A 115,343-nucleotide genomic window follows, 5' to 3' on the forward strand; every position below is an offset into this window, starting at 1 on the left:
TATATCTAATAATTGTTTTTTCTTTATATCATACTCTTCTTGTGTAATAGCACCTGCGTCTAATAATTCCTTCATTTTTTTCAAATTATCAAGTTTCAAATTATCTTCTACAAGTTTTTCTTGTGATTTTTTCTCTTCCTCAACTTTCTTTTTCTGTTCATTTACCATATCTTTTGAACGTCCACAAGCACATGTTCCCGTATAACTTGGATTAACTCTACCACACTGACAATTCCAACCATCATTGCGAAGCATTCTTTTCCCGCTTTCTTCTTGTGCCACTTGACTAAGTAGCGAAGATGCTTGATAATCATAGCTGCTATGGCACTCTGGTTTTGTCAAAGCAACAATTAGCGCTATAAAGCCAAAGAAAAAACCCCACCAAAACCAATTTTCATCATAACCTTTGTTATTAACAACAGCATCTGTCGCAAATCCCCAAATAACGCCCTGAATAATAAATCCTACAAGCCATCCAAACCACATAGTAGCACCTCCACCATAATATTGTTTATTATCTCATTAAATGCTATTTTTGTCTATAAAATCGCATAAATTCTTCCAATTATTCCTATCGTATTTCCTGCGAATATTTCTGCCATTCAATAATTTCAAATACCTTTTTTCTATTAATCTTCATCATAGCAAAAGTCTCTAATTATTTCTAAAACCTCCTCCGACCAAAAAGCATTTCCGTTATGCCCCACGCCCTCTAGTTCATAATATTCAACTGATTTCTTTTTATCTTTTAATGCCTGATACAGATTTCTACTGTGCTCTACGGATACGATACAATCCTGATCTCCATGCAATAGAATCACGGGCGGCAACGGTAGGCTCTCTCTTATATACATTTCACAGGATGCTTGCTTTGCAAGCTCAGGATTTTCCTCTACTCGTTCAACTCCCAACAATTCTGCAGTAGGTCTTTTCTTCATCCAAAATGGTAGCTGTTCCTTCTGGCATAACATTAAATCAGATGGTGCTGCTTGAGCAATAACACCTTTTATTTCGTAATCCTTCATACCTACTGTTTCTGGTCCCCACACACCATTTGCCTTAGTAAAAGCTGTCATCAATGCAACGTGACCTCCTGCAGAATGTCCAGCCAAAAATATTCGCGAAGGATCTATATGAAATCTCTGAGCGTTCTCAACTAAATAGCATGCTGCTCGGTGTATATCTTCAATAGGCGCTGGGAAAATAGCAATATCGCACTCTCGATGCTGCACCATAGCAATCACAATTTCATGCTCTGCCAATTTGCATACCTTTGGTATGTCATTGTACATTTCCTGTCTATGCCATGCAGCACCAGGCACATATAAAACAACCGGATATCTGGTGTCCTCTTCCCATTCTCTTCGGTATGGAATAATTAGCTGAAGTTTTCGCTGACATCCATCAATATTGCAATACAATTCTTCTGGCGCATATAACCATTCTGTTTCATTATATGTTACTGATATTTTTTTCAACATTTTGTCCTCCCACAAAAATTATTCTGTTTTCAATTTTAATATGTATTTCTAGCTAATTAAACTACAATGTACTACCCCTACTATTTGCAAGGGTCTTGTAATATCCGTATTCTGTTTTGATTATCTCTTTGAGAACTTTCAACCCTTGTTTTAAAGACTTGCGATCGTTTTTGTTCTCTGTATGTACTCTACGCAAACTATCTGCTATTTTTCAGTTTGCTTGACTTATTAATCACAAAACTTTAGTATTAGATCTGCACATTCCGCCACAGAAAGTCTGCTTGTATCGATAGTGTAATTGTAGGTAATGTTCTTTTCCATGATTTCCATCTGGATCTCTGACTTGTTCTCGGCTCTATCACCACACTCAATATTTCTCTTCCTACATATCTCAAGAGGGCAATATACTTCCACGATCTGTAAAGGATAGCCCTCAAATATTTGCTTCAGTTTTTTATAATGCTCCTCAAGCCCTGGAAGATTCATAATTAATCCGTCAATCAATACATCTCTTCCTTGACTCGAAAAACCGCATGCAGCATAATACATTGCAATAATTGCCTCACTGTAATGCGTCCCTTCATCTACTGCCCATTCAGGTATTGTTTCTTCAAAAAGATCATACGACAATGCATAATATAATTCACCTTCACGCGTAAAGATTTCGTTTACGATAGATGTTTTTCCTGTACTAGTAACACCGTTTAAAAATATTATTCTCCCTTCTCTCATAATGTTTTACCTTTCTATTAAAATACAATAATGATCTTTTCATTATTCATTTTATTCTTTTACATATTTTATCAAATTTTATTCCATAATTCTACACCAACAGCTATAATAAAATTTTAGTAAAATTATGTTTAGAAAAATGTTCTCTACTTGTCTTCATTTACATTTATTTTTATTATTTCGTGTTATTTCTCTATTTTTTTATAATAAAAAAAGCCTTGCAAACACTGTATTTGCAAGGCTTTTGAATATATTGCATAATATTTCCAATTATCTCTTGGAGAACTGTGGAGCACGACGAGCTGCTTTTAAGCCGTACTTCTTTCTTTCCTTCATTCTTGGATCTCTTGTTAAGAAACCTGCCTTCTTTAATGCTGGACGGTAATCAGCATCTGCCTGTAAAAGGGCTCTGGAGATACCATGTCTGATAGCACCTGCCTGACCTGTAAAACCACCACCATGAACGTTAACAAGAACGTCGAATTTATCAGCTGTCTCTGTTAATACAAGTGGCTGACGAGCGATAAGCTTTAATGTCTCAAGACCGAAATATGCATCCATATCTCTTTTATTTATTGTTACTTTACCTGTACCAGGTACAAGGTAAACTCTAGCGATACTACTTTTTCTTCTACCAGTTCCGTAATATTTTGCTTTAGCCAATGTTATTTCCTCCTTTCAGTCCGAATTAGTATTTGATTTCAAGTACTTCTGGTTTCTGAGCTGCATTGTTGTGCTCTGGACCAGCGTATACGTGTAATTTGTTTAACATAGATCTTCCTAAAGGTCCCTTTGGAAGCATGCCTTTCACTGCAAGAGTGATAACATCTTCAGGCTTCTTTGCTAACATTTCTTTTAATGTAGTTTCTCTTACTCCACCTGGATAATCAGAGTGGCTGAAGTAGATCTTCTGATCCATCTTCTTACCTGTTACCTTAATCTTGTCAGCATTGACAACGATTACGTAATCACCTGTATCGATGTGTGGTGTATAGATTGCCTTGTTCTTACCTCTTAAAACTTTTGCGATCTCAGAAGAGAGACGTCCTAATGTATGTCCTGTAGCGTCAACTACATACCATTTTCTTTCAATAGTTGCTGGACTTGCCATAAAGCTTTTCATTGGTTTACCTCCTTAATATAATTTCGTATTTTATTAAGCGGACCTTCATAATCCGCTTTGATGTTTCGATTCGCTAAACGCCCCTATTTCATGGCTTTCAGACCATTTGCGGTTAATTTAAGTCACTTCGTGTATTATATAGTACAAAATAGTTGGTGTCAAGCAGGATTCTACTGATTTTTTTGTAAATTTGAAAATTTTCTGATTTGATGTGCTAATTAGTCACATTGGAAATGACTAATATCAATACACTAGAATTATTCGAATTTTCAGAGTTAATTACATATTCGTAGTATAGTATAAACCTATAATTGCAGTTTTACTTTTCGTCAGTTATAATTAGAAAAGGAATGTTTTTCCTCTCAAATCAAAAGAATGTCGAAACAATTGTCCACAACACTTATTACTAAACTCTTAAACTTATAAAGGAGATATCAAGTGAACTCTTTTCCTTGATTATTATACCATGTCATTAACTAATTTTATAAAAAAAATAGATGTAAACCAAGAATCTATGATGGTATATAATTTAAAATCCAATATCGATGAAGTATTTACCACAGTAGTAGCTCTACTTCTGACTATTGTTAGTATTTTTCGTCAAGCTGTTTTTCCTATTGCTGTCATGATTGGATGCGGTAGTTATTTCTTATTACGCAATATTTACCGTTATGAAGATTGCCCAGATAGAAAATTACTCTATCTTTTTTTCCTATTTATAAATTACATAATACTCACAATGATCGTACCAAACCATTCTATCGTACTTTTCATAATTCCTATTGTATCTCTTTTACCAAGTAATGCTTTAAAAATTTTATGGTTTCGCTATAGTTATTATTTCCTTCCGATTCTTTTATCACTATTAAATTACCTCGTGTGGTATCCAACTTACTATAAAAAGGCTGGTAAACTTAACCCTGCTACCTACTTAACCTTCTTTGGTTCTCTGATTCTTATTGAGCTATCACTCTTAATCTATGCTAAGTTAAGAACGGCTTATTATTATATCCTCTATAAGGATGCCAACATGAAGGATGCATTAAACCATACAGCGATAGCAAAACTATCGGAACATAATCTAAACCAACGTCTAGCATTACAAAATGCAGTGATTGATCGAAATGCTAGATTAGAAGAGCGAGAGGCAATTGGACGTACCATTCATAATGTGGTTGGCCATACAATTACGTCTGCTTTAATAACTTTAGAAGCTGCCGAACTTTTAGCAAATCAAGACAGTGAACTTAGCAAAGAAAAAATAATGATTGCGAAAGAACGCTTAGGACAAAGTCTTACCACCATCCGCCGTGCGGTTCGCCTTGTAGACAATGCCAATACCTCAATTCCTTTGACTGATCTTTTTTATACCATGACCTCTACCATACAGGAATTTACCCAAGACACCTCGCTAAGAGTGCGTCATAACATTCAGATAACAAATGAGAAGGATACTTCCCTTAATAAATATGCTCAATTTTCCATAGAAACCAAGCATGCAGAGTTTCTTCATGGTGCAATTTTGGAATGTCTGACCAACGGGCAAAAACATGGAAACGCTACCGCATTTTTAATTTTAGCTACAATAGAATATTCCATTCTTACAATTAGTGTATCAGATAATGGTAGTTCTATGAAGCAATTAACACCAGTAGAACAGGAAAGGTGCCTTCTGCAGGGATATGGACTTAAAAAAATAAAAACTTATCTAGAAAATATAGGCGGTGAGTTTTCATTAAATTATATGGATGATTTTTGGGTTGTTATGAAGTTACCATTGCTCACCGAAAAATCAATGCAGAAATGAGGGAAAACATGAATACCAAATATAAAGTACTGCTTGTAGATGACGAAACTCTTTTATTAGAGAGCTTAGAAATCATTCTAACCTTATCAGAAGAATATGAGATCGTCGGCAAAGCCCGCAATGGTTTGGAAGCCCTAGAATGTATCAATCATATTGTGCCTGACTTGGCTATGATTGACCTTAACATGGAGACGATTGGTGGGCTTGAATTAATACGAAATATCCGAAACCAGTATGATTCTATGAAAATTTTAGTACTAACAACCTTTTATGATGAAAGAAATATTACTCTAGCTATGCAATATGGAGCAAATGGTTATTTATTGAAAGATTCCGGACGTAATGCGATTCTTACCGCACTATTAAATATCCGAAATGGTCAAAGCGTAATTGACCAGAAAGTATTAGAAACCTTGACCAAGCTAATCTCTGATAAGAAGTCTTCAAAAAAATCAAACACGATAGCTTCTTTAACAAATTTGGATTCACCTCAAAACATAATACTCCCACTTTCAGAGTTAACCAAGAGAGAGCATGAAATATGTGCAATGATAGCAGAAGGTTTTACTAACTCACAAATTGCAAGTTTTCTCTATATATCAGAAGGAACCGTAAAAAACTATATCTCTTCTATCTATGATAAATTACAGATTCATGACCGTGCTGCTCTTGCCGTCGCACTAACCAAGACTAACAGAATAATTTAATGACATATAATTGATGAAATTAGATCAAATCAGTTAATGAATGGTTCAAAGCACCACTGAAATAAGATAATTAGGATTACAAACACCGAAAGATGAAAGTAATTTAAGTTTCATTACACCATATAGAAATTCATAAACCTCACATACCAGGATTCGCAAGCATCTTAAACTGGCTATAAACCATGACTCCAGTCATGGTTTTTTATGACTATCTCTACTCCAAATATTATCTTAAATACAATATGATAGTTCTATAAAATTAGTAAAGGAGCTCGCCAATGATTACAAAGCAAAGCCTTTCTCCATTCCCCTATATCAAAAACAATCGAAAGAGAATCTTAGTACTTATCCTAAGCTTTGGTTTCTATTTGACTATGATTTACGGGGTACAATATATCTTTTCCTCCACAACATATACCTTTGAACAGCTATTAGCAAATCAATATCAAAAGGCTCCTTTCCTTTCAGCAACAGAGGATATGTCCCCAGAGGAAAAACAAGAAGAACTACGTAGCGTATGTGACCAGTTTAATCGCTATGAAGAAGTTTCGATTGCCTTCCCTGCTTCCTATATAGATGGAGGACGTATCAAAACAACAATCGGTTATGAGTATTTCGATTATCCAATCACAGAGGCCAAATATATCCCTACGTATCTGTCCCATTTTAATGCCAAACTAATTGAAGGAAAAATTCCTACGGAACCCGGAGAGATAATTGCAGATCAAAAGTATATGAGGAATAATCAATTAGAACTTGGAGAGGAAATCATCCCTGGATTTCACATCGTTGGGATTGTCAAATCCGATTACTATTTGTTAATTGGGGTAAATAAGCACTTTTATAATTATTACGTCCATGTTCTGATGAAAAATACTACAGTTCATTTTGAAACCTTATGTGAAGAAATAGGCATACCTTTTTCATATAATGTCAATACATATGAAACTGGTTTGGCTAATGTCAGCATAGACGCAGGTAACAGTTTACAACTTTGTACCAATTTAATTTTTATAATTTCAACTGTTGTCCTATTTTTATGCCTACTTGCTGTAATACAAATGTATTTTCGTGACCGTAATGACGAATGGTGTCTTTATCATTCTCTCGGTTATTCTATCCATAGTATTTATAACCTTGCGATGAAAGAGCTTCTTCTTATCCTAGGAGTTTCCTGTATCTTATGCCTCGGACTTCTTTCCTTGTTTCTACCATTATTTTATAGGTTAGCTATCTTACCAAATGGTCTTCTTATTCAATATTTTCATCCTGATGTCATCCTTAAGATGATTGCAGTTATTGTTCTATTTCTAGGAATGTGCCAAATACCATTGACACACTCCCTACACCGAATAAAAACAGTGGATATTTTAGATGAGGAGTCTATATAATACGAAAAGAAATACACGGGGGAATGTGCATCCCTATGAGAAAAAGACGCTTCGCGGAACATTTCCTTGCCATAAATAAAATCACATGTAGATCTCGTACTAACACCCAATTGAAAGGAGATTTTTATGTTTCATCTTGATGATGTTACTCTAATTTATGATATTGATAAAACAAATAAGGTTTATGCAATTAAAAATATTACAACTACATTTCCAGACCATGGTCTAATCGGTATTATTGGACCAAGTGGAAGCGGCAAATCAACTTTAATGTACTGTATGTCCACCTTAAAGAAGCCAACCTGTGGTGAGATCCTCTATCAGGAAAAGGATATTGCTATTTCCTATACCAATATGAGCAAGAAAGATCAGGAACAACTTCGTAAAAGTAAATTCGGTTTCGTCTTCCAGAGACATTTTTTAATTTCCTATATGAGTGCACTGGAAAATGTTATTGTTGCGGCGAATTGCTCGAAAGGTGAAGCTATGTCCCGTGCAAAGGAGTTGCTTCAAAAACTTGGCATAAAACAATCTGAATTTTCAAAAAAACCTCATCAATTATCCGGTGGTCAGCGTCAACGTATCGCAATTGCAAGGGCTATGCTACACGAACCAAGTGTATTGTTTGCTGATGAACCGACTGCTTCCTTAGATCATACTACTGCATTTGCAACTATGGATTTACTTTTAGAATACGCCAAGAAGCATCTTGTACTTATTATTACTCATGATGGATCCATCTTAAAAGACGCTGATCAAATTATTGAAATCTGGGATGGTAGTATTCTTGACAGGGAGGCAACCATATGAAGCCGTTCTCTGCCATATTCTATCTAACTAAAAATCGTTTGCGATCTGTTTCACTTATCTTAATGATAACCGCCACTACTCTTTGCTATATTGGAGGTATCTATGTATATTCTATGGAGCATCATTTTCACCGTGAGATAAGACCTTATCGTGATTTTGCTATGATGTATCAAAATTATGGCTGTACTCAAAATGATTGGGACCTCATGGTGGATAAATTACAATCCTTACCCTCCGTCACTTCTCTCATGCCAGTGAATAGTTCTCCTAGAATCCGCTATACGAATGAAATTTCCTTTCGAATATCTCAAGGTGTTATTGTATTTACCTCAACAAAGGACTTAACCACTATGAATCAGATAACGCAACTTGTTAAAGACAGCAATGATTTACCACAGGATGGAGAAATCATCTTAAGTGAAGGATTAGCAAGGAACACAAATATTAAAGTTGGCGATATTTTAACTTCGGGCGGAACTCTGTTTTATTTTGATACCCCTCTTAAGGTCAAGTACATCTATCCTTCTCTTGACTACTCTGCCTATGCAGTAGACTCAACTGCTATCCCAACTAGTCTGTTCATTCTTCGAGAAGGTGATATTGTAGAGCCTTCAGGGCAAGAGAAGCTATCCGGTGAAACTGCTTCAAGACAGCGATTTGCAGACGATCTAAAGACCTTGGATATCCCTAATGTAATGTCTCTCACCACATATGAGAATCAATATGCTGATTTAAAAAATCAGATGCCTATTTATTATATGATTTTTTATTCTGTCGTTATCCTAATCTCTATCGTACTAGCTATCACGATTAATGCCACTCTCATTGAAGCCTATGGTAAGAGAAAAAGTGAATTCAGCATTTATATGGCAATTGGTATTCCAAGGAGCAAAATAGTTTGTAAAATTCTAAAGGAAATAACTCTCATAAATCTTATGGGATTAACTACTGGTTTGATATTAATTCATATTATTTTATTTGTTCTAAATCAGCTTGTATTTTATCCTAGAGGGCTTGGATTACCTTATTTTGCATGGTGTGCAGCGATTGCTACCTTATTATGTGATTTCTTTGCTATTATGCCTAGTACCTTATTACGAATTAGGAATATAAAGCGGTATGATATTACAGAATACTAGAGACCGCGGCATTATCATTAATAATAGTAGAAGTGTTAAAAACTTGAAAAGAAAAGTACAATTAAATTCATAAAATTATTTAGTAAGAATTATTTGAATCTATTTTTTGCAGTTGTTTATATAAGAATAAGCCACAATTCGAGACTTTTTCTAAGCTTTAAAATATTCCCTTGTTTAAAAAAAAGCTTTATGAACTTTCCCTTTTAAAAATAAAAATGGATTGGGCTACCCAATCCGTTTTTCTTATAAGTATTCTATTTCTACCAGCGTTAACCCTTTTGCTGGAGCAGTCGGTCCAGCTGCCTGTCGATCTTTTTTTGTAAGAGCTTCTAATACTCGTTCTGGTTCCCATTGGTGAGTACCCACCTGAATAAGCGTACCCGCAATGATTCGTACCATATTATAAAGAAATCCATTTCCCTTAATACGAATTACAATAAGTTCTCTCTCTTTTTCTATCTGAATATCATAAATTGTCCTAGTAGTATCCTTAACCTGTGTATTCGCAGAACAAAAGCTCACAAAGTCATGCTCCCCAATCAAATAAGAAGCTGCCTTTCTCATTGCCTCTAAATCCAAATCGTAATATACAAAATGGGCATACCTTCGATTTGTCGGAAGAGGAAATGTTGCATTATAAATCCGATATTCATAAGTTTTTCTAGTATCGCAATACCTTGGATGAAAATCGGATTCAACCTCCATAGAAGCTTGAATCACAATATCTTCTGGTAAATGAGCATTTAACGCATAGGATAGTTTCTCTGCTGGAATTCTCGAATTGGTATCAAATACTGCGACATTGCCATAAGCATGAACACCAGCATCTGTTCTGCTTGCACCTATGATCACAATCTCTTCCTTTAATAACTTAGTTAAACATTCATTCAATACGCCTTCAATGGTTTTCGCATTTGGCTGTACCTGCCAACCACAATAATTCGTTCCATCGTAAGCTACTTTTAATAATACTCTTTTCACAAAATACTCCATTCCTACGCAAAAATAGTTTTATATCTTCACATTTAACTAGCATATCCCATGTTTACCATATCTGCAGCCGATATCGTACTGCTATAAATAATTCATGAGAACCTATCTTCAATTACACGTTACTCTCCTTTAAAACATAGGTAAATATCGATCTACACCTATGATGGTGGCGATATAAACTACAAATACACAAAATGCTACCGCATCCTTAGCCTTATACTTTAAAGGCTTCATCTTTGTCCTGCCCTTACCTCCACGATAACAGCGTGCTTCCATTGCCATAGCAAGGTCACCCGCACGACGAAATGCTGAGATAAACAAAGGAACCAAAATCGGTACCATTGCTTTCGCTCTCTTAATTAAGCTACCCGTTTCAAAATCCGCTCCACGTGCCTGTTGCGCCTTCATAATCTTATCAGTTTCCTCCAATAAAATTGGAATGAAACGAAGAGCAATGGACATCATCATAGCCACCTCATGTACTGGTACGTGTATCACCTTTAAGAAACCAAGTAGTCGCTCAATTCCATCTGTTAGCTCGTTTGGCGTTGTGGTAAATGTCATTAAGGAGGAACCTAAGATTAATAAAACCAAACGAAGCCCCATAAAGATTGCAAACCGAATACCCTCTGTTGTAATTATGATAAATCCAAAATGCACTAATATATGTTCACCGGGTGTTAAAAACAGATTAAAGCTTACCGTAAAAAGTAACAATATAATTACGGATTTGAGTCCTTTTACAATATATTTTAAAGGCACCTCAGATGCCTTAATTATACCAAACAAAAATAACCCCGTTACAAGATAGCCCCAAAATGTATCGAACAGAAACATGGATACAATATATACTATTGTCCCAATTAGTTTAACTCTTGGATCTAAACGATGTATGATGGAGCCAGAAGGGTAATATTGTCCAATCGTGATATCTCTAATCATCGAATTATCCTTTCTTTGTTACTTATCAGATTCTTCTTACGTTTCCCACATTAAAAGCATGCTCGCTCAGTAGGCTGGATATATGGGCCGAGGATTACGCAGGCACATATATCCGTTTGAAAGAAAATTTATAATTTTCTTTCAAACTTCCACCAATCAAGAATCTCTAACTTCGCCTCTTCAACGGTTGTCGCATCTGTTGATACCGGGATTCGCATCTGGTTAAGATCATGCATGACATAGGTTACCGATGGTGCAGCAAGCCCAATCTTCTCAAGCTCTTTATAATGTGAAAATACTGTCTTTGGAGTACCATCAAAGGCAATCTCTCCTTTATTCATAACAATAATTCTATCAACGTATTTTGCAACATCCTCCATACTGTGAGAAACTAATATTACGGTAATTTTTCTCTCATTATGAATTTTATCAATTTGGTCTAAAATCTCATCTCGTCCCATAGGGTCAAGACCAGCGGTCGGCTCATCTAAAATTAATACTTCAGGCTTCATCGCCAAGACACCAGCGATTGCTACCCTTCTTTTTTGCCCACCCGATAATTCAAATGGTGACGCATCGTACAAATCATCTGTGATACCTACCATTTTAAGAGCATCAAATGCTCTTAAATCAATCTCGAGTTGAGGTAGATTTAAGTTTTTAGGGCCAAACTGAACATCTTTTAGCACCGTAGTTTCAAACAACTGATGCTCCGGATACTGAAAAACCAAACCAACTTTACTACGTAATTCCTTTTTATGAAAACCATCTGCATTAATATCAGCACCATTGAAATACACTGCGCCACTGGATGGTTTCATTAATCCATTCAGATGCTGAATTAATGTGGACTTGCCAGAACCAGTATGTCCAATTAAACCAATAAATTGTCCATCCGGGATGTCAAGATTAATATTTTTTAATGCCTGTTTCTCATAAGCAGTACCGCCGCCATAAACATAGCTTACATTATCTAGTAAAAGCGCCATTACGTACCTCCATCATTGCCTCTACGAACTCTTCTCTGGTTAGAATACCATCCGGAAGCGGCATTCCATGCTTCTTTAATTCGTATGCAAGTTCTGTTACCTGTGGTACATCCAATCGATATTTCTTTAGCTTATCAACCTGACTAAAAACCTCTCGTGGTGTTCCCTGCATAACAACTTTACCGGAATCCATAACAATCACCTTGTCCGCATGGATTACTTCATCCATATAGTGTGTTATCAATAATACAGTTACTTTTTCCTTTTTATTTAAATCCCTTATCGTTTTGATAACTTCTTTTCTACCATTCGGGTCTAACATTGCTGTCGGTTCATCTAAAATAATACATTTTGGACGCATCGCCATAATACCTGCAATTGCAACCCTCTGTTTTTGACCACCAGATAATTTATTCGGAGAATGGCTTCGGTATTCATACATTCCGACAGCTTTAAGACTTTCTTCTACTCTTTGCCATATCTCCTCCGTTGGCACGCCAAGATTTTCAGGACCAAAACCTACGTCCTCCTCAACTACTGTTGCGATAATCTGATTGTCCGGATTTTGAAATACCATACCAGCCGATTGTCTAATATCCCAGATTTTTTCTTCATCCTTCGTATCAAACCCGTTGACATAAAGTGTCCCTTCACTTGGAGTCAAGATAGCATTGATATGTTTTGCCATCGTGGATTTACCGGAGCCATTATGTCCCAGAATAGCGACAAAGTCACCTTCTGAAACATCTAAGGTAACTTCATCAAGTGCTCGATTAATCGCCTCAACATTTCCTTCTTCGTCACGTCGAATATATTCAAATACTAAATTTTTAGCATCTATCATTCTCATACAGCATATCTCATTTCTTATTGGATTTCTAATACTAATCATGGTTATAAAACCTGGGATTAGTACTATTGTCGAATGTCAACTTACATTGTATTGTATTCTGGATAACTTTGCAATGAATTTTTCAAACTAGTAACAGAATAAACGCTTTCTAATATATATTTTACGGCAAAATCAATAGTAAAAATCATAAACTATAAAGAAATTGTATTTCAATTTCCTATAAATCAAAAAAACTGCCCCGAATCACTTCGAGGCAGTCCAATTTTCCCTATGTTATTTCACAATAAGTTTTATAAAAACAACACTCATTGTGACAAAGGTTCTGCTTTATTAGAAATTAAACAAGCTCAATTAAAACTTCCATAGCAGCATCGCCCTTACGCTGACCGATTTTGATGATTCTTGTGTAACCACCATTACGGCTAACATACTTAGGAGCGATTTCGTTGAATAACTTTTCAGTTAAGTCAACTTCCTTTGTGTTTTTCTTCTTTCCTGCAGCTTCTGCTGGAACTTCAGTTACAGGGTAAAGGTAAGCTAACATCTTTCTTCTAGCGTGAAGTCTGGATGCCTTATCCTTCTGAATAGTCTTTTCAACGCTATCATAAACGTCTACTTTCTTACCATTCACAACTTCCTTCACTCTCTTACCATCTTTATCTTTACGAGCAACCTTAGCAGTTACTGTAACAGTTTCAAAGTTATCCTTCTCTTTAACAGCAAGAGCAATCATACCTTCAGCAATTCTACGAATTTCTTTCGCTTTTGCCTCGGTAGTTACAATCTTGCCATTGTATAAGAGATTGGTTACTTGATTTCTTAACAATGCTTTTCTCTGACTTGAAGTTCTTCCAAGTTTTCTGTAGCCTGCCATTTTTTAACCTCCTTAGCTACGAACTTAATCGTCGCTCAAATTTAATGATAATCCAAGCTCTTTGAGCTTAGCTAATACTTCTTCTAATGACTTACGTCCAAGGTTTCTTACCTTCATCATATCTTCAGAAGTCCTGTTACATAATTCTTCGACAGTATTAATTCCCGCTCTCTTCAAACAGTTGTAAGAACGAACAGACAATTCTAACTCGTCGATATTCATCTCTAACACTTTTTCTTTCTCATTGTCTTCCTTCTCTACCATGACTTCAGCAGTCTTAGCATTCTCGGAAAGATCAATAAAGGAGTTTAAGTGCTCGCTTAATACTTTTGCAGCCAAGCTAACAGCTTCATCCGGACCTAAGGTTCCGTTAGTAAATACATCAAGTGTCAGTTTATCGAAATCGGTAATCTGACCAACACGTGTATTTTCAACTGATAAATTAACACGCTCAACAGGAGTGTAAATAGAATCCACTGCGATTACACCGATTGGTAAATCATCGTTTTTATTCTTATCTGCACTGATATAACCTCTGCCTTTTGTAATTGTCAGCTCAATATACAGCTTGCTATCAGCGCCACCGCTTAAAGTTGCAATTACTAATTCTGGATTTAATATCTCAATATCAGGATCTGCTTGGATATCGCCTGCTCTAACCACGCCTTCGCCTTCGAACTCAATATATGCAGTCTTTGGCTCATTCGTCTCGCTTGTGTTTTTAATTGCTAGGTTCTTAATGTTCATAATAATCTCTGTTACATCTTCCTTAACGCCAGGAATTGGGGAGAATTCATGAACAACGCCGTCAATTTTAACTTGACTGACAGCAGCACCAGGTAAAGATGAAAGCATAATTCTTCTCAAAGAATTGCCAAGAGTTGTGCCATATCCTCTCTCAAGAGGCTCGACAACAAATCGGCCATATTTCTTATCTTCTGAAATGTCAGCTATCTCAATTTTTGGTTTTTCAAAATCAAACACAGTAGACCCTCCTTCTGGGTTTTTTTGAGGGTATTCCAAACATAAGAAAAATAATAGGTTATTTGCTTCTTATTATTTAGAGTACAACTCGACGATAAGCACTTCATTTACAGGAACATCAATTTGATCTCTTGTAGGGATTTCCTTTACAGTACCTGTTAAATTCTCATGATCAGCTTCTAACCATGCTGGTACAGTTCTTCCATCGGTTACTTCTAAAATATCTTTGTATCTCTGAGCAGACTTACATTTTTCTTTAATAGAAATAACATCGCCAGCTTTTACCTGATAAGAAGGAATATTTACACACTTGCCGTTAACTAATACGTGCTTGTGGTCAACAATCTGTCTTGCCTCTGTTCTTGTTCTGCCATATCCCATACGGAACATAACATTATCAAGTCTTAACTCAAGGAGAATCAATAAATTCTCACCCGTTGTACCGTATTTTAACTTCTTAGCTTTATCGAAGTTATTTCTGAAAGGCTTCTCTAATACACCATAGATGAATTTTGCCTTTTGTTTTTCTCTTAGCTGAGTACCGTACTCACTAATTTTCTTACCCGCTCTCGCAAAGTTTCTATTAGACTTCTTGTCAATTCCCAAAAATGTTGGTTCAAGACCAAGAGCTCTACATCTCTTTAAAACAGGACTCATATCTCTTGCCATCTTAATTTACCTCCTATTAGACTCTTCTGCGTTTTGGTGGTCTACAGCCGTTATGAGGAACTGGAGTAACGTCCTTAATGCTTGTAACTTCAATACCACAAGCCTGAAGCGCACGAATTGCTGCTTCTCTACCTGAACCAGGACCTTTAACCATAACTTCTACGGTTTTTAAACCATGAACTAATGCTGCTTTAGCTGCTGTTTCAGCTGCCATCTGCGCTGCATATGGAGTTGACTTTCTAGAACCTCTAAATCCTAATCCACCTGCACTTGCCCATGAAAGAGCGTTACCTTCAGCGTCTGTTAAGGTAACAATTGTATTATTAAAAGATGACTGAATGTGAGCCTGTCCACGATCGACGTTCTTTTTAACACGCTTCTTTGTCACTTTTTTAGCTGCTATCTTCTTAGCCATTTCAAACCCTCCTATTGGATTTTTTACATCGTAATAAATGGCTCATGCTATACTACATGAGACTATTTCTTTTTATTAGCAACAGTACGCTTAGGACCTTTTCTTGTTCTAGCGTTTGTTTTAGTCTTCTGTCCACGAACTGGAAGACCTTTTCTGTGACGGATTCCTCTATAGCATCCGATTTCCTGTAATCTCTTGATGTTAAGAGCGATTTCTCTTCTTAAGTCACCTTCTACTAACATTGTCTCATCGATGACATCACGAATCTTTGCCACTTCTTCGTCAGTTAAATCTCTAACACGAGTGTCTGGGTTAACTCCAGCTTTAGCAAGGATACGGTTGGAGCTTACTCTACCGATACCATAAACATAAGTAAGTCCGATTTCTATACGTTTCTCTCTTGGTAAGTCTACACCACTAATACGAGCCATGTGACCATTGCACCTCCGTTAATTGTATTGAGCAGGACATCTTGGGCATCATGCCTTTTGGGACATGTGAAATGTATGCCTTATGTTCCAGCCCTTATCATATAAGTTTCCCTAAACAACCGAAATTCTACGAAAGAACTGGTTGTCGGTAAAAGTTTAGATAAACTCTTACCTAGGATAAGACTACGTCCTACCCCTCTTTTATAACCGTAATGAACAACACACCCTGGTGTGTCGACGCGAGAATGTATTTTTAATAGTAATTCCCATAAAAAAAGACACCTCTAGCGGATGTCATTACGTCAGCCGCTTTAAATTGTGACAATACATTGCGAATGTATTGAAAGAGTAGAATGATAATGACACCTAACTCTAAAATCAAAGATTCACTTTGATCCACAATATCACAATAATACCTGTCAGATCACTCTCTATAAAAAGAGCAGTGCTGCAATTTCGACTTAGGATCTAAATTCTATTCAGACTCCTAGTACAGGTGATTGTAACACAGAAAGCAAGAACTATTTCTATATAAGTACAAAATGCACTCTATGGAAACAATTAATCTCAATTTCAGCAGATTAATTGAATTAGCCTTGTCTTTGTTTGTGTTTTGGGTTCTCACAGATAACTCTGATTGCGCCCTTTCTTTTAATGATTTTACATTTCTCGCAAATTGGTTTAACTGAAGATCTAACCTTCATTGACAATTCACTCCTTTCAAAAAAGTCCGTCTTATATTATATCATGCGTAAACTATAATAGCAAGAACTATTTTTTCTCTATATTCCGAGAAAATTTCTTGGAATATTCTTGCTTGCATTACTGTGGGCTTGCCCACAAAATTGACAGAAGTTATGGTTGAATTGTGCTAACTTCAACCTTCTTTAGCTACTTATTTATCTCTCCAGATAATTCTACCCTTCGTTAAATCGTATGGGGACAATTCTAAAGTTACCTTATCACCAGGTACAATTTTAATGAAGTTCATTCTAAGCTTTCCACTGATATGGGCCAACACTCTGTGTCCGTTCTCAAGTTCTACTGAAAACATTGCGTTTGGTAGTTTCTCAATTACGGTTCCTTCAATTTCTACAACATCGGTCTTTGACATCCTAACCTCCATTCTGACGATTTAGCGCCAAATTATAACGATGGTATATTTGCGCGCTAGAACAAATTACATGTAAAATGTTTTTCATTTTAACACTACCATCTCAGTGACAATATTTCCGGTTCTCCGGTTGTTATAACGATTGTATTTTCATAGTGCGCGGACAGACTTCCGTCCTGAGTCGCTATTGTCCAATCATCTTCTAAGCACCACACTTCATGGCTCCCTGCATTGACCATTGGTTCAATAGCAAGTGTCATACCAGGCTCCAACCGAATACCCCTTCTCTTTTGTCTGAAGTTTGGTATCTGTGGATCCTCATGCATCTGTGTTCCAATTCCATGACCCACTAGGTCCTTCACACAGGTAAATCCATGAGCGATTACATAGTCCTCAATAGCAGCAGAGATATCATGTAGATGATTGCCTGCTTTTGCATATTTCATACCTTCAAAAAAGCTTTGCTTTGTAACATTAATCAGCAGTTCGGCTTCTTTCGACACATTTCCAACCGCTATGGTTCTCGCTGCGTCAGAATGATACCCCTGATAGATAACTCCAGCATCAAGACTTACGATATCGCCTTCTTTTATAATGCGATTTTTCTTTGGAATTCCATGCACCACTTCATCATTTAGAGATACACATACCGAAGCTGGATATCCATTATAATTTAGAAAAGATGGAATACATCCAAAGGAACGTATTTTTTCTGTTGCTAGTTTATCAATATCGAGGGTGGAGATGCCGGGCTTTATCATTTGTTCCAGTGCGTCATGCACTTCGGCTAATATTTTCCCAGCTTCTCTCATTAACTCTATTTCTTTTGCAGATTTAATTGTTACTGACATTCGTAATCTCCATTCTGTCACAAGCCTGCGAATTTGGGCGAAAGCTCAAATTCGTGTGTGAAAAATCTTGATTTTTCACACTGCCTCTTTTTCGTAACTCGCTATTTACTGTGCTACTTTCCCAAGAATGCCGATAATATCTTCGAATACTTCTAATGCTTCCTTCGTACCATCCACTTCCTCTAATAGCCCGAGTCCATGATAATAATTTATTAACGGTTGTGTCTGATTATGATATACATTAAGACGTTTTGCTACTGTTTCTGGCTTATCGTCATCACGTATGGTCAACTCTCCTCCACAAGCATCACAGATGCCTTCCTTTTTGGTAGGAGTAAATACCACATGATAGGTTCCACCGCATGATACACACGCTCTTCTTCCAGACATACGAGAAACAATTAATTCATCCGGAACTTCGATATTAATAGCATAGTCAATTTGTTCTCCTTCCTCTACCAAAGCTTTGTTCAAAGCTTCTGCCTGAGGAATTGTTCTTGGAAAACCATCCAATACATACCCATTCTTACAGTCATCCTGTGCAAAACGATCCATAACCATATCTAAAGTAATTTCATCTGGAACTAGTAACCCCTGATCCATATACTCTTTCGCTTTTGCTCCGAGCTCTGTATTATTCTTAATATTTGCTCGAAAGATATCTCCTGTTGAAATATGTGGAATTTTGTACTTTTCAGCTATTTTTTTCGCTTGTGTTCCTTTCCCCGCTCCTGGAGCACCTAACATAATAATTTTCATGGTATTCAATATCCTCCTATTATTTAACAATAAAAAGTTTGCTTGGCAAACTTTTCCTTGTTCTGAATAAACCAACGATAGGAGCTGTCGCAAAAGTGTCTTTTACTACAGCTCCTATGTTAGTAATACAATAGGCATGATCTATACTAATCCCTATTGTAATGCTTTACATTAGTCATTTAAGAAACCTTTATAATGACGAACGAGCATTTGTGATTCCACCTGCTTCATTGTCTCAAGTACAACACTGACTACGATGATTAATGATGTACCGCTAAAGGATACATGTGCATCAAACATACCAGAGAAGAAAATCGGGATAATTGCAACAATCATAAGACCAATTGCACCGATAAAGATAATGTAATTCAAAACCTTTGTTAAGTACTCAGTCGTTGGCTTACCTGGACGAATACCAGGAATGAAGCCACCCTGTTTCTTCATATTGTTTGCTACTTCCATTGGATTGAAAGTAATGGATGTATAGAAATATGCAAAGAATACGATCAATGCCATATAAATAAGTACACCAACAGTATATTTGAATTCACCGTTCTTAATGTTGAACCAGCTTTGGGAGTTTAGCATGTGTAATACCTTTGGCCAGAAGTAAGCTCTAGCTGGCTGAACTCCAAAGAATGAAGCAATAATAATAGGGAATTGCATGATAGATACCGCAAAGATTACTGGGATAACACCTGCAGTATTTACTTTTAACGGAATATGGGAGGATTGTCCACCTACCATTTTTCTACCTTGCACCTTCTTAGCATACTGTACAGCGATTTTTCTCTGTGCAGCATTAAGTAGGATAATTAATACAACAGATAGTAATATTACTGCGACGATGATGATAGCGGCAGTTACACCCTTAACAACACTTTCTCCAAGGACAAACTTCTCGATTAATCCATAGATATCTCTTGGCATATTAGCAACAATGTTAATTAACAGGATGACAGAGATACCATTACCTACACCCTTTTCAGTTATTCTTTCACCTAACCACATAAGAATTGCGGAACCAGCGGTGAAAGATGCAGTAATGACAACAATGTTAGTGAAGGTTAAACCACCCTCTAAAGCACCTGAACCACTAAAGCCTATAACCATAGCTACAGATTCAATAATAGATAGTCCAATAGTAACATATCTTGAAATTTCTGCGATTTTCTTTCTTCCAGATTCTCCATCCTTTTGCATCTCTTCTAGCTTAGGAATTGCAATCGTTAATAACTGCATGATGATCGAGGAAGTAATGTATGGTCCGATACCAAGAGCAAATAAGGACATTCTAGTAAAGGAACCACCAGTAAAGGAATCCAGGAAACTAAGACCACTACCGAAGTTGTTCTGTAACCAATTGGCGATTACCGCCTGGTTCACTCCCGGAACCGGGAGCTGTGAACCAAGACGTACGATAATCAAAACCATAAACGTAAATAAAAGCTTGTTTCTAATATCTTTAATCTTAAAGGCATTTCTGACCGTTTTAAGCATACTAGATCACCTCAGCATTTCCACCAAGAGCCTTAATCTTTTCGATCGCGCTTTCAGAGAAAGCTGAAACCTTAACATTAAGCTTCTTAGTTAATTCTCCGTTTCCAAGAATCTTTACTCCATCTTTCGGATTGCTAATGATGCCAATTTCTCTAAGGCTTTCTAATGTTACGTCTGCACCATCTTCAAATCTATTTAACATGCTTACGTTAACTGAAATAATTTCTTTTGTATTTCTGTTCTTAAAACCTCTCTTAGGAAGTCTACGGTATAAAGGCATCTGACCACCTTCAAAACCAACTCTAGGAGCTCCTGAACGTGCTTTCTGGCCTTTGTGACCCTTACCTGCAGTCTTACCATTTCCTGAACCGTGTCCACGTCCACGTCTGAAATTTCCACTCTGTTTAGAACCGTCTGCTGGTCTTAAATCTGTTAAATTCATCGTGTGCACCTCCTTACTTAATTTATTTAAATCTCTTCTACCATTACTAAATGCTTAACTTGCTTAAGCATACCTCTGATAGCTACATTGTCTGGAACTTCATTAGTACTATGAAGTTTTCCAAGACCAAGAGCGCTAACAGTTAATTTATGCTTTGGAAGAGCACCGATAGTAGATTTTGTTAAAGTAATCTTTAATTTATTAGCCACTTTTAACACCTCCGCCTTTCTAACCCAACTGATCCACGGAAATACCGCGAAGTGCAGCTACTTCCTCAGGAGTCTTTAATTGGCGTAATCCTTCAATTGTTGCAAGAACTACGTTCTGCTTATTGTTGGAACCAAGTGATTTTGTACGAATGTTCTTGAATCCTGCAAGCTCTAATACGTTACGAGCAGGACCACCAGCGATAACACCAGTACCTGCAGGGCTACGTTTTAATAATACAGTAGCACTACCAAATTTACCGATGAAATCATGTGGTACACTACCATTCTCATCGATTGGTAATGAAATCATTTTCTTTATTGCATCTTCTTTTCCTTTACGAATAGCTTCAGGAATTTCAGTTGCCTTACCTAAGCCTGCACCGATATGACCATTCTTGTCACCAACAACGACCAAAGCTGTAAAACGGAAGTTACGTCCACCTTTAACAACCTTTGTTACACGCTTAATGTTAACTACTTTATCTTCTAACTCTAATTGAGTAGCATCAACGATTGTACGTTTCATGTGTTCTCCTCCTTACTTAGAAATTAAGACCAGCTTCTCTAGCTGCTTCTGCTAATGCCTGAACTTTACCCTGATATATGAATCCGCCTCTATCAAAAACAACAGTTGTGATACCTTTTTCAAGAGCTTTCTTAGCGATTACAGTACCGAGCATTGCTGCTGCAGCAACATCGTTTGTCTTCTCAAGTTCTGCTTTTACACCTTTTTCAAGTGTGGAAGCTGAAACTAAGGTATTTCCTACTGTATCGTCAATGATCTGAGCGTACATATGGTTGTTACTTCTAAACACAGCTAAACGTGGTCTTGTAGGAGTACCGGAGAAACGATTACGTATTCTATTGTGTTTTTTAATACGAACTTCTGATTTATTAACTTTCTTAACCATTATTATCTCTCCTCCCTTTACTTCTTACCAGTCTTACCAACTTTACGTCTGATCACTTCATCAGAATACTTAATTCCCTTGCCCTTATATGGTTCAGGTCTTCTCTTGTCTCTGATTTCAGCAGCATATTGGCCAACTTTTTCTTTATCGATACCTTTAACGGTGATTTTGTTCTGACCTTCAAGAATGGTTTCAACACCTTCTGGGTCTTTCATAACTACTGGATGTGAATATCCAAGAGTTAATGTAAGCTCCTTACCGTTCTTTGCAGCTCTGTAACCAACACCGTTGATTTCGAGAACTTTCTGATAACCAGTTGTTACACCAGTTACCATATTAGCGATTAATGTTCTTGTAAGACCATGTAAAGATTTCATTCTCTTTAATTCGTTTGGTCTTGTAACAACAACTGTATCGCCTTCTACTTTAATATCCATCTCTGCAGGTAACACTCTATCAAGTGTTCCATTAGGACCTTTTACAGTCACTTTATTATTTTCTGCAACTTCAACAGTAACACCTGCTGGAATCGCGATTGGCATTCTTCCTATACGTGACATGCCCGTACCTCCTTAAGTTATAGTGAAATGTGAACCTCTTTGATTCACAATTCAGACTCGTTTGACAGTCTAATCACTGTCCCCATAGAAAAGAGTATCTAATGGGATCAGGAAACCCGAAAAGACTTCTTTTCTTTGAAAGAAAATTCTAAACTTACAAACAGGCTATTTATATTATTTTGCTCTTAGATTACTCTACGAACGTAATAACGAATTATCTCGTTATTTCCATTTTACTACATTCAGCTAATAATTACCAGATGAATGCTAAAACTTCTCCGCCTACGTTAGCATTTCTTGCTGCTTTATCTGTAAGAACACCTTTGTTAGTGGAGATAATTGCTACGCCTAAGCCACCAAGAACTCTTGGAAGTTCTGTGCTGTTAGCATAAACACGAAGACCTGGCTTGGAAATTCTCTTAAGGCCAGTAATAACCTTCTCATTCTTGTCTTTACCGTACTTTAATGTAATGTGGATTGTCTTGAAGCTACCAACTTCTTCAATCTCAAAGCTCTTGATGTAACCTTCCTTTAAGAGGATTTCAGCAATAGCAATTTTCATCTTAGAAGCAGGTACATCTACTGTATCATGTTTCGCAGTATTTGCATTACGAATTCTTGTAAGCATATCTGCAATTGGATCGCTCATTGTCATTTAAATTTGCCTCCTTTCTTAAACTACCAGCTTGCTTTTTTAACACCTGGTATTTGTCCCTTATATGCTAACTCACGGAAGCAAATTCTGCAGATTCCGTATTTTCTTAAGTAAGCATGAGGACGGCCACAGATTCTACAACGATTGTATTCTCTCGTTGAGAATTTCTGTGTCTTCTGTTGCTTTATTTTCATTGACGTTTTAGCCATGGAATTCCCTCCTTAACTATTTGCTAAATGGCATACCGAATAATGTCAGTAATTCACGAGCTTCTTCATCGGTCTTGGCAGTTGTTACGAAAATAACATCCATACCACGAACCTTGTCTACCTTATCGTATTCGATTTCAGGGAATATTAACTGCTCTTTTACACCAAGTGCATAATTACCTCTACCATCGAATGCATTTGGATTAACACCTCTAAAGTCACGAACTCGAGGGAGTGCTAAGTTAATAAGACGATCAGCGAATTCATACATCTTTTCGCCTCTTAAAGTAACTTTACAGCCAATAGCCACGCCTTCTCTAAGTTTAAAGTTAGCAACTGACTTTCTAGCTTTTGTAATAACAGCTTTCTGACCAGCGATAATCTCCATATCTTTTACTGCTGCTTCAAGAGCCTTCGCATTGTCTTTAGCTTCACCAACACCCATGTTGATTACGATTTTATCAAGCTTTGGAATCTGCATCTCGTTCTTGTAACCGAACTTCTTCTGCATACCAGCCATAATTTCATTTTTGTAAATTTCTTTTAAACGAGTCAACTGAAATGACCTCCTCTCTTAGAATTAGTCAATAATATCTCCTGTTGCCTTAGCAACACGAACCTTCTTCTGGCCATTCTTACCATCAACAGTAGTAAAGCCGATTCTGGTTGTTTTACCCTTCTGCACGTACATTACGTTAGATGCATCGATAGGTGCTTCCTGATGGATAATTCCACCCTTTGGATTAGCCTGAGATGCCTTGCTGTGCTTGGTAATTGTATTTACACCTTCAACTAAAACTTTGCCATTGGAAACGGAAATTACTTTTCCTTCTTTTCCCTTGTCTTTACCAGCGATAACCTTAACGCTATCGCCCTTTTTAATCTTTGTAGTTGCCATGCGTCGACACCTCCCTATAATACTTCTGGTGCTAATGAAACGATTTTCATGAATTGCTTTTCTCTCAATTCTCTAGCTACTGGTCCAAAGATACGAGTTCCCTTAGGGTTCTTGTCGTCTTTGATGATTACGGCAGCGTTCTCGTCGAATCTGATGTAGGAACCATCCTTACGGCGAGCTCCCTTTACAGTACGAACAACAACAGCCTTTACAACATCACCTTTCTTAACAACTCCGCCTGGTGTTGCATCTTTAACGGAAGCTACGATGATGTCACCGATATTCGCATATCTTCTGGTTGAACCGCCCATAACGCGAATGCATAATAATTCTTTTGCACCGCTATTGTCGGCAACCTTAAGTCTGGATTCTGATTGTATCATGTCCGATACTCCTTTCTCAATTTAAGAGTAACAATTTTACAAGCCGATCTTGTAAACGAATTATTTTGCCTTCTCAATAATTTCAACAAGTCTCCATCTCTTATCTTTAGATAATGGTCTTGTCTCCATAACTTTTACTCTATCACCAATCTGGCATTCGTTGTTCTCATCATGAGCTTTTAACTTATAAGTTCTCTTTACGATTTTGCCATAAAGAGGATGCTTTACGTTATCTACTACTGCAACAACGATTGTCTTATCCATCTTATCACTTACTACTTTACCAGTACGTGTTTTTCTGAGATTTCTTTCTACCACAGCAATACTCCTTTCTATAACCCTTACCTAGTATCCAGCTAAGGTTTATTCGTCACTGTCTATATTAGTTAGCAGCCTTTGCCTTCTGTGAGATCACAGTCTGAATTCTTGCGATGTTTTTTCTAACATCCTTAATTCTGCTTGTGTTATCTAACTGATTTGTTGCGTTCTGGAATCTTAAATTGAAAAGTTCCTTCTTAGCAGCTACTAATGTCTCATTCAACTCTGTAGTTGACTTAGCCTGTAATTCTTCTACATACTTATTAGTTTTCACTGCCCGCACCTCCTTCTAAATCTGCGCGAGAAACGATCTTGCACTTGACCGGTAATTTATGAGTAGCAAGACGAAGAGCTTCTCTAGCAGTTTCTTCTGCAACGCCAGCGATTTCAAACATTACACGACCTGGCTTAACTACAGCTACCCAATACTCTAAAGAACCTTTACCGGAACCCATACGAGTTTCTGCTGGTTTTGTTGTTACAGGTTTATCAGGGAAAATTTTAATCCAAACCTTACCACCACGTTTAATGTAACGTGTCATCGCGATACGGGCAGCTTCAATCTGGTTGGACTTAATCCATGCTGATTCCATTGCTACGATACCATATTCACCGTGGGAGATAGTGTTACCTCTCATAGCTTTTCCTGCCATACTGCCACGGAATTGCTTACGGCGCTTAACTCTCTTTGGCATTAACATTATTTATCGCTCCCTTCCTTTTTGTTTCCCTTTGTTGGAAGAACTTCACCGTGGTAGATCCAAGCTTTAACGCCTAATTTACCAAAAGTTGTATCTGCTTCTGCGAAACCGTAATCGATATCTGCACGAAGTGTCTGTAGTGGAATAGTACCCTCACTATAGAACTCAGTACGAGCCATATCTGCTCCGCCAAGACGACCGGAAACTGCTGTCTTAATACCCTTTGCACCAGATCTCATAGTTCTGGACATGGTAGATTTCATCGCTCTTCTGAAAGAAATACGGTTCTCAAGCTGAGCTGCAATGCTTTCTGCTACTAATTGAGCACATACATCTGGCTTCTTGATTTCCTTAATTTCAAGGTTTAATTTCTTTGTTGTATACTGAGTAATTTCAACCTTTAATTTCTCGATTTCAGCACCGCCTTTACCAATTACTACACCTGGCTTAGCTGTGTGGATAATAACTTTTAATTTATCGGAAGCGCGCTCAATTTCGATCTTAGCAACGCCTGCGCTGTATAACTTCTTTTTTAAGTAGGTTCTGATATTGTAGTCTTCTACTAAGTTATCTGCAAAATCTGCTTCCGCATACCATCTTGAGTCCCAGTCATTGATAACTCCGACTCTTAAGCCATGAGGATTAACTTTTTGTCCCATGATTGCCCTCCTTATCTTTCATTAAGCACGATTGTGATATGGCTTAATCTCTTTAAGATTCTGTAAGCTCTACCCTGTGCTCTTGGTTTGATTCTCTTCATTGTAGGTGCGCAACCTGCGTAGCACTCTTCAATGTAAAGTTTGGATACGTCCATACCATTGTTGTTCTCAGCGTTTGCGATCGCTGATTTTAATAATTTCTCTATTAAAGTTGAAGCATATCTTGGGTTGTATGCTAAAATACCAAGTGCTGTCTGTACATCCTTGCCTCTGACTGCATCAAGAACGAAACATGCCTTCTGAACGGAAACTCTAGCGTAAGATAACTTCGCGCTTGGTCTAGTGTCCTTATTCGCATTTCTTTCTCTCTTAATCTGGGATCTATGTCCTCTTGCCATGGATGATACCTCCTTTCAAAATTTAACGGCTCTCCGTTACTTCTCTTCCTGCAGAACTATTACTATAACACTCTGCAACTATTTTTTTGAGTGATTCACAAAAAGTTAAGGGAAAGACTACTTCTTAGCCTTACACTCTTCGTTCTTCACTATTCTATTTTTCAAAGTCTGTTCGTTTATCGCGACTGCGAACCACTACCAGAAAGCAATTTCAAGAAATTACTTTCGAGAAATTATTTTCTTGACTTCTTCTCGTCCTTACCATGTCCACGGAAAGTTCTTGTTGCAACAAACTCACCAAGTTTGTGACCTACCATATCCTCAGTAACATATACTGGAACATGTCTTCTTCCATCATGAACAGCGATTGTATGAGAAACCATCTGTGGGAAAATTGTAGAACGACGTGACCAAGTTTTGATAACAGTCTTGCTACCAGTCTTATTCAAGTCATCAACTTTCTTAAGTAAATGGTCATCTGCAAATGGTCCCTTCTTTAATGAACGTGCCATATAGGTTCAACCTCCTTTTTACTTTGATAATGCCTTACCGTCTCTTCTTCTCATGATCATTTTGTTAGACTGCTTATTCTTCTTACGAGTCTTAAGACCAAGTGCTGGTTTACCCCAAGGAGTAACAGGGCCCGGACGACCGATACCTGTCTTACCTTCACCACCACCATGTGGATGGTCATTAGGGTTCATTACAGAACCACGAACGGTAGGTCTAATACCCATATGACGTACACGACCAGCTTTACCAAGTGTTACTAACTCATGATCGATATTACCAACCTGACCGAGTGTTGCACGGCAGCTAATTGGTACCATTCTCATTTCGCCAGATGGTAATCTAAGTGTTGCATACTTACCTTCTCTAGCCATTAACTGAGCAGAATTACCTGCAGAACGAACTAACTGTCCACCCTTACCAGGATATAACTCAATGTTGTGAATTTGAGAACCTACTGGAATGTTAGCAAGTGGTAAGCAGTTACCAACTTTAATTTCAGCAGTTGCTCCATTCATAACTGTCTGACCAACTTGTAAACCGTTTGGTGCTAAGATATATGCTTTCTCACCATCTGCATAACAGATAAGTGCGATATTTGCTGTTCTGTTTGGATCATATTCAATTGTCTTAACAACAGCTGAAATACCATCTTTTTTTCTCTTAAAGTCGATGATTCTGTATTTTCTTCTAGAACCACCACCTTGGTGTCTTACTGTAATCTTTCCTTGATTGTTACGACCAGCATTCTTCTTTAAAGAAACCACTAAGGATTTCTCAGGTGTAGAAGTTGTAATCTCTGCAAAATCGGAGCCGGTCATATGTCTTCTGGAAGGTGTATATGGGTTAAAGGTTTTAATTCCCATGGTACTATCTCCTTTCGTTACGCTCCATACGCAATAGTTATTTTCAACAAGCTTCGACTTCTTGTTGAAGTTATCAGCAGTCATTTTCACTGCTATAGGATGCAAAAAACATTAAAAAGCAATGTCCTTGCTTATCTGCGTCTATCTTCACGCAATTGCTTTAGCAATTTGCTGTAATTCTTACAGACCTGTGAAGATTTCGATTTCAGCACTGTCAGCTGTTAACTGAACAATTGCTTTCTTAGTTTTAGAAGTTTTACCAGATGTGTTTCCACGTCTGCGGTTCTTACCTTCTAAATTCATTGTGTTTACGCTTGCTACCTTAGTGCCGGCAAACATCTTCTCTACAGCCTCTTTAACCTGAGTCTTAGTAGCTTCTGGATGAACGGAGAAGGAATACTTCTTTTCGCTCATAGAATTCATACTCTTCTCAGTTACGATTGGCTTGAGTATAACATCATAATATTTTAAATTAGCCATTATGCGTACACCTCCTCAATCTGTGCCACTGCATCCTTGGTAATTACTAAGGTATCATACTTTACAATGTCATATACATTGATAGCGTTTGATGTTGCTGTTCTTACCGTTGGAATGTTTCTTGCAGAAAGGATTACATTCTCATCCTTCTTGTCAAGAACTACTAATGCTTTGTTAACTTTTAAGTTTTCAAGTACAGCCTTGAACTTCTTTGTCTTAATTTCATCCATGTTCATGGAATCTAATACGATTAACTTCTGAGCTTCAACTCTGGATGTTAAAGCAGATTTGATAGCTAAAGATTTCTCTTTTCTATTCATCTTGAAAGAGTAATCTCTTGGCTTTGGAGCAAATACAACGCCGCCGCCTTTCCACTGTGGAGATCTTGTTGAACCCTGTCTTGCATGGCCAGTTCCCTTCTGTCTCCAAGGCTTTCTTCCGCCGCCGCTCACTTCTGCGCGAGTCTTTGCGCTCTGTGTGCCCTGACGTTTGTTAGCAAGCTGGCTAACTACAGCCATGTGCATTAAATGCTCATTTACTTCTACTCCAAAGATAGCATCGTTAAGTTCTAATGAACCAACTTCTTTACCTTCTATATTATAAACCTTTACATTTGCCATTCTAGTGTTCCTCCTTTCTTAAAGCTTTCTACTTACCGCTCTTAACTGTTTCCTTTAACATTATCATAGCCTTCTTTGGTCCTGGAACAGCACCTTTAACTAAGATAAGGTTATTGTCAACATCAATTTTGACTACTTCAAGGTTCTGTACTGTAACTTTTACGTTACCCATTTGACCAGGCATGTGCTTTCCTTTGAATACACGACCAGGTGTTGTAGCAGCACCGTTAGAACCAGCATGTCTGTGGAACTTTGAACCGTGGCCCATAGGTCCTCTGGATAATCCGTGACGCTTAATAGCACCCTGGAATCCCTTACCCTTAGAAGTTCCAGTAGCATCAATCTTATCACCTGCAGTGAAGATGTCTACCTTAATTTCTTGACCTACAGTGTAGTCTGCAGCGTTTTCGAATCTGAACTCTTTAAGAAATCTCTTATTTGCAACACCTGCTTTTGCAAAGTGTCCCTTTTGTGGCTTGTTAACAAGTGTTTCTCTGATGTCGCCAAAGCCAACCTGTACTGCTGCGTATCCGTCGTTATCTACAGTTTTAACCTGAGTAACTGCACATGGACCAGCTTGCAATACTGTTACTGGAGTTAAAACTCCATTTTCATTGAAGATTTGAGTCATACCAATCTTCGTAGCTAATATTGCTTTCTTCATTACTTTTTACCTCCTGTTAATCTACAGCGGATTATGCTGTTTGCATAATCATCCTAGATGGTCTTATACCGGAAGTTTCCTAATATATAAACCCTAAGGATTATTACCTGAAATTTTGTTTGCATTAAGATTTTAACGAAAACATTATTTTACTTTCATCGAGATGAAACTTCTCATCTAATAGCAAAACATTATTTTGCTTTCATCTTAATGTCAATGTACACACCTGCTGGCATCTCTAATCTAGATAATGCATCAACAGTCTTCTGTGTAGGAGCGATGATATCGATTAATCTCTTATGTGTTCTCTGCTCGAACTGTTCTCTGGAATCCTTGTACTTGTGTACCGCTCTAAGAACTGTTACAATTTCCTTCTTAGTAGGCAATGGAACTGGTCCACTCACCTTCGATCCTGTCTTCTTTACAGTTTCGATAATTTTTCCTGCAGATGCATCGATTAAATGATGATCATACGCCTTGAGAGTAATTCTCATAACTTGATTTGCCATAAAAAAAGCCGCCTCCTTTTCGCACTTCATTTCAGTACGACAAGTGGTGACTGTACACTCACCCGTGTGTTTCATACTTGTCGGAAATATATAACCTAAGACGCAACCCGTCCTAGGTGTCAATAAAAATCGCTTCATCCCGAAAAGCCTTCGTTTCAACACGGTTTATCTGCCCGTAGCAGAACTATATTCTTGTACAGTGACTTGTCGCCAGTTTCATAACATGACATTCGCTCCACGGAAAACCTGTATCATTTGACACAGCAACCTCACGTTTCTACGCTATCATCGTCACAACAGTAGTTATTATATAATAGAACAAAAATATTTGCAAGTATTTTTTTATTTTTTCTTTCTAGTAAATTATTTCCTTTATTTGTGTCGAAATTCCTTTGTTTACTCCATATAGAATGTCAAAGAATATTTTAATTTTATAATTGGAATTTGATGTAGTCAAAATTGTTTTTCCTTATTACTTCCTATTTACATTACATTTACAAAAATAGTTCCTTTTGATGGCTTATCAAATGCACAGATATTCTTTATTAGTATAGTCAATCCTGATTAGTTTCTTCCTATTATAAGATGCATCTTTCATTCTTTCATATAAATGTTTCTTTTATTCAATATAATTCACTTTCTTATTATAATACTAATATCCTGAAAGATTATTTTATCCATTCGTAATCCTCCAATAAATCAATATTTCTTTTACACATTGCAGTCATTTATATGGAGCAAGTAGTTACCCCTATTACAATTACCTAGAAACCTCTCTCCTACACTTTGTACAAAGTCAAAAAAAGAGATGAAAAAATCATCTCTTTTTTTGTATCTTAAACTAACATGCCTTATCTTTATACTGTAAACTTACGCATTGCATCTTTTAACTCTTCCGTACGTAGCTCTAATTCTTGCGTACCTTCCACAAGAGTTTTGGATAGTCCTAACTGCATCTGAGCTGTGTTATTAACAATAGAAGAAGAAGCTGCGGTTTCCTCATAAACTGCAGAAATACTTTCAATTGAATCTAAAGTCTTTTGTCTGTCTTCATTCATATTTTCAACATTTTCAATTACTTCTTTTAGATTTGTTAATAGACTATCTACACATTCGCTCATGCTGTGGAATGCTTCCCTAGTTGTTTCTACAGACTTCACTTGAGAAGTAACTTCCGTTTCTGCTTTTTGCGCTGTCTGTACTGTTGATTCAGTTTTTGTTTTAATATCAACAACAACTTTCTGAATCTCTTGTGCTGCATTTACAGAACCTTCTGCTAATTTACGAATTTCTTCAGCAACTACTGCAAATCCTCTTCCGGCGTCACCAGCTCTAGCAGCTTCGATAGAAGCATTTAAAGATAAGAGATTTGTTTGGCTTGCAATATCATTAATAATTCCAATGAATTGTTCAATAGACGCAGACTGTTTTTGAAGAGCCTTAATATCAGTCATTACCTGTTGTGTTATTTCATTCGTTGTCTGAGATTGTTTTGTTAGCAAGGTCATTGTAGTGATACCATTTTGAATCATCACCTGCGTCTGATCAGCAAGAGTTTGAATCTCGTTAACATTATTATTTACGATACCCATCTTATTCGATAGCTCATCCATCTGGTTACAACATAACTGAGCTTCTTCAGCCTGTTGTGCAATTCCGATATCTATCTCATTGATTGCTGTAGTAATGTGCTCACTAGAATCGGTCATATCCCTTGATGTCGCTGAAAGACTCTTGGTAGCCTCTGTAACTAAATTCGTAACCTGAACTACTTTGTGAATAAGATCTCTCGTGTTATTTACCATTTCCTTAACGTTACCGGCAAGCATACCAAATTCATTGCTTGTATGGATGTCCATATCAATGGTTAAATCACCCTCAGATACTTTGATTAATTTTTTCGAAATACGATGAATACTCTTACCAATCATAATGGATATTAATCCACCCACGAATGCTGCAACAAGGATAGCTATTGCAACGACACTAACCGTAACCCCTTTAATGTCACTAGCACTTTTCATTACAGACGCTTTTGGTACTAATGCGCAAATAGAGAATCCTTTTGAACTACTCTTTGCCATCATAAAGAGGTAATCCTTTTTATCAACTTTTACATATGTGTTATAGTTACCTTCGTTGTTAGCCATACCTTCTTTATAATAAGTAGTATCGCTAAAGGCAATAGTATCGCTTATTGCGGAAATTTCTCTACCATCATCCATTACAAAGGAAATATAACTTCCTTCTGCTAATTCAATATCCTGTAAGAGTTGAACTACTTTTTTCTTACTTAAGTCAATTACGATATAACCATTCTTTGACTTAAACTGTCGGATAAATGTGCAAGCATAATTATTATAGGAAGTTTTTAATTCGTCATCAACCATAGCATGACTACCAACCCAAGCAGCTTGATTTTTTGATTCTGTCATTGATGCGGCATCGGTATCCTTCATGGCATCACTAAACCCTATTACTCCCCTGGTTTTTGTAGATAACACTTTTGCATGGTCTTTTGGTATAATATGTATATCCTGAATGAATTCATTTGCTACTTGTGCAGCTGTTAATTGAGCATAAATAGCCTGTGTCAACTCATACAATTTTATTTGTTCTTCGTTTTTACTACTAAATATATAACTTGTAATATTATCATTTTGAGACTGCACAAAGGCCTCAGATTCTAGGGTGCTCATTCCAACATCAATGTAGTTCACCGCCATACCGATTGTTTTTGTTGCAGAATCTTCAAAACCACTTACTAACCCATTCGAAGCTTTTATATATGATATTGCCCCAACTATTATGACAAATAAAATCGGTACAGTAAAACCGATAAGCATTTGCGTTCTAATACTAGCAATAACTCTAAAAAACTTACCATTCCTTACTTTTCTAGGAACAATATCGACATCATTTTCTATGCCTTCTTTAATCGCCTTCTTTAATTCTTTGTTCTTAAATTTTTGTTTCTTTTTCGTTCCCTCTGTTTGAAACTCCTCATCTTTGTTACGTTTAAATTTTACTTTTCGTTTTTTCTTTGTTTCTTGTTTCATTTGTTCCATCATAGTCTCATCAAAATCAACATTTCCCTTTTTTGTTTTTCTGAGATTACCAAATAACTTTTTGCTCTTTTCAATCATCTGTTATTCGCACCCCCGTCGCTTTCGTCTCTACTCTCTAAGTGCCCTTAGAACTCTTAACGCTAGAATTATGGCACTACCGCCTTTTACGGTGCAAAAAACGCACCTTTTATCAGAAGCTTTAAAGTAACTTCTGATAAGTTGTATTATCGAAGCATATATTTTTCTTTATTCGACAATATAATTCCAAATGTTTTATAATTATACCACATCCTACCATCATATACAATAATTATAATGTCTCATATTACAAAACTTCACAATTTGCGTGCATGTTTTCTATGGTTTTAGTATAATATATGTAAATTATATCGCTTTGTACTGTTTTTCTGCTGTTTACCATTTAGAATTTGTTAATTTTTATGAATAATGAACAAAACCAAACCTTTTTTAATTAATAATCACAAATCCTCACAATGCAACATATATCTAAAAAAAGCAATCAAAATATCCTGAATTTTTTATCTTTTTTCTGGATATTTTGATTGTCTTTAACTGTATGTTATATAGTAGAAACTTTTTGTTTCTTTACATATTCGAATTGTTTTTTTACATAAACGAATTGTTTTTTATTAATACGACTACTACTTTAAGAAGTCTTCTCTCATAGGATTGAATACATCAACTAAGATGCCTTCTTCTAATGCTGTTACTCCATGAACAGCATCGCTAGGCATATATACACTATCTCCTTGCTTTACAACCTTGGTTTCACCATCGATAGTAAATTCAAAACTTCCTTTTGCAATATAAGTAATCTGAAGATGTTTATGGGAATGGAAATATCCTTTTGCACCCTTTTCAAATGTAATTTCACACATCATTAATTCATCAGAATAACTCAAAATTTTTCTTGTTACTCCTGGTTCACAATCTGTAGCTACGATGTCTTTATTAAATGTAAACATATCTCTCTTCCTTTCGCACTCCCATTTTTTCAGGGTATGATTATCCTCCAGTATAACACTTCTCTTTTTTTACTTACCACTAATATTTTGTGATTTCGAGTATCATTTACTTTATTTTCATACAAATGTTTGTGATTTCATGTATCATTTACTTCATTTTCACACAGACCATTTCATTTTACTTTCTACATATACCTTTTCTATAAAGGAAGATTCTTAATTTTTAGTCTTCCCATCGTCCTGAAGCACCGCATGGTAACACTAAACCTGACGATGTTACTGGAAGTCCAATTTCTTCTGCATTTACATTACCGCCGAATTTTTTTTGCAACTCAGTTCCTAGCATATAGGCTAATACCGCTGGTTGAAGACCTGTTGTATAGGAGTTAATCAAATAAAATAACGGTTTCTCGGTTAATACTTCAGTACATAGTTTTACAAATGGATAAATACTCTCTTCAATCTTCCATATCTCACCCTTTGGACCTCTACCATAAGAAGGAGGATCCATAATGATGGCATCATATCGATTTCCTCGGCGTATTTCTCTTTCCACAAATTTTACGCAATCATCTACAATATATCTAATTGGGACTTCTCCTAATCCTGAGGATTCCGCATTTTCTTTCGCCCAAGTTACCATACCTTTGGATGCGTCTACATGAGTAACATTCGCACCTGCTTTCGCTGCTGCTAAAGTAGCACCTCCAGTATAGGCAAATAAATTTAATACTTTAATCTCTCGATTCGGATTTTTTTCTTTTTCTTTTCTTATTTTATCGCTAAACCAGTCCCAATTGGTCGCCTGCTCAGGAAACAATCCGGTATGCTTAAAACTAAAAGGTTGTAAGTTAAAAGTTAACTCTTTATAATGAATCTGCCATTGTTTTGGCAGATCAATAAACTCCCACTCACCACCGCCTTTATTACTTCTATGATAGTGTGCATTTTTAATTTTCCAGCCACGTTCTTCTTTCTTAGTATTCCAGATTACTTGAGGATCGGGACGCACTAATATATACTTTCCCCAGCGTTCTAACTTTTCACCGTTAGAAGCATCCATTACCTCATAATCTTTCCATCCATCTGCAATCCACATAAATTCCTCCAACTCTTAGCATCTTATTTACTAATGGTTTATTTCTATCAAACATACTATTTAAGTATTCTATACAATCAGCGTTTCCAATATCTTAATGTCCTAATCATAGGAAGTAACATCCATTGCATATCACATCTTCCCAAAGTGTCTTCGCCCTCAAGATAAAGTCTATGGAGTAATTTTTCATATAATTTAAAATCTTAAGATATTAAGGACTTAGAATAACTTTTATAACATATAGATTATATAGTACTAGCGCAAGTTAAACAAGATTTTTTTGTCCTAATCAAATTTTAACCATTCTGAACTTATTATAAGTATTCTTGTCCTATTTTAACTTGACGTTTTTCAGTATAAATACTAAACTAATAGATAACAGGAGAAAAAGGTTAAACTTCCTTTCCTTTGTTAAACAAGAGAGCTTTTATATAGTCTCACTTGTCATGAATAAAATATCATAATAAGTGGAGGTACATACTATGGGTATTTTAACACGTTTTAAGGATATCATGTCCGCAAATATCAATGCACTTTTAGACAAAGCTGAAAATCCTGAGAAAATGATAGATCAATGTCTTCGTAATTTAAATGAGGATTTAGGTAAGGTAAAATCTGAGACTGCTGCCATTATGGCAGAGGAGGCCAGGTCAAAAAGAGCGTTGGATGAATGTAATGAAGACATTGCTAAGATGCAGATCTATGCTATCAAAGCTTTGGAAGCAAATAATGAAGCAGATGCTAGAAAGTTCTTAGAGCAAAAAGCATCCTTAACAAATAAGTCAGCAGGATTACAACAGGCTTATGAACTCGCTCACACCAATGCTACTAACATGAAAACAATGCATGATAAGTTAGTAAAAGATATTAATGAGCTTGAGTCTCGTAAAGACATGATTAAAGGTAAGCTTGCTGTTGCTAAGACACAGGAACGTATCAATAAGATGGGTTCTTCTGTAGAAAGTGCAAATAATTCTATGGCTAGCTTTGCTAAATATGAGGAGCTTGCAAATAATAAACTTGATGAAGCAAATGCGATGGCTGAATTAAATAACTCCTCACCAGAGAATACCATTAAAGATTTAGCTGCAAAGTACAATTCCTCTAGCCCTGATATCGAGAACGAATTGGCAGCCTTAAAGCAAAGCCTAGGAAAATAATTCTAAGTAATTGCTGCCACAAAGACACTTATCCTGTGCCTTTGTGGCATTTTTAATGAATGCATACAATTTTTAGCGCCGGAATACGGCATGTTATCATATTGTATAGAAAGCGAGAACTACTCATGGTAATTCAATATAAATGCCCTAGCTGTGGCGCAGATTTAACATTTGATACTACGTCAAAAAAACTTCATTGTGCCAGCTGTGGAAGTTATTATTCCATTGATTCTATGCCTCCCCCTGATATCCCTCTTGGCGAATCAGATGACGCCCCAAAGGTTAACCCCTTTGGCCCTCAGGATATCTACGAGGAAGCCTCCTTTGATTATAAACAGAAATCTGAATGGCAGCATAAGGATTTTAGTAGTAGTAAGGTATCTGAGTATCATTGTAAAAACTGTGGTGCTGTTGTTATTACAGACAAAGATACCATTGCAACTTCCTGTAGTTTTTGTGGGGCTGCCGTAGTTTTAAGCGATCGAATAGAAGGCCAACTAGAACCTTCAAGAATCATACCCTTTAAAATTAACCGCGATCAAGCAACAAAGGCATTCCAAAAGTGGTGTAAAAAAGGGCTACTAACTCCTACAGAATTTAAACATGCAGACCGTGTAAAAAACATTACTGGTATCTACATACCATTCTGGTTATACGACTTAAATGGAATTGGAGATATTGATGCAACCTGTACTAAGGTAAGAACTTATACCCGCGGTGACTATATCTATACCGAAACGCAGTATTATCACGTTTACCGAAAGGTTAACCTTAATTATTCCAATGTTCCAGCAGATGCCTCTGAAAAAATGAATGACAATTTAATGGATCGTTTGGAGCCTTATCAAAATCATGATTTAATTACCTTCGAAATGCCATACCTAGCGGGATATCTTGCTGAAAAATATAACTTTAATGCCGATCAAATCTTTCCGCGTGCTCGTGATAAAGTAGGTGGTTTTGTGGACAATTATCTAAGAAATACCATTCACGGATATCATAGTGTTATCACGAACCGAAAAGATATTTCTATCTATAAAAAGAATGCCTATTATACTCTTTTACCGGTTTGGATGGTTTGCTATGACTATAAAGATTCGGAACATATCTTTGCTATGAACGGTCAAACAGGGAAGATTGTTGGAAAACCTCCTCTTTCTGTTCCAAAAATGTTTGCATGGTTCGCTTTAATTGCCTCCTTATCATTTCTGATTATAAAACTGCTTGTTGTTCTGAACGGAGGGCCTTGGTTATGATAGTAAAAGACAATAAAAATTTCATTGGCATTCGGTTGATGCTTATGATAAGCTGTATCTATATCATTGCTACAGTACTAGGAACTCCTAAATTTATCGTTATGGCTGAGACTTCCAAACATACCGCTCACATAGAAGACAATGCGGGTTTACTATCTGATAGTGAAGAATCAGACCTTTTGCAAAAACTCACTGACTATGCTGTAAAGTCAAATCTTGATCTTGTCATCTTAACAACTGATGACCTAAATACGAAAGTGAAAGATGATGATACTGCTATCACGAACTATGTAAAAGGTTTCTTAGAAGATTATATTGACGAGAACCTCGATAATGGTACTTTTACAGAAGATGTAGCAATCTTGTATTTTGACTCTACTTATCGTTGGTTGAACATCCAAGGATATGGGAGTGCTGAGACCATATTAAATGATGACCGTATTGAAACTATCCTAGATAATATCTCAGGTTATTTTCGTGAGAATGATTATTACAATGCATTTTTAAATTTTGGTAATCATACGAAATATTATGCAACATTAAAGAATACGAATTCTGGTAATAGTAGTAACAGCAACCAGAATGGTTCTAATAATACATCACCAAATGGCAGTCATGGAAATGATTATAATTACGGGCATGGCCAGACATCCCAAAATAATTCTAATGATGCACAAAGGCAATTTATTGAGAATGTCCTTTATAAAACATGGTTTCAACTATTCGCAGCCATTACAATCGGTGTAATTACCATAGCCATCATGGCCTCGCGATCTGGTGGTAGAGTAACCACGAATAATCATACCTATCTTAATGAAGGTAATTCAGGAATCGTCGCAAGGCGTGATGACTACATTAGCACTAGTGTAACAAAGGTAAAACGTCCAGAACCTAACCACACTACAAATACAACTAGTAGCGGAAGTTTCCGAAGTAGTGGTGGCGGTGGTGTCAGCAGTGGCGGACGGTCACATAGTGGTGGCGGGCGCAGAGTATAAAGAGAAAGGTGGATTTCTATGGGATTTTTTACAAGTCAGTTAGCAAATGTCATAGAGTGGAAAGAATTCCGCGATGACATGATTTTTTACAAATGGCACAACAACGAAATCAAGCGAGGTAGCCGCCTCATCATTCGTCCAGGTCAGGATGCTATATTTCTATTCAATGGAAAAATTGAAGGTATATTTAAAGACGATGGAGATTATGATATTGAATCGGATATTATTCCATTTCTTTCTACATTAAAAGGATTTAAATTTGGTTTTAACACTGGTATGCGTGCAGAAGTTGTATTTGTTAATACAAGAGAATTTTCTGTGCGTTGGGGTACCTCAAATCCAATTAACATACCTGCACCACAATACAACTTACCTGGTGGTCTTCCAATCCGTTCCCATGGTGCCTATACCTTTAGGGTAAAGGATTATGTGAAGTTAATTGATAATATAGCCGGAATTAAAGAATCTTTTTTAGTAGAAGATGTGAAGCTACGTATTTCTTCTGTTCTAGACCAATTATTGATGAAGTGGGTTGTGCAAGAAGGTAAAGATATGTTTAATCTTTCTATTAATTCCATTAATATTGCAAACGGTATGAAGCAGGATCTTGATATGCAGCTATTTGATACTGGAATTAGCATTAACTCCTTCCAAATCATGAGCTTTACCTACCCAGAAGAAGTTCAGGCAATGATTAATAAAAATGCTTCTCAAAGTATGGTTGGCGATGTAAATCGTTATCAGCAGATTAATTTCTCTGACGGTCTCTCCTCTGGTAATATAAAAAGCGGTGGGGTTGCTTCCGATATGGCAGGTATGATGATGGGTATGAAGTTTGCAAATCAAATGGTTCAGAATATGAATCAAGGCATGGCAGAGGCCGATGCTCAGCAGAAAACCTTTACTAATACGCCAAGCAATGAAACTGGTACCTCAGCAAATAAACCAAACTTCTGTCCTAACTGTGGGCTGAAAACCGGAGATAGTAATTTCTGTCCGAATTGCGGTCAAAAACTGGTGTAATTGATATAAAAGAAGGGGATAAATCTAAGTATCCTAGGTAAGATTATAAACTTACTTAAGTTACTTTGATTTATCCCCTTTGAAAAATTATTTCATAGTTATTTTGTTATTCTGCCATCGAAGATAATCTCACATTCATTTTGCAATTCTACCATTCGATTTGAAAGATATCTCATATTTATTTAACTATTCTGCCATTCGATTTCTTTTTCCACATACCTTTTCTTTATATACCACTACATCTCTGCCACTTTTTTTTGCGGTATATAATGATTGATCCGCTGACTTATATAATTCCGACATACACTGCATGGTGGTAGGAACTACAGAGGATACACCAATACTTACCGTAACAACTGCTGCTCCAAGCGTCGGGCTATGTTTAATATTAAGATTTTCTATATTTGTTCGTATTTTTTCTGCAAAAGAAATTAATTCCGATTCCTTCTCATCATATACGAGAATGACAAACTCTTCTCCACCGATTCGAGCAGTGAGATCACTACTCCTTCTTGCAGTTTTTCTAATCTCTGCAGCAACCATTTTCAAACATTTATCCCCTTGTGGATGTCCAAAACTATCGTTATAGCGCTTAAAATTATCCACATCCACAATCATAAGTCCAATTCTGATGCCGCTCCGAATACAATAAGGCAATAAGACTTCCAGATTACGATCTAAGCCCCTGCGATTTAATAAACCAGTAAGTGGATCTTCTTCCGCATTCTTTGCCATAGATTGAAGTTTTTGCTGCATCTTTAGCATTTTTCTATATTGTGAATATAAAAATCTAGAAATACAAAGTAGCGCACCACTGTATATTATCATACTCAACTTACTTGCAAAGGATAACTCTAGTTGAAACAATACAAAACTAAAGAAAATCATCTGTGTTGCTGCAAAATATAGAAACTCCTTTAAATTTAAAAGGGGCACCAATGCCGCAACAGAAATTAAAACGCAATATATTCCTATATTGTTACTTTCAAACAGGGAAATATAACTGGAAGCATAAATAAATAATAAGGAAAAACTCCAAAAACTTCGATAAATAATAGGGGCAATTACATAATCTTTCTTCCTCTTACTATAAGAACCTAAGACAAGAAATGCTATAGTTATTACCTCAAATGTTAATAAAAATCCAAGGTATGCTTTTCGAACTTCATTATTCTCACCGAAATTCCATAGAAATAAAGCCAAGATCGGTAATAAAAAACCTAAAATGGACGAAAAAACTACTACTCGTTTTAAATTCTCTCGAACGAGCCGGATTCTTAACTTTTCTCCATTTGATAACATGAAATTCTCCATACTTTGTCCCCTATATGTACGAAATTATCTGTTCTAAATCATCCTTCTCGTATTTTGTTTTGAAATATCTACTTTCATAAACAGAAATCCTCATAGTATCTAAACTGTTCTAATTGCAGCTTAGCCCTAAAATAATAAATTTTTTGTATTCATCACGCTCACTGTATGCTTTTTAGAAGTATACTAATCTATCGATGATTATAACATACTAATTTTGTAAAATCCAATCCTTTTTTCTTACTTTAACGGTAATAATGTCTATTTCAGAAATTAAACTCTTTTTTCAATCCTTTGCAGATTCCAGATAGGCATTTATCTGTTTTTTAATCGGTAACGCTATTGCCGTACAACAAATCATTTTTATGATATCTCCTGGAATAAATGGAATCACTCCTGCCATCAATGCTTTGGAGACTCCTAGTTTAAGCTGCAGACCAAGCCAAACCGTTCCAATAAGATAGCAGCCTATTGTTCCAAGCACCATTCCCAAAAAAACGATAATTGGTCTTTTCCCCCACCTCTTTGCAAAGAATCCAGTAAAAAAAGCCATGACAAGATATCCAATTAGATATCCGCCAGTTGGACCAGCTAAAACTCCAAATCCAGCCATACCCTCTGCAAAAACCGGAAGTCCAACCAAGCCAATCATAATATACAAAATAACACTAATGATAGCTTTTCGAGCCCCTAAGATAACTGCACAAAGATATACAGCAAAGGTGCCTAAAGAGATAGGAACCGTCGATAGAGGGATAGAGAAAGGAGCCAATATACACAGAATTGCAGTCATGAAAGCTGTCATTGTAATAGACATAGTTTTTGTACTTTTCATATTAATGATCATTCCTTTCGATAGCCTGTAAACTGTGGGCTACAGGCATAAATTTGTGTTTGAAAACAATATCTTTTCAAACTAACTCATTGTTTTTTGACCATTATATTGCAAGTCTATTTATATGTCAACCACAATTGTATTCTAGGTTTACATTCGTATGATTGTATTTTACGTTTACATTTGCGTTGATTGAAAATCCTAGCAAAAAAAGGCTAAGATATGAAATCTCAGCCTGTCGCTTCAAAAATCTAATCTATACTATTTTATATCGGCTAAAGTTCCCCATTCTTGATCCCTTTGTGCAATAACTAAATCCATATCTTCTGGAATTGGCCACTCAATACCAACCTCAGGATCATTCCAAAGTAGTCCACCATCATCACCCGGGTGATAGAAGTCAGTACACTTATAAGCAAACACAGCAGTATCAGATAAGACTAAATATCCATGTGCAAATCCCTCTGGTACAAAAAATTGCTTTTGATTCTCTTCACTAAGCACTACACCATACCATTTACCAAATGTTTTGGAGCCTTTTCGAAGATCTACTGCCACATCAAAAACCTCACCACTTAATACACGAACGAGTTTCGCTTGCGGGTAATTGATTTGAAAATGAAGCCCTCTTAGTACTCCCTTTTTTGACATTGACTGGTTGTCCTGTATAAACTCTGCGGTAATCCCTGCGGCTTCATATGCCTCTTTATGATACGTCTCTATAAAGTATCCACGATTGTCTTTAAATATTGTTGGTTCAATTACAAATAGCCCATCAATACCACATTCTGTAACTGTTATTTTTCCCATTTTATTCTCCATCTATAATTCCACAGACATTTTATGTCTTATTTACTATTCAAGATTCTCTGCTTGTAACTCATACAAATAACGAGATAACGCATCTTGCCAAGTAGGTAGTCGTTCAAATCCCTGTTCCGTTAATTTTTCTTTGCTAAGTCTACTATTTTTAGGACGTTTTGCTTTGGTTGGAAATTCATCCGACGTTAATGGTTGAACCGTTGTATTTTTGCCAGACATACGAAAAATTTCTTTCGCGAAATCGTACCAACTGCAAAATCCTTCATTGGTCACATGATAAATCCCATATTTATCAGTTTTTATCATTGCTACAAGACACTTTGCCAAATCTACCGTGTAAGTTGGTGAACCGATTTGATCAGCCACAACAGAAACGGTGTTTCTTTCTTCACTAAGACGTAACATTGTCTTTACAAAATTCTTTCCATTCTTACCAAATACCCAGGAAACCCTAACAATAAAACAGCTATCTAGTTCACGAATTACAGCCTGCTCTCCTTCGTATTTCGTCTGTCCATACCAGTTGATAGGTGCAACTTGATCACAGACTTCGTAAGGTTTCTCTCCTTCCCCTGAAAAAACATAATCCGTACTAAGATATATCATTTTCGCATGAATCCCTGCACAGGCTATTGCTAGATAGGAAGCCGCTAGAGCATTCGCACTTAATGTTTCTTCTTTTTCCTCCTCAGCAAGATCCACAGCTGTGTAGGCGGCACAATTAATTACTGCCTCTGGATTTATATCTCTAATCGTCCTTATTACTTGGTCTTTATCAGTTATGTCAAGGTCCTTTCTTGTTAATCCGAAAGCTGTCAATCCGTGTTTTTCTAATTCTTTTACCACATCATAACCCAACTGACCATTTACCCCAGTTACAACCACTCTCATAATAAACGTTCTCCATACATCTCTTTAAAATAAGACCGATACTCTCCATTGATGATATGTTCCCACCAGTCCTTATTTTCCAAATACCAATCAATCGTTTGCTTTAAACCAGTTTCAAAATGGTATCTAGGTTTCCATCCAAGTTCTTGCTCTATTTTGCTTGGATCAATCGCATAGCGTAGGTCATGTCCAGGACGATCGGTTACATACTCTATTAAGCTTTCCGGCTTATTTAGTGCCTTCAGAATTTCCTTAACTACTTCAAGGTTGGTTTTTTCATTATGTCCACCAACATTATATACTTCTCCCGGTTTTCCATTACGGATAATTAAGTCAATAGCCGAACAATGGTCTGTTACATGCAGCCAGTCTCTAACGTTACTACCATTGCCGTAAACAGGAAGTTTTTCATTATTTAAGGCGCGAATAATCATAAGTGGTATTAATTTTTCTGGAAAATGGTAAGGCCCATAATTATTTGAACAACGGGATATTGTTACCGGTAGCCCGTACGTACGATAATAAGAAAGTACGAATAAATCCGCACTTGCCTTACTAGAGGAATATGGACTTGAAGTATGAAGCGGTGTATCTTCCGTGAAAAATAAGTCCGTACGATCAATTGGAAGGTCACCATACACCTCGTCAGTTGATACTTGATGAAATCTCTTTATTTGAAACTTCTTCGATGCATCCAACAACACTAGAGTTCCTAACACATTTGTTTTTACAAAGACTTCAGGATCTAGGATGGAGCGATCCACATGACTTTCCGCAGCAAAATTTACAACAACATCAAATGCTTCTTTTTCAAACAACTCCATGATAAATACTCTGTCCGAGATGTCTCCCTTAATAAAACGATAATTCGGTTTATCTTCCACCGACTTTAAGCTTTCAAGATTTCCTGCATAGGTTAACGCATCTAAATTAACAATTGTATCCTCAGGATAATTATTTACCATATATTGTACAAAGTTGCTGCCTATAAAACCAGCTCCTCCGGTAACTAGTATTTTCATAATATTATTCCTTTGCCCTTTCCTTTAAAGTCCAAGTTTTTTATTTATGAAGTTATGAACTGATTCTCTGCAAGTTCCCTCTTCAACATCATTATTACTTATCTAAGTATTTACCATCCAATATATCCTTTAAATAAGCTCCATATTGATTGTTTTTAAATTGAAGATAGATACTTTCGAGTTTCTCTTTGTCAATCCAGCCCATTAAATATCCTATCTCCTCAAGGCAACCTATTTTTCTGTGTTGATGTGTTTCTACTGTTTTTACAAAATTAGTTGCCTCAACTAAAGATTCATGCGTCCCTGTATCAAGCCAGGTATAACCTTGTCCTAATAATGAGACCTCCAATTCTCCTTGTTCCAAATAGATACGATTTAAATCAGTAATTTCAAGCTCACCACGTTTGGAAGGTTTCAATTTCTTTGCATATTCAACTACTCTATTATCATAAAAATACAGTCCTGTAACACAATAATTAGATTTTGGATTTATTGGCTTCTCCTCAATGGAGACAGCTTTTCCTTCCGAATTAAATTCAACAATTCCAAAACGCTCAGGATCATCAACATAATATCCAAAAACAGTTGCTCCTATTTCTTTTGTAGCTGCTCTTCTTAAACGGATATCCAAGCCATAGCCATGGAAGATGTTATCTCCAAGTATCATCGCCACATTATCGTTACCAATAAATTCCTCACCAATGAGAAATGCCTGTGCTAATCCATCCGGGCTATTCTGAACCGCATAGGATAACACAATTCCAAATTGACTTCCATCCCCTAGAAGTTCCTTAAATCTTGGAGTATCTTCTGGTGTCGAGATTATTAAGATATCTCGAATACCAGCTGTCATAAGTACGGATAGCGGATAATATATCATTGGTTTGTCGTAAACAGGCAATAATTGTTTTGATGTTACTCTGGTTAATGGATAAAGCCTTGTACCACTGCCACCGGCTAACACAATTCCCTTCATATTTAAACCTCATTTCTGTTTTTTGCGAAATATAAATATTGTGTGTGCGACTTGTTTGCTTTACAGAGCGCAGACACAAACTTGTGAGTGATAGATCTATCTTTCATATTTTCTTATTTCAAATCTTTAATCATACTAAAAATATCTTATAATAAATACCATATCAAGTCAATCCAGATTCTTTTTTTACATCTGCCACTCATTCTCACAACTTTACTTATTATGATTCTTATTTTATACCGGATGACGAATTTCATCTCCTGTTATTTCATGATGCATGTAATCAATAGTCGAAAATAATTTACTATCAACTTTATAGCTCTATATGTACTTTGTTTGGTCTATTGTTTCTTTCTAATTACTTCTGGGCGTACAATCACACCAACTCAACTTTTAAATCATAGTAGTCACGATATCTTCTATATATTCTTTGGCATCTTCTCTAACATGGTTTAGTCTTCCTTCCACCTCATTCCATGAAATTCCGTTCTCCTCTTGGTTAGGTTTCGATCCTTTACAAATCTCACGGCCTTCGATATGAAGGAGCTGTAATAATTCTTCTGCCCTGTTATTACGATTTTGTTTATTCTCTAATTCCACAAAGAACTTTTTATGAAACAGGATTGATAATGCTGTACCATGAAATGAGTTAGTCACTACATAGGCTGCTTCTTTAAACCAAGCAAGAAATTCTTCCACTTTTGGTGCTACCACATATTTTATATGCATGTCTCTTATCGCCGTTCGGTCATTGATATAAACTATCTCAAGATTATTCTGCTTTGACAGCTCTTTGGCAAACTGAATAGAATAGATCGGTTTCTCAACATGATAAAGAAGAACATAAGGCTTTTGATACCCTGTTTGATACTTCATCTGGCTCCATATCTTGCTAGATAGCAACAAAGTAGGGTCAATATGAACTTTTATTTTAGAAGAAATATAATCCTGCAATAAAGGGGCTGCATCTGCTTCTCCCACTGAAATGCTTTGAAATCCTTTTAATCTCTCTCGGTAAATCTCTTCTAAAGACTTCGGTATTTTTTTAATTCCCAAATTCGCTGCGTAAGAATATTTTTTTTCATCTTCTGTAAAGGTTAAGAAATATGCTTCATCAAACCCTGCACTAACCGGACTAAAAACCTGATCACTACCAGTAATAATAAAGATATAGTCTTTACTTAATTCTTTAAGTTCTAAATAGTCATTACATCGTTTACTAAGGACTAAATTATCCTTACAAAACTGTTCAAAGTTTTTCATCTTTTTTTGTATCACTCTATAAAAAAAAATTCCCTTAGCTATACCTCGAACCACCTTACCACTATAAATTTTAAATGGGGAGTAACAGCTGGATATACTTTTCGAATAATAATCAATTATCTCGTTATCTATTCCCAGACCAAAAAGAAATTGTTGCAGGGCATATGCTTGTAATACCGCACCATAATTTAATGCTCTATGAAATGTTATAATACCAACTTTTTTATTCATAATCCCTCCATTCTGAAATATAAATGTCATATTTAATTCTTACATATCCAATTATTTTAATTAAAAATTGAACTTTACCAGATACCTTTCAAAGGTTTCATTGTCTTCAATCACACCTACTAATAACGTTCTCGGTTCTAATATCCTGCATGAAAAAGGTAGTTACATTATACATACATGATCCTTTGTTCGCTAAAATAAATACAAGTAGCAGCATAATACACATAATATCTCTATATAAGGCATACATTTTTATCTGGATTCGTATATCTATAAGAGTATAAAAAGTATATCATTTCCAATTTTCGTTGTAAACATAAATTGTGTCTACTGTTCATTTAATATGTTTTGTTTTTCGACATTTTAAATTGAATAATTATATTTATTTATCTTAGTTAACATTTTTAGTATAATTCACGACAAATTATATCGAAATACATCTTAATAAGGACTCTTTGTTTGTAAAAAAATGCGTACATCTATTCTAGGTCTATAAACATCATAGTTACATCTATCCTCTTTTAAACAAATACTAAAATCCACTAAACAACAAAAAAAGCTGAAGAATCGGATCAATTCCGATTCTTCAGCTTCCATAAATTTAGGTTAATTAAGAATTTTTCTGTATTATCTTATTCTAGATCGCCTTTATAAACTACTCTGCTTTTCCAACAGATCCAAATAACTCCATCTTTTCCTTCACAGTTGCTCTAATTGCAACAACTCCTGGAGCTAATAATTTACGTGGATCAAATCCTTTTCCTTGTAAATCCTTACCGTCTTCAATGTATTTACGAGTTGCAGCTGCAAAACTTAACTGGCATTCTGTATTTACATTAATCTTAGCTACGCCAAGTGAAATTGCTTTCTTAATCATATCTTCCGGAATACCTGTACCACCATGAAGAACTAAAGGCATATCTCCAGTTAACTGTTGAACTGCAGCTAAAGTTTCGAAACTAAGGCCAGCCCAGTTTTCTGGATACTGACCATGAATATTTCCGATACCTGCTGCTAACATAGTAACACCAAGATCAGAAATCATCTTGCATTCTTCTGGATCAGCACATTCACCTGCACCTACAACTCCATCTTCTTCTCCACCGATGGATCCAACTTCTGCTTCTAAAGATAAATTCTTCTCAGCACAAATCTTTACTAATTCTTTTGTTTTCTCAATGTTCTCTTCAATTGGATAGTGTGAACCATCGAACATGATTGAGGAGAAACCTGCATCGATACATTTTAAACAAGCTTCAAATGTACCATGATCTAAGTGTAGAGCTACTGGTACTGTAATTTTTAACTCATCTATCATATTAGATACCATAGCTGTTACAGTTTTGTAACCTATCATATATTTACCTGCACCCTCAGATACACCTAAAATTACTGGTGAATTAAGCTCCTGTGCAGTTAATAAAATAGCCTTTGTCCACTCAAGATTATTAATATTAAATTGGCCTACTGCATAATGGCCTGCTTTTGCTTTTGTAATCATGTCTTTTGCTGATACTAACATATTTTATCCTCCTTATATTCGTTAAATATTTCACAACTTGTAATTCTATCTAATTATAGTTATCTTCTTAGCCCTAAGATATTATACATGATAATATCACAAAAGGGAACCTTAATTTTCAAATAATCCTATTATAATGAATTAAGATAATTTTTTCATCTTTTGTTTGATGCGAATAACTTTTAAGAATTCATGAGTATTTTCAATAGAATATTCCTTTAAAAAGTTTTCAAAATCCTCATTTAATTCAAAATCTTCTTGCTGCATATATTCCCATACTCTTAAATCGAATTCATCTTCTTCAAAGGAACGATCATATCCTTCCATATATTCATAGATATTCATAATAACCTCCATTCCTGCGCTTGTTCTACGCAGCTTTAAATCGTAATTTTCTTTTCTATTTATTTAGGCTGTGAAGTTTTCGAATTTCTTAGGCAGTGTCTTCTGGTGTCTTAGAAATTCGCTTCACACTTGAAATCATGGCCACTCACTAGGCTGGAAGTTTGTGCCGAGGACGACGCAGGCATAAACTTCTGTGTAAAACCTAGAAATTCTTAGTCAGCGTATTTTGCTGGCTTAGAAATTTCTTTTTACGCTTTGTTCATAAATCTTTTAATAATGCACGGATAACCTATCATAATCCATAATACCAGTAAAAAATATTTAACACCTTTTCCTGTAATAGAAGCCCCAAGGATAAAGCCTAAGCCTTCTTTTAGTAATATAGTAACGGTTAGTCCAATTAGTAACTTTACTACCTGCATTCGATTGCTACATGCTCTCTCATTAAAATTCAGATACGTACTTTCTACATACCAGCCAATGGCTAATCCTACACCAGCTGCTGCTGCACTGCAACTATCTGCTGCATATGCTAGTTCTATTGTACCATTAGTATACAAGGTTACGCAATATATTAATAGAGCGATCGCGAATACACCGATACCAATCATTAAATATACCTTCTTATCTTTAGTAAGCTCAAAATTTGAGAAATAATACACAAGTAAGATAGTTGCTAAAGTAATAACAAAAGAAGTTAATACATCTGCTGGAGTATGAACTCCCAGATACATTCTTGATAAACCTACCATTGCTATCACAAGAAATAACATAATCTTCGATGCTCTTTTCTTAGTTGCAAGTGCCAATGTTCCATACAAAGCTGTTGCTGCCTGTGTATGTCCACTTGGAAAGGAATATCCGGTTGCAGCATTAATAGCGTCCTCTACCGGTTTAAATAGAGGATCTTTAATCCAAGGACGTGGGATTCGAAACGTTATTTTTAACCCCTGAACCAAAATCGCAGAAAGAAAGAATCCAAAACTTATCCGATAAGCTAACTTTTTATTATAGCACCAGTAAAAAAAGCATAATACAGCTAATACTACGACCTCTTGCCCTAGTAAGGTAAATAGACGAAATATCCCACTTAGAAATGGGTTTCGTATACTCTCTAACTGATATAAAAATTCCATATAACCCCCCATTCTGTCGCAATCCTGCAAATTCAGGCGACAGCTCAAATTCGTTATCTAAGGCTATTGTATTCCCGTACCCTGCTTTCGTCAAGGGTACAAACTAGACAAAACCATTCATTATCAAGAACATCAAAAGTCACTTGTTATTGTATATAACTACTATATCTCCTTCATATTGCAAAAAGGCTGTTACAAAACAATACTAGTTTTGTAACAGCCTAATTTTAAGTTTTATAGAGTTATCAAATTCCTTTAAAGCACTTAATTACTCTTCTTCCTCAGAAAATTTTAAATCATCAAAATTCTCAGTGGAAAGATCATTTTCTTCATCTTCGAAATATTCATCCTCAGTGAAGCTTACTTCTTCATCCGAATTAAAGTCTTCATTCTCATAGAAGTTTTGTTTAAAGTCATTACCGGAGAAATTACCTTCGTAATTTCCATTGTCAAACTCATCCTCAGAGAATGTAATTTCCTGATTCTGATCCGTATCTAACTTAACATTGCGATAGTGTTTCATACCGGTACCTGCTGGAATAAGCTTACCGATAATTACGTTTTCCTTAAGACCAATCAGTGGATCAATCTTACCTTTAATCGCTGCTTCTGTAAGAACTTTCGTTGTTTCCTGGAAGGATGCTGCGGAAAGGAAAGAGTTTGTTGCAAGAGAAGCCTTGGTAATACCAAGCATTACCTGTTTTCCTTCTGCTTGTTCTAATCCCTTCGCTGCTAAGCTTTCATTTACATCGTTATACTCTAAGATATCTACCATAGTTCCTGGTAAGAATTCTGCATCACCATTATTCTCAACACGAACCTTCTTTAACATCTGGCGAACAATCACTTCGATATGCTTATCGTTGATTTCTACACCCTGTAAACGGTAAACTCTTTGAACTTCCTGAATCATGTAATCCTGAACTGCACGAACACCTTTAATCTTTAAGATATCATGTGGGTTTACAGAACCTTCTGTTAACTCATCACCAGCTTCAATTACCTGTTCATCCATAACCTTAATTCTAGAACCGTAAGGAATTAAGTATGCTTTCGATTCTAAAGTATCATTACTTGTTCTAGTAACTATAACTTCACGCTTCTTCTTGGTATCCTTAATTGTAACAGTACCACCGAATTCTGCGATAATTGCAAGTCCCTTTGGCTTTCTTGCCTCGAAAAGTTCCTCGACACGAGGAAGACCCTGAGTAATATCATCACCCGCAACACCACCAGTATGGAAAGTACGCATTGTAAGCTGTGTACCTGGCTCACCGATTGACTGAGCCGCAATAATACCAACTGCTTCACCAACCTGTACTGCTTCACCAGTAGCCATGTTTGCACCGTAACACTTAGCACAAACACCGATGTGTGATTTACAAGAAAGAACGGTACGAATCTTAATCGTTGCATTTGGATCTTCGAATGCTTTGCTTGCTACGATACGAGCAGCACGCTTTGGTGTGATGATGTGATTTTTCTTCACAATTAACTCACCATTATCATCGTAGATTGTCTCGCATGCATAACGACCTATAATTCTGTCTTCTAATCCTTCAATTACTTCTTTTCCATCCATGAAGGCTTTAATTTCCATACCTGGAATTTCATCAGTACCTTCACCACAGTCAACCTCACGGATAATTAAATCCTGAGATACGTCTACAAGACGACGAGTTAAGTAACCAGAGTCGGCAGTACGAAGAGCAGTGTCGGAAAGACCTTTACGAGCACCGTGTGCGGAGATGAAGTACTCAAGTACGTCAAGACCTTCACGGAAGTTCGCCTTGATAGGCAACTCGATTGTCTTACCAGATGTATCTGCCATAAGACCACGCATACCAGCTAACTGTTTGATCTGCTTGTCGGAACCACGGGCACCAGAGTCAGCCATCATGAAGATGTTATTATATTTATCAAGTCCAGAAAGAAGTTCCTTTGTAATTTCATCATCGGCTTCTTTCCAAGTTTCAATAACTGCTTTATAACGCTCTTCCTCAGTCATCAAACCACGACGATGATTCTTGGCGATATCTTCTACCTGCTTTTCTGCACGTTCGATAATGTCTTTCTTTGCTTCTGGTACAGTCATATCAGAAATGGATACTGTCATCGCTGCACGAGTAGAGTATTTATAACCTAAAGACTTAATCGCATCTAGAGTTTCTGCAGTCTGAGTTGCACCACGAGTATTGATACATTTCTCAAGGATCTTCTTTAACTGCTTCTTACCTGTGTGGAAATCAATTTCAAGTGCAAGGAAGTTTTCTGGCTTGCTACGATCAACAAAACCAAGATCCTGCGAAATAATTTCATTAAAGATGAATCTTCCCACGGTAGACTCTATTGTTCTGGATTCCTCTACACCTTCTGCGTTAAGACCAGTTCTACGAACTTTAATCATTGCATGAAGTGAGATTACACCATTTTCATAAGCAAGAATTGCTTCATTTACACTCTTAAAATACTTACCTTCTCCAATGTCACCTGGTTTTTGAAGTGTTAAATAGTAAATACCAAGTACCATATCCTGAGATGGAACCGCAACAGGACCACCATCGGATGGTTTTAACAAGTTGTTAGGTGATAATAAAAGGAAACGACACTCTGCCTGAGCTTCTACACTAAGTGGTAGATGCACCGCCATCTGGTCACCGTCGAAGTCGGCGTTGAAAGCTGTACATACAAGTGGATGTAACTTAATTGCCTTACCTTCTACAAGTACTGGCTCGAAGGCCTGAATACCAAGTCTATGAAGGGTAGGAGCACGGTTAAGCATTACTGGATGCTCTCTGATTACCTCTTCTAAGATATCCCATACCTCAGGCTGTAATCTTTCTACCATCTTCTTTGCAGATTTAATATTATGAGCTGTTCCTTTTGCAACTAACTCTTTCATAACAAATGGCTTGAATAATTCAATTGCCATTTCCTTTGGAAGACCACACTGGTAAATCTTAAGTTCAGGACCTACGACGATAACGGAACGACCAGAATAGTCAACACGTTTACCAAGTAAGTTCTGACGGAAACGACCTTGCTTACCCTTTAACATATCGGATAAGGACTTTAATGGTCTATTACCAGGACCAGTTACAGGACGACCTCTTCTACCATTATCAATTAAAGCGTCAACCGCTTCTTGTAACATTCTCTTCTCGTTACGAACGATAATATCAGGCGCACCAAGTTCAAGAAGTCTCTTAAGACGATTGTTACGGTTAATAATTCTACGATATAAGTCATTCATATCAGAAGTAGCAAAACGGCCACCGTCTAACTGTACCATCGGACGTAAATCTGGTGGGATAACAGGAACGACTGTCATAATCATCCACTCAGGCTTATTTCCAGACTCACGGAAAGCTTCTACAACCTCAAGTCTCTTAATAATACGAGCTCTCTTTTGTCCTGTAGATTCTTTTAAGCCTCTCTTTAGGTCTTTTGATTCTTTCTCTAAATCAATGGCCTCTAAAAGTTCCATAATCGCTTCAGCGCCCATTCCTACACGGAACCTGTCGCCATATTTATCATATGCTTCTCTGAATTCTTTTTCATTTAACACCTGTTTGTACTGTAAATCGGTAGTTCCTTTATCAAGTACAATATAAGATGCAAAATATAGCACTTTCTCAAGGGTTCTTGGAGAAAGGTCTAAGATTAGACCCATTCTACTTGGGATACCCTTGAAGTACCAAATATGAGACACTGGAGCTGCAAGTTCGATGTGACCCATTCTTTCACGACGAACACTTGCCTTTGTAACCTCAACTCCACAGCGGTCACATACTACGCCCTTATAGCGGATTTTTTTGTATTTACCACAATGACATTCCCAGTCTTTGTTTGGTCCAAAAATCTTTTCGCAGAATAAACCGTCTTTTTCTGGCTTGAGCGTTCTGTAATTGATTGTTTCTGGCTTTCTAACTTCACCTCTGGACCACTCTCTGATCTTCTCTGGCGAAGCCAAACCTATCTTAATCGCGTCATAGGTGATATCCTTGACACTTTCATTTATCATCTCTGTTGGCATTGTCTGGCTCTCCCTTCAGTATTATTCTCCGAAATCATCCGACTCACTAAAATCCACTACGCTTTCATTCTCGTCGAAGCTTTCGAATGTGTCGCTTTCTTCCTCCGGATTCACTTCACTGTATCCAGCTTCTTCAAAGCCCTCATCATATTTGAAGTTATCTTCCTCAATATACTGCGTAAACTCTGTTTCACCGTAATCGATGTTTTCTGTCATCTTAACTTCATCACCGTTCTCATCAAGAACTGTAACATCAAGTGCAAGAGACTGAAGTTCCTTAAGGAGTACCTTAAAGGATTCCGGAATACCAGGTTCTGATATATTATCGCCTTTAATGATTGCTTCATAAGTCTTAACACGTCCTGTAACGTCATCGGACTTCACAGTTAAGATTTCCTGTAAGATATGAGCAGCACCATATGCCTCAAGTGCCCAAACCTCCATCTCACCGAATCTCTGACCACCGAACTGAGCTTTACCACCAAGAGGCTGCTGAGTTACTAAAGAGTAAGGACCAGTAGAACGAGCATGAATCTTATCATCTACTAAGTGGTGAAGTTTTAAGTAGTGCATGAATCCAACGGTTACAGCACTATCAAAGTACTCACCGGTTCTACCATCACGGAGACGAACCTTACCATCACGGTTAATTGGAACACCTTCCCACTGTTTTCTGTAATCCTCATTAGATACAAGGTAATCCATAACTTCTGGATCTAATATATCTTTATATTTTGCTTCGAATTTATCTAATGGAGCATTTACATAATCGTTCGCAAGCTCTAAAGTGTCCATAATGTCGTACTCGTTTGCACCGTCAAATACTGGTGTTGAAACATTAAATCCGAGTACTCTGGAAGCAAGACTTAAGTGAATTTCTAATACCTGACCGATGTTCATACGAGAAGGTACGCCCAGAGGATTTAATACGATATCAAGCGGTCTACCATTTGGTAGGAATGGCATATCTTCTGCTGGTAACACACGGGAAACAACACCCTTATTACCATGTCGACCAGCCATCTTATCACCAACTTGAATCTTTCTCTTTTGAGCAATATAAACACGTACTGTCTGGTTAACACCAGGAGATAATTCATCACCGTTTTCTCTTGTGAATACCTTAGCATCTACGATAATACCGTACTCACCGTGAGGAACACGAAGGGAAGTATCACGAACTTCTCTTGCTTTCTCACCAAAGATTGCACGAAGTAGTCTCTCTTCTGCGGTAAGCTCTGTTTCACCCTTTGGTGTAACCTTACCAACTAAGATATCTCCGGCACGAACTTCAGCACCGATACGGATAATACCTCTTTCATCAAGATCCTTAAGTGCATCATCACCAACACCTGGAACATCTCTTGTGATTTCTTCTGGTCCGAGTTTTGTATCACGAGCTTCTGCTTCGTATTCTTCAATATGAACAGAAGTATAAACATCTTCCTGAACAAGTCTTTCACTTAATAATACCGCATCCTCGTAGTTATAACCTTCCCAGGTCATAAATCCGATTAATGGGCTTTTACCAAGTGCTAATTCACCATTTGCAGTAGATGGACCATCCGCAATAACCTCGCCAGCTTCTACCTTATCTCCCTTTACCACGATTGGTCTTTGGTTGATACAAGTACCCTGGTTACTTCTTGCAAATTTAACAAGACGATAGCTTGACTTTGTTCCATCATCATTCTTTATTATAACTTCACGGGATGTAGATTTCTCAACAGTACCCGCTTTCTTTGATACAACACAAACACCAGAGTCTACTGCTGTTTTTAATTCCATACCTGTTCCAACAACAGGTGCCTCAGTAAATAACAATGGCACTGCCTGACGCTGCATGTTAGATCCCATGAGCGCACGGTTCGCATCATCATTTTGAAGGAACGGAATCATCGCTGTAGCAACAGAGAATACCATCTTAGGAGAAACGTCCATTAAATCAACTTTTCTCTTCTGATAAGAAGAAGTCTCTTCTCTGTAACGACCAGATACACTCTGATTTACAAAATATCCTGTTTCATCCAACGGCTCATTTGCCTGTGCAACAACATATTTATCTTCCTCATCCGCTGTTAAGTAAACAACTTCTTCTGTAACACGTGGATTTTCAGGGTCAGTTCTATCCACCTTACGATAAGGTGCCTCAATAAAACCATACTGATTAATTCTAGCGTAAGATGCTAAGGAGTTGATAAGACCGATGTTTGGACCTTCTGGTGTCTCAATTGGACACATTCTACCATAGTGAGAATAGTGAACGTCACGAACCTCGAATCCCGCACGATCACGACTAAGACCACCAGGACCAAGAGCAGAAAGACGTCTCTTATGTGTAAGCTCACCAAGAGGATTGTTCTGATCCATGAACTGGGACAACTGAGAACTTCCGAAGAATTCCTTCACTGCTGCTGTTACTGGTTTAATATTAATTAAGGATTGTGGACTAATTCCTTCTAAATCCTGAGTTGTCATTCTTTCACGAACAACACGCTCCATTCTGGAAAGACCGATTCTGTACTGGTTCTGTAATAATTCACCTACCGCACGAATACGACGATTTCCTAAATGGTCAATATCATCTTCATTACCAATTCCATATTCTAAGTGCATATTGTAATTGATGGATGCATAGATATCATCCTTTGTAATATGCTTTGGAATTAAATCAGTAATATGCTTTGCTACAGCATCTTTAATTTCTTCTTGGCTGCTGCAGGAATCTAAAATCATACGAAGAGCTGGGTAGTAAACTTCTTCTGTGATTCCTAACTCTTCTTTGTCACAGTCAAGTGTGGCATACTCTTCAAAATCAACCATCATATTAGAAAGAACAACAACATTACGTTCTTCTGCCTGAACTAAGATAGATTTAACCGCTCTATTCTGAATACGAATTGCAAGAGCTTCTGTAATAATTGTACCAGCCTCTGCTAAGATTTCACCTGTCTCTGTATCAACAACATCCTCAGCTAAAGGGAAACCTAGAACTCGGTTTTTCAAAGCTAACTTCTTATTAAACTTAAAACGTCCAACCTTAGCAAGGTCATATCTTCTAGGATCGAAGAACATACTATTAATTAAGGACTCTGCACTTTCAACGGAAAGTGGTTCACCTGGACGAAGTTTTTTGTATAACTCAAGAAGACCATCTTGATAGTTATCAGATGGGTCTTTGCTAAAGCTTGCTAAAATCTTTGGTTCTTCACCAAACATCTCAACAATTTCAGCGTTGGAACCGATACCCATAGCACGTAGCAATACAGTAATCGGAACTTTTCTATTTCTATCTACTCGAACATAAAATACATCGTTGGAATCTGTTTCATACTCTAACCAAGCACCTCTGTTAGGAATTACTGTAGAGGAGTGAAGAGTCTTACCAACTTTATCATGTTGAATTGCATAATAAATTCCAGGGGAACGTACTAACTGGCTAACGATAACACGTTCAGCACCATTGATAACAAAGGTACCAGTCTCAGTCATTAAAGGTAAGTCACCCATGAAGATGTCATGTTCATTGATTTCTTCCGTCTCTTTGTTACGAAGTCTAACTTTTACTTTCAACGGAGCCGCATAGGTTGCATCTCTTTCCTTGCATTCTTCAATCGAATACTTAACATCATCCTCGCAGAGCTGAAAGCTTACGAACTCAAGGCTAAGATGATCGCTATAATCTTCGATCGGCGAAATATCATCGAATACTTCATTTAGGCCTTCCTCTAAAAACCACTGATAGGAATCCTTCTGAACTTCAATGAGATTTGGCATTTCAAGTACTTCTTTTTGCTTTGAATAGCTCATTCTTACGCCTTTTCCAACCTTAATCGGACGTATTCTGTTTTTATCCATTGACGTTTTCACCCCTTGAAATTTTTCTATTTTTTTATATAATCGAGTAATGAGAGTTTCCTTCCTACTCGTAGCCTCGCAAGCAAGGCAGCACACTTGTTTAACCCTGCATAAAATGTAAGAAAACCCACAAAATATTGAGTTTCCCGTTTTTTCAAAAGCACATTTTGTGTTTTTTATGAAATATGCAATAAAATTTCTTAAAAACACTTTGCATTTTGAACTTTATGTGTTATAATATATACATATGGGCATACAAAACCACAATGGTGCACATTTCATATTATCATAGTATAGTCAAGCTGTCAATAGCAAATTGTACAGCTTTTTTATATATTTCATAAAATATCTATAAAGTCCAATATTCACATTTTTCCCATTCTATCCATCCGTCTAAAAAAAAGCATGCTTTGCTTACTTTTCCTTGTCATGAATTAGGGGTATCCCCTAAGATTTACCTCATAATAGCCAAAATATCCCATAATTTTCTAACATCCTGCTAACATTTGGAAAGCGGAAAAAATCTAGTATTAATTTGTAGTATAACCATTTATTGGTTCCTCATTCATCTTTATTTTTAAGTATAAATTTGATGAAAGTGCTTTTTCTTTTAAATTTTGTAATCATTAATACGTTTTTATGCCAGCGGTTAGCAAGAACTGACTTTTCTTTAAAAGACAAATATAAAAAACAAATAAAAGCAGGATGAAGTATAATCTCCTATTCTCTTTGATAGGGGGATTTATCTTTTCATCCTGCTTTCATTTTATTCAATACAATCCATTCTCCATACTGAAAACACACAAAACACAAAAGCATAGTGTCTCGCGGTTTCGCGAATAATCTTTTATTTTCTGCTACGTATTCTTTTTATCGCCTTAACGATCTCAACAACAGGAATCATAGTAATTGCAAATAAAACTGCAACTCCATATTCTTGTATCCTTATCCTCGTAAACCCAAATGCATCCCTCAAGAATGGAACATAGATTACTGCTGTTGTTAATACAAAGGATAATATAATTGCTCCAAGAAGGTAAGCATTTTGATAATTCATTTGAAAAATCGATTTATCCCTGGAACGTAAATTGTAAGAGTGGATTACTTCTGCTAATGACATGGTAAGAAAGGCCATTGTCATTCCATCGCTGCTATTTGCTATCTCCCATCTACCACTTTCCATATAATGACCCACAAAATAAGATAGGAGTGTTATTATAGTAACAAAACAACCTTGATAGATAACATCAAAACCCAGACCTCCAGCAAAGATTCCTTCCTTCGCATCTCTTGGTTCCCTCTTCATCACATCTGCTTCCCCTCGTTCCATACCAAGCGCTAGAGCGGGAAAGCTATCCGTAATCAAATTAATCCAAAGTAGATGTACTGGCTTTAAAATTGTAAAACCAATAATTGTAGCTACAAAAATTGCTAATACCTCACTTAAATTAGAAGACAGCAAAAATTGTATGGATTTTCGGATGTTATCGTAAATCCTTCTACCTTCTTCCACTGCTACAACGATAGTAGCAAAATTATCATCAGCTAACACCATGTCAGCAACATTCTTCGTAACATCGGTGCCCGTGATGCCCATGCCGATTCCAATGTCAGCACTCTTTATGGAAGGTGCATCATTTACACCATCTCCAGTCATTGCAACCACTTTCCCTCTTTCTTTCCAAGCAGTTACAATTTGTACTTTATGTTCCGGTTGCACACGGGCATAAACAGAGTAGTTCTCGATTGCTTGTGAAAATGTCTCATCATCCATTTCAGAAAGCATAGCTCCTGTGATAGCCTCAGAGGCATCTTTTATAATTTCAAGTTTCTTTGCTATTGCTACTGCAGTATCTCGGTGATCGCCTGTTATCATTATAGGGCGAATACCCGCTTCCTTACATTCCTTAACTGCAACTAAAACTTCTGGGCGAACCGGATCAATCATACCAGTTAATCCAACAAACACAAGCTCTTTTTCTAATTCTTTCTCATCAAAAATAATTACCTTCTCTTGAAAGGAACGAAATGCAGCCGCTAGTACACGTAAAGCCTCATCTGCCATTTCCTTATTTATCGTTAATATTTCACTTTTTATTTCTTCTGTGATTTCAGTAACACCATCCGCAGATAAATAATGAGTACAACATTTTAGTACTTCATCAGGAGCTCCTTTTGTATACTGAATATATTCATCTTCCTTCTGATGTACTGTAGTCATCATCTTACGAACAGAATCAAAAGGTGCTTCTCCAATTCGTGGCTGCTTCTTTTTTAACTCATCTTTTGATAGTTGATTTGTATAGGCATAGTTAACTAAGGCACATTCCGTAGGTTCTCCGATTGCTTGATTATTTTCATCCAATTCCGCATCACTACATAAAGCCATTGCTGTTGCTAAAAATACACGATCATTTGTGTATTCTTTTACGACGGTCATTTTATTTTGGGTAAGAGTTCCTGTTTTATCAGAACAAATAATCTGTGTACTACCAAGTGTTTCAACTGCTGTTAATTTACGTATGACGGCGTTCCTTTTCGACATATTGGTTACACCAATGGATAGCACAATCGTTACTACAGTAGCAAGACCTTCTGGTATAGCAGCTACAGCTAAGCTAACTGCTACCATAAAGGTATTCATCAGATTCTCACTATTGAGGCTTCCGCTTCTGAATAAACGAAATACAAAGATGAAAATACAAATGCCAATAACAAGAAAGCTTAGAATCTTACTTAACTGAGATAATTTGAGTTGAAGTGGAGTTTTCCCTTCTTTTGCATTTGCCAGCGCATCAGCGATTTTTCCCATTTCTGTATTCATTCCTGTACCAGTAACAACTGCTCTACCTCTTCCATAGACAACGGTACTTCCCATGTAAACCATATTCTTACGATCACCCAGAGGAATGTCTTTCCCGCCGTAGAGAGACAAGGTTTGTTCCGTCTTATTCACTGGAACACTTTCCCCAGTTAAAGCTGCTTCCTCTACCTTCATAGAGGCATTCTCTAGGATACGCGCATCCGCTGGAACCGCATCGCCTGCTTCAAGTAGGATAATATCACCAACGACCAAGTCTTCGCTTTTTATCGAAAGTTGCACTCCCGAGCGGATTACCTTTGACATCGCAGCTGCCATTTCTTTCAAGGCTTCAATCGCTTTTTCTGCCTTATTCTCCTGATAAACTCCTAAAATAGCATTAATAATAACAACTGCCATAATAATGATAACATCCGCAAATGATTCTCCGGAATAAGCAGCTGTAATACCAGAGACAATTGCAGCTGTAATTAATATAATTGTCATTGGTTCTAACAATTGTTTTAAAAAATGGACAAACAAAGATTCTCTCTTCGCTTCCTTCAAAACATTTTTTCCACCTTTTTGTAATCTGCTTTCGACTTCTTCTTTGGTAAGACCATTTTCATTACTTGCAACTTCTTTCATAACCTCTTTGGTATCACTTAAATAGAAGTTCATTCCACCTTGGCTCCATTCTTTTCTATTTATGAAAAAAAGCTTCTTTGACCAAAGAAATTCTCTTTTAGCCAAAAAAGCTCTTTCTCATTGGAACACTACTCTTATCTATACTAATATTCCAAATATATTATTATCTATTCTATTACATTACGTTTAAAATTAATAACCGCAAATAATACCATGAATACATTACTAAATAACAATACACCAATAGCGCCGCCTAGCCCAATGGCATCTGCTACAATTCCGACAATTTGTGGTGCAATAATTCCACCAAGTGCAGCAATCGCTAGAAGCATTGACATACCAGATGGGCTTCCTTTTATAATCGGTCCAGCATTCGCAATACAGGTTGGGTAAATTCCAGCAAAGAAAAATCCCAACAAAATAATCGACAAAGCAATGACATTTACATTGGTTGTTGAGATTAACAAACCTAAAAATGCTGTTGTTAAAATGCAGTTGATTAATATTAATGTCTTCTTTTTCACCTTAGTAGATAAGAAAGCCGTCACAAGACGCCCTATCATGACTGCCAACCATGTATAAGATACTAAATTAGTTGCTAATTTATCACTCATCACACCGCTCTTTTTAAAATATGTGATAAACCAGCCATTCACACAGTTTTCTAGACCTAAATAGAAAAATAAAATGAAGCCTATCACATAAAAATCCTTGCTTTTAATATAAGAACGATTTGTATTCGTTTGTTCTTTCTTAATTCCCTTACTCATTCCCTCGTCAATAGGTATTGGAATTAAACACAAAAGAAGAATAGTAAGTGCAACTAAAGCAACAACTGTATATCCTAAGTGTTTCCAGGTTAATTGATGACTAATGTAGAGAGAACTTAGAAAAGGGGCTAGGAAAGCGCCAATTGCAAATGCCATATGTAAGATGTTTAACATCGAACTTTTTCCCTCTGCACGCTCATTCACTACTGTGTTATTAAAAATACTAACAGATCCGCGGCCAATACCAAGAAATACAAAGCTTAGATATAAAACTGGTACGGAAGGTATCCCCATAATAACAATTAAGCATATTGGGATTAGTGATGATAAAGCAATAATCGTCCGTTTCCTACCAAACTTTGCGATAACCGGTGGATTTACGAAACTTGCAAGAAGATTACCAATCGCAAATGCAGATAATAATCCTCCAGCAATACTAAAACTTAAATTGGCTTCCTCGATTAGATACGGTAATATCGTTCCAACCATTAAAACCATCATACCATTTACAAAAAAAGCATAGTAACAGGTGAGGAAAACAAAAAAGCGCTCAAATTTACTATTTTTCTTAACTTGATCTAGCATTATAATCTCCATTCTTCAAAAGTTGGCGACTTTGTGCATAGCACAAATAGCCGTGTGAAAGCGTTTTTCTCTCACACCTTCAAAACGAAAAACATTTCATCTCTGTGTACAAGAAAAAGTATGCTACAAAAAATTTTTTTCATGCATGTAAAAAACCACTCCAATCTGTTTGCTACTCATCGTAACCCACACACGGAGTGGTTTCTATATTTTTAAGTGATAGAAAGCATAGCGAGATTCATCTTATGATGTTATCGCCGCTCGTTCTCTAACATAATGGACTTGAGCAGTAATCTGCCGCATCCAATATCAAGAGGGTTAAATTACTTAAGAGTAACCTTTGCACCTTCAGCTTCAAGCTTAGCCTTGATATCATCAGCTTCTTCCTTAGAAGCAGCTTCTTTAAGAACCTTAGGAGCGCCATCAACAACGTCCTTAGCTTCTTTTAAGCCTAAACCAGTTACTTCACGAACTACTTTGATAACCTTAACTTTGTTTGCTCCAACGTCTGTTAATTCAACGTCGAACTCTGTTTTCTCCTCAGCTGCTTCTGCTGGGCCAGCTGCTGCTACAACAACACCTGCTGCTGCGCTTACACCAAATTCTTCTTCACAAGCTTTTACTAAATCATTTAACTCTAATACTGTCATGCCCTTAATAGCATCGATAAACTCTTGAGTTGTCATTATTAAATACCTCCATATAATTATTGGTTTTTTTACGTTCTATTAACTCTAAATCACAAGGGACGTAAAGTTATTACTAAGCAACTTCTCCATTCTTCTCTGCAATCTGCTTAAGCACACGAGCGAAGTTTGTAATTGGAGACTGAAGACTTCCAAGTAACTTGGAAATAAGAACTTCTCTTGATGGGATAGTAGCAATCGTATGAATGCCCTTTGCATCGTAATAAGTTCCTTCTACTACACCAGCCTTTAATTCAAGCTTGTCTGCTGTCTTAGCAAACTCTGCTAAAATTCTAGCTGCGGATGTTGCATCCTCAGTACTAAAAGCTACTGCTGTAGGTCCTTCTAAATGATTGTCTAACTGAGAGAAATCAGTACCCTCGAAAGCCATCTTAAGATATGTGTTCTTGTATACCTTGTATACAACACCAGCTTCTCTTAATTTCTTACGAAGTGCTGTATCCTGCTCTACAGTAAGTCCACGGTAATCTACGATAACCGCTGCCTTAGCATCTGCAGCATAAGCCTTGATTTCATCAATGATTGGTTTCTTTAATTCAACCTTTGCCATTCTAGTACACCTCCTTATAGATTCTGTATAGAAGACGGAATAAAAAAAACTGCCTCCTGCGAAAACAGGAGACAGATTATTAGTCTAGCATATTAGCTTGATTAATCTATTCCTCGGTAGGCGGTCTCACCTTATGCCATTACGGCACCTACTGTCTTCGGCAGTTTGTGAGAATTAAGCATCTCACGAGCTTTTTGAGTATAACATAAATCTATTAGTGTGTCAATCACCAATTTCATTTTGTACAAACTGTAATCTTAGGTTATCCCATTTACAGTATGGACGAATAAATTATGCTAATTTACTTGTGTTAAGCTTGATTCCAGGGCCCATTGTAGATGCGACTGTTACGCTTCTTAAATACTGTCCCTTAGCTGCAGCAGGTTTAGCCTTGATGATTGCACCCATAAGCGCTTGGAAGTTGTCTGCGAGTTGTTCTTCGGTAAAGGAAGCTTTACCAACTGGCACGTGGATAATGTTTGTCTTATCCAATCTATATTCGATTTTACCGGCCTTGATATCATTAACAGCCTTAGTAACATCCATAGTAACTGTTCCTGCCTTAGGGTTTGGCATTAAGCCCTTAGGTCCAAGTACACGACCAAGACGACCAACTACACCCATCATGTCTGGAGTTGCAACTACAACGTCAAATTCAAACCATCCATCGTTCTGGATCTTTGGAATTAACTCATCGCCACCCACGAAGTCAGCGCCTGCTGCTAAAGCTTCATTTACCTTATCCCCCTTAGCAAATACAAGAACTCTAACTGTTTTACCAGTTCCGTGTGGTAATACTACCGCTCCACGAACCTGTTGGTCAGCGTGACGTCCGTCTACACCAAGTCTGATGTGCGCTTCGATTGTCTCATCGAATTTAGCTACTGCAGATTTTCTTACTAAACTGATTGCGTCAGCAACATCATATTGAGCAGTTCTGTCGATAAGCTTTGCTGAATCAGTATATTTCTTTCCTCTTTTCATGTTTTACCTCCTAGTGGTATTATCGGGATTGCCCTCCCACATCTATATAAACATCGTGTTAGTCTTCAACTACTGTGATACCCATACTTCTTGCAGTACCAGAGATCATGCTGATTGCTGTCTCAACGTTTGCTGCATTTAAATCTGGCATCTTTAATTCTGCAATTTTCTGAACTTCAGACTTTTTGATTGTAGCAACCTTAGTCTTGTTTGGAGCTGCAGAACCGGACTTTAAATTACAAGCCTTCTTAAGCAATACTGCTGCTGGAGGAGTTTTTGTAATGAAGCTAAAGCTTCTGTCCGCATATACAGTGATAACAACAGGAATGATCATACCTTCCTGATTTGCTGTTCTAGCATTGAATTCCTTTGTGAACTGTACAATGTTTACACCGTGCTGACCAAGTGCAGGACCAACAGGTGGTGCTGGTGTTGCCTTTGCAGCAGGAATTTGTAATTTAATATAACCTGTAACTTTCTTTGCCATGATAGCATACCTCCTAAAATTGTGGTTTTACCGGGAGTAATAGACTTATTGTCAGTATTACCTGCTTCGCTACTTACCCTCCCACTGTCCGCGCTCTTGCGAACTTTGTTAACATTACCTTAAAGTTTTCTTAATTTTCAACCCTTACATCCGTAAAACTGATCTCAACAGGTGTCTCTCGACCAAACATGTCGATGTTAATGGTAACGATTTGTTTATGCTCGTTAATTGCTTTGATCACACCCTGTGTATTTTCCCATACACCGGACACTACTGTTACGGTATCGCCTACCGCAAAATCAATTACCATTTCATCTTTCTTAATTCCCATGCTCTTCATTTCGAAGTCAGTGAGTGGAACCGGTTTTGATCCCGGGCCAACGAATCCAGTTACCCCTCTGGTATTACGAACTACATACCATGTATCATCATTCATAATCATGTTTAATAACACATAACCAGGGAACATCTTTTTCTGAACCTTTTTCTTAACACCGTTTTTCACTTCGATAACGTCCTGCAAAGGAACGGAAACTTCCAGTATCTGATCTTGAAGCTTTCTGTTTTCGATTGTTTTCTCAATGTTGGCTTTTACCTTATTCTCGTATCCCGAGTAGGTATGAACTACGTACCAATTAGCATCTGACATATCATCACCCTTATCCTAGTTAAAGTATTATCTTGATTCCAAGTTTTACAATCTGGTCAACAATTCCAATAACTATAGCTAAAATAGTGGATATGACAACAACAGCTACGGTTTGTTTCGCAAGTGATTCTTTGTCCGGCCAAATGATCTTCTTAAACTCTGACTTAAGACCCTTGAACCAGCTCTTTTTTGGAGCTTTTTCTAAAGTATTTGCAGTATCTCCCATAACTTCACTTTCCTTCCTTGTCAAAGGTTTGTCGTCTCACCGGATGAATAAAGCCATCCATCGTTAGACATTATTACTTAGTTTCTTTGTGTAATGTGTGTGATTTGCAGAATTTACAAAACTTTTTGGTTTCCATTCTGTCAGGATGATTTTTCTTTTCCTTTGTAGTGTTGTAATTACGCTGTTTACATTCTGTACATGCCAATGTAATTTTTACTCGCACAACTTCCACCTCCGTTAATTTTCTGTGGTGAATAAAGCATCTTCGGATTTAGAATATGCCGATTCTTAAATCCTGCCCTATTCTTGCGTTAACATGTAACGTCCTAGCGAAAAACTAGAACTGATACAGGTCTTCACTGTTTTTTAGGCATAAAAAAAAGACCTCTTCCATAGCCAGTTTACTATATCATACTCTGAACTTCACGTCAATGATCTTTTTTATCTTTGTAAAATTTATTTTATTCTTATTTTAAGAAAATTAATTACATAATATCAATTTGTACCAAATCTTATAATTTATACCTTTATTATAACCTAATTTTTAACTTCCGTCAAGTATGTCCACAATTCTCGCTATGGCAGAAGCAATTTAAGTTCCTACCATAGCGTAATATATCGTACCACTTTTGCAATTTATCGTTTTCCCTTATTTTCAACAAACTGTTTTGGAGTAACCCCTACCGTTTTTTTGAACACCCTAGAAAAATAGTTCGGGTCTTTATACCCTACCATATAACATATTTCTTGTATATTTTTATCCGAATATATGAGCCACTCCTGTGCCTTTTTGATTCGAATATTCGTCAAATAATCTACGTAAGTAACCCCCATCTTTTCTTTAAAGATACGACTAAAATATTGGGGACTAATATTTAAAATGCCAGCCACCTCTTCTAATGTAATATCCTCATCGTAATGTGTGTCAACATAGCGTAACACCTTTCGAATCGCTGCAAAAGAATTCTCATCCTGGTTATCTCTAACCGACTTTAAGACATAATTAACACTACGAAAAGCCCACGAATTGATTTCTCCCTCTGCCAGTGAATCAAGTTCCCGCAATAGTTCTATATAATTAGTATATTCCGACTCACTGCCTCCGTCTCGTCTCGCTTTATTCGATGCCATGACAATTAATTCTAACAGCTTATTTTTTTTATCTAACATGCTATAGTTCGATAGCAAATCAAGCAATGTAACCAAATTATTGAGTGCTTCTTTGTTTCCATCCCGAATATTTAATAAGAACTTCTCCTCCATTTCGGTATAGAATTGCTTCTTCTCTTTTCGCTCTTCTGTCACATCTTGTACGTGGGCGATGCTTCCCATACGGTCATATCTTAAGCTTCGAAGTGCTTCTTCATAGGATATTACAATTTTATCAATCGGTTTCATGCTTCCAATTCCAACCTTTGCTTCGATTTGGAACATATCGCGAAAGACCTTTCGTATGTACTCTCCATACCGGATTTGCTCAACTTTCGAGGTATTACTTTCTAGCCCGTGCTTTTCCATTACAAAAATAACAATGCTTCTAGACATTTCCCTTCCAACAATACATCGATGACCTGGGGTGACATTTCTCTTAATTAACTTGCTAAACCGCTCATAAGATATTCTTTCTTTATAATTCCCTTTTTCTAACGATACATAGATAACGTATCCACTACCGCTTAGATTAAGCATGTATTGATAGTTTTTCCATTCCCATTGAAAGTCTTCGTTATATAACACAGAATATACAAAACTAAATTCAATTAATTCCATAGCCTGTGTTGCTAAAATCTCGCGTTCTGCTACTAACTGATAACGACTGCGTTCACGAGTTTCACAAATCCCTTCTATCGCTTGGTGAAGCTTCTCTTTTGTAATCGGCTTCATAAGATAGGAGTGCGCTCTAACTTCAATCGTTCTTTTAAGACTCGTTACAGACTCATCCTCACCATATACTATAATACCGGCTTCACTATCCAGTTTACGTATCTCGGAGGCCACGATAAATCCATCTGTACTTTTTAGTTCTTTGGAAATGAGAATAATATCTGGATGATGCTCTGAAAAAACTTGGCAAGCACTCTGCACATCACTTGCCATGCCAATAATTTCGACGCCTTTTATCAACTCCCCGATAACTCCAGCGATACTCTTCATCTGATTTAAGCTGATGTCGACTAATAGTACTTTCATTGTTTTCCTCCTCATTTAGTCCTATATATTACTAATATTATAATTTAATTCTATTTTGACATATAACTGCCACTAAAAAACCATATTTTTGTCTAAAAATGAATATATAGTATTGAGTTGCTTTTGAAAAATTATTTTAAATATTGATATATACCCGCAACCAGTTTATTTTCATTCAAAGAATGAAATGTGAATAGAATTTCTAAGGCATCAAATGACGCGACCTAAGAATTCTAAAGCTTCACATATAAGTTTGTGCCTGCGTCGTCCTCGGCACAAACATGGTTTTACGTGCGACAGAATGGAGGATTCCTATGGCAAACATTCGTAAACATACAAACTTCATACTAAGATTAATACCGCTACTTCTTTGTCTTTGTTTTCTAGAAAATAAGACTAGTCAAAAGACTGACTTCTATGATACACACAAACAAAGAAGAGAGGTTCATTCTCAAACAGTAACTGATTCCTCTACCACTGAACTTATTCTCCTGTGGGATACCAAGGTATCTGAGGAAGAGAAGCAAAAAATCTTGTCCACTTACGATACATCGCTACATATGATTGAGGAAATCGACAACTACATGCTCTGTATGGCGGATAACGCCGATACGGATACCCTAATACATACTCTTCGGAATTATGAGGAAATAAGTGCTGTAGATTATAATCAGCAGATATCTCTTTTCTCTAACTTCGATTCCTACGATTCTTCGGGGTGGTCTAGCGAAAGCAACAGCAACTACTTGCAATATGCTGGGAACATCCAAGTTCGCCCGCCCAGTACAAAATATGTCGATTTGGAACTTTCAAAAGCTTGGTCTTATTACAATAAAGAAAATTCCGAAACTCGTCAAGTCATTGTCGCCATTGTAGATACAGGAATTGATTTTGAACATCCCGACCTAAAAGACCACATGTGGATTAATCCAAATGAAATAGCAGGGGATGGAATCGATAACGATAACAATGGTTATGTTGACGATATCTATGGTTGGGATTTCTACAATAATGACAATACAATATGTCACTATGATACTAAAACTATGACCGCTAGTAAAGAGGATAATGATGACCACGGTACACATTGTGCTGGTATTATCGCCGCCTCTGCAAACAATCAAATTGGTATCGCAGGAGTAGCCTCTAATATTGACGTGAAAATTATGTCATTAAAAATTCACGGAGGAGAGAAAGGTAAAGGAACCATCTCTAACGCAATCAAGGCAATTAAATATGCTACTATGATGGGAGCTGATATCTGTAACCTGAGTTGGGGTTCCACAACCTATAATCAAGCTCTAGAGCAAACAATCAAGGAATCCCCTATGTTATTTATTGCAGCTGCCGGAAACAATGGTAAAAATAACGATGAAATACCAGTGTATCCAGCCAGCTTTTCTCTGGATAATATTATTTCCGTAACATTTGTCAGTCCAACTGGTGCCCTAACTGTGAAGTCTAATTATGGTGCTAATTCAGTTGATATCGCAGCCCCTGGTGTAGATATTCTAAGTACTGTTGTTGGTGGTTACCGTACTTTCTCTGGCTCTTCCATGGCTGCACCTCATGTTTCAGGAATCGCTGCAATTCTATACTCTACTGCTACAAAGTTATACCCTTCGAATGTCAAAGAGGTATTGCTTATGAACTACAAACCATTGGCAGACTTAAGCTCATTGACCTACTACCCAGGGATACCAAATGCCTATGCATGTATAGAATCCATGGATTTACTACAAAGAGATACTAAGAAACCATCTATATCAGTGAAAACAGGATTCGATAAAGGAAATCTCATCGCTTTCATTGAAGCGAAGGACAAAGGCAATTCAGGAATTCGTATCACCTCCTATCAGCCTGGGAAAAAGACCTTAAATGACTTTAAGCGCGGTACGGTTGGCACCTCCATCGAAGAAGGCAGACTAGAAGTTACTAAGGCTGGTTGGTATACATTCTATGTAAGTGATTATGCTGGTAATGAAATTATTCTACCATATGAAATCATAGATGATAACCAAGCACCAACGATTACTGCAAGTTATAGTACTTCATTAAATAACAATACTATTACGATATCTGCTACCATTAAAGACTCAAAGAGTGGCATCAAATCTGTAAAGTACCTACCTGGTAAAAAGACCGTTGAAGACTTCCTTAGTGGTAAAGAGGGAACCCCACTTATAGAGGGATCCACTCTTAAATTAAGTAATCATACTGTATCGATACAAGTAGCCGAGCCGGGTCCATATACCATATATGCCTCTGATAACCGCGGGAATAAGACCGTCTATGTTATTGATTGTGAAATAACTCCTATCACCGACTTTACATTATCTGAAGAAACAAAAACCTTATCAATAGGTTCCGTAAGCCGTTTAGATGTAGACGTCACTCCGCGTACTAATACAGATCGACTTTATTATTATTCTTCAAACCCTTCTGTTGCAAGTGTAAGCCAATGGGGTTTAATACATGCCAAATCAAAAGGGCATGCTACGATATACGTACAAACATCAAGTGGTTTAACAAAGAAGTGTAGAATTATTGTTTCTAAGTAGTGTCTACTGGTACGGTCTACTGATAGGGTCTACCGGTAGTATCTACTGAACAGGCACTAAGTAACAAAAAGCAACATGTGAGACGTAGTTACAAGTTAAAGGGGGTTGATGCAAAATAATAATTCCTTATTATTGCATCAACCCTCGTATTTTAACTTTTATTTAAATAAATTTTTGAAAGTTTAAATTAGAAAGTTCACAAGTAAAGACGATAAAACATTTCTTCTTGATTCAAAGCGAATACTTGGAATCCGTTTTGCTACTTTCTTGTTATATTAAACTTTCAAACTCATCTAATAAATTTCCAAGCTTCTTAAGAGCTTCTTCTACTGGCTTTGATGTACTCATGTCAATTCCAGCAATCTTTAATAAGGAGATTGGATCTGCTGATCTACCACCACTTAAGAATTTTAAATAATCCTTCACTGCAGATTCCCCTTCCGTTAAGATACGGTTTGATAAAGCTACCGCAGCAGAGTATCCTGTAGCATATTGGAATACATAATAATTGTAGTAGAAATGAGGAATTCTTGCCCATTCAACTGCAATCTTATCATCAATCACAACATCTTTTCCGTAGTACTTTTCATTTAATCCACGGTACATTTCACATAGCATATCTGCAGTTAAGGTTTCCCCCTGCTCTGCCTTTGTATTAATCATTAATTCGAATTCTGCAAACATCGTCTGACGGAATAATGTAGTACGATAATTTTCAAGTTGATGATTGATCAAATACGCTCTCTTTTTCTTATCGGTTGTATTCTTTAGTAGATACTGCATTAATAAATTCTCATTGCAGGTAGAGGCAACCTCAGCAACAAAGATAACATAATCGCTGTAAATTGTTGGTTGAGTGTGGTTGGATAAATAAGAATGTAGAGCATGACCCATTTCATGAGCTAATGTAAACATACTATCAATCGTATCCGCATAATTCATTAACACATATGGATGAACTCTTGCTCCAGCGGAATATGCTCCACTACGCTTTCCTTCATTTTCATAAACATCAATCCAGCGATTATTAAAACCTTCTTCTAAGACGCGGATATAATCCTCTCCCATCGGTCTTAAAGCCTCTAGGATTGTCTTCTTTGCTTCCTCGAAACTTACCTTACTATCTGCTTCTTCAATAATTGGGGTATAGAGGTCATACATATGAAGCTCTTCTACACCAAGAACTTTCTTTCTAATATCCATATAACGATGAAGATGAGGTAGATTTTTATTTACCGCTTCAATCAAGCTATGATATACCGATACCGGCACTTCTGTTACATCAAGGGCTGCTTCAATAGCTGTATTGTATTTTTTAGCCCTTGCAAAGAATTGTAACTGTTTTACCTGTGCATTTAGAATAGACGCCGAAGTATTCTTATATTGCTCGTATACACTATAAAGTGCATCAAATGCTTCTTTTCTAACTCTTCTATCTTTACTCGTCATAAATGGAATGAAGTTACCATGAGTAATTCGAACCTTATCTCCATCCTCATCAGTGATTTCAGGAAATACTAGATCAGCGTTATTAAATGTAGAATTAATGTTTCCAGGCGCAGATGACATCTCTCCCGCAGCAGCAAGTAATCTTTCTTCCGCATCCGAGAGTACGTGTGCCTTCATTCTTCTTTGCGATTCAATATGACGACGATAGAGTTCTAAGCCTTTTTCTTCTTGATAGAATTCTTCCATCTTTTCGTCTGGTATTGTAATAATTTCTGGAGTTTCAAAGGAAAGTGCTTCCGAAACTTCAACATAGGCAGTCATCATCGCACCATCCATTGCCTGATAAGTAGAGTTTTTCGTGTCCTGGTCACGTTTTCTCGAAGAATAATTTAATAAGTCATCTAATAATCTTAATAATTCTTCCACTTGTTGATAGAATGCTAATAATGTCTTGGAACTGCTACCAAGTTTACCTTTAAAAGCTAATATTTTTTCCTTATACCCTTTTAATTCCTCTAGATTTTTGTACCATAGTTCATCACTGGCAAATATGTCTTCAATTGCCCATGTATTTTCTTTAGCGACTTCACTACGCTTTTTTAATTCTTTTGCCATGGCGGCTCCTTTCTATTTATCTAAGTTTTTTAACAGAATCACCAATGATTAATTCTGCCTTTAATACAATATGCTCCAAAGGGGTAGTCATAGGACTTTCCATTAAACAAATTAATTTTTTTGCTGCCTGTTCCCCTAATTTTTCAGTATCCTGCTTTACTGTAGTTAGCTTAGGCTCAAGCGCTTGAGAGATGGATATTCCATCAAACCCTGCTACCGATATATCCTCTGGAAACCTTAGCCCAGCTCGCTTAATTGCTTTTATCACGCCTAGTGCAGCATAGTCATCAGAAGCTAAGATACAAGTTGGTCTATCCGAAAGATTTAGTAATTCATACGTAAATTCCTCTGCTGACTCAGCAAGGCGATATTCGCCTTCCTTCATGTAATACTCCGGTATCACAATATCATGTTCCGCTAATACTTGGTGAAATGCGACCAAACGATTATGAGTTACAGAACTCTTATTACCATGAATATAAGCTATTTTCTTATGTCCCATCGAAACAATATACTGGGCCAAATCTCTCATACCACCAGAATTATCTGATAAGATACTAATTGCTTCGTTAAATGAATGATCAATTGTTACCACTGGAAAATCGCTATTGACTACATCTAATACCTCAGGATTAGTAAAATCAGCGCATACAATACAAATTCCATCGAAATTTCGATATTTACAGTGTTCAAGATAGGTCATTCTACGATTCCCTATATTATTCTCAATAAAGGTGATATCATAGCCCCCTTGGCTCGCATTCTCTCTCAATGCGGCTAAAATGTGTGCAAAGTATTCATTCTTTAAACCATAAACAGATAAGGTATCAAATAATACACCTATATTATACGATTTTTTAAGTTTCAGTTGTCTGGCATAAGAGTTTGGTACATACCCAAGCTCCTCTGCTGCTTTCATAACCGCTTTCGAAGTCTCTTCCCCAATTTCTCGGTATCCATTTAATACCTTACTTACTGTAGAAACCGATACCCCACATTTTAACGAAATGTCTCGAATCGTAGCCATCTTCTTATTCTCCTGTACTGATATTTTTTCCTTTGACATGTGATGCCCTTTTTTCTATTTATAGAGCCGCTAACGTTCCCTATAAATTACCAATACCAATTAACCTTTTTTCTCTGCGTTCCTACCATTGATTCAAAGCTTTTGATAACTTCTTCCAAACCATCGCTCCAACTATTCCAATTACCAATCCCATACCAATTCCTCCAATCAGAAGATATGGAAGTTGAAAAACAATACGTTTTCCTAGCACATACATAGCTACTATAATCTGACCTACATTATGGGCAACACCGCCTGCAATCGAGACACCAATCATGCTAAATCCTTTTATCTTCTTAAGGCAAATCATGGTGATAAGACTTAAGAAGGCTCCTGCCATACTAAACCAAAACATTGACATATTACCAAAAGTCAAGCTTACCAATAGTACTCTCACTACAGATAAAACTAATGCAGCCTTCACCCCAAGTGCATATAACCCTATTAATACAACTATGTTAGCTAAACCAAGCTTAATACCAGGTATCCGAATTGGTAACGATATCAGATTTTCGATGTAACTTAAAATGAAGGCAAGAGCAATCAACATCCCGTAGAGTGTTATTTTTTTTGTATTACTTTTGTGCATAGAGTTTTTGCCTTTCTAATTCTTTAAGAAGCAGTACCTTCGAAAAAATCATCGCCTTAAGCTTCTATTTTTACTACTATAATAAACCTTCATAAAGAAGTTAAATCTTCATAAAGATGTTTCATCTTTACAAAGAGGTTTAATTCATAAAGAGGTTTCATCTTTATAAAAAGAGGTTTCATCTTTATACTTCCATGTCATGAATTATATACCATTTAAATAAGTGAGACAAGGGTATATTCTTTTATTTCTATGTATTCTCCTATGAATTGATGTTTTAGCCAATCATCTTAGCCTATAGCTATGCGCCATGCATGGCGCGCACAAAAACGCGCAGCAATTATACAACAAAATCGCTACGCGTTTTAGGTTTAAATATTTTTTAAGTAATAACCTTTTAGCTTTCCAATAATCTTCTTCTAAGTATTAGAAAAACATTTGACTTTCGGATAATCTATTCCTTCTAAGTATTAGATAAACATTAGCCTTCCGTTTTCATTGCCTCTATCGCACTAATCTTTGTAGCACGTCTAGCAGGAATATATCCTGCAATTACACCTACTAAAATTGCAAATCCAGTCGCTAGAATCGGAAGCCACCATGGAATTTGTGAAAAATTTGTTCCAGTCCCGTCAACATACCAGCCATTTCCAGGGATGATACTTGAGATTAACTTTCCACCATATTTATTTACAGCCCAAGAAGCCAAGTAACTAAATGCAATTCCAATACCTCCACCAATCAGACCAATCATACCTGCTTCAAATAAAAACAGCTTTTTTACATCACGAACTAGGCAACCAAGTACTTTCATGACACCAATTTCTTTTGTTCGCTCATAGATGGACATAATCATTGTATTTGCAATATTGATTGCAGAAACAAGCATTGCAATTAAACCGATACCAGCAAATACGTTCTTTAACATATCAGCGGTTTCAATCATTGGACCAAGTTGCTGCATAGCACTATAGGCCTGCAACCCTAATCCCTGAATCTCTTCTACTATTTTCGTTACATCACGGATATTATCTGCATTTACCCAAGCTTGAGAATAATTCTCGATTGACTTCATTGCTTTTTTTCTATCCTCAACCTTTAATGTATTTGCATACTTTGTATAAATTTCCTTAAAGTAATCAATATCCATAAAACCACTATAGGAATACATCGTGTTTTCGTCGTTCGTAAAATAAGCGTAATTTTCATTAATCGAAATTTTATATGGACGCTTCTTATCATTCTGCTGATAGTCTGTGAAAGTGAAAGTAACTTTATCTTTTGTTAAATCAACCGTCTTGCTCTTTCCAAATCTGGAAGACCAATCGTAAAAATCCCTGAGGCAATTAGAACCTAATAAGATTTTTGTTTTATCATCCTTAGATGGATAAGCCCCGCTTTCTAACATAGGAATGCCAAATTCCTTAAGTACAGAAAAATCTACTGCCACTATTTCAAGCCAAGACTGATATTTTCCACTCACTGGATTTACATACTTACTAATCATTGGTGATACAAATTTCACATTCTTAATCTGTTTTATTTGGTCAATCATAGCATCATCAAGTTGAACTTGCTTTTGTTGACCATCATTGGACGATGAAACATAGTAACCACCGCCATATCCACCAGTAGGATATACATTGATTAAGGATAGGCTACCATTTGTCATGACAGCTTGCTCATATACACTATCAATTCCGATACCAATAGAAACCATGACTACAATTGAGATTGTACCAATTACCATACCAACGACTGTTAATGCAGTTCTTGCTTTTCTTCGAAATAGGTTACGCAAACCCATTTTTAACAGATCACTAATCTTCATACAGATCAAATCCTTTTTTGATTCTCTTCTTAGCCAACAAGATACCTATCACAACACTAAGTACTAAAGTAACTGAAGTGATTCCAATAACAAAAGGCCAACTTGACATCACCGTTCCTTTTGCACTAACTACTGGCACTTCTCCAATCATATCTCCACCACCCATGAAGCCACCATCGGAACCATCCATCATACCATCGGTAATACCACCTTCCGAACCACCTAAGTGCCCGTCGGTTGCACCGTCTACCGCTCCATTGATTGCATCGTCTACTGCTCCGTCTGTTGTTCCATCACCAGCACCATTTGTACCTTCTGTTCCTTCGAGGTTTCCCCCATCAGAACCTTCAATATTCACGTTTGCGCCATCCGAAGTAGTATTCTCACCATTCTCTCCAACAGAGACTCCCTGGTCTTGGGTTGTACTATTAGACTCTGGGGTACTGCTTGTAGCTGATGAATTATCAGCCAAAGTATTACCTATTACTGTCTGTTGCATAAATTCTATATTAACCATGTTCCTCATCCCCTTTCTTAGATATTACTGTCTTGTTTTTGAAGTTTTCTTTTTTGAATCTTAATTACTACCAATCGAACAACTGGAATAAATACCACCAAGACAGCAAGCTGCATCACAACAAAAATCCATGGTGCCATAATATCCTTAGGTGCATTCGCTGATGGATCAATATTGACACTTGGAACATCTGGTTCTATTGGAAATTCTGGAGTATAACTACCATTTACAAAAATATCTTTAAATTCATAAGGGTGAGAAACATCTTCTCCTGTACTATCTTCAAATAAAATGTATAAAGTACCAGATGCAGATCCTTCCATATTAGGCATAACTGGTATCTCTACATATTCTGGACTACCTGGTGATATTGTACCAAGGTAAAAAGTTGTTCCGCCATTATCTAATGTAAAATCACCATCTAATGAGAATCTCACGTTATTTAATGGAGATTTACCCATATTAATAAATTCAAATGTCATTGAACTAGTCATACCTACCGTTGGCATCTCACCATACATACCTACAGTAAAATTCTGGATCGAAGGTCTTAAATTCTCCATAGCTTGAAGTTTTAATTTATCCGTTGTTTTAACTCCGCCTGTTTCTTGATCTACCTTGTTCATTCCATCGTACTCATATTCGAAGGTAAGTTCAATTTCATAAGCACCTGTCGTTACATCTGATTTCACTTTCATATTCATTGCTTGCTCATATTCAGCACCTGGTCCAATGCTTGGAATATAAAAGCTGTTACTACCCTGAGTCGCTGAAAATACATTATCTGCCTGTGTTACAGTAACTTTAATGTTCTTTGCAGACTTTGACATATGAGTATTTTTAATATGAAAAGTAAAATCGAATGTAGATCCTGCTTTTAATTCTTCCTGGTCTATCGTATATCCACTAATAATAAGCTTTGGCTTACTGTTGGAGTCATTGATAACATTTAAGATATAAATAGGTGTTTTCACGGATTGTTTGGATCCATTTCCATCAAGGTAATCACATCCGATTGTTAACGTATTTAAACCTTCCGCAATATTGGCTCCTACTTTAAAATCAAGAGTTACTGTTCTTGTTTCTCCTGCTTTTAATGAGCCAATACTTCTAATAGCTTGAGAATCAAGTGGCTCAAAACCTGCACTACTTAATTCCTGACCAGATAATGTAACATCAGTAATTGTAGAGTTACCATTATTTTGAACATTAAATGTTACAGATAGTCTCTCCCCTACTACTGGAGAAGATGGATTCTGAACTGCTCCACTTATTACTACTTCACCGGTTTGTTCCGGTACTTCTGGTTTAATTACAGTAAGGTATGTCTTAGTAACAGCAGTACGAGTTTCTCCTTCACTGTCTGTATAGGTAACCTGAACCGAGATTTCTTGTAAACCTGCTGATGCATTATCTGTAACTAATAGCGGAATCGTAAAATTATGCTTTCCACCTACTGCAATATCGCCTACCTTAATACCTCCGGCTTCATGTTTAGGAATAATACCATTCGTTACGCCAACGCCATCAGCAATTGATACTATAACATTCGTAGCCTTTTGCTTACCAATATTTTCAATAACTCCTTTTAATTGATAAGAGGAACCAACTAAAACCTTATCATTCACCGAATTACATTCAATTGTTAGTTTTGCTTTTTCAGAAACTCCTGTACTTGTTTTCTGTAGAGTAATATATATGCTTTTAGTAATAGATTTTTCATTACCTTCTGAATCCTTATAAGTAAAATTAGCAGAAATTAACTGTAACCCCTCTTTGGCTGAAGCTAAAACTTTTACTGGAATTGAGATTTTTGTGGTTTGACCAGATTTTAACTCTCCAATTTTTATATTTTCTACAGTGTAACCTGGGATCATACCACTTTCTTTATAATCAATACTCATATAGGTATTTAATGATGCAATTTCACCATCATTACGTACGTCAAATGATAGTTCAAAATTATTACCCACAGCTGCATTATCTTCGTTATATGATATTTTATCTATTGTAATTTGGATTGGAGCCTTTTCTTCTGTTACGCGAACAGTTATTGGCAAGGAGGATGTCATACTCTGAAAACCGCCCATAAGGTCGCCAGTTAAAAAAGTTAAATTAATATTTAAAGTATAACTACCAATACTAGCAGTGTCTTTTACAGTGATATCAAACTCTAAATATGTAGTTGAAAATGCATCTATACCAAGCACCGGAGTAGTTTGGTTTTCTTTGGTCATCGTTACACTCCCTGTGACAAAAGGTGCATTTGATTCAGGGACAGCAACTATTCCTGGGTTGGTAATATACTCTCTTTTAGCTACTACCGGTAATTTTACATGAGTAGTCTCACCTGCCTTAACACTAATGACTTTTGATTTACTATCAGTCACATCTACATAGGCCTCTTCTGCCTTCGCGGTTACTGCACTTCCGAATCCCGCGAGAACCATGGAACATATCAGAAATAATGCCAATAACTTCTTCATTTTCATTTCTCATCCCTCTTCTTTCATAATTCTTTTCATATTAACCAAATATAGGCTGCAAACTTTGTTTTTTCACACGATAGGCTATAAGGACTTTTTCCTCTGCATTCCTACGTAAGTTCTGCAAATTTATGTTTCCTCTTTTACTTCTGTTGTAGCACTAATAAGTTTCTGTGCCTCCTCGAATTTAGCATCCTCCGGAATAACATTCTCCTCCTCGGAGAAAGCTTCTAAATTGTAATCTCTCGATTTGCCTAATTCTTCTGGTTTTGTTATGTCACGAAGTATCTCAACCTGCTGAATTTTTCCGTCCAAAATATGTATAATTTTGTCCGCATACCCCGCGAGACGTTTATCATGCGTAACCATAACAATCGTTTGGTGATTATCTCTGGCAATCTGTTTGATTAAGTCCATAACCTCCATTGTTGTTTTGGTATCCAAGTTTCCTGTAGGCTCATCCGCAAAGACAATTTCAGGTTTTGCAACAAACGCTCTTGCAATACCAACTCTCTGCTGCTGACCACCACTCATTTGCTTTGGCTTATGCTTTAATCTAGTACCTAGACCAACCTTAACTAACATTTCCTTTGCAGCTTTCTTACGTTTCCGGAGAGGAACTTTTTTAAAGACTAGAGGAAATTCAACATTCTCTAACGCGGTCATAGAATTTAAGAGATTATAAGATTGGAATACAAACCCAAGGAAGTTTTGACGGAATCTGGCTAGATTATTTTCATTCATCTTATGAATGTTTTTTCCTTTTATAACGATTTGTCCACTCGTTAATTTTTCAATTCCAGCCATCAAATTTAAAAGCGTTGATTTTCCAGAACCGGAAGTACCAAGCAGACAACAAAATTCCCCTTTTAAAATATCAAAGCTTACATCATCCACTGCACAGATACGCTCTGACCCCATACGATAAACTTTCTTCACATGCTTAACTTCAATGATCTTCTCAGGTCCCTTATTTTGCTCCTGTTTCTCTATCGCTTTTTTTTCTCCCATTCTCCCACCTTCTTTCTTTCACCTTTTCATCATTCTATTTGTACGGAGCACACAATATCACATTTAATAGTAACGGATAAATCTTACTAACATTCCATCAGAAATCTTACATTTTTCTTAATTCCTATAAATAAAGTGTTAAATTTTAAATAACCATATAAGAATAGTAGCATTCTTGCTCTATTAAACGATAAGAAAAATCTTTCTTCACATTTTCCTTATCATAAACAAGAAAAAGTAAACTTCGCAAATTTCCCCTTACCATGAACAAGAAAAAGTACACTTTACAAACTCTCCCTTGTCATGAATAACCGGATGATGACATAGAATACAAATCACCATCCGGAACAACTTATATTTTTTTATTTATAATATCATAGTATTTTTAATTAGCCCAATCATAAGGTGCTAATTTTCTCTACATATTGCTTATTGAGCATGCTTTAGAAATTCAATAATGCAATCCACACAATTATCAATACCAATATAACTACTCTTTAATGATAAATGATAGTTTTCTACTCTTCCCCATTTTTCAGAAGCATGATAGTTATAATAATTTGCTCTACGTTTATCAATCTTTAAGATATTTTCTTGTGCTTTATTTGGTGATAAGTTTTCAACCTCAATTGCTCTCTTGATACGAAACGGTATATCCGCCCATATAAAGACATTCACCACGTTCTTCATATCTTTTAAAATATAGTCAGCGCAACGGCCAACAATAACACAAGGTCCTTCTGCCGCAACCTTTCTTATCACATCAGATTGCGCAAGGTAGATGCGATCATCTAGGGATAGGTGTGAAAAACCTAATTCTTGATTTCCATACGTATTCATCCCCATTGCAATCGAATATAACAAACTGTTCGTTGCTTTATTTTCCGCATTCTCAAATGCGGCTTCAGCAAATCCACTTTCCTTGGCTGCTCTTGTAATAATCTCGTTGTCGTAGAACGGTATCGAAAGCTTTGCGGCCAGCTTTGCTCCTATTTCTCTTCCACCGCTGCCGTACTGTCTGCTAATTGTAATCACCTTATTCATACTATCACTCCATTCTATTAAATTGCGAGTCTAGTGTAGTGCTTCAACTTGACTATTTCTCACCTACATTATAACATAAATATAGCAAAAATTATACCTATTTTTATAAACATTTCCAGTATCTTAAGAAAAATCTTTTTATAGTATTTTTTTCTTCAAATATTCTGACTCTAGTATCTCGGTAAAATAACAGAACGAAGGAATACTCCTTTTCCGTTATCTCAACTTTCGAGAACCTTGCACGTAAGGCAATCAGTACCACACGCTGATACCCGTTCGGAAGCAATGGACATAATTTCTCTATTTCAATTGCATAATTTAGATAAGACGTGGTATTTCGTTTTTCATACCCCAGATAGTCAAGTATATCTTCAATTTCTTGATAACACGCTAAAACTCTTCTTTGGTATGTGCCTTTTTTTAGCTTCGTAGATCTTTGAACCCAAATCAGCCGATACCTTATATAAAATAAAATAGCGATTACGGCAATTATTGTAATTACCCATAAAATGAGAGAAATATACCATGGCAATTCTTTTTTTATAGTTTCCTGTACTTTTTCTGTCTCATTTTGCTTAGGCGGATTAGTAGCTGATTTCGTAGGTTTTGGAGCAACCGTTACCGTAGGTGTCGGTTTTATTGTACTTGTTGGTGCATTTGTTGGAGTATTCGTCGGCGCTATAGTGGCTGTTGGTGTAAGCTTATCTTCATTCACCTCAGGTAATATTTCAGATATCCCTGAGTTACTATAACCTTTTGTAAATTCAATAGGTAACCAACCGATACCATCAAAATACACCTCTACCCATGCATGAGCATTCGTATCCTTAATGTCAACAATCTTATTTCCATCTTCATTCGCAGAATATGTGTCTGGGTAAACTCCATTATTCATATCTTCCTGGGTTACGATATATCCTTCTACATAACGCGCAGGAACTCCGTTATTCCTCAGCATAAGAACAGCGGATGATGCATAATGTGCGCAATACCCTACCTGATTATCAAATAAAAAATATTCCACATAATCTTCTCCCTTTGGTACTAATCCTGGGGACAGAGAATAATTCGTATTTTTATTCAAGTAAGAAATAACATTACTTATCATTTCTAGTTTTCTAGTATTGCCTGTCGCATCTGATGGAAAGACTAGCCCCTTAAGGCGTGATAACCCCGCGCTTGGTAGTTTTGTATAAACATCATAAACAAAATCTCGATATTCTCTTTCAAATGACCTTATGGAGGAAACAGTTCCATCAGAATATCCAGTTATTCTATCTGCCACATAACTTAAATCTAAAGCAATACTAATCAGATCATAGTACTGGGGAAAACGATAGATATTTGAGATTTCATAATTATTCTGCGGTTGTAACGGGCGAAAGTACTGGTCTCCTACTGATGATAACCCTTCCATCAAGGAGTGTTGTACGAAATATGGTGCATAAAGAAACTTATCATTCGCATTCACATGTTCAACTGTCATACTTTGTAACTCAGCCTGTATATTAAATACCGAGCTCAGTAATTGGCCATTTAAATTATATTCTGAGTTAAATATTATCCCAAGGAACTGTGCAGTTAAATCATCTCCATTAAACTTATCATGATATTTATTCTGTAGTTTTTCATAACGTATCTGCTCATTTTCTGATAAATCTCCCCAATGGTCTTCTCCATAAGCCACTCCAGTATAACCCTTTAAATAACACCAGTTAAAATCCTGACTAAGAGTAAGACGAAGTGCGGTTTGCTTTGTGAACTCAACTTTAGAAACCTGATTTATCTTACCACTATTAAGCCCTCCGGAAACCTTATCTTTATTCATAAAGGGAATCTCACCAAATTTGTTCCGTAGCATTTCAATGGTATCTTCATAAGAAAAATCATTCATAAAATTTTGCATTTTAATTTTTTGTTCTTTTAAATTTATATTTATGTTTTTATCGTAATAATTTGGACTAATTATGCAATATCCAAGAAATATGGAAACTAATGTTATCACACAAATTGCGAGAGCGGATTTTACACGTACTGTTTGTTTTTTTCCCTCAACCCCGATTCTATCCTGCTTGTTCTTTCGATTAAATTTATGCATAGAAACAGGAATATAGTCCATTGATTCTACGGAATAAACCACTAATAAAGTGAGCAGAAATGGTTTCCAAGGTGGTACAATTCCCAGCAATAAAATTGATCCATATATCACAATAACAAGAAAAAGATATGCAAGACGAGTACAGCGCTTCCATACAATAAGTGATAATATAAGTGATAAAAGAGCGAATACCACTAGGAAAAAGGAAGTAACGCATAAACGTTTATCCCCTTTTGCAACATACAGATATAACTGTAGCCCAAAATATTGATTGATGTGTTCTAAAATTGCATTCTCTATATAAAAGAATCCATTCACTATTACATCAATGAACTTCCAAATCACATAGGTAGCAAACGCAAAACTAAATGGCCACGCATAGCGAGTTACTTTACCACCTTCACACAATCCCAGAAAAAGACCGGTTAGTAGTAGACCAACAAAAATTAATGTATTGTGCTTCAGTGGTAAAGAAAGCGCCAAAGCAAAGCCATATAAAACAGAAGCAGCTCCGATGAATACAATCAAATACTCTAGTATCCAGTTCCACCATAGTTTCTTTGCAGAACGATTTGACGAAACTCGAATGCTATCATTAATTCGGATGCTTGTTGAAGTTTTTTTCTTATGCCCCAACTATTTTCCCCTCCATTCCCCTGGCAGCATTCTAAGTTCCAGATAAAGATTTTCTGCAGAAAGAAAAGACGCTGTCATTCCTTGCTCGAGCGCCGCGAATTCAGTTTGATTATTTTTCATATAAATGAAGTGTGTCCAAGCATTCTTCCGGCTCCTAGTCATCGCCTCAGTAGTATCTTTTATTTCCATACCCGCCAAATAAAAGATGTTTGTATACTGCTCCTTACTGTACTGTGCCTCATGATAGATCGCTAAGCCCTTCTCCTGAGGAAGACGACTATGAGAATATAGAACTGCCAAAACCTCATAGAGATCTTCTTCATTTTCAATACGAAACCTCTTGCAAATATTCTTAACAGCGTCATGCCAAACTAAAAAATGAATCTGTTTTTGTGTAATCATAGAAAAGGATAACGAAACCATAGTCTCCATCATCCTATCTAGGTATTCCATTGGCAGGATGGAAGGAATCCCATCCTTTAATACATAATGAGTATCAAAAAATATAGCGACAGAACAGTTAATAGGTAAGCCATACTGCTTAACCATTAATTTATCTTCTTTTAAACTTAGCTTCCAATGAATACGGTTCATTTTATCACCATACTCGTAGTCTTTTAATCCAAATATTTCTGATACGTCATCCCCGCTTTTTGTAGATGAGAATAATTCACTTTCTACCAACACGCTTGGATTATCTAAAACTAAAGACTCTTCAATAACATGGATATTGGGAAGGACAGTAATTGATAATTCCTCCCTTGCCTTTTTTCTAACACACCAAAGTCCCAAAAAATCATATAACTTTACCTGCTTTAATGTATACTGCAATATCCCGCAATAATCTGACGCCATCGTAAATGTATGTTTTTGCTCACACGAAGAATCCACAACCGCAATCATCTTCTCTTCTTTTTTTATCCCTTCCAATTGATTTTGATACGACAAAGTCATTTTGATTAGGGATACTGGAAAGAAAGAACGATTTGTTATTTGTATTGCCATTTCATATGGAGTTCCTTTTTGTACGATAGATCTATCACAGGTTAGAGAAATGTCCACAAACCTACGCAAGTAGCGCATTATAATCCACAGTAATATTGGTATAATTAACACTGTGAGGAAAACTAACATCATGATGTATTCATCATAAAGAATGGATAACAATCCTAAGAAAGATGCTATTAGGAGATATCCGATTTTAGTACGTACCATGCTTGTCCTCCATTAACGCTTCACAACTAACTTAGGAGCAGACACTGTATCTAATATCTGTTCAATTACCGCCTCCATAGTTACATTACTAACCCTAGCTTTTGGTTTCAATAACATTCGATGCATTGTCACATCACGGAATATAGCTATTACATCATCAGGAATTACATAGGTTCTTCCGCTTAAGAAGGCATATGCCTTTGACATAGATGTTAACGCTAAGGTACCTCTCGGACTGACCCCAAGAGCAATCAAATCATGTTCTCGTGTCTTAAGAACCAGTTTCGCTATATATTCATATACCGCATCGTGAACAAAAATTTGTTCCACAACACGTTGTATCGATACTAATTCTCCTGCATCTATTACACCATCCACCAAATGAAGCGGATCATTGGTATTCCTACCCTTTAGAATTTCAACTTCACTTCGGATATCTGGATATCCCATTGACAAGCGAACCATAAATCGATCCATTTGCGACTCTGGTAACATTTGTGTACCAACAGACCCAATTGGATTTTGAGTAGCTATTACAACAAAAGGTTTTGGAAGCTCTCTTGTAATACTGTCTACAGTAACACTGCCTTCTTCCATAACTTCCAATAAAGCAGACTGAGTCTTTGAGGATGTTCTATTAATTTCGTCCGCCAAAAAGAGGTTACAAAAAACACTACCTTCTTTAAAATGTGGTTCTAAATTATTTTTTTCATAAATATGAAATCCAAGAACATCCGAAGGAAGAACATCTGGTGTGAATTGCATACGATGATAGTTTAAATCCATAGCTTTTGAAAATGCCAATGCAAGCGTTGTTTTCCCAACACCAGGGATATCCTCAATTAATATGTGTCCTTTTGCTAAAATAGCAGTTAATACTTTTCGAATAATTTCATCTTTCCCGATAACTACTTTGCGTATTTCATCTATTATTTGCTGTGATTTATTCACATATTGTTCCATATGAACCCTCCATTCTGTGGCAATCCTGCGAATTTGGGCGAGTGTCCAAATTCGTTTGTGAAAAATCTTTATTTTTCACATTACCCTCCTAAAATTACATTTCCTATGTTTTACAAACATATAAAACAAATTTACCATATTATCCCCGTTTTATCAAACAAATCTTTCTGAACTTCTCTTTGTAATGTTTCTCAAAATAAAATGAAAAAATACATTGTATAGATTATATATGACACATCTAGCCTAATTAATGATAAGAGCCCTTAAAGAATAGATTGGTGTTTTACCAATCTATTCTTTAAGAGCTCTTATGAATTATAAATCTTTTAGACACAATTCAAAACATACACCATTTCTTGAAGGAATGTCATACTCTTGTGTTACCGTAAGCGCCTTTGATAAAAACTCTACTGATTTTTTTACTGCTTCTTTAAAGGTAGCTCCGCAAACCATACTCCCTGCTAAAACAGACATAAATACATCACCAGTTCCACTACGCTCTTTTCCAATACGAGGCGTCATGATTAACTCAGTATTTTTACCATCGGAAACCATATTACCAATCTGATCACCGTAGTCTAGTCCAGTAATTACGATATACTTCGGTCCTAACTCATGTAATTTCTGAAGCATCAAACTTAACTCTTCCTGTGTTGGGGTTTCTTTTGGATATGGTAGTTCTAGTAATCTGCAACATTCGGTTAGGTTTGGTGTGGCTACGTCTGCATAAGATAAAAGCCTCTGATACCCTACACAAACCTCTTCGGTGGATACTGAATATAATTTCCCATGATCCCCCATAATAGGGTCAACAAAAATAAAGGTCTGCTTATCAGCATTTCTTAAGCTTTTAAAGAAATTTTCAGTTGCTTGTAATTGATCGATATTGTTATGGAAGCCACTACTTGCACCATCAAAATTAATATCTAACGTATGAAAATGATTGAATGCTTCATCCTGAAATGAAGCCATATCCCTAGACACCACCCCTTCAAATGCACCATTGGTAGATAGCACGACGGTTGGTATCGGGCTACATTCAATTCCCATAGCTGATATAATTGGTATAGAAACAGCAAGTGCACATCGGCCATAACACGCCAAGTCATTGATAACTGCTATTCGTTTTTGTCTTTTTTTCATATTTTCTTGTCCTAAGTTTTCTGTCATAGATATTTCCTCACGCTCTTACTATTTCCATTCGCTAACAAATTTTAAGTCTTATTCGCTCTAAAGCCCACCCATTGAGGAAGTGCCACCCACGGATTAAGCTTCCAGTCTGCAATCTTATTATTACCATTGTGTGCTGATAAATTATCTATCATTATACTATCAAACCCACCATCCATCAACAATATCTACACCTATGACCCTACAATAAAAGTATGGAATCTTTTATTTAAATTGCTGTTAGTACTTAGAAATCTAAGTCTAGGACTCCACCTTGAATCGGTCAATTGTTGACACCACCTCGTCCATACAAACTGCAAACCTTCTCAGCTTGTTCGCAATTTTTTTACGCCTCTCCTTAGTGGCAAGACAGCATACATAACCCGTATGCATCCCCCAGTCGTCAAAGTTTTCTGGTATAATTTGCTCAAAAAATCCCAATCTATGCTTTTTGCCCATGCACAAAATGCCTTCGCACCAAAACAGTATTTATAGAGTAAGGTTTTCCCATAATCCGAATAGCCAACAAGTACACCCCAGCTAGGACGGTTGTGCGGATTGTTGCCATAATCATTTAGAATCACAGGCAAACCCTTGTCAATATACGCCATTAGCATCTGTACATACATTTCTCGATTGCTCAAAATTTGTTTCAAAGGAACAAAAGTGCTAGCATAACCACACCTTTCAAAAATCGTTTCAATAAATTGATGGTTATCTTTTTCACTGAGACAGTAATCGACTGTGCCATTCCCTCTGAAATGATTTTTGGAGAAAACCTGCGTAAAATTCTCGCCTGTCAGACCTGCAAAAAAGCTGTAGTCAAACTCATTTTGCCCTAAGCATTCCATCAAATAAGCCGCACAGCCGTTGAGCCAATAATTTTGACCATATTCAGGGTGGACGATTTGCCTTAAATTAGGAAGAACATTATTGCTTTGCTTTACATTCATACTTAATACCCCTTGCTTAATATTTGTTTTTGGTGTAGTTTTAAGCTACGAAATTTTAATAGAGCGAAACAGCTTTTTCCCCTGCCCGTTTGTGCCGATGATTATCGGCTGAGGTGTTTGTAAATGTAAATCCATATCCATGTAAGGAAAGTTTATACCACAAAAGCGAACCTCGCCATTTAGAATCACCGCAAAATGCTTTTCGCCAACCATCCATGTCAGCTTGTTATATTGGTCGTGGGGAATCTCTCCGATATGGGGATACAATAATTCATTACCTAACACAGGTTGCTCAAAGGTGATAGCATGTTTTTTCAGTGCTTTTTCAGCATAGTTTTCAGCATTCATCGTGTAGGTGCAGCTTCCGTGAGAAAACCATAAACTGCCCTTGGTAGTTCCCCAAAGGAATTCCTCGCTTTTCTTTTCTGATAAAAATTCAATATCAATGCGAAAAGGCAACCTAACAGCTACGTTCGTATCAAGCTTTCTTTCAGAAATCCAGGCAATAAACTCTGCCTCACCGTTTTCCAAAACCTGATAATGCGATTTCCTCTATGCGTCTGACAAAGCTCTGTACTAGAATTTCCATGTCCTGACTTTCATAAATTCTCAGAATATCCTTGATTGGAATCTGCATCTTCCGCAGCACGATAATCTGCTTTAATCGGCTGATGTTTTCACTGTCATAAAAGCGGTATTTTTCAAAAGATGGACGCTCGCATTGCAGCAAACCTACCTGCTCATAATATCTCCGTGTCCTTGAGGATATACCAAACTTTTCGGTTACTTCGGTGATTTTCATTAAATCCATAACCCATGTCCTCCATTTTTTTCTTAATTATATCACTTTACCTAACGTCAAAGTCAATGTTTTGGAGATGTATGCGTGCCAAAAATCATAAAAAAAAGGAACCAAACCCGAAAGTTCGACTCCTTTTTCCCATGCGAGTTTTCCTCGCTATATACTGCAGTCGACGGGACTTGAACCCGTACCCAGTCAACCCGGACTAGATCCTTAGTCTAGCGCGTATGCCAATTCCGCCACGACTGCAAAGTATTTTCTTTATGAAATACTGCCCGTCTTTTGCAACGGGCAGATATTAATATACCATGATTTTTTTTAAATTGCAAGTACTTTTTTTAAATATTTTATTAAACTAAGAATGTATTATCTTCCATTCTATCACAATTATTAAATGCTCTTTCTTAAGTATCTTAACCTATTTTTTCGAATAGGAAAGGATATAAGTACCTGGGCTATAGATAGTACACTGTAAAGTTTTTGTACCAGTAATATCAGTACTCATTTTACCGATGATAGACTTTTTGTTTGGTGTATAATAAATCTCACAATCTTTGATATTAAACCCATCTGGAATTGTTACACGCATAATTAGCGGAAATTCATCAATCACACTATCAGCTAAATCATCATCCTTGATACCTATTTCAAAAGCAATGAATTCACTCTTGCTTACCATTCTTGATAGGAGTCTGGATACAGAACTTGCTGGTAAACTCTCTCCCGTAAATAGAGAAGCATTCACGTTTTTTGGTAAGTTCACTTCAACTTTACCTTTGTATTTTCCATTTACTATATTAAAGTTGAGGGCATTCGAAAAGGTGATGTTTTGTATTGCCACACCTTGAACAATAAATTCAGAGGACGCTCCACCTGCCTCAGCAATCACGATATGGTACCCTGCATAAGTTATTGTTGGAGACGATAATCTGAAATCGGTAATCTGCTGTTTCGTGCCATCACTATAAGTCGCTATAACTTCAACATCACTTTTACGAACGGAATATCCAACACCAACCGGATCCCCCATATAGGTTGCCTTTATGCTGACAATATCCTTTTGTGCTCCCGTTACTTGAAAAGGGGCAGATAATCCATGATAAGATGCCACGACAAGCTGTACACCAATCTTTGTTATTGTTTCAGGGCTTAAGGTGTAATTATTGATAGTTTCGCTGGACCCATCTTTATAAACTGCTGTTATCTCTAACTTTCTTGGATCAATATTACTTCCAATCATTACAGATTCCCCTGTATAGGTTGCATAGAGAGTTAAAAGTTCTTTCGGTGATGTACCATAAACAGAAATATTGTAGGTTAATCCCCTATAATTTAAAGTTATTGTATTATTTCCAGTAGAAGTAATTACTTTATTTACTATGTTAAAATCCTCAACAGTCTCGCTTGACCCATCGCTATAAAAAGCCGTTGCTATGATTTTTCTTAGGTCTACAGAGTTTCCAACACTTACGGTTGATCCTGAATAGTAAGCGTGAAAGCTCAATAACGTCTTACCTGTAATATAGAACTTAGTGACTTGGCCTTTGTAAATAACGATACACTCGTTAGATCCAACCTGTGTAACTTTTGTGGTAGCTAAAGTATAGCCTTTCACCTCACTAGAAGTACCGTCCTCATAATATGCTGTTACCTTTAATTTTTCCGGATCAATGTTATCACCAACCAATACAGAGTTTCCCGTATAATATGCAACAAGACTACTCACTTTAGGTTCAGTTACTGTATCTGCATATGCTGTTTCTACACTATGTAAATTAAGAGTTCCGCCAACGTTAGTTATTCCTAATAAAAATGCTGTACTAAAACATGCAATTCTTCTAATAACCTTACTCTTTCCTAAACTTTTCCCAAACATTCTGCTACTCCTTTCTCCTCGTGTTTCTTTACTTTACTATAATGAAAGATTATCAAGTGTTCATAGTAACTATTCATTATCTCATTTCTAATTATTAATTTCTTGATACCTCTTACTTTGATGCTCAATCTTCGATAAAGCTAACTTTGATGTATCAATTTCTCGATAAATCAAACTTTGATGCATTTGACTTAATGCATCAAATCTCTATAATCTTCCTAAGTTATTATCGTCATGCCTTTGTGTCTACTTTAGCACTTTTCTTCGATTTGTCAAATATGATGATATTTACCATATCATATTTATAGCACGAACTATATTAATGTGAGTGAAAATTATAAACTTAGAAGATTTCCACATAGCACCTCTACTAAATAAACTTATATCTTGGTTTCTCCTCTTGAAATAGCCAATACCTAAGGTAATCATCAAGTATTATAGCCAATATTGCTAACAGGCACCATATGATTGAAAATGGTAAACAAATCTGCCCAAGTAAGTTGATTTTATGGTTAGTATAATCCCAGACATCCCACTTTAAAATAATATTAAGTATTACCCCAGAAGTGAATTCTAACGCTGTTATAATGCCTCCTCCGATAAGAGACTGTTTCCATAGCGGTGTCTCCCAATTAAGTATCTCATTAATTAAACCGCAACAAATAAATGCTAGTCCACCGACTATAGCCATGCTCCAATGGGTATCCCCTCGATATAGTAATTCAATAAAAATATAGATCAGGCCTCCAATTAAAAAAAGAAGTACATGTTTAAAAATAATTTTTAAAATATTTAACTGCTTCTCACTCAACCTCTGCACTGATAGCCTCCTGAACTGAAATACGTATTTTATTACTTTGGATTACTTACCCATATTATAAATAATAAGGCTTGATTACGTCAATCGAAACAAAAAATATACAAATAAACAGCCGAGAAACCTAGTAAAAACAATAGTTTCTCGGCTGTTTTCAATTACTGCAGTTGATGGGACTTGAACCCACACTCAGTTGCCTGAACATGAACCTGAATCATGCGCGTATGCCAATTCCGCCACAACTGCATATCACACTTAATACGACTTTGTAATTATAGCACTACAGCTAAAAAATTTCAACTATGAAACTATAGTTAAGTAAGCTATTCTTGCAAAGAATTTGGGTCATTATCTAAGAGCCTAAAAGTTATTTAATATTCCTATTTTATTTTTCATTACAAAAAAGTCATATATTTTCTACTATATAACTTTAAACTATCTATCACAATTAGTAAAATACACACTATAATCTCTCTTTTACAAACATTAAATTCTTTAAAAGCTTATTTCGACAAAATAGAACAAAATTTTTCCACTCATTTGTTACCATATTGTGACTTTATCTGTTATTTATTTGTAATTTTTTCATATTCATGTTATAATACCAATAGCATTTCGGCGAGGAGGTCTATGATGCGATTCGAATATGTACATAATCAAGATATAGCTACGTTCAGCTTATTATGGAAAGATGATGAATTAATGCTAGCATATTCTGATGAACGTTTTTATAAGTTTCTTAATATTCCCTTTTCTCTTGATCCTCCTATACCATTAAAAGATTTCATCGAGGGACAAGATTATGAGACGTTTAAGGGAGCCATTCGGAAACTAGGTTCTGACTATAATACATTTCGATGCTTTCATAAGGTAAGGATAAAAGATAAATTCTTACCGTATGTTATATCGGTAGTATCAGTACCATATCTTGGAGATAATTACTACTTTTGTTTTGCTACATTAATACATCTACCAATGACACTAAAAAATTTAGATTCATCTCATAATCTAAATTATGCTTTATACAATTCTACGAATGATCTCTTATTTACAGTACAACTACTTGATCCTAAGGAACTGCAGATAACTACATACAATGCACCATTTCTAGACTATCTTAAAATTTCAAAAATACATGAAGAGAAAAAAAAATTAAGCGAAATTGTATCACCTTATGTCTTTCATTTCTTTCTGAACAATGTAACACATGCACTTGGATTTGGTAAGAGTTATCGTGCTACACTTCACTACACATGTTCGCAACAAGATTTTATAAAATACAGCGTACCAAGTAGTGGGGCTTATCACCTCGAAGTCACTTTCGTTCCATTGCATCAGCATAATTATCAACGGGTGCTTTGTTGCGCTAGGGACATAACTGCTGAGGTTGAAGCGAAAAAGGTAGCTGCAGATTTGTTGGAAGAGTATAGTACGCTTTTTCACGCAACTACAAACGCAGCTGCTGTATTAAGGGTCGAATCAAAAGGAGCCGCTTCGATTGAGCGTATTAACCCCGTAATGACTGAATTCCTACAAAAATACTCTGTATTTAGTGTATCTGCTTTGTTAGAAAGCAAACATTGGGTTAAACTTTTTGAGAAACGCACTACTTTAGAAGCTCCAGTAACTTTTCCTCTTGGCAGAATAAACTTTTACTTTAAATTAATTTTAATACCTATTTTACGTCAAGAACACATACAGAAAGTGATTGTTATTATTGTAGATAATACTGAACAGGTTCGATTAAATTCCGGAAGTAACGTGTCATTAACACCAAGAGAGAAGCAAATCATCATCATGGCAGCAGAAGGTGAGAAAAATAGTTATATTGCTTCGAAGCTTGGAATCACCGTTGGAACTGTAAAACGGACTCTTTCTAATGCATATAACAAACTAAATATTAATTCACGTGTAGAGTTGCTTCACTATTACTATAATGAGCAACTAGGGGGCCCACATGTATGAATATTAAGTTTGTCATATGATATTTTCAACATTATTCGACATATCAACCAAAGTTGTATATCAAGCTGTCGAAATAGAAAATATAATAAATCTAATGGGCAAATGTTAGAAATTTACAACACGTGTGTAACAAGCAAGAAGTCTATTATCTAGCTTGCTTGACACAGTAACTTAAAAAGTTACTGAAATAAAAATAGCGATGATACCATCGTTTGCGTAAGGAGAGAGAAGAAACATATGTCGAACACAAACAAAACAACAAACCCCGCAACTGTTGACAATGAATTCGTAAATCCAGAGCAATGGTCTGTATCCGAGGACAGCTATACAATCAGGTATAAGCTGCTCTACTCGGTAAATCCATATTTTGAGGAGTATGAGCTATGGGAGTATGGAATTCGTTGTGAGCTCTACAATCAGAATCTCGAGCTATTAAATGATTCCGTAGTAAGAAACATCAGCAAAGATAAATCTTACGTTAATAGCATCCTGGATCTCTTAATCAAACATAAGGTTTTCCCTGTGCATCTTATTGATGTTATCTCTGATAAGCTGATAGAAGATACTTGCTACGCTAGTTAAACATACATAATAATTTTTTAAAAATTTAAAGTAGACTTTATGGTGCCCATAGAAAATTATATAGACTTTTATAGTATCATAGAAGATTGGAAGTATTTAAATGGTATCCTTAGAAAATCAAGTAGACTTTATGGTATCTATAAAAAATTGAAGCAGACCTTTATGAATCTAATAAAGCAGACTTTATGGTATCTAAAAAATTTTATTCTACTCTTACATTATGTAAAAAACTCTCTATAGAATATAAATCATCATTATTCTATGGAGAGTTTATGTTGCTTACTTATTTTTTTATCGATTCATCAAGTACGATAGTGAAAGGTCCGTCATTCACTAAGGACACCTTCATATCCGCACCAAAACTACCAGTTTCAACTGTAGTCCCACTTTCCTTACACTTCATAACAAAATAGTCATATAATTCTTCTGCTTCTTTTGGAGCAGCGGCATTAATAAAACTCGGTCTATTTCCTTTACTAGCATCTGCATATAAGGTAAATTGAGATATCACAAGGAGTTCTCCTGATACATCCTCTAATGATAGATTTGTCTTACCCTGTTCATCTTCAAAGATTCTTAATTTTAGTAATTTATTAATATAAAAGTCTGCTGTCTCTTTTGTATCCTCTTTCCCAATACCTAAGAGAATCACATATCCTTTCGAAATCTTTCCAATGACCTTTTCATCAACTGCCACATTTGCTTCTTTTACCCTTTGTATCACTAACTTCATAGCTTTCTCCAGTCCTTCGCATGTTATATAAGTTAAACTAAGCTTTCTATACTATTTCAGGTGTAAAAATGCCATATATAGAAGCATTTTTTACACCTGAATCAGCAGAAAGCTAAAATTCAATAGATAGAATTATTTATTTTTTCATACATTCCTCTAGGAATGATTCTCCTTGAATTCTACTTGGAACATTAAAGTACTCTAGAATGGCAGATCCAATATCAGCAAAAGTTTTTCTTGTTCCTAAATTAGTATTTCCTTTAATCTGGTTTCCATAAACAATTAGAGGTGTGTACTCTCTGGAATGATCTGTAGATGGAGTGGAAGGATCACAACCATGGTCAGCAGTAATCATTAAGATATCCTCTTCCTGCATGGATTCTAAAAATCTTGGAAGTTGCTCATCAAAATAAGATAACGCCTTTGCGTAGCCATCCACATCATTACGATGACCATATACCATATCAAAATCAACTAAGTTTACAAAGCATAAACCTTCGAATTCCTTCTTTTGATATTTTAATGTCTCTTCGATACCTTCTGCATTATTCTTTGTATAAACCATCTCTGTAACACCACTACCTGCGAAGATATCATTTATTTTACCAACAGCAAGCACAGAATAACCTGCTTCTTTTAATTGATTTAGCATAGTATCTCTTGGTGGCTGTAAAGAATAGTCATGACGTTTTGCAGTTCTTCTGTAGTCTGGATACTCCCCTTCAAATGGTCTTGCAATAACACGACCTACTCCTGTTGGACCCTTGCAAATTTCTCTTGCGATTTCGCAATAGCGATATAATTCTTCAATTGGAACTACACCTTCATGAGCTGCAATTTGGAATACACTGTCTGCAGAGGTATATACAATTAAAGCTCCTGTTTCCACATGCTCTTTTCCATAATCTTTAATTACTTCAGTACCTGAGTATGGCTTGTTACAAATAACTTTTCTACCTGTTCTCTTTTCAAACTCATCCAAAAGTTCCTTAGGGAACCCTTCTGGAAATGTAGGAAGAGGTTTTTCAGAAATAATTCCTGAAATCTCCCAATGTCCGATGGTTGTATCCTTACCCTTTGATGCTTCGTTCATTCTAGCATAAGTAGCCTGAGGTACCACTTTGCTATTTGCCATATCAGTTAACCCGTCCATATGAAAAAGTCCTAGCTTTTCTAAATTAGGGGTTGAAAAAAATTCACTTTTAGCGGCTGCTTTTAAGGTATTGCTACCTTCATCTTTATAATTCGCTGCATCTGGCATTTCGCCAATACCTACACTGTCTAAGACAATTAAAAATACTCGTTTCATAGATTCTCCTTTTTCTATTTTTATAATTTGTTGACAAAATTAAGAATTTTTTTATAATACTATACAATACAATATTAAAAAATCTATTGTTACAATACTAGAAATATGTTATAATCACAACGATTTGCAAAAAAGTAATCTGGTTAGCCCCGTTCAAGAAAGGTCGTGTTCACTTGAATACATTCATAAAAAAATATAAACACGCATGGGTATTACTTTATTTCTTTATCTATGCTCCATGGTTTGTTTATCTAGAAAAAACAATTACTACAAACTATCATTCCGTTCATATTAAACTAGATGATTACATTCCATTTAATGAATTATTCGTTATTCCTTATTATCTCTGGTTTGTCCTCATCGCATTAGTTGTTGGTTACTTATTTTTTAAAGACAAAAAAGAATATTATCGATCTACTGCTTTTTTATTTATTGGTATGACAGTATGCTTATTTATATATACCATTTGGCCAAACGGGCAGGACCTACGTCCGGACTTAGCTACCCTTGGTCGTGACAATATCTTAATCGATATTGTTCGTAACCTCTACCGAACCGATACTAATACAAATGTTTGCCCAAGTATACATGCTTTCAACTCGATTGGAATTTGCATTGCAGTATTCCATACCAATTCCCTTAAGGATAAACGCTATATCACAATTCCTACCGTTATTCTTGCAATATTAATTTGCATGTCTACCGTATTTTTAAAACAACACTCAGTATTTGATGTTATCTCCGCAAGTTTATTATCGATTGTCATGTATCTTGTGGTATACGTACCAGATTATGCAAAAGTTTTTGAAAAGAAAAAAGAAAGCGTAAAATCAACAATTTCATAAAAGTAAACAAACACTATATACGATAGTAACAGAGGTGTTGTTAAGATATTAAAAGTACCTTAGCAACACCATTTTTTTATCCAAACTTAAAAATTTTCTTAGAAATAGAATAACCCATTTTAACGATACTATGCCCTGCTTTCGATTTAAACTTCATGGTTGTACCTAAAACTCCGGCACTAACCTTCTTACTAAGTTCACTATCCTTATCCTCTAGATATTTCCACAAATCATCTCTTTTTTGAAGGCTTTCTTCTGACCCTTCTTTAATTAGGTATACGGACGATACTGTCATGATGATGCCTAAATACTTAATCATATACCTTTGAAGCTTTTCACTCTCGATCGACATTACATCTGCGGAATCAATCATTATCTTATTTACTCTAAGCTGTTGATCGATACGTTTTATCATATTAGCTTCGGTAATCGATTGATCATCTCTTCCTATAAAATATCGGTAAAGATCAACATTCATATAATACATGGTTTTTACATAACGAAGTGGTTGATAAACAAATATATTATCTACATAGAAAGTATGTTTCGGTAACTCTAATTTACACTCTCTAAGAAGTTCAGTTCGATAGATTACCGAATGCATTAACATGAATTTTCCTTGCTGAAATTGCCCAACTTCATCCCAAGTAAACACTTTATGCTGAGGAAGCGCCGACGTATAGTTTATAACCTTTTGTTTATTTTCATGAACCTTTTCGTAAACATAATTTGCAATAAACATGTCCACATATTGGCCCTCAGTCACCATTTCTTTTAAAACCTTCAATACATTTAATAATGCTTCCTCATCGAGCCAATCATCACTATCAACAACTTTATAATACATTCCAGTCGCATTTTTTAAACCGGTGTTTACAGCAGATCCGTGCCCTCCATTTTCTTGATTTACTGCTTTCACAATTGTAGGATAACGCTTTTCGTATTCACTTGCAATCTCAGCAGTCTCATCTTTGGAGCCATCATTTACAATAATGATCTCGACATCCTCTCCACCAACTAAAATAGACTCTATCGCCTTTCTCATATATGCTGCTGAATTATAGCACGGTATCGCCGCTGTTAAAAGTTTCATTACAATCCTCCTCCATTTTACTCAACATAAGTAATAAATACACTGTTCGCACTTTCAAAAGTTTCTTCCGCCTGTTTATAAGTCCATCGTTTCTCTCCCCTTGTGGATGGGTCTAATACAGTGACAGAAGTATTATCATATCCTGTTATTACTACTGCTTCCTCCAAATTTTTAAAAGCAATGACTGGTCTTTGCTTTCCTACAAAATAAAGAGCTTCATCCAAAGTAATGCCACGTAGTTCTACTGGTGTTGCTTTCATCTGCGCCTTTAGAAACGCTATGGCTGTCTGCTCATTTTTATTATAATTTGCAGTATTAACATCAACATTTTTATATTGAAGCAACATTTTCATACATGCCTGTAGACTTGTAAGGCCGCTTTCTTTTGTAATTTGAGATACATTCGTAATCTGTGTCTTACTTGGCTTTGCTCCTCTTTGCCAGATTACCTGCCCAAGATGGTTCATAACAATTCCCACCTGTTCATTTGCAACTTGTATGGCTTTTCCTGCATCACTGGTAAATTCAATGATTTTACCATAAGAGTACGCAATATAGTAAGAACGATAATCTTCTGGACGACTGACACGAACTGTTGTATCCTCGGTAATAATGGTATTTACTGTTTTCTTTGTCTCTGGTAACTTTTCCATAACATCACTACTTCCAAGAGATAGATAATATTCCTTTAACATACTGTCTGTTACACGTTTTGTAACTGTTATAGTATTATTTGTGGTAGTTAGTTGATTTAAGATGTAGTCTGGCTCGCTAGAACGATATCCAACTCCTACCGAATTATCTTTTTCCACTCTTGTTAGTTCCACCACATTATCATGTGCAGATGCATCAATAACATAGTAGCCCTCCTTCGTATACTGCTTCTTCACATTTCCCAAGCTATCTACGATTAAGACTTCATACATTGGCTCTAAAACCGTACCATCTTCATGTACTGTAATATCTGAATTATTAATTTTTCCATAGATGATATTATTATCGATTAATCCTAATAACTTTAGTTTTTGGCCATTTTCGACTGCTATTGCATTTGTTGCACCACTTTCAAGATCTAGGATATGAATCTTATTTACTTCAGAATTCTTATCCTCCATGGAATACTTCTCTTCCAGGGAATTCTTTTCTTCCTTATATACAATAAATTTATTTGTGAAAGAAAAATATAAATTCTTTTTTGGTACATTGCTAGCAATCGTTTTTAATGTTTTTGTAGTCAAGTTATAAGAATAAATTGTATCAAAAATATGAAGGTAAAATACATCAAAATCATTTCGATAACAAAGACTACCTATCTCTTCTTTTAAGATGTTGTAAGTAGTATTAATCGGAATATATATCTGTTCTTCGATTCGCCCTAATGTCTTATCGTAGGAATATAAGATAAGGCTGACTCTTCCTTCATATTCTCCTCGGTTCATATAACCATATACTAAAAAATCTATATTCCCAGCGTCATCCATCCTTAGAATCTTGATATCATGCTGGTCAAATGTATCTCGTACAAAATCTGTCTGGTTCTGATAAAAAGAAAATACTTTTACCATGGTATTTTCCGCCAGACTATAAGACCATAGTTCACGTCCGCGAACAAAAGCAATAGTAGACTTATCCTTGTTCGATACCACCTCGACTTCAGGATGATTGGTAATACCTAATTTAAACTCACTCTTTGCAAGACTTGTTCGGTCTACGTCAAAAATAGCTTCCATCTCCCTATCGTAATTGTATAAATACGTACGATTTGAAGTGTATTGAAAACGATAATTTTCTTCCACTGTAAAATATTCTAGCCCACTACCCGTCTTCACACTCACGATAAATTTAAGCATAACAGAAGCGGTATCTTTCGCTATCTCTGTAATGGTTGGAACTTGCATATGAACCAACTTTGGATTTAAGTCACCATAAGTAACCATATCCAAACTACTGTTGATATTCACCTTTGCAAAGCTATTCTCCTCTATTCCACGTTTTGTTTCCAAATACTTGCCTATATTATCAGCATTATCTTTGTCAAAGGTCGCATTATGAAACTCTGATACAAACGAAAGCTTTTCCTTTAAATAAAAATTATCCAAAACCTTGATTCTCGTGTAATAGTAAATACGCTTTGACTGATCTGTAATTAATGTTATCCGAAGAACATATTCCGTGTCTTTATTTAATGTTTCTTTAAACTTGATACGGGCAACTTTATAATCCTGCTCTTTATCAAATACCAAACAAGAGCCTTCTTCTAAAGTATTTCCATCCTCCACAGCAATCACTTCATATTTCAACTTCTTTACTAAACTTTCTTTTTCAGTAATCAAGACAGCGAGATCTTGTGAAGATGAAATCGGTGTGATCGACTCTCGAACGGTTAATACATCAAGACCAGAACAATAACCATGTAATAAATTTATCTCTTGTCCCTCCGTAAATAAAGTAACATACGGAAGTGTTGCATTTTCCATTTCCATTGTTTTGGTTTCCAAACGAAAAATCTGCTCCTCCATATTCATCCCAAAATAAGTAAGAGATCCTAGAAAAATCGCAAGCAAAATTAGAATACGATAGATTAATTTCATTTTCGATTATTTCCCCTCTATATCTTCTGTCCACTCTTTTGTGGAAGAAATTAATTGATATAATGTTAAGTTACAATTTAAATATTCAAAAGTACTCTTTAATTGATTTAAGCTCCTTTGTATTTCTTTCGCAGGTGGCTGGTTACCTTTCCTCACTGCTCGAATTAAAATGTTTTTAGGGGTATGTTCCATATCGATAAATTCTAATATTTGTACCCTGTATCCAAGGGCTTCCATTAGATTAGCACGAAGCGAATCCGTCATTAACGCTGCCATACGTTCTTTGATAAGCCCATATTTTAGCACTGGCTGTAAATCGTCACAGGATATTTGCTTATTTAATTCATGCTGACAACATGGTACCGAGAGCACTACTTTTGCTCCCCATAATGCTGCTTTATAAAGTGCAAAATCAGTAGCAGTATCACAAGCATGTAACGTAACAACCATAGTCACCTGATTGGTACCTTGATAGGATTTTATATCACCCTTCCTAAACTCAAGTTCCTGATAACCATAACGTTCTTTTAATTCATTACATGTTTTAATGACATCTTCTTTTAAGTCTAGCCCTGTTATCTTAATACGATACCCTTTTATTTCTTTTAGATAATAATACATAGCGAAGGTAAGATAGGATTTCCCACACCCAAAGTCTATCACCTTAATTTCTTCCTCTTTAGGAAGGTTTGGAAGAACATCTTCAATAAATTCTAAATAGCGATTTATCTGACGAAATTTATCATACTTGCTTTTTATTACGTTACCATCAATGCTCATGATTCCTAAGTCCACCATGAACGGAATAGCAACACCCTCTTTTAATAGGTATTGTTTCTTACGGTTATGATCGATAAGCTGGGGGTTACCCTCTCCCAGTAATCCATCACTAGACTTCCAAAGTGGATCCTTAGACATACGCTGTTTCACTTTTACCGTAACTGTACCTTTTTTACTGATTAGTATATTAACCTGCTTTAGTAAAGTTTTTATCTCCACTTGTCGAAAAAGTCCAGAAAACCAATCTGGCAGCTTTTCTAAAAGTTCCTCTCTCCCATAATTATAATGTAAAACTTTAGTGCCACAAAAACTACTTGCTTGAAAATAAAGCTCTTTTTTCAAAAGTACAGGACGAATTTTTATTTTACTAATACTTTCTGTATCAGAAGAATTACTTATTATAATCTGTTCTAAATCTTTTGTTAATACACTTTCAAATGCCTCATATATATTTTGATCCATCTTAGGATACCATCCAATCTAATTCGTCTATAACCTCGTCTATAACTGCTCTTTGTCTTGCTTTCGAGACAAAGCGTATTACCAAGTTACTTTTTCTTATCTTATTGTACCCTTTTTTTGTGTAAACTGCAATAAGCCCTGAGGACAAACAGGTTAAGAACATCTTAAGATTTGATTAAAAAGCAAGAAAACTTCAGTATCGGTCTTTCATCTGTCGCATATATTAGTTGTGAGTATATAAATATGAGGTTTTTATGTCTCCATTTGATGATCGAATTGACCATACTTCCGTTGATTATAATCCTCCTTACTATACAAGCTATTCAAAAAACGGAAACAATTATATCATGCGTCAAAATAATACACCTCCACCTATCAGAATTCCTTTTTACTCTATTCCACAACCATATAGAGTTCCATGTAATCCAGCAGTTGAAGTTGCTGAAACAACATTAGAGCAAGCTGAAACTTGTGAGGATTTATTGGACCAACAACAAAAGGATTTAGAGATGTTTATATCTTTCTATTCCTTTCCTATCAAACGTCTTAGACTCGAAATTCTAAGTGAAATCAATCGTCTGGATCAGGATGGCAGTTTCATCTATGATAAAATTCCTGACCGTACAACGATCTTAAAAATGGTTGATGTTATATGCCAAAGAATCCTACCATTAACGGAAAACGAATCAATAAATGAAAAAGAATCTACAGAAGATATCATGGTCTTCCCAGAGAAACTCCCAAGTACAATCTCTGGTGCTTGGTTAAAACATGTCATTGAGATACTGGTTTGTCAAGATTTAATAGAACGTAGAAGAAATTTTATGTCCAATAATACGAAAAGATAGTAATAGAAATGGGATAGTAGTATTGTCATATAGGCACATGATTTAAAATGGTAAAAAAGAGGCTTCCGTATAACAGAAGCCTCTTTTTTACTCTCTTACTTACCCGAATCCATCTCTAGAAAATGAACTCGCAGCGCTGATAAGTAAGAGATTGTGTGACTGGGCGTCACGAAATTTCTATAATAAGTGTGTACTTATAGCTATGTAATCGTTAAGCAGTAATCGGAAGGTAGAATTCTATATAGGACTCTTCATCGTCACGATTTGCAATGACATCTCCACCATGACGTAGTAGGGTAATTTTCATAAATGAAAATCCAACTCCTGTATTATCTTCTTCAGTACTATAATACGGTTCAAAAATATTTTGGATGTCTTCCGCACGAATAAACTCACCACTATCACTTACTTTCACATGAATACATTTACCTTTTTTGTTTTTTTCTGTATTAATCGTTAACGATACCTTGACTTGATTGCCAGGCTTAAAATCATGTAAAGCTTCCTGTAATAATTTTTTCATCACCTGTCTCATTCGTAACTCATCAAAACAGCATTCGCTCGCATAACGTTCGGTCTTGTTGTCATAGCTAACCGATAACAAGACACCTTGTTTTTCATATTCCTTATTTACCTCATGAACGACAGACTTAATTAATTCCAGTAAATTTCCTTTCTTTAATTCTTCCTCCATACAATCGTATAAACGCTCGAATTCTGTTAGACGATCACAAACTACCATCATATCCTGCTTTACATACTGCATATAATTGCTATCTGAGGTTTCAGGAAAGTCATCCTCCAATAGCTGCATCGAACTTCGTATACAAGCAAGCCAGTTACGAAGCTCATGAATTGTTCTTGTCGCAATAAATCGATGCTCATCACGAAATCGACGAAAAACATACTCTGCCGTCGAGTTGTCTTTTGTCACCTCGCTTAAAAGCTCATAATCCTTCATTGTTAACATGTTAATGCCCCCTTTCAACAAATATTTTAGCAAATATTGTAATATTAAACAACAACAACACGTTGACATGCAACGACAAAATATAACAACATCACATACGACATTTTCAGCCATTTAGGGGATATTCTCCCTTGCTAAATATGAAAAATGTATTATAATAAATGAAACAATTTAAACTTAATGGAGGGTTTTTATGAGTGATAATTCCTGCATCTTTTGTAAACTAGCTTCCGGAGAATTTCAATCCGCAACTGTATATGAGGACGACCTTTTCCGTGCGATTTTAGATATTTCTCCAGCATCAAAAGGTCATACACTACTACTACCAAAAAAGCACGCTGCAAATTTATTCGAACTTGAAGAACCTGAGGTTTCAAGGGCACTTTCCGTTGCAAAAAAACTAGCTATTGCAATCCAAAAAACACTAAATTGTGATGGAATCAACATTCTTCAAAACAATGGAACTGCAGCTGGTCAGTCTGTATTTCATTTTCATATTCACCTTATTCCTCGCTATGAAAATGATGGCGTTACAATCCCTTGGGAAGCACTATCTTATTCCAATGGTGAAGCTGCCCAATTAGCAAATAAAATTCATCAAAACTTATAAATATAGTTATCCACTCCTATCTTCTGTCGAATAATGTCTATGAAAAAAAGCGATAAGAATGAGGAAAATTCTATTAAAAATATTATTTTAGTAGTTGTCGAATCTAGAAATAGAAAAAGCAGAAATCAAACAATGTATTTTTAAACAAAATATACATCATTTGATTTCTGCTTTTTAAATTTTAACTTCTAATAATTTTAACTTGTTACTCGCTCAAGCACCCGACCTATAGCAGGCTTGTAACCTACTTTTATCTATTTTAAGCGGACTTCTTCGATTAATCCTATAATTTTATCCACAGCATCATTTTGATTACTATTCTTCATAGCCTCAATATAACTTTTCTGATTATCAAAAACATGATTTACAGCTTGTAATAAAGTTTCATTCGATAAAACTTCTTCTTTAATTACATAACTGTACCCTTGGTGCTCAAAAGACTCTGCATTAAGTATTTGATCTCCTCGGCTCGCTGCCGCGGAGAGTGGAATTAAGATATTAGGTTTTCGAAGTGCTAACAATTCACAAATGGCATTTGCACCAGCTCTTGAAATCACAATATCAGCTGCAGCAAATAAGTGATTCAGCTCAGCTCCAATGTACTCGTACTGAACATATCCTTTATGCTTATTAAACGAAGGATCCACTTTTCCCTTTCCACATAAATGAATCACCTGAAAACGCTTTAGTAAGGTAGGTAGTAAATTACGTACAGCCTCATTCACCTTAAGCGCTCCAGTACTTCCACCGACGATTAGCAGAACAGGAATATTTGCGGTAAAGCCGCAGAAATCTAGCCCTTTAATCTTGTTTCCTGAAAATAACTCCTTCCTAATAGGAGTACCAGTTAATACGGCTTTTTCCTTCGGAAGATAGTTTAAGGTTTCCGGAAAGTTTGCACATACTTTCGCAGCAGATGGAATACATAATCGGTTGGCAAGTCCCGGTGTCATATCCGACTCATGTATTATGGCTGGTATCTTTCTTTTTTTAGCAGCAAGTACTACCGGTACTGCGACAAAACCACCCTTTGAAAATACAACATTCGGATCTAAATTCTTTAGTAACTTTTTCGCTTCACGATAACCCTTTAATACCTTGAATGGATCAGAAAAATTCTTAATATCTAGGTATCTTCGTAATTTACCGGAAGAAATTCCATGATAAGGGATACCAAGTTTTTCAATCAACTCTCTTTCAATGCCTTCATAAGAACCGATATAATGTATCTCATATCCCTGCTCTTTTAAACCTGCTATTAAAGCGATATTTGGTGTTACGTGACCGGCTGTTCCACCACCGGTTAAAACAATTCGTTTCATAGATTGCCTCCCATGTTAACCATGCCTTTCCATAGCCTGCAAACTTTGGCCCACAAGCACAGTATTTACAAAGTGAATCATTTCGAAATTCACCTTGCGAAAAAACTTTTCACATTAACTCCTAGCTTAACTGCTTAAGAGCCTCTGCTAACTGATCCGGACAAGAGGTTGATTTGTATCCACATTGTAAACCTTGTAACTTCTCAATAACCTCATCGACCGGCATTCCTTTTACAAGTTTAGAAATTCCTTGCAGATTTCCATTACAACCACCGGTAAACTTTACATCAGTAACTATCTTCTTTCCGTCTTTTTCTTCTACTTCAAAATTAATTTCACTGGCACAAACTCCATTAGTTTTAAATTTCATCTTATCCTCGATTCCGACGCTTCCACGCCTTTTGGTACGTTATCTTAACACTCATTGCATAATTTTATATCAGTTTGCTTTAATTTGCAATTAAAAATCTTGATAAATTCACTATTGACTGTAGAACTAGGAAATAATCTGTTATAATAATACCATAAAAGATAATAATTTGAGATAATACGCTAGAGGAATTATTCTTTTAGTAAAAGATTTATGCCGCGAAAATTTTAGCATTATTTATGCGCAAAGGGCACAAAAGAATGGAGGACATTATGATTGGAATTATTGGTGCAATGGATGAGGAAGTAACTCAGTTAAAAAATAAAATGCAACAAGTAACAATTACTAAAAAAGCTGGAATGGACTTTTATAGCGGAAACTTCGGGGATAGAGCCGTTGTCATCGTTCGCTCAGGAATTGGTAAGGTGAATGCTTCGATTTGTACTCAAGTTCTTGTGGATGAATTTCACGCTTCTGCTATAATCAATACAGGTATTGCTGGTTCTTTAAATAATGACATCAATATCGGTGACATCGTTCTATCAACAGACGCGCTTCAACATGACGTTGATGCTGTGGCTTTTGGATATAAACTTGGTGTAATCCCTCGAATGGAGACATCAATATTCAAAGCAGATGAAAAACTATTAACGAAAGCAGAGAGATTATGTAAAAAAGTTAATCCAGACATCTCTGTATTTAAAGGTCGTATTGTAACAGGTGATCAATTTATTGCAAATAAAGACCAAAAAGATAGACTAGTTACTAATTTTTCCGGATTTTGTACTGAGATGGAAGGTGCTGCAATCGCTCAAGCCGCATACTTAAACCAGATACCATTCTTAATTATCCGTGCTATCTCAGATAAGGCAGATAACAGTGCAACCGTTGATTATCCAACCTTTGAAGCTAAGGCAATTGAGCATACTGTAAATCTAGTAACCGCTTTAATTCCAGAGATTTAAGCCTCTTACTTTAAGATTTTTATAGCAAATGAAAATTTTTTCACCTTATGTGTATAAGTTTACGCAGTAAGTGCAAAAAATATGTTAGGAGGGAATAGCATATGGAGGGAAAGGAACGTAGAGAAAAACTACTTATGATACTGAACAAGGCGAATGCACCCATCCAAGGAAGCGAACTTGCGAAACAACTAGGTGTGAGTAGACAAGTGATAGTCCAAGATATCGCATTGTTACGAGCGGTCAATAAAAATATCCTTTCTACTACGAAAGGTTATATCCTTTATTGTCAAGAGCCAAAGAAAGTAAATCGTTGCTTTTATGTAAAACATTCCACAGAACAAATCGAAGATGAGCTAGGTTCCATTGTAGATCTTGGTGGAAAAATCCTTGATGTGATTGTCAGCCATGCTATTTATGGTACGATTGAAGCAGACTTAATCATCAGTACCAAACAGGACGTGATTGATTTTGTCACTAAGGTTAACCAAAAGCAGACAGTTCCTCTAAAGGAACTCACTGGAGGTAATCACTATCATACGGTAGAAGCTGATGATGAAAGTTCTTTAGACCGTATCGAGTCAGTTTTAAAGGAAAAAGGTTATCTAATTGATTAGAGCTATATGATTATCTGATTGATTAAAGCTACATGATTATCTGATTGATTAAAGCTACATGGTTATCTGATTGATTAAAGCTACATGATTGACATTCTTTTCAGTCTATGATATATTTCTGTCAAGACAGCTGTATATACGCCTGTATATGCAGCTTTTTTAAACGATAGAATAAATATGAAACATTAAATTGTTTTTCAAACATAGGGAGGAGAACTATGTCTAACATTAAAAAAATTCTAAATCGTATCTTTATTGAAGGATTAAGCGGAATGGCACTTGGTCTATTTTCCACCTTAATTGTCGGTACCATCCTACAACAGATTTCAAAATTCATCGGTGGTACAGTTGGAGATACCATATTTTTAATTAGTAAAATAGCTACTATTTTAACAGGAGCTGGTATTGGTTGTGGAGTAGCATATAAGTTTAAAGAGCCGCCATTAGTTTTATTATCCGCTGCTACCGCTGGAATGGTTGGTGCCTATGCCTCTAATATCTTAAAGGGTACCCTTCTATTGTCTGATACCGCGACACCAACGATAGCATTTGCATCTCCGGGAGAGCCATTAGGAGCGTTTATCGCTGCTTATATAGCGATTACTATCGGCCATCTGGTATCTGGTAAGACCAAAGTAGATATCCTTGTTACACCAATTACCTCTATTGCTTCTGGTTCCATTGCAGGATTATTGGTTGGGCCAGCTATCACTAATTTTATAACAGCTTTAGGTGAGCTTATCAATTGGGGTACAGAAAGACAGCCTCTTCTAATGGGCATTATTGTTTCTGTTATCATGGGAATTGTACTAACCCTCCCAATCAGTTCTGCTGCCCTAGGAATTTCTTTAAAGTTAGGCGGAATTGCAGCGGGTGCTGCCTGTATCGGATGTTGCGCAAACATGGTCGGCTTTGCTGTTGCAAGTTACCGTGAAAATAAAATAGGTGGTTTATTCGCACAAGGCGTAGGAACAAGTATGCTTCAGATGCCAAACATCGTTAAAAAACCAATCATCTGGTTACCTGCAATTATCTCTAGTGCTATTTTAGGTCCGATTTCTGCACTTATCGGTATGACCAACAATCCTACAGGATCTGGTATGGGTACTTCTGGATTAGTAGGTCAGTTTATGGCCTTTGATTCCATGGTTCCTACGTTTGGTACTGTTGGTTCTATTGGCTTAATTCTATTAATGCACTTTGTCTTACCTGCTGTTATCTCTATTCTCGTATCAGAATTTATGCGAAAGAAAAATTGGATTAAATTCGGTGATATGAAATTAGATGCCTAATACTAACTATTCTTAATGTATTAATATTTTTATATGGTTAAGCTTCACTATACACAAACAATAAAGGCACACTTTTCGAAATTTTCCATGCCATGAATAAAAGCACCAAACAGAATTTTCATCTACTTGGTGCTTTATCATTTTCTATCTTTTATACCAGTCACGCACACTTCCAAACATTCCTGTTCAGTAGGCTGGGAGTTTGGCCGAGGATGACACGCAGACCTGAAGAATGAGAATAAAAAAGAAATTCCAATGGATTTCATTTTTATTCTTCTAGTGTGAAGTTTTAGAATTTCTTAGGCGGTGTATTATAGTACCTTAGAAATTCTCTTCACACTCCACTCTCTAATTACTTCTCCATCCAAAGATTTGATTAAAAAGGTACCATTTTCGTAAATCATATAGCTGTTTTTATTACCTTCCTTTGGAATCGAAACGGATCCGGGGTTTAAGTACATACCTTGCTCCATCTTACGAATCGCTTGGACATGGGTGTGTCCATGAATTAGTATATCTTTATCGCTAATTGGCGGAAGCTTCTCTTCATTAAAAAGATGACCATGAGTAGCAAAGATGGTAATTCCATCTACATAAAGTAACAAAGAGTCAGACATTACTGAGAATTCCAGTACCATCTGATCCACTTCTGCCTCACAATTACCTCTTACACATAAGATTTCATTTTTCTTTTCATTTAGCATACGAATAACTTCTTTTGGATTATAATCCTTAGGTAAATCATTTCTAGGGCCATGATATAGAAGATCACCAAGTAATATTAATTTCTCTGGTTGTTCCTTCTCATAACACTCCATTAATTTTTCACAATAATATGCAGAACCATGTATATCAGATGCAAACATAAGTCTCATAAGGTATCCTCCTTGCTGTCTTTTTTCTACTATAGTATAGTTACTATCTTATAAAAGCAGATTACATAATGCAAGCAATTTTCAAAGAAAATAGTACAATCTAATTTTTTCCAGCGTTGACTGTGGCAAAATCTTGTGCTAGAATTCAAATTGTATTACGGCATTTAATTGATGCCAATTGCAACTAAAATGATATAACTGATAAAGCAAAAAGAAAGGATGGGCCCTAGGGAAATTGTATAGGGTAATACTACTATGAATGTAATAATTACGTTACTTATAATCCTTATTGTTTTTATTCTCCTTGTTATCTTCCTAATTGCTCCAGGTAAATATAAAAAATCTATGGTAGCACCATTAGAATATAGAAATTATGCTCATCGTGGTCTTCATAACAAATCAAAAACAATTCCAGAGAACTCTATGACTGCATTTCGTAAAGCTGTAGAACATGGATATGGAATTGAATTAGATATCCAATTCACGAAAGACGGACAAATTGTAGTTTTTCATGATGATACCTTAAATCGTGTCTGTGGTATTGATAATCGTTTGGACTTTTATACCTATAAAGAATTGAAGCAATTTTCACTTTGTAATACAAACGAACATATTCCACTTTTTACTGATGTCCTTAAATTAGTTAATGGAAAAGTACCTTTAATTGTTGAACTAAAAAATGGTCCAAAAAACAGATTACTCTGTGAAAAGGCATATAAAATACTAAAAAGCTACCAAGGAGATTTCTGTGTAGAAAGTTTTCAACCTCTTATTGTAGCTTGGTTTAAAAAGAACGCACCAGAAATATTACGCGGTCAGTTAAGCGCAGGTCCGAATGAATTTAAAAAACAGCTTACAAAGTCACAAGCTTATGTCATAAGTCGTGTCTTAACAAATGTAATCGCAAGACCTCACTTTATCGCATACCATAAGAAAAAATCCGCATGGTTAGTAAAATTGTCTGAGTTTCTCGGTGCCATCCCTGCTGTTTGGACCGTTCGAAAAAATGATGATTCAGCGCATTATGAGAATACGAATAAAATGGTTATTTTTGAATACTATTCTCCAGAACCAAAATATAAAAATAACAATCAAAAGTAAAGTACAAAAAGTAATAAACTGGGCCTAATAAATAATAAGCGGAATCTAATTTAATAAATAATAATAAATAATAAACAGAACCAGATTTATAAATAAAAAGGAAATAAGAAGAGAACCCAAAATGTTAGATTTTAGTCCAAACATTTTGGGTTCATTTCAATTTAACTTCCTTTTTTATTTCCGCTAAGTATAGCTTTACCAGTCTCCACTAATAATAGGAGTTGCAAGATATATTTTTGTTGTATCGTTCTCCTCGTCATAATTCATAGCAACTTGTATATTAATTTTATTACCATCTACTTTAATGTACTCGTCTAATAGTCCAGTATAAGCATAGATGGTATACAAATCATTCTGACGATTTTCGTATACAATTGTTCCATTAAGGTTATCAATCATACGATCCGCCATTTTATTTTTTGTCTCCAGTAATAGATTCCCTGCAAATGCTCCACTAAACTGCATGGTTATATTAATATTCGTCTTTGCCACTTTTAACTGCTCAAACAATAATTTAATTATCTTTTGATACTCTAAAATATCATTGTTAACATCCTCATAGATTGTTAAGCGAACCATTACATACTGTGTAACTCCAGAAACCTTCTCTGAATTTTGTGCAAATGCATCTATTGAGCTAGTACCATTCACCGTAACAACTTTAATCGTCGTCTTTGCTCTTTTTGCTTCTCTTACAAAAACTGTTTCTTTTCTTTCTGCCGTCTCATTATTTTCTGCCTGCTGGTCGAATCGTATTCCTAATCCATTCGAGAGATAAGAAATTAACGATAATTTATCCTCCTGCGTTAAGTACTGATTCCCATAATTTGCAGTTACCTCTAATGTACTTTCCATTAATCCGGAATTCGTATTCATAAAAGCTCCAATAATGTCTCCGTCTTTCATAAATACTTTATTTGTAATGATTTGCGCCCCAACTGCAACCCACAATAGCATAACTATGGCAAATAAAAAACGCATCCTTTTATTACTTAGAACTTCAAGAATCGGTATGTGTTTACGCTTCCGATCATAGCTAAATTGAAAATCACGCATAATAAAACCTCCATTCCTTTTTTTGATTATTGCCAAGAAATGGAGGTTTATTCTATTTATGATACTTTTCTACTACTTCAATACGCAGTAAGGATCTTCGCAGTGCCATTTCAGCTCTCGCTTCATTGATATTACCTTCTGCACCCTTTAAGCGTCTTTCCGCTCGTAGTTTTGCTTCTTTCGCACGATTTAAGTCAATTTCATCCGGCCACTCACACGATTCAGCAAGTATCGTTACTCTATCTCCAAGAATTTCGATAAAACCATCATGAAGAGCTGCGATACGTTCTTCACTTCCATTTTTAATTCGAAGAATTCCTGGTGTTAAGATTGCAGTCAGCGGAATGTGGTGCTTTAAGATACCCATTTCACCTTCTGTCGTCTTTACTTCAATCATATCAGTCTCTCCGTCAAAGAAGATGCGATCAGGAGAGATTATCTGTAACTTAAAATCCTTACTGTTATCTGCCATCTTCTTCTCCTACTTGTTTGCTTTCACTCTTGCAAGTACATCATCAATATTACCAGCATTTAAGAAGTAGCTTTCCGGTATATCATCATGCTTTCCTTCGATAATTTCCTTGAAGCCTTGAATTGTTTCTGCAACTGGAACATATCTTCCAGGAAGCCCTGTAAACTGCTCTGCAACGTGGAATGGCTGCGATAAGAATCTTTGTATTTTTCTTGCTCTCGCAACTAAGAGTTTATCATCCTCTGATAACTCATCCATACCAAGGATAGCGATGATATCCTGAAGTTCCTTATATCTTTGAAGAATCTCTTGTACATCACGTGCCACTTTGTAATGCTCTTCTCCAACTACTCTTGGATCAAGCATTCTTGAGGTAGACTCTAGTGGGTCAACCGCAGGATAAATACCTAACTCAACGATAGAACGAGAAAGTACAGTGGTTGCATCAAGGTGAGCAAAGGTTGTCGCTGGAGCTGGGTCAGTTAAATCGTCCGCAGGAACGTAGACAGCTTGTACGGATGTAATAGAACCGTTTTTAGTCGATGTGATACGCTCTTGAAGAGCACCCATCTCTGTCTGTAAGGTAGGCTGATAACCTACAGCACTTGGCATACGTCCAAGTAGCGCAGAAACTTCAGAACCTGCCTGTGTAAAACGGAAAATGTTATCAATAAAGAGAAGAACGTCTTTTCCTGACTTATCACGGAAGTACTCCGCCATCGTAAGACCAGTAAGACCTACTCTCATTCTCGCTCCTGGTGGCTCATTCATCTGGCCAAATACCATGGTAGTCTTATTAATAACACCAGAATCGATCATTTCATAGTAAAGGTCATTACCCTCTCTTGTACGCTCACCAACGCCGGTAAATACAGAGTATCCACCATGCTCTGTTGCAATATTTGTGATAAGCTCCTGTATTAATACGGTTTTACCAACTCCGGCACCACCGAATAAGCCAATCTTACCACCTTTTTGATATGGACATAACAAGTCAACTACCTTGATACCAGTCTCTAAGATTTCTGTCTGAGTAGACTGTTCCTCAAAAGCAGGTGCCTTTCTGTGAATTGGATAATATTCTACGTTCTTTGGTGCTTCTTTCTCATCAATTGGATTACCGAGAACGTTAAACATTCTTCCTAGTGTATTTTCACCAACTGGTACGCTGATTGGAGCGCCTGTTCCTTCCGCATCCATACCACGCACTAATCCATCGGTAGGTCCCATCGCGATACAACGAACGGTATCATCACCTAAGTGTTGCGCAACTTCAACTACCAGGGTATCTCCATCGTTTTTCTTTATCTTAATCGCTTCGTATATCTCTGGAAGTTTCCCCTCCGCAAACTTAATATCAAGTACGGCACCGATGATTTGAGTGATCTTACCTAAGCCCGATTTCAACTTATTATTAGTATCTGCCAATTATTTGTCACTCCTTTTCTAGTTAATAGCATTTGCTCCGGCGATAATCTCTGTTAACTCTTGTGTAATCGAGCTCTGACGAGCACGGTTATACTTAAGTGATAAATCAGAAATCATATCTTCTGCGTTATTAGTAGCAGAATCCATAGCCTGCATTCTTGCACCGTTTTCACTAGCAAGAGCTTGTACTAAGGCGCCGTAGATAAGGCTGTTAATGTATTTTGGGATAATCAGATTTAATGCTTCTTCTGCTGCTGGCTCATAATTCATAAGAGTCAGGCGCTCATTTAAATCCTCTGATTTTTCACCCTCCTGTAATGCCGCTTCCATGTCAACTGGTAACAATTTTATTAGAGTCGGTTCATGACTCA

The 115,343-nt window shown here is 36.3% G+C and carries 114 protein-coding genes, 2 tRNA genes and 1 other annotated feature (2 of these 117 running past the window's edge); of the genes, 19 read left to right on the forward strand and 97 right to left on the reverse strand.

The window, feature by feature from the left end; translation table 11 throughout:
* The 5 genes from CPHY_RS18790 to rplM form a co-directional block, all read right to left on the reverse strand.
* Window positions 1-486: the 5' portion of an SHOCT domain-containing protein gene (locus CPHY_RS18790; protein ID WP_012201619.1), read on the reverse strand. 3 nt of this gene lie to the left of the window's left edge; 486 of the gene's 489 nt are visible here — the first part of the coding sequence; it begins with the start codon at window positions 484-486; its stop codon lies off the left edge, out of view.
* Window positions 487-629: 143 nt separating this feature from the next.
* A complete protein-coding gene (locus CPHY_RS18795; RefSeq protein ID WP_012201620.1) occupies window positions 630-1,481 on the reverse strand; it encodes an alpha/beta hydrolase in 852 nt (283 codons plus the stop codon).
* A gap of 228 nt (window positions 1,482-1,709) precedes the next feature.
* On the reverse strand, window positions 1,710-2,213 hold the full coding sequence (locus CPHY_RS18800) for a chloramphenicol phosphotransferase CPT family protein (protein WP_012201621.1): 504 nt from the start codon (window positions 2,211-2,213) through the stop codon (window positions 1,710-1,712).
* A 270-nt stretch (window positions 2,214-2,483) separates the two neighbouring features.
* Entirely contained in the window at window positions 2,484-2,876 is a 393-nt protein-coding gene (gene rpsI / locus CPHY_RS18805) for a 30S ribosomal protein S9 (RefSeq protein WP_012201622.1), read from the reverse strand.
* 25 nt (window positions 2,877-2,901) lie between these two features.
* Window positions 2,902-3,336 (reverse strand): 50S ribosomal protein L13, encoded by a 435-nt coding sequence (gene rplM, locus CPHY_RS18810; RefSeq protein WP_012201623.1) that lies wholly within the window; start codon window positions 3,334-3,336, stop codon window positions 2,902-2,904.
* Window positions 3,337-3,802: 466 nt separating this feature from the next.
* On the opposite strand from rplM, the gene CPHY_RS18815 reads away from it, so the two are divergent.
* The 5 genes from CPHY_RS18815 (at window position 3,803) to CPHY_RS18835 (ending at window position 9,190) form a co-directional block, all read left to right on the forward strand.
* Window positions 3,803-5,143 carry a sensor histidine kinase gene (locus CPHY_RS18815; protein WP_012201624.1) on the forward strand — a complete coding sequence of 447 codons (1,341 nt, stop codon included), beginning with the start codon at window positions 3,803-3,805 and terminating at the stop codon, window positions 5,141-5,143.
* An 8-nt stretch (window positions 5,144-5,151) separates the two neighbouring features.
* Complete coding sequence (locus CPHY_RS18820) at window positions 5,152-5,850, forward strand: response regulator (protein WP_012201625.1); 699 nt, start codon at window positions 5,152-5,154, stop codon at window positions 5,848-5,850.
* Window positions 5,851-6,128: 278 nt separating this feature from the next.
* The gene (locus CPHY_RS18825; protein WP_012201626.1) at window positions 6,129-7,241 is read left to right on the forward strand and encodes an FtsX-like permease family protein; all 1,113 of its coding nucleotides are present in this window, start codon (window positions 6,129-6,131) and stop codon (window positions 7,239-7,241) included.
* A gap of 126 nt (window positions 7,242-7,367) precedes the next feature.
* Window positions 7,368-8,051, forward strand: coding sequence for an ABC transporter ATP-binding protein (locus CPHY_RS18830; RefSeq protein WP_012201627.1), 684 nt, complete (start codon window positions 7,368-7,370; stop codon window positions 8,049-8,051).
* Entirely contained in the window at window positions 8,048-9,190 is a 1,143-nt protein-coding gene (locus tag CPHY_RS18835) for an ABC transporter permease (protein WP_012201628.1), read from the forward strand. Before CPHY_RS18830 ends, CPHY_RS18835 begins: the two co-directional genes overlap by 4 nt.
* Window positions 9,191-9,433: 243 nt before the next feature.
* On the opposite strand, the gene truA is transcribed toward CPHY_RS18835, so the two are convergent.
* The 38 genes from truA to CPHY_RS19020 all read right to left on the reverse strand — a co-directional run bounded on the left by truA (window position 9,434) and on the right by CPHY_RS19020 (window position 35,709).
* A complete protein-coding gene (gene truA / locus CPHY_RS18840) occupies window positions 9,434-10,171 on the reverse strand; it encodes a tRNA pseudouridine(38-40) synthase TruA (protein ID WP_012201629.1) in 738 nt (245 codons plus the stop codon).
* A 141-nt stretch (window positions 10,172-10,312) separates the two neighbouring features.
* Window positions 10,313-11,125, reverse strand: coding sequence for an energy-coupling factor transporter transmembrane component T family protein (locus CPHY_RS18845; RefSeq protein WP_012201630.1), 813 nt, complete (start codon window positions 11,123-11,125; stop codon window positions 10,313-10,315).
* Between the two features lie 128 nt (window positions 11,126-11,253).
* Window positions 11,254-12,114 (reverse strand): energy-coupling factor transporter ATPase, encoded by an 861-nt coding sequence (locus CPHY_RS18850; RefSeq protein WP_012201631.1) that lies wholly within the window; start codon window positions 12,112-12,114, stop codon window positions 11,254-11,256.
* Entirely contained in the window at window positions 12,095-12,964 is an 870-nt protein-coding gene (locus CPHY_RS18855) for an energy-coupling factor transporter ATPase (RefSeq protein WP_041703789.1), read from the reverse strand. Before CPHY_RS18855 ends, CPHY_RS18850 begins: the two co-directional genes overlap by 20 nt.
* Before the next feature lie 340 nt (window positions 12,965-13,304).
* Window positions 13,305-13,841, reverse strand: coding sequence for a bL17 family ribosomal protein (locus CPHY_RS22590; protein ID WP_012201633.1), 537 nt, complete (start codon window positions 13,839-13,841; stop codon window positions 13,305-13,307).
* A 24-nt stretch (window positions 13,842-13,865) separates the two neighbouring features.
* Entirely contained in the window at window positions 13,866-14,825 is a 960-nt protein-coding gene (locus CPHY_RS18865) for a DNA-directed RNA polymerase subunit alpha (RefSeq protein ID WP_012201634.1), read from the reverse strand.
* A gap of 72 nt (window positions 14,826-14,897) precedes the next feature.
* On the reverse strand, window positions 14,898-15,494 hold the full coding sequence (gene rpsD / locus CPHY_RS18870; protein ID WP_012201635.1) for a 30S ribosomal protein S4: 597 nt from the start codon (window positions 15,492-15,494) through the stop codon (window positions 14,898-14,900).
* 16 nt (window positions 15,495-15,510) lie between these two features.
* Window positions 15,511-15,909: a 30S ribosomal protein S11 gene (gene rpsK / locus CPHY_RS18875; protein WP_012201636.1), complete on the reverse strand. Its 399-nt coding sequence runs from the start codon at window positions 15,907-15,909 to the stop codon at window positions 15,511-15,513.
* A 62-nt stretch (window positions 15,910-15,971) separates the two neighbouring features.
* Complete coding sequence (rpsM, locus tag CPHY_RS18880) at window positions 15,972-16,340, reverse strand: 30S ribosomal protein S13 (RefSeq protein ID WP_012201637.1); 369 nt, start codon at window positions 16,338-16,340, stop codon at window positions 15,972-15,974.
* A 590-nt stretch (window positions 16,341-16,930) separates the two neighbouring features.
* Window positions 16,931-17,044: a 50S ribosomal protein L36 gene (gene rpmJ / locus CPHY_RS21420; protein ID WP_012201638.1), complete on the reverse strand. Its 114-nt coding sequence runs from the start codon at window positions 17,042-17,044 to the stop codon at window positions 16,931-16,933.
* A 191-nt stretch (window positions 17,045-17,235) separates the two neighbouring features.
* Window positions 17,236-17,454 carry a translation initiation factor IF-1 gene (gene infA, locus CPHY_RS18885; RefSeq protein ID WP_012201639.1) on the reverse strand — a complete coding sequence of 73 codons (219 nt, stop codon included), beginning with the start codon at window positions 17,452-17,454 and terminating at the stop codon, window positions 17,236-17,238.
* A 95-nt stretch (window positions 17,455-17,549) separates the two neighbouring features.
* Window positions 17,550-18,305, reverse strand: a complete 756-nt coding sequence (map, locus tag CPHY_RS18890; RefSeq protein WP_012201640.1) for a type I methionyl aminopeptidase — start codon at window positions 18,303-18,305, stop codon at window positions 17,550-17,552.
* Window positions 18,306-18,410: 105 nt separating this feature from the next.
* On the reverse strand, window positions 18,411-19,064 hold the full coding sequence (locus CPHY_RS18895; protein ID WP_012201641.1) for an adenylate kinase: 654 nt from the start codon (window positions 19,062-19,064) through the stop codon (window positions 18,411-18,413).
* 171 nt (window positions 19,065-19,235) lie between these two features.
* The gene (gene secY / locus CPHY_RS18900; RefSeq protein ID WP_012201642.1) at window positions 19,236-20,564 is read right to left on the reverse strand and encodes a preprotein translocase subunit SecY; all 1,329 of its coding nucleotides are present in this window, start codon (window positions 20,562-20,564) and stop codon (window positions 19,236-19,238) included.
* Window position 20,565: 1 nt separating this feature from the next.
* Entirely contained in the window at window positions 20,566-21,006 is a 441-nt protein-coding gene (rplO, locus tag CPHY_RS18905) for a 50S ribosomal protein L15 (protein WP_012201643.1), read from the reverse strand.
* A 26-nt stretch (window positions 21,007-21,032) separates the two neighbouring features.
* A complete protein-coding gene (gene rpmD, locus CPHY_RS18910; RefSeq protein ID WP_012201644.1) occupies window positions 21,033-21,215 on the reverse strand; it encodes a 50S ribosomal protein L30 in 183 nt (60 codons plus the stop codon).
* A gap of 19 nt (window positions 21,216-21,234) precedes the next feature.
* Window positions 21,235-21,741, reverse strand: a complete 507-nt coding sequence (gene rpsE / locus CPHY_RS18915) for a 30S ribosomal protein S5 (RefSeq protein WP_012201645.1) — start codon at window positions 21,739-21,741, stop codon at window positions 21,235-21,237.
* 16 nt (window positions 21,742-21,757) lie between these two features.
* Window positions 21,758-22,126: a 50S ribosomal protein L18 gene (rplR, locus tag CPHY_RS18920; protein ID WP_012201646.1), complete on the reverse strand. Its 369-nt coding sequence runs from the start codon at window positions 22,124-22,126 to the stop codon at window positions 21,758-21,760.
* A gap of 17 nt (window positions 22,127-22,143) precedes the next feature.
* Window positions 22,144-22,686 (reverse strand): 50S ribosomal protein L6, encoded by a 543-nt coding sequence (rplF, locus tag CPHY_RS18925; protein ID WP_012201647.1) that lies wholly within the window; start codon window positions 22,684-22,686, stop codon window positions 22,144-22,146.
* 253 nt (window positions 22,687-22,939) lie between these two features.
* Complete coding sequence (gene rpsH, locus CPHY_RS18930; RefSeq protein WP_012201648.1) at window positions 22,940-23,341, reverse strand: 30S ribosomal protein S8; 402 nt, start codon at window positions 23,339-23,341, stop codon at window positions 22,940-22,942.
* A gap of 23 nt (window positions 23,342-23,364) precedes the next feature.
* The gene (locus tag CPHY_RS18935) at window positions 23,365-23,550 is read right to left on the reverse strand and encodes a type Z 30S ribosomal protein S14 (RefSeq protein WP_029503011.1); all 186 of its coding nucleotides are present in this window, start codon (window positions 23,548-23,550) and stop codon (window positions 23,365-23,367) included.
* A 16-nt stretch (window positions 23,551-23,566) separates the two neighbouring features.
* Window positions 23,567-24,106: a 50S ribosomal protein L5 gene (rplE, locus tag CPHY_RS18940; protein ID WP_012201650.1), complete on the reverse strand. Its 540-nt coding sequence runs from the start codon at window positions 24,104-24,106 to the stop codon at window positions 23,567-23,569.
* Window positions 24,107-24,130: 24 nt separating this feature from the next.
* Window positions 24,131-24,448, reverse strand: coding sequence for a 50S ribosomal protein L24 (gene rplX, locus CPHY_RS18945; RefSeq protein WP_012201651.1), 318 nt, complete (start codon window positions 24,446-24,448; stop codon window positions 24,131-24,133).
* Window positions 24,449-24,462: 14 nt separating this feature from the next.
* Entirely contained in the window at window positions 24,463-24,831 is a 369-nt protein-coding gene (gene rplN, locus CPHY_RS18950; RefSeq protein ID WP_012201652.1) for a 50S ribosomal protein L14, read from the reverse strand.
* 60 nt (window positions 24,832-24,891) lie between these two features.
* A complete protein-coding gene (rpsQ, locus tag CPHY_RS18955) occupies window positions 24,892-25,149 on the reverse strand; it encodes a 30S ribosomal protein S17 (protein WP_012201653.1) in 258 nt (85 codons plus the stop codon).
* A 64-nt stretch (window positions 25,150-25,213) separates the two neighbouring features.
* Entirely contained in the window at window positions 25,214-25,423 is a 210-nt protein-coding gene (gene rpmC, locus CPHY_RS18960; protein WP_012201654.1) for a 50S ribosomal protein L29, read from the reverse strand.
* Window positions 25,413-25,850: a 50S ribosomal protein L16 gene (rplP, locus tag CPHY_RS18965; RefSeq protein ID WP_012201655.1), complete on the reverse strand. Its 438-nt coding sequence runs from the start codon at window positions 25,848-25,850 to the stop codon at window positions 25,413-25,415. Before rplP ends, rpmC begins: the two co-directional genes overlap by 11 nt.
* Window positions 25,850-26,509: a 30S ribosomal protein S3 gene (rpsC, locus tag CPHY_RS18970; RefSeq protein ID WP_012201656.1), complete on the reverse strand. Its 660-nt coding sequence runs from the start codon at window positions 26,507-26,509 to the stop codon at window positions 25,850-25,852. Before rpsC ends, rplP begins: the two co-directional genes overlap by 1 nt.
* A gap of 11 nt (window positions 26,510-26,520) precedes the next feature.
* The gene (gene rplV, locus CPHY_RS18975; protein WP_012201657.1) at window positions 26,521-26,907 is read right to left on the reverse strand and encodes a 50S ribosomal protein L22; all 387 of its coding nucleotides are present in this window, start codon (window positions 26,905-26,907) and stop codon (window positions 26,521-26,523) included.
* A 233-nt stretch (window positions 26,908-27,140) separates the two neighbouring features.
* Window positions 27,141-27,419: a 30S ribosomal protein S19 gene (gene rpsS / locus CPHY_RS18980; RefSeq protein WP_012201658.1), complete on the reverse strand. Its 279-nt coding sequence runs from the start codon at window positions 27,417-27,419 to the stop codon at window positions 27,141-27,143.
* An 18-nt stretch (window positions 27,420-27,437) separates the two neighbouring features.
* A complete protein-coding gene (gene rplB, locus CPHY_RS18985) occupies window positions 27,438-28,283 on the reverse strand; it encodes a 50S ribosomal protein L2 (protein ID WP_012201659.1) in 846 nt (281 codons plus the stop codon).
* A gap of 180 nt (window positions 28,284-28,463) precedes the next feature.
* Window positions 28,464-28,763, reverse strand: a complete 300-nt coding sequence (gene rplW, locus CPHY_RS18990; protein ID WP_012201660.1) for a 50S ribosomal protein L23 — start codon at window positions 28,761-28,763, stop codon at window positions 28,464-28,466.
* Window positions 28,763-29,383, reverse strand: a complete 621-nt coding sequence (gene rplD / locus CPHY_RS18995) for a 50S ribosomal protein L4 (RefSeq protein ID WP_012201661.1) — start codon at window positions 29,381-29,383, stop codon at window positions 28,763-28,765. Before rplD ends, rplW begins: the two co-directional genes overlap by 1 nt.
* A gap of 28 nt (window positions 29,384-29,411) precedes the next feature.
* A complete protein-coding gene (gene rplC, locus CPHY_RS19000) occupies window positions 29,412-30,047 on the reverse strand; it encodes a 50S ribosomal protein L3 (RefSeq protein WP_012201662.1) in 636 nt (211 codons plus the stop codon).
* A gap of 191 nt (window positions 30,048-30,238) precedes the next feature.
* Entirely contained in the window at window positions 30,239-30,556 is a 318-nt protein-coding gene (gene rpsJ, locus CPHY_RS19005; protein ID WP_012201663.1) for a 30S ribosomal protein S10, read from the reverse strand.
* Window positions 30,557-31,413: 857 nt separating this feature from the next.
* Window positions 31,414-33,702: a methyl-accepting chemotaxis protein gene (locus CPHY_RS19010; RefSeq protein ID WP_012201664.1), complete on the reverse strand. Its 2,289-nt coding sequence runs from the start codon at window positions 33,700-33,702 to the stop codon at window positions 31,414-31,416.
* A 584-nt stretch (window positions 33,703-34,286) separates the two neighbouring features.
* A complete protein-coding gene (locus CPHY_RS19015) occupies window positions 34,287-34,610 on the reverse strand; it encodes a cupin domain-containing protein (RefSeq protein WP_012201665.1) in 324 nt (107 codons plus the stop codon).
* A gap of 223 nt (window positions 34,611-34,833) precedes the next feature.
* Window positions 34,834-35,709: a class I SAM-dependent methyltransferase gene (locus CPHY_RS19020; protein ID WP_012201666.1), complete on the reverse strand. Its 876-nt coding sequence runs from the start codon at window positions 35,707-35,709 to the stop codon at window positions 34,834-34,836.
* A 482-nt stretch (window positions 35,710-36,191) separates the two neighbouring features.
* Here CPHY_RS19020 and CPHY_RS19025 point away from each other — a divergent pair, with 482 nt between their 5' ends.
* From CPHY_RS19025 to CPHY_RS19040, 4 genes are all read left to right on the forward strand, one after another.
* Entirely contained in the window at window positions 36,192-36,869 is a 678-nt protein-coding gene (locus tag CPHY_RS19025) for a PspA/IM30 family protein (RefSeq protein WP_012201667.1), read from the forward strand.
* 125 nt (window positions 36,870-36,994) lie between these two features.
* Window positions 36,995-38,125: a hypothetical protein gene (locus CPHY_RS19030; RefSeq protein ID WP_041703790.1), complete on the forward strand. Its 1,131-nt coding sequence runs from the start codon at window positions 36,995-36,997 to the stop codon at window positions 38,123-38,125.
* Window positions 38,122-39,123, forward strand: coding sequence for a TPM domain-containing protein (locus tag CPHY_RS19035; RefSeq protein ID WP_012201669.1), 1,002 nt, complete (start codon window positions 38,122-38,124; stop codon window positions 39,121-39,123). Before CPHY_RS19030 ends, CPHY_RS19035 begins: the two co-directional genes overlap by 4 nt.
* Before the next feature lie 18 nt (window positions 39,124-39,141).
* Window positions 39,142-40,146, forward strand: coding sequence for an SPFH domain-containing protein (locus CPHY_RS19040; protein WP_012201670.1), 1,005 nt, complete (start codon window positions 39,142-39,144; stop codon window positions 40,144-40,146).
* 186 nt (window positions 40,147-40,332) lie between these two features.
* Here CPHY_RS19040 and CPHY_RS21060 read toward each other — a convergent pair whose 3' ends face one another.
* The 22 genes from CPHY_RS21060 to CPHY_RS19145 all read right to left on the reverse strand — a co-directional run bounded on the left by CPHY_RS21060 (window position 40,333) and on the right by CPHY_RS19145 (window position 68,990).
* Window positions 40,333-41,460 carry a GGDEF domain-containing protein gene (locus CPHY_RS21060; RefSeq protein WP_081428593.1) on the reverse strand — a complete coding sequence of 376 codons (1,128 nt, stop codon included), beginning with the start codon at window positions 41,458-41,460 and terminating at the stop codon, window positions 40,333-40,335.
* Between the two features lie 283 nt (window positions 41,461-41,743).
* Complete coding sequence (locus CPHY_RS19050; RefSeq protein ID WP_012201672.1) at window positions 41,744-42,292, reverse strand: biotin transporter BioY; 549 nt, start codon at window positions 42,290-42,292, stop codon at window positions 41,744-41,746.
* Between the two features lie 261 nt (window positions 42,293-42,553).
* Entirely contained in the window at window positions 42,554-43,102 is a 549-nt protein-coding gene (gene rfbC, locus CPHY_RS19055) for a dTDP-4-dehydrorhamnose 3,5-epimerase (protein WP_012201673.1), read from the reverse strand.
* Window positions 43,103-43,147: 45 nt separating this feature from the next.
* Window positions 43,148-44,005: a dTDP-4-dehydrorhamnose reductase gene (gene rfbD, locus CPHY_RS19060; protein ID WP_012201674.1), complete on the reverse strand. Its 858-nt coding sequence runs from the start codon at window positions 44,003-44,005 to the stop codon at window positions 43,148-43,150.
* Window positions 44,002-45,027: a dTDP-glucose 4,6-dehydratase gene (gene rfbB, locus CPHY_RS19065; protein ID WP_012201675.1), complete on the reverse strand. Its 1,026-nt coding sequence runs from the start codon at window positions 45,025-45,027 to the stop codon at window positions 44,002-44,004. The genes rfbD and rfbB overlap by 4 nt, the downstream gene beginning before the upstream one ends.
* A gap of 94 nt (window positions 45,028-45,121) precedes the next feature.
* Window positions 45,122-46,003, reverse strand: coding sequence for a glucose-1-phosphate thymidylyltransferase RfbA (rfbA, locus tag CPHY_RS19070; RefSeq protein ID WP_012201676.1), 882 nt, complete (start codon window positions 46,001-46,003; stop codon window positions 45,122-45,124).
* 393 nt (window positions 46,004-46,396) lie between these two features.
* Window positions 46,397-47,497, reverse strand: coding sequence for a polysaccharide pyruvyl transferase family protein (locus CPHY_RS19075; protein WP_012201677.1), 1,101 nt, complete (start codon window positions 47,495-47,497; stop codon window positions 46,397-46,399).
* Window positions 47,498-48,152: 655 nt separating this feature from the next.
* Window positions 48,153-49,019 carry a class II fructose-1,6-bisphosphate aldolase gene (fba, locus tag CPHY_RS19080; RefSeq protein ID WP_012201678.1) on the reverse strand — a complete coding sequence of 289 codons (867 nt, stop codon included), beginning with the start codon at window positions 49,017-49,019 and terminating at the stop codon, window positions 48,153-48,155.
* 141 nt (window positions 49,020-49,160) lie between these two features.
* Window positions 49,161-49,364 carry a hypothetical protein gene (locus CPHY_RS19085; protein WP_012201679.1) on the reverse strand — a complete coding sequence of 68 codons (204 nt, stop codon included), beginning with the start codon at window positions 49,362-49,364 and terminating at the stop codon, window positions 49,161-49,163.
* Between the two features lie 248 nt (window positions 49,365-49,612).
* On the reverse strand, window positions 49,613-50,500 hold the full coding sequence (locus tag CPHY_RS19090) for a phosphatase PAP2 family protein (protein WP_041703791.1): 888 nt from the start codon (window positions 50,498-50,500) through the stop codon (window positions 49,613-49,615).
* Between the two features lie 268 nt (window positions 50,501-50,768).
* Window positions 50,769-54,536 carry a DNA-directed RNA polymerase subunit beta' gene (gene rpoC / locus CPHY_RS19095; RefSeq protein ID WP_012201681.1) on the reverse strand — a complete coding sequence of 1,256 codons (3,768 nt, stop codon included), beginning with the start codon at window positions 54,534-54,536 and terminating at the stop codon, window positions 50,769-50,771.
* A gap of 21 nt (window positions 54,537-54,557) precedes the next feature.
* Complete coding sequence (gene rpoB / locus CPHY_RS19100; protein ID WP_012201682.1) at window positions 54,558-58,394, reverse strand: DNA-directed RNA polymerase subunit beta; 3,837 nt, start codon at window positions 58,392-58,394, stop codon at window positions 54,558-54,560.
* Between the two features lie 847 nt (window positions 58,395-59,241).
* Window positions 59,242-61,875 carry a cation-translocating P-type ATPase gene (locus CPHY_RS19105; protein ID WP_012201683.1) on the reverse strand — a complete coding sequence of 878 codons (2,634 nt, stop codon included), beginning with the start codon at window positions 61,873-61,875 and terminating at the stop codon, window positions 59,242-59,244.
* Window positions 61,876-62,009: 134 nt separating this feature from the next.
* Window positions 62,010-63,197 (reverse strand): MFS transporter, encoded by a 1,188-nt coding sequence (locus CPHY_RS19110; protein WP_012201684.1) that lies wholly within the window; start codon window positions 63,195-63,197, stop codon window positions 62,010-62,012.
* A 323-nt stretch (window positions 63,198-63,520) separates the two neighbouring features.
* Window positions 63,521-63,883, reverse strand: coding sequence for a 50S ribosomal protein L7/L12 (rplL, locus tag CPHY_RS19115; RefSeq protein ID WP_012201685.1), 363 nt, complete (start codon window positions 63,881-63,883; stop codon window positions 63,521-63,523).
* A gap of 76 nt (window positions 63,884-63,959) precedes the next feature.
* Entirely contained in the window at window positions 63,960-64,454 is a 495-nt protein-coding gene (rplJ, locus tag CPHY_RS19120) for a 50S ribosomal protein L10 (protein WP_012201686.1), read from the reverse strand.
* Between the two features lie 34 nt (window positions 64,455-64,488).
* Window positions 64,489-64,633: a sequence feature (ribosomal protein L10 leader region), on the reverse strand.
* Between the two features lie 112 nt (window positions 64,634-64,745).
* A complete protein-coding gene (gene rplA / locus CPHY_RS19125) occupies window positions 64,746-65,438 on the reverse strand; it encodes a 50S ribosomal protein L1 (RefSeq protein ID WP_012201687.1) in 693 nt (230 codons plus the stop codon).
* 58 nt (window positions 65,439-65,496) lie between these two features.
* Window positions 65,497-65,925, reverse strand: a complete 429-nt coding sequence (gene rplK / locus CPHY_RS19130) for a 50S ribosomal protein L11 (RefSeq protein WP_012201688.1) — start codon at window positions 65,923-65,925, stop codon at window positions 65,497-65,499.
* 130 nt (window positions 65,926-66,055) lie between these two features.
* On the reverse strand, window positions 66,056-66,574 hold the full coding sequence (gene nusG / locus CPHY_RS19135) for a transcription termination/antitermination protein NusG (RefSeq protein WP_012201689.1): 519 nt from the start codon (window positions 66,572-66,574) through the stop codon (window positions 66,056-66,058).
* A gap of 19 nt (window positions 66,575-66,593) precedes the next feature.
* Window positions 66,594-66,800: a preprotein translocase subunit SecE gene (secE, locus tag CPHY_RS19140; protein ID WP_041703792.1), complete on the reverse strand. Its 207-nt coding sequence runs from the start codon at window positions 66,798-66,800 to the stop codon at window positions 66,594-66,596.
* 73 nt (window positions 66,801-66,873) lie between these two features.
* Window positions 66,874-67,023, reverse strand: a complete 150-nt coding sequence (gene rpmG, locus CPHY_RS21425) for a 50S ribosomal protein L33 (RefSeq protein WP_012201691.1) — start codon at window positions 67,021-67,023, stop codon at window positions 66,874-66,876.
* 413 nt (window positions 67,024-67,436) lie between these two features.
* On the reverse strand, window positions 67,437-68,990 hold the full coding sequence (locus CPHY_RS19145; protein WP_012201692.1) for an AraC family transcriptional regulator: 1,554 nt from the start codon (window positions 68,988-68,990) through the stop codon (window positions 67,437-67,439).
* 314 nt (window positions 68,991-69,304) lie between these two features.
* Here CPHY_RS19145 and CPHY_RS21065 point away from each other — a divergent pair, with 314 nt between their 5' ends.
* Window positions 69,305-71,551 carry a S8 family serine peptidase gene (locus CPHY_RS21065; protein WP_012201693.1) on the forward strand — a complete coding sequence of 749 codons (2,247 nt, stop codon included), beginning with the start codon at window positions 69,305-69,307 and terminating at the stop codon, window positions 71,549-71,551.
* Window positions 71,552-71,821: 270 nt separating this feature from the next.
* Here the strand turns inward: CPHY_RS21065 and pepF are convergent, their stop codons facing one another.
* The 19 genes from pepF to CPHY_RS19245 form a co-directional block, all read right to left on the reverse strand.
* Window positions 71,822-73,615 carry an oligoendopeptidase F gene (pepF, locus tag CPHY_RS19155; RefSeq protein ID WP_012201694.1) on the reverse strand — a complete coding sequence of 598 codons (1,794 nt, stop codon included), beginning with the start codon at window positions 73,613-73,615 and terminating at the stop codon, window positions 71,822-71,824.
* A 16-nt stretch (window positions 73,616-73,631) separates the two neighbouring features.
* Window positions 73,632-74,681: a LacI family DNA-binding transcriptional regulator gene (locus CPHY_RS19160; RefSeq protein WP_012201695.1), complete on the reverse strand. Its 1,050-nt coding sequence runs from the start codon at window positions 74,679-74,681 to the stop codon at window positions 73,632-73,634.
* An 82-nt stretch (window positions 74,682-74,763) separates the two neighbouring features.
* Window positions 74,764-75,270 (reverse strand): Gx transporter family protein, encoded by a 507-nt coding sequence (locus CPHY_RS19165; RefSeq protein WP_012201696.1) that lies wholly within the window; start codon window positions 75,268-75,270, stop codon window positions 74,764-74,766.
* 481 nt (window positions 75,271-75,751) lie between these two features.
* Window positions 75,752-77,101 (reverse strand): ABC transporter permease, encoded by a 1,350-nt coding sequence (locus tag CPHY_RS19170; protein ID WP_012201697.1) that lies wholly within the window; start codon window positions 77,099-77,101, stop codon window positions 75,752-75,754.
* Entirely contained in the window at window positions 77,091-77,618 is a 528-nt protein-coding gene (locus tag CPHY_RS19175; protein WP_012201698.1) for a hypothetical protein, read from the reverse strand. Before CPHY_RS19175 ends, CPHY_RS19170 begins: the two co-directional genes overlap by 11 nt.
* Before the next feature lie 17 nt (window positions 77,619-77,635).
* Entirely contained in the window at window positions 77,636-80,110 is a 2,475-nt protein-coding gene (locus tag CPHY_RS19180; protein WP_012201699.1) for a COG1361 S-layer family protein, read from the reverse strand.
* A gap of 123 nt (window positions 80,111-80,233) precedes the next feature.
* Window positions 80,234-81,115, reverse strand: a complete 882-nt coding sequence (locus tag CPHY_RS19185; RefSeq protein WP_012201700.1) for an ABC transporter ATP-binding protein — start codon at window positions 81,113-81,115, stop codon at window positions 80,234-80,236.
* Between the two features lie 429 nt (window positions 81,116-81,544).
* Window positions 81,545-82,159, reverse strand: coding sequence for a cytidylate kinase-like family protein (locus CPHY_RS19190; RefSeq protein WP_012201701.1), 615 nt, complete (start codon window positions 82,157-82,159; stop codon window positions 81,545-81,547).
* A gap of 103 nt (window positions 82,160-82,262) precedes the next feature.
* Window positions 82,263-84,893 carry a transglutaminase-like domain-containing protein gene (locus CPHY_RS19195; RefSeq protein ID WP_012201702.1) on the reverse strand — a complete coding sequence of 877 codons (2,631 nt, stop codon included), beginning with the start codon at window positions 84,891-84,893 and terminating at the stop codon, window positions 82,263-82,265.
* A complete protein-coding gene (locus CPHY_RS19200) occupies window positions 84,894-86,108 on the reverse strand; it encodes a DUF58 domain-containing protein (RefSeq protein WP_012201703.1) in 1,215 nt (404 codons plus the stop codon).
* A 12-nt stretch (window positions 86,109-86,120) separates the two neighbouring features.
* Window positions 86,121-87,071 (reverse strand): AAA family ATPase, encoded by a 951-nt coding sequence (locus CPHY_RS19205; protein ID WP_012201704.1) that lies wholly within the window; start codon window positions 87,069-87,071, stop codon window positions 86,121-86,123.
* Between the two features lie 315 nt (window positions 87,072-87,386).
* Window positions 87,387-88,241 (reverse strand): pyridoxamine kinase, encoded by an 855-nt coding sequence (locus CPHY_RS19210; protein ID WP_012201705.1) that lies wholly within the window; start codon window positions 88,239-88,241, stop codon window positions 87,387-87,389.
* Window positions 88,242-88,567: 326 nt separating this feature from the next.
* Window positions 88,568-89,194, reverse strand: a complete 627-nt coding sequence (locus tag CPHY_RS19215) for a hypothetical protein (RefSeq protein ID WP_012201706.1) — start codon at window positions 89,192-89,194, stop codon at window positions 88,568-88,570.
* 45 nt (window positions 89,195-89,239) lie between these two features.
* A complete protein-coding gene (locus CPHY_RS19220) occupies window positions 89,240-89,725 on the reverse strand; it encodes a hypothetical protein (protein WP_012201707.1) in 486 nt (161 codons plus the stop codon).
* Window positions 89,712-90,005, reverse strand: a complete 294-nt coding sequence (locus tag CPHY_RS19225; RefSeq protein ID WP_012201708.1) for a MerR family transcriptional regulator — start codon at window positions 90,003-90,005, stop codon at window positions 89,712-89,714. The genes CPHY_RS19220 and CPHY_RS19225 overlap by 14 nt, the downstream gene beginning before the upstream one ends.
* 155 nt (window positions 90,006-90,160) lie before the next feature.
* Window positions 90,161-90,245, reverse strand: a tRNA-Leu gene (locus CPHY_RS19230).
* A 169-nt stretch (window positions 90,246-90,414) separates the two neighbouring features.
* Window positions 90,415-91,872, reverse strand: a complete 1,458-nt coding sequence (locus tag CPHY_RS19235) for a bacterial Ig-like domain-containing protein (protein WP_012201709.1) — start codon at window positions 91,870-91,872, stop codon at window positions 90,415-90,417.
* A gap of 370 nt (window positions 91,873-92,242) precedes the next feature.
* The gene (locus CPHY_RS19240; RefSeq protein WP_242657960.1) at window positions 92,243-92,692 is read right to left on the reverse strand and encodes a putative ABC transporter permease; all 450 of its coding nucleotides are present in this window, start codon (window positions 92,690-92,692) and stop codon (window positions 92,243-92,245) included.
* A 159-nt stretch (window positions 92,693-92,851) separates the two neighbouring features.
* Window positions 92,852-92,935 (reverse strand) — tRNA-Leu (locus tag CPHY_RS19245).
* A 387-nt stretch (window positions 92,936-93,322) separates the two neighbouring features.
* Here CPHY_RS19245 and CPHY_RS19250 point away from each other — a divergent pair.
* Both CPHY_RS19250 and CPHY_RS19255 read left to right on the forward strand, forming a co-directional pair.
* Window positions 93,323-94,654, forward strand: coding sequence for a helix-turn-helix domain-containing protein (locus CPHY_RS19250; RefSeq protein WP_012201711.1), 1,332 nt, complete (start codon window positions 93,323-93,325; stop codon window positions 94,652-94,654).
* 237 nt (window positions 94,655-94,891) lie between these two features.
* Window positions 94,892-95,236, forward strand: a complete 345-nt coding sequence (locus tag CPHY_RS19255) for a DUF6514 family protein (RefSeq protein WP_012201712.1) — start codon at window positions 94,892-94,894, stop codon at window positions 95,234-95,236.
* Window positions 95,237-95,519: 283 nt separating this feature from the next.
* On the opposite strand, the gene dtd is transcribed toward CPHY_RS19255, so the two are convergent.
* Together dtd and CPHY_RS19265 are read right to left on the reverse strand one after the other, a co-directional pair.
* The gene (gene dtd, locus CPHY_RS19260; protein WP_012201713.1) at window positions 95,520-95,969 is read right to left on the reverse strand and encodes a D-aminoacyl-tRNA deacylase; all 450 of its coding nucleotides are present in this window, start codon (window positions 95,967-95,969) and stop codon (window positions 95,520-95,522) included.
* A gap of 136 nt (window positions 95,970-96,105) precedes the next feature.
* Window positions 96,106-97,278, reverse strand: a complete 1,173-nt coding sequence (locus CPHY_RS19265; RefSeq protein WP_012201714.1) for a phosphopentomutase — start codon at window positions 97,276-97,278, stop codon at window positions 96,106-96,108.
* A gap of 173 nt (window positions 97,279-97,451) precedes the next feature.
* On the opposite strand from CPHY_RS19265, the gene CPHY_RS19270 reads away from it, so the two are divergent.
* A complete protein-coding gene (locus CPHY_RS19270) occupies window positions 97,452-98,123 on the forward strand; it encodes a phosphatase PAP2 family protein (protein ID WP_012201715.1) in 672 nt (223 codons plus the stop codon).
* 76 nt (window positions 98,124-98,199) lie between these two features.
* Here the strand turns inward: CPHY_RS19270 and CPHY_RS19275 are convergent, their stop codons facing one another.
* From CPHY_RS19275 to CPHY_RS19285, 3 genes are read right to left on the reverse strand one after another with little or no spacing between them, the layout of a single operon-like run.
* Complete coding sequence (locus CPHY_RS19275) at window positions 98,200-99,216, reverse strand: glycosyltransferase family 2 protein (RefSeq protein ID WP_012201716.1); 1,017 nt, start codon at window positions 99,214-99,216, stop codon at window positions 98,200-98,202.
* Window positions 99,217-99,233: 17 nt separating this feature from the next.
* On the reverse strand, window positions 99,234-101,807 hold the full coding sequence (locus tag CPHY_RS19280) for a hypothetical protein (protein WP_012201717.1): 2,574 nt from the start codon (window positions 101,805-101,807) through the stop codon (window positions 99,234-99,236).
* A 6-nt stretch (window positions 101,808-101,813) separates the two neighbouring features.
* Window positions 101,814-103,049 (reverse strand): class I SAM-dependent methyltransferase, encoded by a 1,236-nt coding sequence (locus CPHY_RS19285; RefSeq protein ID WP_012201718.1) that lies wholly within the window; start codon window positions 103,047-103,049, stop codon window positions 101,814-101,816.
* A 254-nt stretch (window positions 103,050-103,303) separates the two neighbouring features.
* Between CPHY_RS19285 and CPHY_RS19290 the strand changes: the two genes are divergently transcribed.
* Window positions 103,304-103,897 (forward strand): hypothetical protein, encoded by a 594-nt coding sequence (locus CPHY_RS19290; protein WP_012201719.1) that lies wholly within the window; start codon window positions 103,304-103,306, stop codon window positions 103,895-103,897.
* A 211-nt stretch (window positions 103,898-104,108) separates the two neighbouring features.
* Here CPHY_RS19290 and CPHY_RS19295 read toward each other — a convergent pair whose 3' ends face one another.
* The gene (locus CPHY_RS19295) at window positions 104,109-104,867 is read right to left on the reverse strand and encodes a sensor histidine kinase (protein WP_041703793.1); all 759 of its coding nucleotides are present in this window, start codon (window positions 104,865-104,867) and stop codon (window positions 104,109-104,111) included.
* A 193-nt stretch (window positions 104,868-105,060) separates the two neighbouring features.
* Between CPHY_RS19295 and CPHY_RS19300 the strand changes: the two genes are divergently transcribed.
* Window positions 105,061-105,477 (forward strand): HIT family protein, encoded by a 417-nt coding sequence (locus CPHY_RS19300; protein ID WP_012201721.1) that lies wholly within the window; start codon window positions 105,061-105,063, stop codon window positions 105,475-105,477.
* Between the two features lie 254 nt (window positions 105,478-105,731).
* On the opposite strand, the gene CPHY_RS19305 is transcribed toward CPHY_RS19300, so the two are convergent.
* Window positions 105,732-106,799 (reverse strand): undecaprenyldiphospho-muramoylpentapeptide beta-N-acetylglucosaminyltransferase, encoded by a 1,068-nt coding sequence (locus tag CPHY_RS19305; protein WP_012201722.1) that lies wholly within the window; start codon window positions 106,797-106,799, stop codon window positions 105,732-105,734.
* 121 nt (window positions 106,800-106,920) lie between these two features.
* Window positions 106,921-107,169, reverse strand: coding sequence for a TIGR03905 family TSCPD domain-containing protein (locus CPHY_RS19310; RefSeq protein WP_012201723.1), 249 nt, complete (start codon window positions 107,167-107,169; stop codon window positions 106,921-106,923).
* A gap of 272 nt (window positions 107,170-107,441) precedes the next feature.
* Between CPHY_RS19310 and CPHY_RS19315 the strand changes: the two genes are divergently transcribed.
* The 3 genes from CPHY_RS19315 (at window position 107,442) to CPHY_RS19325 (ending at window position 110,040) form a co-directional block, all read left to right on the forward strand.
* The gene (locus CPHY_RS19315; RefSeq protein WP_041703794.1) at window positions 107,442-108,134 is read left to right on the forward strand and encodes a 5'-methylthioadenosine/adenosylhomocysteine nucleosidase; all 693 of its coding nucleotides are present in this window, start codon (window positions 107,442-107,444) and stop codon (window positions 108,132-108,134) included.
* A gap of 101 nt (window positions 108,135-108,235) precedes the next feature.
* Window positions 108,236-108,748, forward strand: coding sequence for a transcription repressor NadR (locus CPHY_RS19320; protein ID WP_012201725.1), 513 nt, complete (start codon window positions 108,236-108,238; stop codon window positions 108,746-108,748).
* 218 nt (window positions 108,749-108,966) lie between these two features.
* A complete protein-coding gene (locus CPHY_RS19325) occupies window positions 108,967-110,040 on the forward strand; it encodes a PTS transporter subunit IIC (protein WP_012201726.1) in 1,074 nt (357 codons plus the stop codon).
* A 311-nt stretch (window positions 110,041-110,351) separates the two neighbouring features.
* Here the strand turns inward: CPHY_RS19325 and yfcE are convergent, their stop codons facing one another.
* Entirely contained in the window at window positions 110,352-110,915 is a 564-nt protein-coding gene (gene yfcE / locus CPHY_RS19330) for a phosphodiesterase (RefSeq protein ID WP_012201727.1), read from the reverse strand.
* Between the two features lie 255 nt (window positions 110,916-111,170).
* Here yfcE and CPHY_RS19335 point away from each other — a divergent pair, with 255 nt between their 5' ends.
* The gene (locus tag CPHY_RS19335) at window positions 111,171-112,016 is read left to right on the forward strand and encodes a glycerophosphodiester phosphodiesterase family protein (protein WP_012201728.1); all 846 of its coding nucleotides are present in this window, start codon (window positions 111,171-111,173) and stop codon (window positions 112,014-112,016) included.
* 195 nt (window positions 112,017-112,211) lie between these two features.
* On the opposite strand, the gene CPHY_RS19340 is transcribed toward CPHY_RS19335, so the two are convergent.
* The 4 genes in view from CPHY_RS19340 to atpG are tightly spaced (at most 52 nt apart) and all read right to left on the reverse strand, a layout consistent with a single transcriptional unit that may run on beyond the window.
* Entirely contained in the window at window positions 112,212-113,072 is an 861-nt protein-coding gene (locus CPHY_RS19340; protein WP_012201729.1) for a YwmB family TATA-box binding protein, read from the reverse strand.
* A 52-nt stretch (window positions 113,073-113,124) separates the two neighbouring features.
* Window positions 113,125-113,544: an ATP synthase F1 subunit epsilon gene (atpC, locus tag CPHY_RS19345; RefSeq protein WP_012201730.1), complete on the reverse strand. Its 420-nt coding sequence runs from the start codon at window positions 113,542-113,544 to the stop codon at window positions 113,125-113,127.
* Between the two features lie 9 nt (window positions 113,545-113,553).
* On the reverse strand, window positions 113,554-114,972 hold the full coding sequence (gene atpD / locus CPHY_RS19350) for a F0F1 ATP synthase subunit beta (RefSeq protein WP_012201731.1): 1,419 nt from the start codon (window positions 114,970-114,972) through the stop codon (window positions 113,554-113,556).
* 18 nt (window positions 114,973-114,990) lie between these two features.
* Window positions 114,991-115,343, reverse strand: partial view of an ATP synthase F1 subunit gamma gene (atpG, locus tag CPHY_RS19355; protein ID WP_012201732.1) — the 3' end only. It continues 523 nt past the right edge of the window; 353 of the gene's 876 nt are visible here — the last part of the coding sequence; its start codon lies beyond the right edge, outside the window; its stop codon occupies window positions 114,991-114,993.

The organism is Lachnoclostridium phytofermentans ISDg, assembly GCF_000018685.1.
GTDB classification, from domain to species: Bacteria; Bacillota; Clostridia; order Lachnospirales; family Lachnospiraceae; genus Lachnoclostridium; species Lachnoclostridium phytofermentans.

Coding starts and splice junctions, on each gene's coding strand:
- CPHY_RS18795 (WP_012201620.1), bottom strand. CDS start 1,481: ATGTTGAAAAAAATATCAGTAACATATAATGAAACAGAATGGTTATAT.
- CPHY_RS18800 (WP_012201621.1), bottom strand. CDS start 2,213: ATGAGAGAAGGGAGAATAATATTTTTAAACGGTGTTACTAGTACAGGA.
- rplM (WP_012201623.1), bottom strand. CDS start 3,336: ATGAAAAGCTTTATGGCAAGTCCAGCAACTATTGAAAGAAAATGGTAT.
- CPHY_RS18815 (WP_012201624.1), top strand. CDS start 3,803: ATGTCATTAACTAATTTTATAAAAAAAATAGATGTAAACCAAGAATCT.
- CPHY_RS18820 (WP_012201625.1), top strand. CDS start 5,152: ATGAATACCAAATATAAAGTACTGCTTGTAGATGACGAAACTCTTTTA.
- CPHY_RS18825 (WP_012201626.1), top strand. CDS start 6,129: ATGATTACAAAGCAAAGCCTTTCTCCATTCCCCTATATCAAAAACAAT.
- CPHY_RS18830 (WP_012201627.1), top strand. CDS start 7,368: ATGTTTCATCTTGATGATGTTACTCTAATTTATGATATTGATAAAACA.
- CPHY_RS18835 (WP_012201628.1), top strand. CDS start 8,048: ATGAAGCCGTTCTCTGCCATATTCTATCTAACTAAAAATCGTTTGCGA.
- CPHY_RS18845 (WP_012201630.1), bottom strand. CDS start 11,125: ATGATTAGAGATATCACGATTGGACAATATTACCCTTCTGGCTCCATC.
- CPHY_RS18850 (WP_012201631.1), bottom strand. CDS start 12,114: ATGGCGCTTTTACTAGATAATGTAAGCTATGTTTATGGCGGCGGTACT.
- CPHY_RS18855 (WP_041703789.1), bottom strand. CDS start 12,964: ATGAGAATGATAGATGCTAAAAATTTAGTATTTGAATATATTCGACGT.
- CPHY_RS22590 (WP_012201633.1), bottom strand. CDS start 13,841: ATGGCAGGCTACAGAAAACTTGGAAGAACTTCAAGTCAGAGAAAAGCA.
- rpsD (WP_012201635.1), bottom strand. CDS start 15,494: ATGGCAAGAGATATGAGTCCTGTTTTAAAGAGATGTAGAGCTCTTGGT.
- rpsK (WP_012201636.1), bottom strand. CDS start 15,909: ATGGCTAAGAAGATAGCAGCTAAAAAAGTGACAAAGAAGCGTGTTAAA.
- rpsM (WP_012201637.1), bottom strand. CDS start 16,340: ATGGCTCGTATTAGTGGTGTAGACTTACCAAGAGAGAAACGTATAGAA.
- rpmJ (WP_012201638.1), bottom strand. CDS start 17,044: ATGAAGGTTAGATCTTCAGTTAAACCAATTTGCGAGAAATGTAAAATC.
- infA (WP_012201639.1), bottom strand. CDS start 17,454: ATGTCAAAGACCGATGTTGTAGAAATTGAAGGAACCGTAATTGAGAAA.
- map (WP_012201640.1), bottom strand. CDS start 18,305: ATGTCAGTAACAATTAAATCTGCAAAAGAAATAGAGTTAATGAGAGAA.
- CPHY_RS18895 (WP_012201641.1), bottom strand. CDS start 19,064: ATGAAAATTATTATGTTAGGTGCTCCAGGAGCGGGGAAAGGAACACAA.
- secY (WP_012201642.1), bottom strand. CDS start 20,564: ATGCTTAAAACGGTCAGAAATGCCTTTAAGATTAAAGATATTAGAAAC.
- rplO (WP_012201643.1), bottom strand. CDS start 21,006: ATGAATTTAACAGATTTAAGACCAGCAGACGGTTCTAAACAGAGTGGA.
- rpsE (WP_012201645.1), bottom strand. CDS start 21,741: ATGAAACGTACAATCGTTGATGCTACTCAATTAGAGTTAGAAGATAAA.
- rplR (WP_012201646.1), bottom strand. CDS start 22,126: ATGGTTAAGAAAGTTAATAAATCAGAAGTTCGTATTAAAAAACACAAT.
- rplF (WP_012201647.1), bottom strand. CDS start 22,686: ATGTCACGTATAGGAAGAATGCCAATCGCGATTCCAGCAGGTGTTACT.
- rpsH (WP_012201648.1), bottom strand. CDS start 23,341: ATGACAATGAGCGATCCAATTGCAGATATGCTTACAAGAATTCGTAAT.
- CPHY_RS18935 (WP_029503011.1), bottom strand. CDS start 23,550: ATGGCTAAAACGTCAATGAAAATAAAGCAACAGAAGACACAGAAATTC.
- rplX (WP_012201651.1), bottom strand. CDS start 24,448: ATGGCAACTACAAAGATTAAAAAGGGCGATAGCGTTAAGGTTATCGCT.
- rplN (WP_012201652.1), bottom strand. CDS start 24,831: ATGATACAATCAGAATCCAGACTTAAGGTTGCCGACAATAGCGGTGCA.
- rplP (WP_012201655.1), bottom strand. CDS start 25,850: ATGTTAATGCCAAAGAGAGTTAAGCGCCGTAAGCAATTCCGTGGCAGT.
- rpsC (WP_012201656.1), bottom strand. CDS start 26,509: ATGGGACAAAAAGTTAATCCTCATGGCTTAAGAGTCGGAGTTATCAAT.
- rplV (WP_012201657.1), bottom strand. CDS start 26,907: ATGGCAAGAGGACATAGATCCCAGATTAAGAGAGAAAGAAATGCGAAT.
- rpsS (WP_012201658.1), bottom strand. CDS start 27,419: ATGGCACGTTCATTAAAGAAGGGACCATTTGCAGATGACCATTTACTT.
- rplB (WP_012201659.1), bottom strand. CDS start 28,283: ATGGGAATTAAAACCTTTAACCCATATACACCTTCCAGAAGACATATG.
- rplW (WP_012201660.1), bottom strand. CDS start 28,763: ATGGCTAATTTAAAATATTATGATGTTATACTCAAGCCAATCGTAACT.
- rplD (WP_012201661.1), bottom strand. CDS start 29,383: ATGGCAAATGTAAAGGTTTATAATATAGAAGGTAAAGAAGTTGGTTCA.
- rplC (WP_012201662.1), bottom strand. CDS start 30,047: ATGAAGAAAGCAATATTAGCTACGAAGATTGGTATGACTCAAATCTTC.
- rpsJ (WP_012201663.1), bottom strand. CDS start 30,556: ATGGCAAATCAAGTTATGAGAATTACTCTCAAGGCGTATGATCATCAT.
- CPHY_RS19010 (WP_012201664.1), bottom strand. CDS start 33,702: ATGATTGAAAAGAGCAAAAAGTTATTTGGTAATCTCAGAAAAACAAAA.
- CPHY_RS19015 (WP_012201665.1), bottom strand. CDS start 34,610: ATGTTTACATTTAATAAAGACATCGTAGCTACAGATTGTGAACCAGGA.
- CPHY_RS19020 (WP_012201666.1), bottom strand. CDS start 35,709: ATGTGGATTGCAGATGGATGGAAAGATTATGAGGTAATGGATGCTTCT.
- CPHY_RS19025 (WP_012201667.1), top strand. CDS start 36,192: ATGGGTATTTTAACACGTTTTAAGGATATCATGTCCGCAAATATCAAT.
- CPHY_RS19030 (WP_041703790.1), top strand. CDS start 36,995: ATGGTAATTCAATATAAATGCCCTAGCTGTGGCGCAGATTTAACATTT.
- CPHY_RS19035 (WP_012201669.1), top strand. CDS start 38,122: ATGATAGTAAAAGACAATAAAAATTTCATTGGCATTCGGTTGATGCTT.
- CPHY_RS19040 (WP_012201670.1), top strand. CDS start 39,142: ATGGGATTTTTTACAAGTCAGTTAGCAAATGTCATAGAGTGGAAAGAA.
- CPHY_RS21060 (WP_081428593.1), bottom strand. CDS start 41,460: ATGGAGAATTTCATGTTATCAAATGGAGAAAAGTTAAGAATCCGGCTC.
- CPHY_RS19050 (WP_012201672.1), bottom strand. CDS start 42,292: ATGAAAAGTACAAAAACTATGTCTATTACAATGACAGCTTTCATGACT.
- rfbC (WP_012201673.1), bottom strand. CDS start 43,102: ATGGGAAAAATAACAGTTACAGAATGTGGTATTGATGGGCTATTTGTA.
- rfbD (WP_012201674.1), bottom strand. CDS start 44,005: ATGAGAGTGGTTGTAACTGGGGTAAATGGTCAGTTGGGTTATGATGTG.
- rfbB (WP_012201675.1), bottom strand. CDS start 45,027: ATGAAAATACTAGTTACCGGAGGAGCTGGTTTTATAGGCAGCAACTTT.
- rfbA (WP_012201676.1), bottom strand. CDS start 46,003: ATGAAGGGAATTGTGTTAGCCGGTGGCAGTGGTACAAGGCTTTATCCA.
- CPHY_RS19075 (WP_012201677.1), bottom strand. CDS start 47,497: ATGAATAAAAAAGTTGGTATTATAACATTTCATAGAGCATTAAATTAT.
- fba (WP_012201678.1), bottom strand. CDS start 49,019: ATGTTAGTATCAGCAAAAGACATGATTACAAAAGCAAAAGCAGGCCAT.
- CPHY_RS19085 (WP_012201679.1), bottom strand. CDS start 49,364: ATGAATATCTATGAATATATGGAAGGATATGATCGTTCCTTTGAAGAA.
- CPHY_RS19090 (WP_041703791.1), bottom strand. CDS start 50,500: ATGGAATTTTTATATCAGTTAGAGAGTATACGAAACCCATTTCTAAGT.
- rpoC (WP_012201681.1), bottom strand. CDS start 54,536: ATGCCAACAGAGATGATAAATGAAAGTGTCAAGGATATCACCTATGAC.
- rpoB (WP_012201682.1), bottom strand. CDS start 58,394: ATGGATAAAAACAGAATACGTCCGATTAAGGTTGGAAAAGGCGTAAGA.
- CPHY_RS19105 (WP_012201683.1), bottom strand. CDS start 61,875: ATGAACTTCTATTTAAGTGATACCAAAGAGGTTATGAAAGAAGTTGCA.
- CPHY_RS19110 (WP_012201684.1), bottom strand. CDS start 63,197: ATGCTAGATCAAGTTAAGAAAAATAGTAAATTTGAGCGCTTTTTTGTT.
- rplL (WP_012201685.1), bottom strand. CDS start 63,883: ATGACAACTCAAGAGTTTATCGATGCTATTAAGGGCATGACAGTATTA.
- rplJ (WP_012201686.1), bottom strand. CDS start 64,454: ATGGCAAAGGTTGAATTAAAGAAACCAATCATTGATGAAATCAAGGCT.
- rplA (WP_012201687.1), bottom strand. CDS start 65,438: ATGAAAAGAGGAAAGAAATATACTGATTCAGCAAAGCTTATCGACAGA.
- rplK (WP_012201688.1), bottom strand. CDS start 65,925: ATGGCAAAGAAAGTTACAGGTTATATTAAATTACAAATTCCTGCTGCA.
- nusG (WP_012201689.1), bottom strand. CDS start 66,574: ATGTCAGATGCTAATTGGTACGTAGTTCATACCTACTCGGGATACGAG.
- secE (WP_041703792.1), bottom strand. CDS start 66,800: ATGGGAGATACTGCAAATACTTTAGAAAAAGCTCCAAAAAAGAGCTGG.
- CPHY_RS19145 (WP_012201692.1), bottom strand. CDS start 68,990: ATGAAAGTACTATTAGTCGACATCAGCTTAAATCAGATGAAGAGTATC.
- CPHY_RS21065 (WP_012201693.1), top strand. CDS start 69,305: ATGGCAAACATTCGTAAACATACAAACTTCATACTAAGATTAATACCG.
- pepF (WP_012201694.1), bottom strand. CDS start 73,615: ATGGCAAAAGAATTAAAAAAGCGTAGTGAAGTCGCTAAAGAAAATACA.
- CPHY_RS19160 (WP_012201695.1), bottom strand. CDS start 74,681: ATGTCAAAGGAAAAAATATCAGTACAGGAGAATAAGAAGATGGCTACG.
- CPHY_RS19165 (WP_012201696.1), bottom strand. CDS start 75,270: ATGCACAAAAGTAATACAAAAAAAATAACACTCTACGGGATGTTGATT.
- CPHY_RS19170 (WP_012201697.1), bottom strand. CDS start 77,101: ATGAAGATTAGTGATCTGTTAAAAATGGGTTTGCGTAACCTATTTCGA.
- CPHY_RS19175 (WP_012201698.1), bottom strand. CDS start 77,618: ATGGTTAATATAGAATTTATGCAACAGACAGTAATAGGTAATACTTTG.
- CPHY_RS19180 (WP_012201699.1), bottom strand. CDS start 80,110: ATGAAAATGAAGAAGTTATTGGCATTATTTCTGATATGTTCCATGGTT.
- CPHY_RS19185 (WP_012201700.1), bottom strand. CDS start 81,115: ATGGGAGAAAAAAAAGCGATAGAGAAACAGGAGCAAAATAAGGGACCT.
- CPHY_RS19190 (WP_012201701.1), bottom strand. CDS start 82,159: ATGAATAAGGTGATTACAATTAGCAGACAGTACGGCAGCGGTGGAAGA.
- CPHY_RS19200 (WP_012201703.1), bottom strand. CDS start 86,108: ATGGTACGTACTAAAATCGGATATCTCCTAATAGCATCTTTCTTAGGA.
- CPHY_RS19205 (WP_012201704.1), bottom strand. CDS start 87,071: ATGGAACAATATGTGAATAAATCACAGCAAATAATAGATGAAATACGC.
- CPHY_RS19210 (WP_012201705.1), bottom strand. CDS start 88,241: ATGACAGAAAACTTAGGACAAGAAAATATGAAAAAAAGACAAAAACGA.
- CPHY_RS19215 (WP_012201706.1), bottom strand. CDS start 89,194: ATGAATGTAAAGCAAAGCAATAATGTTCTTCCTAATTTAAGGCAAATC.
- CPHY_RS19225 (WP_012201708.1), bottom strand. CDS start 90,005: ATGGATTTAATGAAAATCACCGAAGTAACCGAAAAGTTTGGTATATCC.
- CPHY_RS19235 (WP_012201709.1), bottom strand. CDS start 91,872: ATGTTTGGGAAAAGTTTAGGAAAGAGTAAGGTTATTAGAAGAATTGCA.
- CPHY_RS19250 (WP_012201711.1), top strand. CDS start 93,323: ATGCGATTCGAATATGTACATAATCAAGATATAGCTACGTTCAGCTTA.
- CPHY_RS19255 (WP_012201712.1), top strand. CDS start 94,892: ATGTCGAACACAAACAAAACAACAAACCCCGCAACTGTTGACAATGAA.
- dtd (WP_012201713.1), bottom strand. CDS start 95,969: ATGAAGTTAGTGATACAAAGGGTAAAAGAAGCAAATGTGGCAGTTGAT.
- CPHY_RS19265 (WP_012201714.1), bottom strand. CDS start 97,278: ATGAAACGAGTATTTTTAATTGTCTTAGACAGTGTAGGTATTGGCGAA.
- CPHY_RS19275 (WP_012201716.1), bottom strand. CDS start 99,216: ATGAAACTTTTAACAGCGGCGATACCGTGCTATAATTCAGCAGCATAT.
- CPHY_RS19280 (WP_012201717.1), bottom strand. CDS start 101,807: ATGAAATTAATCTATCGTATTCTAATTTTGCTTGCGATTTTTCTAGGA.
- CPHY_RS19285 (WP_012201718.1), bottom strand. CDS start 103,049: ATGGATCAAAATATATATGAGGCATTTGAAAGTGTATTAACAAAAGAT.
- CPHY_RS19290 (WP_012201719.1), top strand. CDS start 103,304: ATGTCTCCATTTGATGATCGAATTGACCATACTTCCGTTGATTATAAT.
- CPHY_RS19295 (WP_041703793.1), bottom strand. CDS start 104,867: ATGTTAACAATGAAGGATTATGAGCTTTTAAGCGAGGTGACAAAAGAC.
- CPHY_RS19300 (WP_012201721.1), top strand. CDS start 105,061: ATGAGTGATAATTCCTGCATCTTTTGTAAACTAGCTTCCGGAGAATTT.
- CPHY_RS19305 (WP_012201722.1), bottom strand. CDS start 106,799: ATGAAACGAATTGTTTTAACCGGTGGTGGAACAGCCGGTCACGTAACA.
- CPHY_RS19310 (WP_012201723.1), bottom strand. CDS start 107,169: ATGAAATTTAAAACTAATGGAGTTTGTGCCAGTGAAATTAATTTTGAA.
- CPHY_RS19315 (WP_041703794.1), top strand. CDS start 107,442: ATGATTGGAATTATTGGTGCAATGGATGAGGAAGTAACTCAGTTAAAA.
- CPHY_RS19320 (WP_012201725.1), top strand. CDS start 108,236: ATGGAGGGAAAGGAACGTAGAGAAAAACTACTTATGATACTGAACAAG.
- CPHY_RS19325 (WP_012201726.1), top strand. CDS start 108,967: ATGTCTAACATTAAAAAAATTCTAAATCGTATCTTTATTGAAGGATTA.
- yfcE (WP_012201727.1), bottom strand. CDS start 110,915: ATGAGACTTATGTTTGCATCTGATATACATGGTTCTGCATATTATTGT.
- CPHY_RS19335 (WP_012201728.1), top strand. CDS start 111,171: ATGAATGTAATAATTACGTTACTTATAATCCTTATTGTTTTTATTCTC.
- CPHY_RS19340 (WP_012201729.1), bottom strand. CDS start 113,072: ATGCGTGATTTTCAATTTAGCTATGATCGGAAGCGTAAACACATACCG.
- atpC (WP_012201730.1), bottom strand. CDS start 113,544: ATGGCAGATAACAGTAAGGATTTTAAGTTACAGATAATCTCTCCTGAT.